This is a genomic window from Rathayibacter sp. AY1E3, from assembly GCF_002932235.1.
In the GTDB taxonomy this organism is placed as follows: Bacteria; Actinomycetota; Actinomycetes; order Actinomycetales; family Microbacteriaceae; genus Rathayibacter.
In genome coordinates this window covers 1-115,343 of the sequence record NZ_PSVN01000004.1, presented here as the reverse complement: position 1 = coordinate 115,343, position 115,343 = coordinate 1, and the positions used below count along the sequence as shown (strand labels likewise).

Sequence of the window (115,343 nt, the reverse complement as noted above, 5' to 3'; positions counted from 1 at the left end):
GAGGCCGAGATCAGCTCCATGGCCCGAGTGATCTTCTTGGTCGTCTGGGCCGAGCGGATCTTCGACCGGTAGACCCGGAGTTGCGCTCCCATGTGTCTCCTGTTGTCCTAAAAGTGGCGAATCGACGGGGTGCCGCTGGTCAGCGACGGCCCTTGACGATCTTCTCCTGGCCGACCTCGTCGGCCGCGATGGCCTGGTGCTCCTCGCGCCCGACCGAGGCGAGCGGCTTGCCCTCACCGGTCTGGAACTCCAGCTTGAAGCCGTCGACGGCACGGTTGAGCTCGGCGACGGTGTCGTCGGAGAGCACGTTGGTGTCGCGGAGGGTGTTCAGCACCTGGGTGTTGCGGCCCAGGTAGTCCAGGAGCTCGCGCTCGAAGCGCAGCACGTCGGGGACCGGAACCTCGTCGAGCTTGCCGTTCGTTCCGGCCCAGATCGAGACGACCTGCTCCTCGACGGGGTACGGCGAGTACTGCGGCTGCTTGAGCAGCTCGGTGAGGCGGGCGCCGCGGGCGAGCTGACGGCGCGAGGCGGCGTCGAGGTCGGAGGCGAACATCGCGAAGGCCTCGAGCGAGCGGTACTGCGCCAGCTCGAGCTTCAGCGTGCCGGAGACCCTCTTGATCGACTTGACCTGCGCGTCGCCGCCGACCCGCGAGACCGAGATGCCCACGTCGACCGCGGGACGCTGGTTGGCGTTGAAGAGGTCGGACTGGAGGAAGATCTGGCCGTCGGTGATCGAGATCACATTGGTCGGGATGTAGGCCGAGACGTCGTTCGCCTTGGTCTCGATGATCGGGAGACCGGTCATCGAGCCGGCGCCGAGCTCGTCGGACAGCTTCGCGCAGCGCTCCAGCAGACGGGAGTGCAGGTAGAAGACGTCACCCGGGTACGCCTCGCGTCCCGGCGGGCGGCGCAGGAGGAGCGACACGGCGCGGTAGGCCTCGGCCTGCTTCGACAGGTCGTCGAAGATGATCAGGACGTGCTTGCCGCCGTACATCCAGTGCTGGCCGATGGCCGAGCCGGTGTAGGGGGCGAGGTACTTGAAGCCGGCGGGGTCGGAGGCGGGGGACGCGACGATGGTCGTGTACTCCATCGCTCCGGCGTCCTCGAGCGCGCCCTTCACCGAGGCGATGGTCGAGCCCTTCTGGCCGATGGCGACGTAGATGCAGCGGACCTGCTTGTTCGTGTCGCCCGACTCCCAGTTGGCCTTCTGGTTGATGATCGTGTCGATCGCGATGGCCGTCTTGCCGGTCTGGCGGTCGCCGATGATGAGCTGGCGCTGGCCGCGGCCGACCGGGATCATCGCGTCGATGGCCTTGATGCCGGTCTGCAGCGGCTCGTGGACCGACTTGCGCGACATGACGCCGGGAGCCTGGAGCTCGAGGGCGCGGCGGCCCTCGGAGGCGATCTCGCCGAGTCCGTCGATCGGGTTGCCGAGCGGGTCGACGACGCGGCCGAGGTAGCCGTCGCCGACGGGGACCGAGAGGACCTCGCCGGTGCGGGTGACCTCCATGCCCTCCTCGATGCCGGAGAACTCGCCGAGGACGACGACGCCGATCTCGTTCTCGTCGAGGTTCTGGGCCAGGCCCAGGACACCGTTGGAGAAGCGGATGAGCTCGTTGGCCATGACGCCGGGGAGGCCCTCGACGTGGGCGATGCCGTCGGCGGCGTCGATGACGTAGCCGACCTCGGTGGTGGAGGCCTTGCCCGGCTCGTACGACGAGACGAAGTCCTTCAGCGCGTCGCGGATCTCATCCGGGCTGATGGTGATATCTGCCATGGGAATTCCTATTCGTTGGGTCCGTGCGAGCCGAAGAGGTCGTCGGGGCCTGACCTGGATGGTGCGGGGGTCGAGGGCAGTGCCCTCTGAGGATACGTGCGCCCGTCAGGACGCGAGCTGGAGCTTCAGGTCGGACAGCCGTGCGGAGACGGTTCCGTCGATGACCTCGTCGCCGACGTGCAGGCGCATCCCGCCCAGGAGGGAGGGATCGACCACGACGTTGACGGAGACCGGTCGGCTGTACTGGCGCGTGAGCGCCGAGCGGAGCCGGTCGAGCTGCTCGGGGGCGATCGGTGCGGCGACCGAGACCGTGGCGAGGATGAACCCGCCCTGGTCGGCGACCACGCCTGCTGCGAAGCGGACGAGCTCCGGGATGCGGCGACCTCGCGGGTGCGCGATCAGCTGCCGGAGAATCGCCAGCGTCTCGGCCGCGGCCTTGCCCTCGAGGAGGCGCTGCACGAGCGCGACCTTCGAGTCGGCGGCGGCGAGCTTGCTGCCGAGCGCGAGCTCGAGCTGGGCGTCGGAGGCGACGACCTCGCCGAAGGAGTGGAGCTCCTTCTCGAGGTTGACGCCCTCCGGAGCGGACGACGCGATCGCGCGGACCCCGACCTCCTCGACCCCGGCGACCATGTCGCTCGGGCTCGACCAGCGGTGGCCGACGATCACGGTGAGCAGGCGCTTGGCCGGCTCGCCGAAGGGACCGAACACGCGGGCGACGAGAGCCTGCTTGCTGCTCGAGTCGGCGCTCGGGTCGGCGAGGGCCGCGCGCAGCTGCGCCTGGCCGTCGATGACCCGTGCGGCCTCGAAGAGCTGCTGGGCCGTGTCGAGGGACGCCTGACCGGCGAGGGCGGAGAGCTCCGCCTTCGCCGATGCGAGTGCCTGCCTGGACGCGCTGCCCATCAGTTGTTCGCCTTCTCCGAGGCCTCGAGGTCGGCGAGGAAGCGGTCCACGATCGCGGACGCCTTCGCGTCGTCGTTGAGGCTCTCGCCGATCACGCCGGAGGCGAGGTCGATGGCGAGGGTTCCGACTTCGGAGCGGAGCGAGACCACGGCGGCCTGACGGTCCGCCTCGATCTGGGCGTGCGCGTTGTGGAGGATGCGCTCGGCCTCGACCTGCGCCTGCTCCTTCTTCGCCGCCACGATCGCGTTGCCGTCGGCGTTCGCCTTCTCACGGATCACTCCGGCCTCGGCGCGGGCCTCGGCCAGCTGGGCGGTGTACTTCTCGAGGGCGGCCTCGGCCTGTCGCTGGGCCTCGTCGGCCTTCGCGATGTTCCCCTCGATCGCGGCGGAGCGCGCGTCGAGCATCTTCTGCAGGCGCGGCAGGACCAGCCTCCAGAAGAAGAACAGCAGGATGAGGAAGATCACCCCCGACCAGAAGAAGTCGTAGAACTCCGGGATCAGAATGACCGCGGGGACGTCACCTTCTTCCGCAGCGATGTTCACAGCGGTGCTGAACACGACTACGCCGCGAAGATGAAGTAGGTGGCGAGGCCGATGAGCGCGAGCACCTCGGTGAACGCGATGCCGAGGAACATCGTGGTCTGGAGGCGGCCGGCCATCTCGGGCTGGCGCGCCATGGCCTCGACGGTCTTGCCCGCGACGATGCCGACACCGATGCCGGGGCCGATCGCTGCGAGGCCGTAACCGACCGTCGCGATGTTGCCGGTGAGTTCGGCGAGAACGGTGACTGAGTCCACGAGTGGGTCCTTTCAGTGGGGTGATCGTGAGAACGGGCGGGAGCCCGTGAGTAGTGGGGTCAGTGCTCCTCGGCGACGGCCAACTGGATGTAGACCGCAGCGAGGAGGGTGAAGATGTAGGCCTGCAGCACGGCGACGAGGAGCTCGAAGAGCGTGAACGCACCGCCGAAGGCGAAGGTCACGACGCCGAAGAGCTTGAAGCCCGGGTCGATCTGGGAGCTGAAGAGGAAGAACTGCGTGGCCGAGAAGCACAGCACCAGCAGGAGGTGGCCGACGATCATGTTCATCACGAGCCGCAGTGCGAGCGAGAGCGGACGGATGATGAACGTCTGCAGCAGCTCGATCGGCGTGAGGATGAAGTAGATCAGGAACGGCGCTCCGGGCGGGAACAGGGCGTTCTTGAAGAAGCCCATCCCCCGGTCCTTGATGCCCGCGTAGATGAACGTCACGTAGGCGACCAGGCCGAGGAAGAGCGGCATGCCCACCACGGAGGTCCCCGCGATGTTCAGGAACGGGACGATGCCGGTCAGGTTCATCGAGATGATCGCGAAGAAGATCGTCACGAGGATCGGGAGGAACCGGCGCGCGTCCTTCTCGCCGAGGATGTCCTTGGCGATGGTGACGCGGACGAAGTCGAACGCGAGCTCGACGACGTTCTGGAAGCGGCCGGGGACGAGGCGCAGCTTGCGCGTCCCGAGCCAGAAGAACAGCATCAGTGCGATGACCGCGATGAAGCGGACCAGCATGACGCGGTTGATCTCGAATGGGGTTCCCTCGAAGAGGAAACCGGGCGGGAAGAACTCGGAGATCGACGGGGTGTGGAAGTCACTCTCACCGGTCGAGGACGAGACCAACAGGGTCACAGCGTTAGCAAACAGCGCTAGCTCCTGGAATTCGGGGCGTGGCACGTTGCAGCCGACCGAATCGAATCATTCGGACGCAACGCTCTCGCGACGACGAAAGGTGGGGTTTTCCGCTCGGACGGCGATCGTGCTCGACGACCGCCATCAACGATGAGACGATCTGAGGACACGTTCGCCTGCGGGATTCGTCCCTACTGTAGCAACAGAACGGCCTGAGAGCCGAATCGTGGTCCTCTCAGGAACCGTTCGGCTCGTCCTCATCGAGCGATGTCGCTGACGTTCGGCATGCGCGAGCGCGAGACGACCAGGACGTCGATCACCAGGGACCCCAGGACGGCGACGATGATCGTGACGAACATCGCGGTGCTGTTCAGCCACGGCTGATCGCGCAGGACCAGGGCGGCGATCACGAACAGCACGAACTTGGCGAGCCACGTGCCGAGGACGACGGCGAAGAACCCGCCGATGTCGAGGCGGTTGGCGACGAGGATGCTCGCGGCGGTGAGGAGCACCATCACGCCGCCGACGATCGCGCCGAGGAGGGCTCCGATCGCGCCCTCTCCCCCGGCGGCGATCCCGCCGACGACGGTGCCGAGAACGGCCAGGGCGAGCACGAAGAGGCCGCCCACGACCAGCGCGCGACGCAGGACGGGTACGGACGCGGGCTGCGGACGGGGGGTGGCCGGGGAGGCTCCGGTCATGATGCTTCCTTCCGCGCCGTGGTCGGCGCTGTCGTGTCCCGGTCGATCGGGAGTCCGGCCGGCGGACGGAGCAGCTCCGTCGAGGACGCGCGGTCGAGGGGGTCGAGGACGGGTGAGGCCTCCGCGGACTGCGCCGCCGCCTCGAGCCGCTTGCGGCGGCTGAGCGGGGCGAGCGTGACGACGGTGCAGACCAGCAGACCGGCTCCGAGGAAGACGAGCGGGACCCACAGCACGTCGACCACGAACATCAGCAGGCAGCTGACGGCGACGACGGCGGTCCACGCGTAGAAGATCAGCACGGCGTGCAGGTGGGAGTGCCCCATGTCGAGCAGGCGGTGGTGCAGGTGCTTCCGGTCGGCGCTGAACGGCGACTTTCCCGCGCGCAGGCGCCTGATCACGGCGAGGCCGAAGTCCATCAGCGGCACCACGAGGATCGCGAACGGCAGGATGATCGGGATGAACGCGGGCAGGAGCTCCTTCGCCGCGAGCTGGGCCGGGTCGATCTGGCCGGTGACCGCGATCGCGGAGGTGGCCATCAGCATCCCGATCAGCAGTGCGCCGCTGTCGCCCATGAACATCCGCGCCGGACGCCAGTTGATGGGGAGGAATCCGGCGCAGGCGCCGACGAGCAGGACCGCGATGAGCGAGGCCAGGTTGAAGTAGTCGGTGGGCGAGGTCTGCTGCACCAGCAGGTAGCTGTAGAGGAAGAAGACGCCGTTGGCGATCAGGGCGACGCCCGCCACGAGGCCGTCGAGGCCGTCGATGAAGTTGAGAGCGTTGGTGACCAGGACGATCGCGAGCACGGTGATGATCAGCGACATCCACGGCGAGCCGACGGTCAGGCCGCCGATCGGCAGGGAGACGATCTGCACGCCCTTCCAGGCGATCAGGCCCGCGGCGATCAGCTGACCGGCCAGCTTCGTGGTCCAGTCCAGGTCCCAGATGTCGTCGGCGACGCCGATGAGGACGATGAGCAGGCTCGCGCCGAGGATCGCGAGGATCGGCTCGGGATTGGCGAACACCAGCCGGAAGTAGGGCAGCTGGGAGGCGATGCCGAAGCCGACGAGGATCCCGAGGAACATCGCGATGCCGCCCAGGCGGGGGGTCGGCCGCGTGTGCATGTCCCTGACGCGGATCTTCGGGTAGAGCCGGTACTTCAGGCTCAGCTTCCAGATGACCCACGACAGCGCTCCGGTCACGAGCGCGACCGCGAGCGAGACGAGGGCGAAGGTGATCACCGGTTACTCACCCGGAGCGGAGTCGGTGCGGGCGGCGCCGGTGCCGGTGTTGGGCGTCGGCAGGTTCGTGCTCGACGAGCCCGTGTCCGGCGCATCGGCGGAATCGACGGGAGCGGCGTCGTCCTGTAGGCGGGCGCCGGAGGCCCAGTCGGGGCGCGCGGTCGGGGTCCGCTCGAAGGCGTACGGGTCGCTGCCGGTCGCGGTCTCGGCGGGCTCCTGCTGGTACCCGGCCTGCGCCGCGCCGGCCGTGGAGGCGTCGGGCTCCGACGTCTCGGCACGAGGCGCGTCCGGATCCGGCAGCAGGTCTCCGACGACCTCGCGGATCCGCTCGGCCGACACGACGCCCTGGCGCAGGATGCGCAGGGTGCCGCCCTCGAAGCTCAGCGCTGTCGCGTCGACGATCGTCGAGGACTCGCTGGCGCCCGCGGGGCGGTCGCTGTAGCGCGATCCGGCGGCGCCGGCGTCGAGATAGACGTCGACGGAGTCGCCGAGCTGGTCGAACGCCTCCTGTGCGGTCGTGGCCGAGGGCTGCCCCGTGCGATTGGCGGAGGAGACCGCCAGCGGGCCGGTCTCGGCGAGGAGCTCGATCGTCACCGGGTTGTCCGGCATGCGCAGCGCCACGGTCCCGCGCGTCTCGCCCAGGTCCCAGACGAGTGAGGGCTGGGCGTGCAGGACGACGGTGAGCCCGCCGGGCCAGAACTCGCGCGCGAGGTCGCGCACCGCCTCCGGCACGTTCTCGGCGAGGGCGTCGAGGGCGGCCACGTCCCCGATCAGGACGGGCGGCGGCGACTGCCTCGTCCGTCCCTTCGCGTCGAGCAGGCGCTGGACCGCGGCGGCGTCGAACGCGTTGGCCGCGACGCCGTAGACGGTGTCGGTGGGGATCACCACGAGCTCGCCGCGGCCGATGGCCGTCCGCGCGAGACGGGTGCCGGTCAGGAGGTCCGTGTCGACGGAGCAGTCGTAGATGCGTGCCATAACGGGTCGATGATACCGGCGCGGTCCGTGTCCGGACCGGCTGCGGCGCGGCGGTCGCGTCAGCGCCGCCCGAGGCCGGGGCTCGGCGGCCGTCGCAGCGGCGCCCGACCCGCGCCGGCCGAGGCCGCCGGAGCGCTTCCGTGAGGCACTCGGCCCGGCGTGGCGGGCGCCTCCGCCGACAGGACGCCCACGAGCGCCACGGAGACGGCGAGCGTCGCGAGCGAGTGCTGATCGCCGAACCAGGTGGTGTTGTCGGCCATCCCGTGCAGGAACGTCCAGAGGACGGCGACGGCGAGCGCCCCGACGGCGACGGCCTCGTTCCGGGCGACCCGGAGGAGCAGGCGCACGACGGCGACGGTGGCGAGGAGGAGGAACGCGAGGACGGGGAGCGCGATCAGGAGCCCGCCGTTGGTCCACGCGGTGACGAGGAGGTTGTGAGGCGGGCGCGGCTCGCTGTGCTGGGTGAACTGCGACCCGCGCGCCAGCCACAGCTCCTGCCATCCGCCGTACCCCAGCCCCAGCAGCCAGTTGTCGGGGAACGCACTCGCAGCCAGGCGCAGGAAGTCGCCGCGGGCCCCGAGCGTGAGCAGGCCCGCCTCCGCCAGCTGAGGGAAGGACACGGCGACGGCGTACACGGCCGTGATCCCGGAGGGGATGGTGATCATCCAGGCGACCGGACCGAGGCTGCGTCCCTTGAGTCCGCGGATCGCGGCGACCAGCAGGGGCAGGACGATCGCGAGGACGATCGCGGTCTTGGACAGCGTGAAGAGGGCGCCGACCAGCCCGGCGACGGCGACGAGCAGGAGGAGCCTCCCCCGCTGCCGTCTCCAGACGGCGAAGGCGAGCGCGCCGGTCGTGGCCATGTACATCGAGGCGATGTTGCCGTTGAGGAAGAACCCTCCCGACTTCTCCTGCAGGACGTTGTTGAAGGACGTCGTGAAGATGTCCCGCACGTAGATGTCGGAGAACAGCACCGCGTCCGGCCACCGGAGGTAGGCGGTCTCCTGCACGGGATCGAGCTGGAAGAGGATCGTGAGCGTCACCTGGAGGAGGAACACGGGCGCCGCCCAGTTGAGGGCGCGGCCGACGACACGCCAGGCGCCGTCGCCGAGCCCGCGGACGGCCAGGTACGGAGTGAGGAAGGAGACGACGGAGACCACGTCGCGCAGCGCGGCCGCGCGTGCTCCGGAGTAGGTGAGCGCGAAGAGGGTGCCGGCGATCACGAGGAGGACCACGACCACGAATCGGTCGATCCGCCCGCCGCGCAGCCGAGCCACGGAGTACGGGAGGAAGAGCAGGCTCCAGGCGACCGGAGCGGTGACGGGGCCCAGGGTGTAGAGCTGCACGACGCTCAGCGCCAGGAGCACCGCGAGGAAGACGAGGACGATCCGCTCGTGCCGCCGCTGAGCGGGACCCGCCGGCGCGCGCGACGGCCGCCCGCGGGTCTCCGGAGCGTCGGTGACGCGGGTCGCGGCGATGACGGAGGGACGAGAGGCGGTCGGGCGGCGGAGGAGGGCGTCGTCGGCGTGGCGGCCCATGTCAGAGCCGTTCCGCGGAGGTGCCGGTGGCGGCCTCCGTCTGGCGGAGCGGAGGAGCGGCGCGCCGATTCCGGGACGACGGGCCGACCTCTCGCGGCGGGAGGGTCGTCCGCGGGCGCCGGTCCGGGGCGGGAGGCGGATCGAGCAGCACGGGAGAGGCGGTGGCGTCGGCGGACGCGGGCGGGAGAGGGGATGCAGGTGGCATGTCGCGCCGACACTAATCGCGCGGCACGAGCCTCGACGGGCTTGGCGCGGAACGTCGATCCGTGTGCGCGCGGCGGTCCCGCCTCAGTCGCGGGGGTGTGCCAGCAGCTCGTCCGCGCGGCGGGCGATGCCCGGCCAGCCGAAGTCCGCCGCTCGGCGCCGCGACGCCGCAGCGACCTCCGCGCGTCGCCGGGGATCGCGCAGCGAGGCGATGAGGGCGGGGAGCTCCGCGAGGACGGCGTCCGCGACCTCCTCCTCCGTGCCCGGCGGGACGAGGACGGATCCGTCGACCACTCCGTCGGAGGTGCGCAGGATCTCGGGGAGGCCTCCGCGCTCGACCGTCACGACGGGGATCCCCCGCGAGAGCGCCTCCACCACCACCATCCCGAACGGCTCGTTCCAGCGGCAGGGGTAGAGCAGGAGCGCCGAGGAGCCGAACAGCTCCAGCAGGTCCTCGTGCCGGAGGAACGGGAGCCGGCGCACGGCGCCGGGCAGGGTGGCGACCGCCTCGTCGAGCGCTCGGACGTACGGGCTGGGCGTCGCATCGTCCCCGAGGCCCGATGCGCCGGCGATGACCAGTCGCAGATCGGCGCCGTGCTCGGTCCGCATCCGCCTCACGATCTCGACGGCCTCGCGGGCTCCCTTCTCGGCCACCAGTCGCCCGGCGAAGACCGCCTCCGCAGTCCCGCCGAGCGGCGCCGGCGGGACCTCGGGCGGAGGGACGACCCCGTTGTACAGGACGGCTGTGGTGATCAGGCCGTACCGGTCGACCGCTCGGGCGCGCAGGAACTCGCTGCAGAAGATCCACTCGTCGACCGCGTCGAGGTAGCGCCGGGCCGCGGCGGGATCGGGCGGCAGGTGATCGAGCAGGTCGTTGTGCAGGTGTGCGACGATCCGGCCCCGGTAGCCCAGGCGGCGCAGGCGCACGGCGTAGCGGGGGCGGTTGTGGATCCAGACCGTCGGGACACGGCGCAGCGACGGAGCGAGCACCAGCAGCCAGAAGCGGCCACCGAAGGACAGCCGACGCAGCTCGGCGCCCGGGTCGCTGTCGCGCCGACGCGCCAGGAGGAGTGCCGCGCGCCGCTGGACCGCGTAGATCCGCCGGTACAGACGATGGGGCCTGACGTCCACGCCCGGTGACGCCGACGACCACGGCGCGTGCACGGCGATCCGGAGCGAGGAGCGGGACACCGTCTCGCGGACCCAGGTCGCCACGGCTCCCCCGCTGCCGTCGAAGCGCTCCTCGGCGGCCAGCACCACGGCGACCTCGACCGGGGCGGCGGAGCCGAGCCGGAGCCGGGCGGGCAGTCGCGACAGGACGAGCGATCGCGCCTCGGCGATGTCGCGCCCCGGCGCCAGGAGGGCGGTCGCTCCCAGCACAAGGCCCGCGAGCGCCAGCTCCACCGGGAGCAGCCGCAGGGGCGCGCCCTCGGGGAGCAGGCGGAGCAGGAGCAGCACGATCGCCATCGGTGCGGCGAGCAGCGGCCCCGCGGCGCACGCGCGCAGGAACGCGCCGAGGCGCACTCCGAGCACCACCCGCAGCACGGCGCAGGTGACGGCGAAGCCGAGAGCGCTCGAGAGCAGCAGCCCGCCGATCAAGCCGTCGAGTCCGAACAGCACTCCCCCGCCGACGATCATCGGGACCGTGATCGCGGTCTTCACGATGTTCACGACCAGCCCGAACCGCACCCGGTCCATCGCCATCAGGATGAAGCCGACCGGATTGCCGATCGCCCGCACCGCGCCCACCACCGTCAGTGCGCTCGTCATGCCCGCGATCCAGCCCCAGCCGGGTCCGTAGAACAGCCGCACGATCTCCTCGGAGCGCAGCGCCACCAGCATCAGCGGCGGGATGCTCGCCATGCTGAGCACCGCGGTGACGCGGAGGTGGTTCCGCGCGACGCGCTCACGGTCGTGCTGGATCGAGGAGAACACCGGGAACATCACCCGCGTCACGATCGGGTTGACCCTCGCGGGGAGGTTCACGGCGAGGTTGTATCCCAGGGTGTACCCGCCCAGCTGGGCCGGTCCGAGCAGGCGGCCGATCGCGAGCGAGCCGGCGTTCGAGCCCAGGTAGTTGACGATGCCGTCGAGGGTCTGGAAGACGCCGAAGGAGAGGAAGCGGGCGGTCTCGCGGATCCGGAACCGGAACCGCAGCCGGAACCAGCGGCGGGCCTGCACGAGGGCGAGCACGGAGCGCAGAGCCGCGGTCGCGACGAGCCCCCACGCATAGGAGAGCGCCCCCGCGCCCGAGACCGCGAGGCAGACCGTCACGGCGAAGCCGCCGACGAGAGCGATCGTCTCGGACACGGCGACCGCTCGGAACCGGATCCCCTTCTCGAGCACCGCTCTCGGCACCTGCCCGGCTGCGCTGCCCACGAACACGAGCGAGGCGACGGTGAGGACCGGCGCCGCGGCGGCGGACCCGAGCAGGGAGGCGATCGGTGCGGCGCCCAGGAGGACGGCGACGGTGACCAGGAGCCCGACGGAGAGGTTGAGCCAGAAGACCGACGAGAGCTCGAAGCTGGTCGCCCTCCGGCGCTGGATGATCGCCTGGGCGACCCCCATTCCGAGGAAGATGTCGACGAACGCGTTGAGCAGGGCGACGATCGCGATGATCCCCATCTCGGAGGGGTCCAGCAGTCTCGCCAGGAGCGCGAACTGCCCGAGCTGCACGACGAGCGCGACGGCGAACGAGACCGCCGTCCAGGCGGTCGCGTCGACGGTGCTCCGGCGCAGGCTCACCTCTCCCGCCCGGCGGAGGCCGGACGGAGGCCCGGTCGCGGATCATCGGCGCGGTGCTCGGCGCGGCTCATCCGCGATCTCCGTCCGTCGTCGTCGGCATCGATCGGCCGGCCGCCCGGTCGTAGAGGTCCTCGAGGTCGCGGATCCGCTCGGCGTGGTCGAACGAGGCGAGCACGCGCTCCCGCCCCTCCGCGCCCATCCGCTCCGCGCGGTCCGGGTCCCGGAGCAGGGCGGCGAGCGCCCCGGTCAGGCCGGGCACGTCCCCCTCCGGGACGAGCAGCCCGGTGACGCCGTCCTGGACCGCCTCCGGGACGCCGCCGTGGCGGTACGAGACGACAGGGACGCCTGCGAGCGCGGCCTCGAGGAAGACCATGCCGAAGCCCTCGGAGTCGCCTGTCGCCGCGGTCCGCGACGGTGCGCAGAAGACCGCGGCGCCGGCGAGGATGCGGGCGACCTCGGCGGGGGGCAGGGAGCCGGTGAAGGTCACCTGCAGGCCCAGCCGCGCCGCCTGCTCGACGAGCGCCCCCCGCAGGTGGCCGTCGCCGACGACGGTCAGGGGGACGTCGCGGATTGGTCCGGGGAGGGCGGCGACCGCCTCGAGCAGATCCGGGACGCCCTTCTTGTCGGTGAGGCGTCCGACGAAGACGATTCCCGCGCGCTCCGCAGCCGGTGCGGCCTCGGGGCGGGAGGTCGGGACGCCGATGTAGCCCACTCCGGTGCGCCGCGGGTCCGCCCCCAGGCGCAGGAGCCCGTCGGTGATGAAGCGGGACACGCCGATCACCGCGTGCGCGGTACGGAAGACGGTGCGGGCCTCGAGGGCGCGGTGAGCTCGGGCGAGGGGTCGGAGCAGGCGCGGAGCTCCGGTCGCGAGCGGCCAGCTGGTCACGTCGTAGCCGTGCCCCGTCACGACGAGCGGGAGGCGCCTCCTCCGTGCGTACCGGGCGATGGAGACGGCGTCGATGAGGAAGTGCGCATGGATGAGGGCGGGCCGGTGCTCATCGACGATCGCGTCGAGCCGTCGTGACACTCCGAGCCACCGCAGGAGGAGGGACCGCCGCCCGCGAGGGGTGATCGGATCGTGCAGGACGATGTCCGTGCGGTCGTGGAGGACGCCCGAGCCGGTGCGCTCGAGGCCCACTCCGAGGGCGCGCCAGCGCTCGAGTCCGTGCATCTGATTGCGGACGAACGTCTCGGAGTCCTGCAGCCACGCGCGCTTCCAGACCAGGACCAGCGGCCTCTCGCCGGCGACGCCGCCCGCGTGCTCAGCGGACGGCACGGCGCACCCGGTAGCGGAGGGCCGCGACCACGCTCGGCAGCACCCGCACGGCGTCGCCCAGATAGCGCCGCCAGAGCCTGCCGGGCTCCCGGCTGAGCCGGTGCGCCCACTCGAGGCCGAGGCGCTGCACCACGAGCGGCGCCCGCGGGATCTCGCCGGCGAGGAAGTCCACGGCGGCGCCGACGCCGAGGCACACCGCTCCCGTGCCGCCGACGGCGAGCAGGCGCTCGCGGACCTCCTCCTGCTTGGGGGAGCCGAGGCAGAGCGCGACGATGCGGACGTCGGCCGTGCGCAGGGTCGAGGAGAGGCGGGCGAGGTAGGCGTCGTCCGCGAGCTCGGCCGGCTCCGGCGAGACGACGACCGGAATCTGGAGCCCGGCGAAGCGCTGCTGCAGCTCGGCGGCTGCGCGATCGCCGACTCCGGGGCGTCCGCCGATGAGAGCGACCGGCGCACCCTCGAGCGCCGCGCGGCGGCAGACCTCGGTGAAGAGGTCGATGCCCGTCACGCGGCTCGCCGTGCGGTGGCCGTACGAGCGGGCCAGCCAGACCAGAGGCGCCCCGTCGAGCACCACGAGGGACGCCCGGCCGTAGTACCGCCGGAACTCGCCGGAGTGCTTCCAGCGCACGAAGTGGTCGGTGTTCGGCGTGACGACCAGCTCGTCGCGGCCGCTCCGGGACAGCTCGAGCACGGCCTCCGCCGCCTCGTCGAGCGTGGTGATGCTGGCCGGCATCCGCTCGATGCGGCCGGTGATGTAGGAGGTCATGCCGGTGCTCCTCGGGGGTCGGTGCGGGAGGGAGGGAACGGAGCTGGTGTGCGGAAGGGGCCGGTCGCGGCCGCCTGCACGGGGACGGTCACGTCGTCCACCGGGTGCTCCTCCGATCGGAGAGCCGGCGGCGGGTGTCGTGCACGGCGTAGAGGATCCGGCTGAGCGCCGTGAAGGCGGCGGGGACGTGCTTGAGCACCAGCCCCAGGACGAGCAGCCGCGGCGACCGCGCGGAGCGGAGCACGCGGACGTCGCGCAGCGCCTCGGACCCGAGCCGGACGCCGGTCTCGACGAGCGCCGCGTCGGAGTTCTGGCGGATCGGGGTGAGCGCGACGGGGACGGCGTAGAACCAGGTCGTGAACCAGTCCGACAGCGGGCGCGGCACCTCCTCGAACGTACGGGCGAGCGCCGCGCGCATCTCCTCGGCGCAGACCAGGAGGTTCCGGAGGTCCGGGTCGCGCCGACGGGTGATCGAGGACGCCGTGTGGACGTAGGAGTAGAGGACCTCCGGCACGAAGAGCACCCGTTCCGACGCCTGGACCGCCCGCAGCACGCCGACGAAGTCGGACTGGGAGCTCAAGCGCGGGAAGAGCTCCTCCTGCAGGACGGCGCGGCGGAAGAGCTTGTTCCAGAGGAAGCCGTGCAGGCGCCCGGACGCCATCCGCTCGAGAGCGAGTTCGGACGAGACCAGTTCGCGCCGGTCGAGGCCGTCGATCACACGTCCGGAGGTCGACTGCCGGGTGCGGTAGAGCGCCCGGCAGACGACGACGTCGGCCGCCGTCCGCTCGGCCTCGGCGGTGAGGGTCCGGAGGATCTCCGTGTCCCACTCGTCGTCGACGTCCACGAACCAGACGAACTCGGAGTCGATGCCGTCGAGGGCGCGGTTCCGGGCGGCAGCGACGCCGCCGTTCTGCTCGAGGAGCAGGACCCGGGCGTCCTCGCGTCCCTCGGCCCACTTCTCGAGCACCTCCGCCGTGCCGTCCGAGGACGCGTCGTCGACGAGGACGACCCGCGTCCCCGGTCCGAGAGTGAGTGCGAGCCGCGCGAGGAAGCCGTCGAGCCGGGCGATCGCGTTATAGCAGGGAGCCACGACGGTCACCGAGTGCACGCCCCCGCTCACCGTCGGCCCCCGAGCTCGCGGTAGGCGGCGACGACGGGTCCGAAGACGGCGTCGGGCGAGGCGGCCTCGTCCACCCACGCCTTCGCGCGGTCGGCCTGCATCAGGAGCCCCTCGGGTCGCTCCAGAGCGGCGGCGAGGAGCTCGGCGATCCGCTCCCCGTCGGCGTCGGCGGGGAGCAGGAGGCCCCGACCGTCGGCGAGCAGCTCACCCACACCGCCGACGTCGGTCGCCACGACCGGGCGACGGCGGGCCATCGCCTCCAGCATCACGAGCGGAGTCCCCTCCCACCGCGAGGTCGACAGGAGGAGATACGCCGCGTCCAGCGCTCCGGTCACGTCCGCCGACGGACCGGCGAAGTCGACCACTCCGGCTCCCCGGGCGCGCTCGCGCAGCACCGGCAGCATCGGACCGTCGCCGAGCCAGGTGCCGGTGACGGGCCGGACCCGGGCGAGGGCCTCGACGGCCGCGAGGAAGCGGACCGGGTCCTTCTGCTCCGCGAGCCGCCCGATGCCGAGGACGCGGACGACCGGCTCGGCGAGTTCCGGCGCGCTCGCGGGCTCCGCGGTGACGTTCGCCGGGGCGTTGCCGGTGACCACGACGCGATCCTGCGGGCGGCCGTAGCCCTCGACGACCATCCGCCCCACGGAGGCGGAGACGGCGAACACCCGCCGGGAGCGGAAGGAGAGCGCTCGCCTGTCGATCCCGGGCAGCTCGGTGTGCGCGTGCTCGACCACGGGGACACCGAGCGCGGCGCCGATGAGGAGGGCCAGCAGAGCCTCGCGGCGCTGGTGGGCGTGCAGGATGTGCGGGCGGAACCGGCGGACGGCGAGAGCGAGGCCGCGGAGATCGGCCGCGAAGCCCTGTCTCGGTCTCGGCACCACGAAGACGGGCGACTCCTGCGCGGCGCGGTCGCTGAGCGGCCCGGGACGCCCCCAGTAGGCGGTCTCGCAGCCGTGCTCGCGGCTCCACGCGCCCAGGGAGAGGGCCACACGCTGCGCTCCGCCGTCCTCGAAGGAGTCGAGGACGTGCAGGATCCGCAGGGATCGGGAACGGGCGGCCCTCATGAGAGCGCCCCGTCGGGAACCGCGCCCGGGAAGCGGACGTCGAGTTCGGCCAGGACGGCGTCGACGTCGCGGCCCATCGTCCCGCGGTCGACATCGTAGTGATCGGCGAGGAGGTCGACGACCTCGTCCCGGGGTCGGCGCTGCCGGATCACGGCCTCGAAGACCGAGGCGGCGCTCAGCGAGAGCACGATCGGGGGCACCGACGGGCGGGACAGGTCGAGCACGTAGACCTGACCGTCCGTGCGCTCGACGGCGAAGCGCTGGGCCGGCGGCGCGCTGCCCCCCTGCGCCTCCGCGGAGGCCTCCACCGGATGCACGGCGCTCGCCGCGGGGTCGGACGAGGCCGGGAGGTCGCTCGCCGGCGCCGTGGCCTCCGCGATCGCCTCGAACGAGGACGCCGGGCCCTGCTCCTCGCTGCGGCCGCTCAGCGCCACCCGGGCGAAACCGGTGAGGGCGGAGGGGAGGCCTCGGAGCGCCCGCAGGGTCCGCTCCCCCCGGAGCCGGAGCCGACGCCGGACCGTCGTCGCCTCAGGATGGCTCGCCTCGAGATCCGCGCGGGTGGGGAAGGCGGCTCTCACCAGCAGGCCTCCCTTCAGGTGCCAGGGAGCGGACGCCACGGCGTGCAGCCAGTTGAAGGTGTGCCGGTCGGAGCTGCGGCGCACGTCCCAGAGAATTTGGGCCTGCCGGTAGCGCTCCTCGGGCGCGGCGGGGACTCCCCAAGAGGTGAGGAGCTCCGTCATCGGCGTCTGCGCGCCGAGCTCGACGGCCGCGTCGCGGATCGCCTCACGCTCCTCGCTCGGAAGGCCGGCGGCGTGCGCCTTCAGAACCGCCAGCGCCGTGGTCGCCGAGGCGGAGCGCGCGCTGCGCAGCTGGTGCAGGGCGTGCAGCACGAGGTGGTGCGCGCGCCCGGGGATCCGCAGGGTCTCGTCGCTCAGCGGCAGATCCTCGGCGGCCGCCCAGAGGCGGTCGAAGACGATCCGCTCCTCCTCGAAGGCACCCGGGAAGGAGCGGTGGACGTCGACGTCACACGGCCACGAGGGGTGGACGAGCGTGATCGAGTGGTCGACGAAGAGCGTCCAGCTGAGAGCCTCGGCGCGGCGGCGCCAGCCCATCGAGGCGAGCAGCCCGAGAGCCTCGTCGAAGCGCTCGGGGTCGACCCAGAGGTCGACGTCGGCCGACGTCATCGGCGCGCGGATCCCCTGGCGGTGCAGACCCTCGCCCTTCACCACGAGGCTGCGGACGCCGTGCGTCCGCAGGCTGTACTGCACCAGCACGGCGGCCAGGCGCAGGGCGACGGCGTTCGGCAGCATCGCGTCGGCGGAGGCGCCGACAGCCGGGACCGGTTCAGGCGACACGGACGCGTCCCTCCGCGAGGGCGAGGATCTCCTCGGCCGCGACGGACCACGGGCGCTCCCGCGCGAGCTCGGCGGCCCCCCGGGAGAGAGCCGTCCACTCGCGTCGGAGCCGGTGGAGGGCGTCCTCGTACTCCTCGCGCGTCGCGTCGTCGGAGAGGACCACGCCCGCCCCCGCCGCGCAGAGATCGGCCAGGACGCTCGACTCGATAGAGAGGACCGGCAGCCCGCTCGCCAGCGCGTCGAGTCCGGCGGCCGCGCCGGTCGTCGACGGCGTCAGGTGGGCGTACACGTGGGAGTGGCGGAGCACCTCGACGACGCCGTCGCGGTCCTGCTCGCCGACGGAGCGCAGCCCCGACGCGAGGTCGTCGGCGATGCCGCCGCCGTCGTCGATCACGGTGACGTACTCGGTGCCGTCCAGGCGGGCGAGGAGATCGAGCCGCTCGGCGCCCCGGTCGAGACAGGAGGCTCCCACGGCGGCGAAGCGGAGGGGCCCGTCGGGGGCGGACGGCGTCGGGAACGACGCGTCCGGCAGGCCCAGGGGCACGACCGTTCCCGCGAGGGCTGACGCGAGCCGCTCCGTCGGGGTGACGACGACAGCACCGCGGCGCTCCTCTTCGAACCGGAGGCGCGGGAGTGCCGGGAGGTCGTCGGCCAGGAGGACGGTCATCGGAGCGAGCCCGGCGAGCTCCACGGCCGTCCCCGGGAGAGCCACCACGAGGTCGGGCCGCTCCGGAGCGAGCAGTCGGCGGGCCCGGCGCGTGACGACGGCGAGCCCGACGGACCCGGCGCCCCTCCGGCGGGCGGGCTCGAGGAAGCGGGCGAGCACGCTGGGGCGGAGCTCCGCCCCGCTGAACCCCTCCGGGTCACCGGTCACCACGACCACGCGGTGCCCCTGGCGGCGCCAGGCGCGCTCGAGCGGAGCCGCGTGCCAGGCGTCGAGGGCGGCGATCCCGATGGTCAGCACGGGCGGACTCCCCCCGTCAGGGGGGATCGGCGGCAGGGACCGGGAGACGGGAGGAGCGCGGAATCCCGCTGGTCGATGACCTCGTGCACAGGGCGGTACCTCTCTCCGTCGCGGCAGGCGGAGCCGCGGACGTCGGAGAAGTTATCCCCGTGCCCGGCGGCCTCCGAGTGGGAGGCGCGATACGGAGGCGGGGGCGGCGTGCGCGCCGCTCACGGAGTCGGATCGCGTCGGTAGCGGTCGCTCGACCGTCAGTCCCCGCCACGGGTTCCGCGCCCGCCGCACCGGCATGCGGAGGCACCGAGGCGCCGCCGATAGAGTCGGCTCCGTGACCCTCTCCCCGCAGATCTTCACGCTCCCCTCGGCTGTGCAGCGGACCCCCGCCGCCGCTCCTCACCCGGGGCTGCTCCGATGAGGGGCATCGTCCTCGCGGGTGGTTCGGGGTCGCGGTTGTGGCCGATCACCAAGGGCATCTCAAAGCAGCTGATGCCGATCTACGACAAGCCGATGATCTACTACCCGTTGTCGACGCTGATGATGGCCGGGATCGACGAGGTCCTCGTGATCACGACCCCCGAGTACAACGACCAGTTCCGCGCCCTGCTGGGCGACGGGTCGAGCCTGGGCATGCGGATCGAGTACGCCGTGCAGCCCTCCCCCGACGGGCTCGCGCAGGCGTTCCTGATCGGCGAGGAGTTCATCGGCGACGAGTCGGTCGCCCTGGTCCTGGGCGACAACATCTTCCACGGCACCGCCCTGGGCACCGCCCTCGCGGCGAACACCACGATCGAGGGCGCCGTCATCTTCGCCTACCAGGTCGCCGACCCGCGCGCCTACGGGGTCGTCGAGTTCGACGAGCACTTCCGAGCCGTCTCCATCGAGGAGAAGCCCGAGCAGCCGCGCAGCAACTACGCCGTGCCCGGCCTCTACTTCTACGACAACGACGTCGTGGCGATCGCGAAGACGATCACGCCCTCGGCCCGCGGCGAGCTCGAGATCTCGACGATCAACGAGCGCTACCTCGAGGCGGGGCGGCTGAACGTCCAGGTCCTCGACCGGGGAACGGCCTGGCTCGACACCGGGACCTTCGATTCCATGATCGAGGCGACGGAGTTCGTGCGCGTGATCGAGCAGAGGCAGGGGTTCAAGATCGGCTGCATCGAGGAGATCGCCTGGCGCAACTCCTGGATCGACGACGCCCGCCTCGCCGAGCTCGCCGCACCGCTGGTCAAGAGCGGCTACGGCGCCTACCTCCACCGCCTGCTCAGCCTCGAAGGCGTGAACGCGGGCCGCTGAGCCCGGCCTCCCCCGACCTTCCCGACCTCCAGGAGAACCCGTGCGGATCCTCGTCACCGGCGGTGCCGGCTTCATCGGCAGCAACTTCGTCCACCTCACCCTGCGCGAGCGTCCCGACGCGCGGATCACCGTGCTCGACAAGCTCACCTACGCGGGCAGCCGCGACTCCCTCGCCCCCGTCGCCGACCGAGTGCGGCTGGTCGAGGGCGACGTCGCCGACGCCGAGCTGGTGGACCGGCTGGTCGCCGACGCGGATCTGGTGGTCCATTTCGCCGCGGAGTCGCACAACGACAACTCCCTGCACGACCCGACGCCCTTCCTCGCGACGAACGTCATCGGCACCTTCGCGCTCCTGCAGGCGGTGCGCGCGCACGACGTGCGGTACCACCACATCTCGACGGACGAGGTGTACGGCGACCTCGAGCTCGAGGACCCCGCGCGCTTCACCGAGCACACCCCCTACAACCCCTCCAGCCCCTACTCCTCGACCAAGGCAGCCAGCGACCTCCTCGTGCGCGCCTGGGTGCGCTCCTTCGGCGTGCGCGCCACGATCTCCAACTGCTCCAACAACTACGGCCCCTACCAGCACGTCGAGAAGTTCATCCCCCGCCAGATCACCAACGCCATCGACGGCATCCGCCCCAAGCTCTACGGCACCGGCGCCAACGTCCGCGACTGGATCCACGTCGACGACCACAACACCGGCGTCTGGGCCATCATCGACCGCGGCGAGATCGGCGAGACCTACCTCATCGGCGCCGACGGCGAGAAGAGCAACCTCGACGTCGTCACCCGCATCCTCACCGCCTTCGGACAACCCGAGGACGCCTTCGACCACGTCACCGACCGCGCCGGACACGACCTCCGCTACGCCATCGACTCCACCCGCCTGCGCACCGAACTCGACTGGCGCCCCCGCTACACCGACTTCGACGCCGGACTCGCCGCCACCATCGACTGGTACCGCGCCAACGAGGACTGGTGGCGCCCCGCGAAGGCCGCCACCGAGGAGAAGTACTCCGCTCAGGCCTGAGGCGGCCCGCCGGCGGGGATCAGTGCGGACCGACTCCGCTCGACACCCGGCCGGAGGGCCGCGGAGAGTCGCACGGGCCGTGCGTCCGCTTCGCGCAGGACCGGCCGGACAGGACGATGCGGAGCAGCTGCAGCGGCTCGAGGAGGTAGCGGGCCGCGAGCCGGCGCGGGTCGCGCGCCAGGCGGAACAGCCACTCCACGCCCAGGGCGCCCATCCACCGCGGGGCGAGCGCCTGCGTGCCGGCGATGTAGTCGAGGCAGCCCCCCCACGTTCGCGAACGCCGCCCGCGGGGCGAGGTCCCGGTTCTCCAGGATCCAGCGCTCCTGGCGGGGCATGCCCATCCCGACCAGGACGAGATCGGCACGGGCGAGCGACTCGGCGAGCGGCCGCTCCTCGCCGATGCCGTGCCACTGCTGGTCGAATCCGTCGTACGCGAGCCAGGTCATCCGGGACGTGCGGGCGGCGACCGCCTCCGCCGCTTTGGCCGAGGACTCCGGCGTGCCGCCCACGGCGACCACCACCAGAGGCTCGTCGTTCTCGATCAGCGGGAACAGCCAGTCGGTGCCGTGTAGAAGGCTTCGCCGACGTCCGTCCAGGAGCCCGCGCCGCCCGCGGTGAGAGAGAGGCTCTGATCGCTGGGCCAGCCGACCTCCCCGACCGAGCAGTGCACCCCGTAACGCCGGCACCACTGCCCGAAGGTCGTCACCGCCGCCACGAAGACCTGCTCGTCGGTGCCGCCCTGCTTGTCCGAGCGCAGGGTCGTGCCCGTGCCGCCGGGGTAGAAGTGCTGCGAGTACACGATCCGGTCCAGCGGGTCCTGGATCCACGGCCCCTCGGGTGCGATCGCGGCGACCGTGCCCGTCGTCGCCTCCCGCATCCCCTCGACCCAGATCGTGTGCCGATCGCCGGTTCCCCGGACGGCCGACACCACGGCCTGCGTGTAGGCCTTGTATGTCTCGACGGGGACCAGCGCCCGCTTCACCTCGTTGAAGAGGTCGTAGGCGGCGATGCGTCCGTCGTCCTGGAACTCCGCCGCGAGCAGGGTCCAGACCCTCTGCGCCTGGGATACCGAGAGCCCGGATCCGAACCAGACGGTCCCCTCGGGCAGATCGCCCTGGCTCGCCGGATAGGTGCCGTTGTTGTGCAGGTCGAGCACCACCCGCATGCCGGCGGCGCCGATGGCGGCGATCTCGGTCCGGAGCAGCGCGACCGCCGCCGGATCGAGCCCCTTCGCCGGAGCGTCGTCGGTGCTCTCCCCGTCGGCCTGCGGCTGCAGGAGCGACCAGGGCACCGCGAGCCGGACCAGGGTGAGCCCGCGGTCCGCCAGGAACTCGTAGCTCTCGGCCGGATTCCCGGCGGTGCAGTCGACTCCGACGTCGACGCGCGACTGCAGATCGAACACGTTGACGCCGCGGAAGTAGGACCGGCCGCCCAGGTAGTCGTCGACCGAGCCGATGGCAGGCGCGGGCGACGCGGAAACGGACGACGGCGCGCAGGCCACGGGAGCAGTTCCGTCGCTCCGCTCGAGGAGCCGCACGGCGACCACGACGAGGGCCGCGACCACCACGACGGCCAGGACGATCAGCAGCGGGCGGCGGAGCCCATGGCGCGGCCGATCGCGTGCGGCGGCGATGCGAGCCTCCCGAGCCTGCCTGCCCGGTGCGGCCACCGGATCGCCGCTGAGGCCAGCAGAGCTCCGCGACGCCTCAGCGCACCGCCACCGTCGCGCGGTCGCGGCCGGTGAGGTCGCGCTGCGTGGTCGCTCCGCGCCAGCCGTCGGCGGTGAGCAGGGCGCGGATCTCGGCGCCTTGCAGCTCGCCGTGCTCCATCACCAGCACTCCCCCGGAGCGGAGCAGCCGGAGGGCGGTCGCCGAGAGCGAGCGGACGACGTCCAGGCCGTCCTCGCCTCCGTAGAGCGCCGAGGGCGGGTCGAACAGGCGCACCTCCGGGTCCCGCGGGACGGCGGCGGCCGGGATGTAGGGCGGGTTGGAGACGACGACGGAGACGGTGCCGTCCAGCTCGGGAAGTGCCCGGGCGAGGTCGTCGAAGACGATGCGGGCGTTCTCGAGCCCGAGCCGCTCGCGGTTGCCGCGGGCCCAGATGAACGCCTCGGGAGCGTTCTCCACGCCGATCACGCGCGCGTGCGGCACCTCGTGCGCAAGCGCGAGCGCCAGGGCTCCGCTGCCCGTGCCGAGGTCGACGGCGATCGGCTCCGGATCGACGACCGCTCGGAGCGCGTCGATCGCGATCTGCGCGACGCCCTCGGTCTCGGGTCGCGGCACGAACACGCCGGGTCCGACCGCGAGCTCGAGCGAGCGGAACGGTGCGATCCCGGTGATGTGCTGCAGGGGCTCGCGAGCCGACCGGCGCTCGATCGCGCTCGCGAACGCCGCGGCGTGCTCCTCGTCGACGGTCAGCCCCGTGATGAGGCGCGCCTGCAGCCGGCCGCGGCCGAGCCCGAGCAGATGCCCGAGAAGCAGCTCCGCATCGACGTCCGGCGTGGGGACGCGGGCGGCGGCGAGGCGGGCGACCGCGTCCGCGAGGAGGGTGCGCGCGTCGACGCCGGTGGTCACGAGGGTCACGCCTCCTCGGAGCCGATGTCGGCCAGGCGGGCCTCCTCGTCGGCCTGGATGGCGCTCTCCACCACCGGGTCGAGCGCGCCGTTCATCACGCCGTCGAGGTTGTACGCCTTGTAGCCGGTGCGGTGGTCGGCGATGCGGTTCTCGGGGAAGTTGTAGGTCCGGATGCGCTCGGAGCGGTCCATCGTGCGGATCTGCGTCTTGCGCGCGTCCGAGGCCGCCGCGGCGATCTCCTCCTGCTGGCGGGCCAGGATGCGGGCGCGCAGCACGCGCATGCCCGCTTCGCGGTTCTGCAGCTGGCTCTTCTCGTTCTGCATCGACACGACGATGCCGGTCGGGAGGTGGGTGATCCGCACGGCGGAGTCGGTCGTGTTGACGGACTGCCCGCCGGGACCGGAGGAGCGGTAGACGTCGATCTTCAGGTCGTTCTGGTTGATCGCGACCTCCTCGGGCGCGTCCACCTCGGGGAACACGAGCACGCCCGTGGTCGAGGTGTGGATCCGCCCCTGCGACTCGGTCACGGGGACGCGCTGCACCCGGTGCACGCCGCCCTCGTACTTGAGGTGCGCCCACACGCCCTGCGAGGGATCGGTGGCGTTGCTCTTGATCGCGACCTGCACGTTCTTGTAGCCGCCGAGGTCGGACTCGTCGCGGTCGAGGATCTCCGTCTTCCAGCCCTTCGCCTCGGCGTAGTGCAGGTACATCCGGAGGAGGTCGGCCGCGAACAGCGCGCTCTCGGCTCCGCCCTCGCCGCCCTTGATCTCCATGATGACGTCGCGGCCGTCGTCGGGGTCGCGCGGGATGAGCAGGCGCCGCAGCTTCTCCTGCGCCACCCGCAGCGACTCCTCCAGCTCGGGGACCTCCTCCGCGAAGGCCTCGTCCTCGCGGGCGAGCTCGCGCGCGGCCTCGAGGTCCTCGCCGGCCTGGATCCAGGCGGAGTGGGCCGCCTTGATCTGGCTCAGCTCCGCGTAGCGCCGGTTGACCTTCTTGGCGCGGGCGGCATCGGCGTGGAGTGCCGGGTCGGAGAGCTGCGTCTGCAGGTCCTCGTGCTCGGCGAGGAGGACGCTGACGGATTCGAACATGGGGTCCTGGCTTCCGGAGGTGGTCGGGGTCGGGCTCATCGCCCGGGGACGCGAAAACGTCCGCGGCCGCCCCCGGTGACAGGGGCGACCGCGGACGTCGGGGCGCTAGTGGTGGCCGTTGCCGTGGCCGGCGGTGGCCGGGCCGACGGCCGACTTCGAGACCTGCATGAGGAACTCGACGTTGGACGAGGTCTCCTTCAGGCGCGACAGGATGATCTCGAGTGCCTGCTGCTGGTCGAGCCCGGCGAGGGCGCGGCGCAGCTTCCAGGTGATCTTGACCTCGTCGGCGCTGAGCAGCATCTCCTCGCGGCGCGTGCCGGAGGCGTTCACGTCGACAGCGGGGAAGATCCGCTTGTCGGCGAGGTGACGGGAGAGGCGGAGCTCCATGTTGCCGGTGCCCTTGAACTCCTCGAAGATCACCTCGTCCATCTTCGAGCCGGTCTCGATGAGCGCCGTCGCGAGGATGGTGAGCGAGCCGCCGTTCTCGATGTTGCGCGCCGCTCCGAAGAACTTCTTCGGCGGGTACAGCGCCGAGGCGTCCACGCCGCCCGAGAGCACGCGGCCCGAGGGAGGAGCGGTCACGTTGTAGGCGCGGCCGAGACGGGTGATGGAGTCGAGCAGCACGACCACGTCGTGGCCCAGCTCGACCAGGCGCTTCGCGCGCTCGATCGCGAGCTCGGCGACGGTCGTGTGGTCCTCGGCCGGGCGGTCGAAGGTGGAGGCGACGACCTCGCCGCGCACGGTGCGCTGCATGTCGGTGACCTCCTCCGGACGCTCGTCGACCAGGACGACCATCAGGTGGACCTCCGGGTTGTTCTGCACGATCGCATTGGCGATCTGCTGCAGGACGATGGTCTTGCCTGCCTTGGGCGGCGCGACGATCAGGCCGCGCTGTCCCTTGCCGATCGGGGCGACCAGGTCGATGATCCGCTGGGTCAGCTTGCCGGGCTCGGTCTCGAGGCGCAGGCGCTCGGTCGGGTAGAGCGGCGTGAGCTTCTGGAACTCGACGCGCGCAGCGGCCTCCTCGACGGTCTGGCCGTTGATCGAGTCGACGCGGACGATCGCGTTGTACTTCTGGCGGCCGCCGCCCTCGCCCTCGCGGGGCTGGCGGATGGCGCCGACGACCGCGTCGCCCTTGCGCAGGTTGTACTTCTTGACCTGGCCGAGGGAGACGTAGACGTCGCTGACGCCGGGCAGGTACCCGGTGGTGCGCACGAAGGCGTAGTTGTCGAGGACGTCGAGGATGCCGGCGACCGGGATGAGGACGTCGTCCTCGCCGATCTCGGGCTCGAAGTCGTCGCCGATCGCTCCGCCGCGGCGCTTGCGGTCGCGGTAGCGGCTGCGGCGGCCGTCCTCGCCCTCGGCCTGCTGGCCGTTCTGGGGCTGTCCGGAGCCGTTCTGCTGAGGAGCCTGCTGGCCCTCGGACTGCGCGGCGCGCGCGCCCTGACCGTTCTGCGGCTGGGACTGCGCGGCGGGGCTCTGCTGAGCGTCGTTCTGGCGGTCGTCCCCGCGGTTGCGGTTCCGGTTGCGGCGGTTGCGACCGCGGCCGGTGCCCTGCTGGTCGCCGTTCTGCTGCTGGTCGCCGCCCTGCTGCTCCTGCTGGTCGCCGGAGTCGGAGGAGTCGGCGTCGTTCTCGGCGGGCGCCTGCTCGGCCTGCTCGGAGGCGCCCCCGCGGCTGCGGCGGCGTCCGCGGCGCTCGCGCTGGCCGCCCTCGCGGGAGGAGTCGTCCGACTCCGGCCCGTTGGGCAGCTCGATGTCGATGACGGGCTTCGCGGCCTGGTCGGCGTCGCGGTCCTGCTCGATGACGGGGAGGTCGGGAATCAGCGACTCGACGCCGGTCCCGCCGGGGATGTTGAGGTGCTCGCCGGCGGCGACGGTGCCGCTGGAGGCGCGGCGCGAGCTGCGTCGGCGGGGCGCGCGCTCGGCGGGCTCGGCGACCGGCTCGGCCGCCGCGGGGAGCTCGAGCTCGACGGGGGCCGACTCGGCGGCCGTCGCGGAGGGCTCGTCGACGGTGGGCGCGGCCTGCTCGAGGACGTCGGCCGTGTCGGCCTCGGTGCTCTCGACGGGCGTCGGCAGCTCCGCCGGCGCATCGGGCTGAGGAGCGGACTGCTCGGCCACATCGGCCGGCTCGGCCTCGACGCCGGTGGCGTCGACGTCCGGGGCGACCGCTGCGTCGTCCGGAGCGACCGCGTCGGCGATCGCGGCGGGCGCATCCTCGGCGGAGGCGGCGCGCAGGTCCGAGATGGCCTGGACCAGCTCGCCCTTGCGGAGCTTGGAGGCGCCGCCGAGGCCGAGCCGCGTCGCGAGAGCCTGGAGCTCGGCGACGCGCAGACCGGAGAGGTCGGCGGTGAGGTCCACGGCCGAGCCGTGGGTGTTGACGTCTGTCACTGGAGAGGGTTCCTTCCCCCCGGGAACGAGTGCTCACCGGGAGAGCTCATCGACCGTGCGGTGCCATCGCGTGTTCTGATCCACGCGATGCTCTCGGCCGCCGGGACCGACTGCCGCAGAGAGCGAGGAGAGGGCCCGGAGACCAGGCGCCGGTCTGCAAGAGGAGCAGGGGCGCCCTTCACACGATGTGATGGCCGTGGTTGTCGGGACGATCCGTCGGACAGATTCCGCTCGTTACGCGGTTCCTCGGGATGCGGTCCCCACTGTAGCACCCTTGAAGTCGACGGCCAGCATGTGCGCGCGCCACGGCGTGGGGGCCTCCCGCTCCACCAGATCCGCGGCGGCGAGGCGCTGCGCGGGGTCGCTGCAGAGCACCAGGACGCTCGGTCCGGCACCCGAGACGACCGCCGCGTAGCCGTGCGAGCGCAGCAGCGCGATCAGCGCTGAGGTCTCGGGCATGGCGGCCGCGCGGTAGTTCTGGTGCAGCTTGTCCTCGGTCGCCGCGAACAGCAGCTCCGGGCTCTGGATGAGGGCGGCGATCAGGAGCGAGGAGCGCGAGACGTTGAACACCGCGTCCTCGTGCGGCACGCTCTGCGGCTGCAGCGAGCGTGCCAGCCGCGTCGACATGGTGTGCTCGGGCACGAAGACGACCGGGGACACGCCGCGGTGGACCATGAGCTTCTTGGAGCGCGGTCGCAGCGGCGAGTCGTCGGCGCCGGAGGCGTGCGGCTCGACCCAGGCGATGGTGAGGCCGCCGAACAGTGCGGGCGCCACGTTGTCGGGGTGCCCCTCCATCTCGGTGGCGATGCGGAGGAGGTCGTCCGAGTCGAGCTCGACGACGCCCTCGAGCAGGCCCTTCGCGGCCATGATGCCGGAGACGATCGCGGCGCCGGACGAGCCCATCCCGCGGCCGTGCGGGATGATGTTGCGCGCGATCACCTCGATGCCGGGCATCTCCTGCCGCTGGTCGGCGAACGTGTACGCGATGGCCTGCACGACGAGGTTCGTCTCGTCGGTCGCCACCTCGCCCTCGCCGACTCCGTGCACGGTGACCCGCGCACCCGTGGCCGCGACGGCCGTCACGTCGAGCTCGTCGTAGAACGAGAGCGCCAGGCCGAGCGTGTCGAAGCCGGGGCCCAGGTTCGCCGAGGTGGCGGGGACCTTGACGTGGACGGTGCGGCCGACGGGAACCGCCGAGGTCATGCGCCGGCCAGCCCCAGCACGTCGGCGATCGCGGCGGTGTCGACCGGGACGACGGTCGGCGTGATGTCCGCGCCGTCGGCCGTGCGGAGCGCCCACTGCGGGTCCTTGAGCCCGTGGCCGGTGACCGTCAGGACGACGGTCGCGTCCTTCGGGATCGCTCCGGCCTCGGCGCGCTCGAGGAGCCCCGCGACGCTGATCGCCGACGCCGGCTCGACGAAGACGCCGACCTCGCCCGCGAGGATGCGGTACGCCTCGAGGATCTTCTCGTCGCTGATCGCGCCGAAGTAGCCGTCGCTGACGGTGCGCGCGTTCAGGGCGAGCTCCCACGAGGCCGGGTTGCCGATCCGGATCGCGCTGGCGATCGTCTCGGGGTGGCGGACCGGGGCGCCGTGCACGATCGGAGCCGAGCCCTCGGCCTGGAAGCCGAACATGCGCGGGAGGCGGGTCGACTCGCCGCGCTCCAGCTCCTCCGAGTAGCCGCGGAAGTAGGCGGTGTAGTTGCCCGCGTTGCCGACCGGGACGATGTGGAAGTCCGGAGCATCGCCCAGCACCTCGACGACCTCGAAGGCCGCGGTCTTCTGGCCGGCGATGCGGTCCGGGTTCACCGAGTTGACCAGGTGGACCGGGTAATTCTTCGCGAGGTCGCGGGCGATGTCGAGGCAGTCGTCGAAGTTGCCCTGCACCTGCAGCAGCTGCGCGTTGTGCGCGATCGCCTGGCTGAGCTTGCCCAGGGCGATCTTGCCCTCCGGCACCAGGACGGCCGCGGTGATGCCGGCGTGCGTCGCGTAGGCGGCGGCCGACGCGGAGGTGTTGCCGGTCGAAGCGCAGATGACGGCCTTCGCGCCGTGCTCGACGGCCTTCGAGATCGCCATGGTCATGCCGCGGTCCTTGAAGGAGCCGGTCGGGTTCATGCCCTCGTACTTGACCCACACCTTCGCGCCCGTGCGCGCCGAGAGGGCCGCCGCGGGGATGAGCGGCGTGCCGCCCTCGCCGAGAGTGATGACCGGGGTCGCCTCGGTGACATCGAGGCGGTCCGCGTACTCGTGCAGGACTCCGCGCCACTGCTTGGCCATCTCAGGCTCCTTCAACTCGTAGAACGGACGTCACGGCGCCGACGAAACCATGGGAATGGAGGGCGGTGACGGTGGCCGCCAGATCGGATTCCGCCGCGGCGTGCGTGCCGATGACCAGGGTAGCGGTCGGCTCGCGCCGCTCCGCACCGCCCTGCTCCTCCAGCGGGTCGGCGCCGGGCGGGGTCTGCACCAGGGTCTCGACCGAGACGCCGTGGTCGGCGAAGACGCCCGCGATCTGCGCGAGCACGCCGGGGCGGTCGAGCACCTCGAGGGTGACCTGGTACCGGGTGGTGACGTGGCCGATCGGGAGGACCGCGAGCCCGGAGCTCGCGCTGGTCACCAGGCCGGGGCCGCCGACGACGTGGCGGCGGGCGGCCGACACGACGTCGCCGAGGACGGCGGAGGCCGTCTCGATCCCGCCGGCGCCGGCGCCGTAGAACATCAGGTCGCCGGCCGCCTCCGCCTCGACGAAGACCGCGTTGTTGGCCCCGTGCACGGCCGCGAGCGGGTGGGAGCGGTGCACGAGCGCGGGGTAGACCCGCGCGGACACGCCCTCCACGCCGGTCTTGGCGTCGGTCAGCCGCTCGCAGATCGCGAGCAGCTTGATCACGTAGCCGGAGTCGCGGGCCTGGTCGACCTGCGCCTTCGTGATGCCGGTGATGCCCTCGCGGTGCACCAGGGTGACCGGGACGTCGGTGTGGAACGCGAGGCGGGCGAGGATCGCCGCCTTCTGCGCCGCGTCGTAGCCCTCGATGTCGGCGGTCGGGTCGGACTCGGCGTAGCCGAGCTCGGTCGCGCGGGCGAGCGCGTCCTCGAGGCTCGCGTGCTCGGTGTCCATCCGGTCGAGGATGTAGTTGGTCGTGCCGTTGACGATGCCGAGGATGCGGTGGACCCGGTCGCCGGCGAGGCTGTCGCGCAGCGGCCGGATGATCGGGATCGCGCCGGCGACGGCCGCCTCGTAGTTGAGCTGGGCGCCCACCTGGTCGGCGGCCTCGAAGAGCTCGTTGCCGTGGGCGGCGAGCAGCGCCTTGTTGGCCGTGATCACGTCCGCGCCCGACGAGATCGCCGTGAGGATGTGGCTGCGGGCGGGCTCGAGCCCGCCGATCAGCTCGACCACGATGTCGGCGCCCAGGATCAGCGACTCGGCGTCGGTGGTCAGCAGGTGCTTCGGGATGTCGGCGGTGCGGGGCGCGTCCACGTCCCTGACGGCCACGCCCACGAGCTCCAGCGGCGCCCCCACGCGCTGGGCGAGCTCGTCGCCGTGGTCGAGCAGGAGGCGCGCCACCTGTGCACCGACGGACCCGGCGCCCAGCAGGGCGACGCGGAGGCTGCGGTACTCGATCATCGGGAGGTGGCCTTTCGTTCGATGCCGGCGTCGCGGCGGAGGAGGTCCTCCTCGGTCTCGCCGCGCACGAGGACGCGCGAGCGCCCGTCGCGGACGGCGACCACCGGGGGGCGCCCGAGGTAGTTGTAGTTGCTGGCGAGCGACCAGCAGTAGGCGCCGGTCGCGGCGACGGCGAGCAGGTCGCCCGGCCGCACGTCCGCGGGCAGGAAGTCGTCGTGGACGACGATGTCGCCCGACTCGCAGTGCTTCCCGGCCACCCGCACGAGGGCGGGCTCGGCCGAGGAGGAGCGGTCGGCGATCCGCGCCGTGTAGTCGGCGCCGTAGAGCGCCGGACGGGCGTTGTCGCTCATGCCGCCGTCGACGCTGACGTAGCGGCGGACCGCGGTCGAGCCCTCGGAGCCGACCGTCACGTCCTTCACGGTGCCCACCTCGTAGAGGGTGACGCCGGCGGGCCCGATCAGCGAGCGGCCGGGCTCGATCGCGATGTGCGGCACCGGGACGCCGCGGGCGGAGCACTGCTCGGCGACCGCGTCGGCGACGGCGGCCGCGATCTCGGCGATCGGGGTCGGGTCGTCGGCACTGGTGTACGCGATGCCGAAGCCGCCGCCGAGGTTGAGCTCCGGCACGGGGCCGTCCGCGAGCAGAGCCGCGTGGACGTCGAGCAGGCGCGACGCCGACTCCGCGAACCCGGCGGAGCCGAAGATCTGGGATCCGATGTGGCAGTGCAGCCCGAGGAACCGCAGGGAGGAGAAGGAGCGGATGCGGGCGACCGCGGCCGGGCAGTCGGCGAGTGCGAGGCCGAACTTCTGGTCCTCGTGCGCCGTGGCGAGGAACTCGTGGGTGTGCGCGTGCACTCCGCTGTTGACCCGGAGGCGCACCGCCTGCACGCGGCCGTGCCGCTCGGCCGCGGCTGCGACGCGCTCGATCTCGACGAGGCTGTCGAGCACGATCGTGCCCGCGCCAACCTCGACGGCCCGGTCGATCTCGCGGAGCGACTTGTTGTTGCCGTGGAGGCCGAAGCGCTCGGGCTCGATCCCGGCGGCGAGGGCCACCGCCATCTCGCCGCCGCTGGAGAGGTCGAGGTTCAGGCCCTCGTCGCGCATCCAGCGGGCGACCTCGGTCGAGAGGAACGCCTTGCCCGCGTAGTAGACGGTGACGCCGGTGCCGATGCGGCCGAGCTCGCGGGCGAAGACCTCGCGCATCTCGACGGCCCGGCGGCGGGCGTCGGCCTCGTCCACCACGTAGAGAGGAGTGCCGTGCTCGCGCACCAGCTCGGCGACGGGCACTCCGGCGATCCGGATCCCGCCGTCCTCGCCGCGCTCGGCGCTGTCCGGCCACACGCCGTCGGCCAGGGCGTTCGGGTCGGCGGGCGTGTGCAGCCACTCAGGCGCGAGCGGATGCCGGGGGGCGCGGGCGCGGGCGTCGACGGTGTCCACGGGTGAGACCTCACAGGAGAGAGTGGGAGCGTCACTGCGGGGCGAGCGGGTCCGGATTGACCCCTGAAGCCAGCGATGTCAGTGTTCGGCCCGCGGAAGACGCCGGCACAGGGCTCCGATCCTACCGGTCCGAGGCGGCGGCGCCGCGCGGGCTCAGGCGCAGGTGCCCGGTTCCTGCTCCGCGGGGTCGCTGAGGAACGTCGGAGAGAGCGCGAAGCTCGCGTTCAGCGACTCGTCGGCGACCTCGACCCCGGTCAGCGTCAGTCCGCGCGGCACCGAGTCCGCGATGCACACGGAGGACGGAGCGAGCAGGTCGCCGGAGACGGCGCCGAAGCGGTCGCGGAAGTCGGTCGCCGAGAAGGTCGCACCGGCGGCGGAGACCTCGGCCGGGGTCAGCCGGATGGCGCCGTCCACGGCGGCGAGCTCCATCCCCACGCCCGCGCCGAGCCGGAGGCCCAGCACCTCGACGGAGGCGGTCACGCGCACGAGCGGAGCGTCCAGGGTCACCTCGTCGACAGGAACGGTGCTGCGCTCGGTGACGAGCCGCGACACCGAGGCCGCGTCGATCGCGACCGTCGTGCTGCCGGACTCGACCGCTCCGACGCCGCTCACCGGCACCCCGATCAGGGTCGCGGCGACGTCGCCGTCGAGCTCGCCGAACGTCACGCCCGAGCTGCGCAGGTCGAGCCGGTCCAGCCGCCCCGAGACGAGCTGCGGGAGCACGGCCCAGCCCGCGACGTCGACGTCCACCGCCCGGTCCGCGGGCAGTGCGAGCGCCTCGCGGAGGCTCGCGGCGGCGCGGTCCGCGACGGCGCGGCGGGCGAGCGAGTCACCCACCACCGCCGCGACCACGAGCAGCACCAGCACCACGACGACCACCACGGCCGCGCGTCCCCCGCGCCGGCGCCGCGGCGCCGCCCCCGACGCGCTCACATCCGGTCCGGGGCCGTGACGCCCAGCAGGGAGAGCCCGTTGCGGAGCACCTGCCCGGTCGCCTCGTTCAGGCGCAGCCGGGTCGAGTGCACGGCCTCGACCGGGTCCTCGCCCTGCGGCACGACCCGGCAGTTGTCGTACCAGCGGTGGTAGAGGCCGGCGACCTCCTCGAGGTACCTCGCGACGCGGTGCGGCTCGCGCAGCTCCGCGGCGTGCGCCACGATGCGCGGGAACTCCTGCAGGCCGCCGAGCAGCGCCGACTCGGTCGGATGCACCAGCGTCTCGGGCGCGAACGGCTCGACGGGGACGCCCGACGCCGCGGCCTTCGCCGCGACCTGGCGGGTGCGCGCGTGGGCGTACTGCACGTAGTAGACGGGGTTGTCGTTGCTCCGCTTGGTCAGCAGGTCGAGGTCGATGTCGAGGGTCGAGTCGGCCGAGGAGCGCACCAGCGAGTAGCGCGCGGCGTCCACGCCGACGGCCTCCGTGAGGTCCTCCATCGTGACGACGGTCCCCGCCCGCTTGGACATCCGGACCGCCTCGCCGTCGCGGAGCAGGTTGACCAGCTGGCCGATCAGGATCTCGAGGTTCACGCCCGGGGTGTCGCCGAACGCCGCGCACATCGCCATCATCCGGCCGATGTAGCCGTGGTGGTCGGCGCCGAGCATGATGATCGCCCGATCGAAGCCGCGCTCGCGCTTGTCGAGGTAGTAGGCGAGGTCGCCCGCGATGTAGGCCGCCTCACCGTCGCTCTTGATGATGACGCGGTCGCGATCATCGCCGAACGACGTGGTCCGCAGCCAGGTGGCGCCGTCCGCCTCGAAGATGTGCCCGAGCTCGCGGAGGCGCTCGATCGCGCGGTCGACGGCGCGCGACTCGTGCAGGGAGTTCTCGTGGAAGTACACGTCGAAGTCGACGCCGAACTCGTGCAGGCTCTGCTTGATCTCGCCGAACATCAGCTCGACGCCGATCGAGCGGAAGGTCTCGGCGAGCTCCTCCTCGGGCAGGACGGCGAGGTCGCCCGGGTAGGCGGCCGCGACGCGCTCGGCGATGTCGCCGATGTAGGCGCCGCCGTAGCCGTCCTCCGGGGTCGGCTCGCCGCGGTGGGCGGCGAGGAGGCTCCGCGTGAAGCGGTCGATCTGCGCGCCGTGGTCGTTGAAGTAGTACTCGCGGGTCACCTCGGCGCCCTGCGAGAGGAGCATCCGGGCCAGGCTGTCGCCGACCGCCGCCCAGCGCGTCCCGCCGATGTGGATGGGGCCGGTGGGGTTGGCGGAGACGAACTCGAGGTTCATCCGGACGCCGGCGTAGGCGGACCCGGTGCCGTAGGCCTCGCCCGCCTCGACGATCGCGCCGGCAAGGGCACCCGCGGCCGCGGCCTCGAGCCGGACGTTGAGGAAGCCGGGACCGGCGACCTCGACCGTGGCGACGCCCTCGACCGCGCCCAGCCCCTCGGCCAGCTCGGCGGCGAGCTCGCGCGGGTTCGCGCCGACCCGCTTCGCGAGCTTCATCGCGATGTTCGAGGCCCAGTCGCCGTGGTCGCGGTTCTTCGGGCGCTCCAGCACGACGTCCGAGAGCTCGACGCCCGCATCGCTCCCCCGTCGCTGCACGGCGTCGAGGACGAGGGCGTGCAGGGAGGCGGCGAGCTGTTCGGGAGTCACGGGGAGCGATTCTACCGGCCGCCGCGCCCGCGCCCCCCGTCCCTCCTGCACCGTGAGGCCGCTCGGCAGGGCGGCGTTGCTAGGGTGCGACGCATGCGCCGTCCCGCCGCCCTCCTCCTCGTCGCCCTCGCCGCGGCGGCCCTCTCCGGCTGCTCCGCCGCGGCCGACCCGGAGCCGAGCGCGAGCGGCGCCGTCAGCGGCACGCCGATCCCCCTCGCCTGCGAGCAGCTGGTCCCGGCCTCGGCGCTCGCGGGCCTGTGGGGCGGATTCTCCCCGGACGACGGCATCGGGACCACCGCCGTCTCCGAGGAGATCGCCCAGTACGACGGCCTGGTCTGCGGATGGTCCGACGATTCGGGCGCCGAGCTGCAGCTGGCCGTGGCCCACCTCGACCCCGCGGTGATCGAGGCGCTCAAGAACGAGTTCTTCACCACCAGCAAGGCCGTCCCCACCTACGGCAAGCCGCCGGAGATCGAGGGCTACTACCAGGTGGCCGAGGGGCGGGGCGTCGCGGACGCCTTCGTCGGCGAGTACTGGATCGAGGCGTCCAGCGCCTCCTTCGTCGAGCCGGGCGACCCCGAGCCGCTCGTGCGGTCGGCGATCGGCGTCCTCGCCGACTGAGCCCCGGCGTCAGCCCAGGCGCACCGGCGAGACGTGGTCGTCGACGAGCGCCGCGTCGCAGTCGGCCTCCACGCTCATCCCGGTCAGGCGCAGGTCCGTCAGGTAGCTGCTGAGGAACGCGGTGTCGGCCGTATCCCGGCCGGACGAGATGCGCAGCATCGACCCGCGCGGAGCCAGCCGGGTCGCATCCACGACGTGCCAGGCGCCGCCCACCCAGGCCTCCGTGACCGCGTGGAAGTCCCGCGGCTCGAGGCCCGGCGCGTAGACCGCCGTCACCCGGGCGGGGATGTCGAGGGCGCGGAGCAGCCCGGCGACCGTGTGCGCGAAGTCCCGGCACACGCCCTGGCCGCTCTCGATGACCTGCGCCGCTCCCCCGGTGCCGACCGTCGACCCGTAGACGTACGACAGGTGGCCGTGCACCCATTCCTCGACGGCCGTCAGCGCCTCGAGGCCCCGGGCCCGCCCGAATCCGCGCCGGGCTATCCCGCCGAGCACGTCCGCCTCGGCGTACCGGCTCGGCCGCAGGTACTCGACGAGCTCGAGCTCGCTCGGCTCGTCCGGAGCGCCGTGCCCGGCGACCCGCGCCCGGTACTCGACCCGCAGGTCGCCCTCGTTCCCCGCGACGCGGTGCACGCGGGCGCCGTGCCGCGCCGGGAACTCCCGCACCGGCACGTCCTGCCCGTCGAGCCGGACGGTGAAGGAGTCCTCGAACGAGTCGCCCGTGGGCGTCGCCGCCACCAGGAAGATCAGGTCGGTCGGGCCGTTGAGACGCAGATCCAGCGAGGCGGAGACGGTGCGCAGCATGGCTCCATCGTGGCATGCGGGAGGACCGCTCCCGGCGTCGGGCCCGCCCCGCCCGGGTGCTAATGTGGTCAGGCACTCCTGGCCCCCATAGCTCAGGGGATAGAGCACTGCCCTCCGGAGGCAGGGGCGTAGGTTCGAATCCTACTGGGGGCACATCCGCGGTCCTCCGCTCTCCTTCCTCGCACATGGGCGCTCGGCTCCGGTGTTCGACGCCCCTTGAGGCGCACCCCTCCATCACGGACCGAGCGGCGTCACCCGGTGGGCGACCGAGTCCGACCGTGGCGCTCCTCACCCGGCGCTCCGACACTCCCGAGACAGCACGAAGGCCCGCGATCGTCGATCACGGGCCTTCGGAACGTTCACCACCGGCACTCGGCCGGTCGGGCTCACTCGTAGAGGTGGAAGGTGCCGGCGCAGTCGGCCGAGCAGAAGCCGTCGCGGCGATGGGCCGAGGCCGCTCCGCAGGCTTCGCAGCGGCGGCGTCCGAGCATCCGCGAGATCAGGCTCTGAGGCGCCGACGCGACCACCGAGACCGGGGTGTCGGGGCGCACGGGGGATCCCGTGGTCGAATCGAGCTGGATCCCAGCGGTGTCGCGCGTGGCGCGAAGCATCCGTGTTCCTTCCGATCGGTGAACCATGTGCGAGCGCTGTATTGCCAGTCCCTGAGATTCTGCGAAGGGCTTGACGCGGCTCGCGATCGAGAGGAGCCGATATCGACATCTGTCGGTCAGTCGGGATCGACCCGGGGAACGACGAACAGCCGCGCCCCCTCCTGGCGGAGAGAGGCACGGCTGTTCGGGCGTCGGGGATCGGTGGGCGGACGACGCCGGAGCTCATGGGAGCGGGGCGTCGAGCCCGGAACGACCGGGAAGTGGGCCTAGTACGCGCCGCTGGTGCTCCGGGTGTCGATCGGAACCGTCGGTGCGGGAACCGGCACCGGTCGCAGGGCGGGGAGCGAGGCGCTCCTGCCCGTGCGGAACGGCAGCAGGACGAGCATGACGGGAAGAACGACGATCCACAGGAGGACCGACAGCGCGAGACGCGCCCAGATGGAAAGAATATTGAGCATTTCTGTGCCGCCTTCGGGTGACGGTAGAGGTGAACTTCGCGAACAGGATCATCGGGCCGACGGGGAGAGAAGAGTAGAAATGCGCCACTGATCGCGCCTCTCCCGCCACGCCCCCGAGCGGTCTGTTGCTCCTCATTCGTCGCCCAGCGCCGATCGGATGGGTCGATCCCGCATCCGATCGACACACGGCCCGCCCAGTGCGTCCTCCTGGGAGCCGGGCCGTAGGGTGAGCGCGTGAAGATCCTTGTCGTCGAAGACGATCCAGCCATGGGTGAGGCCCTCGTCGGCGGCCTCGAAGACGCCGGCTACGAGGCCGTGCTGACCACGAACGGCATCGACGCGCTCGTCGCGTTCAGCAACGCCGAGTTCTCGGCCGCCATCGTGGACGTCATGCTGCCGGCGATGTCGGGCTTCGAGATCTGCCGCCGGATCCGCGAGCTCGGCCGGCCCACGCCGATCATGCTGCTGACCGCGCGGGACGCGATCGAGGACCGCGTCTTCGGCCTCGACGCCGGAGCGGACGACTACCTGACCAAGCCGTTCGCGTTCACCGAGCTCAACGCGCGCCTCCGGGCCCTCCTGCGCCGCAGCCCGTCGCTGATGTCCACCTCGATCGACGTCGGACGCATCACCGTGGACGGATCGAGCATCCGGCGCACCGCCGACGGCTCGCGCATCCACGTCAGCCCGAAGGAGCTCGAGCTCCTCAAGCTCCTCATCACTCCCGTCGGCTCCGTCGTGACCCGCCAGCGGATCCTCTCCGAGATCTGGGGCGGCGGCGAGATCGTCGACAACAACATCGTCGACCAGTACGTCAGCTACCTGCGCAAGAAGCTCCCGACCGAGGACACGGGCGTCAGCATCGTGACCGTCCGCGGCAAGGGCTACTTCCTCCGCCCGGTCGAGTAGCCCGTGTCGCGGATGAGCACGGCACGCCGCCGGGTCGGCGCGCTCTCGATCCGCGCGAGGATCACCGTGGGAACGGTCGCTGTGGCGACCGCCCTCTTCGCGCTCGCGGCGCTGCTCTTCTACCAGGTGGTCACCGGCATCGTCGACCGCAGCGAGCGGACGATCCTGATGTCGATCGAGGACGAGGTGCGCCGCGACATCTCGGCGGGCAACGTCCCGCGCACGCAGGGCTCGTCGACGGGCCAGCTGTTCCTCGCTCTCGCGCCCGACGGGAGCGTCAGCACCTCGACCATGCCCTCGCGCCTGAGCGGCGAGGTGCTCAGCGCTCTGGCGGAGGAGCCGGCCGACACCTCGCCCCGGTACGCCGACGTGACGACGGCGAACGGCGGCTACCTGGTCCGCTTCACGGCCATCGAGAGCGATCGCGGCGTCTGGCAGGTCGCCTCCGCCCGCGATCAGGCCGCGTCGCAGCTCGTCCTCGACGACTTCGCCCACGTGCTCGTCTACGCCGCGATCTTCCTCGTCGTCACGTTCGGGCTCGCCTCGTGGATCCTGACGGGCGCGGCCCTCGCCCCGGTGCGCCGGATGCGGGCGCGCGCGGATCAGATCGCCGCCGAGCCCGGGCAGGGCGACCAGCTCCCGGTCGTCGGCACGCGCGACGAGATCGACGAGCTCGCGGTGACGCTGAACGCGTTCCTGACCAAGCAGACCGCGTCGCTGGCCCGGGAGAAGCAGATGGTGTCGGATGCGAGCCACGAGCTCCGCACTCCCCTCGCCGCGCTCTCCGCCCAGCTCGAGATCGCCCACCACCGCGTCGACGACCCGGTCGCGGTCGACCGGGTCATCCTCGACGCGCAGAAGAGCGTCGACCGGCTCGTGCGCCTCGCATCCGCCCTCCTCGACATCTCGCGCATCGAGAGCCGCACCGTCCGCCCGACCGCTCCCTTCGCCGAGCTCGTCGACGAGCTGGTGGGCGCCGTCGACCGCACCCGCCTGCTCGCCTCGGAGTCGGGGGTGGAGATCGACTACGAGATCGACGAGCGCGAGCCGGCGCGGCTCTACGCGGTCGCGTCCCAGGACTTCGGCCGGGTGATCGACAACCTCGTGAGGAACGCGATCCAGGCGATGAACGGCGGCGGCATGATCGTCGCCTCCCTCTCGCAGTCGGACGGGCGCCTGATGCTCAGCGTCTCGGACGACGGACCGGGGATGCCCGACGCCTTCATCCCGGTCGCCTTCGACCGCTTCTCCCGCCCGGACGACTCCCGCACCCTCGCCTCCGGCGGCAGCGGTCTGGGGCTGGCCCTGGTGCACACCACCGTGCTCTCGGCCGGCGGGACGGTCGCCCTGGTCAACCGCTCCCCCCGGGGTCTCGCGGTCGACATCGTCCTCCCGCCCGTCGGCTCCGCCTGAGCCGCCCCGCCCCCGGAACGACGAAGGCCCCCGGCGGACCGGGGGCCTTCGTGGAGGATCGTCAGCGCGGGTCGTCCTCGGGGCGGACGGGCCGCGGCTGCGGGTCGCCGACCGCGGCGGGCGGCGGAGCCCAGGCCGTCTGCGGCGCCTCCGCCGGGGAGGTGCCGCCGTTGAGCAGGTTGCGCGCGCGGTTGACCACCTCGGGGTCCACGAGCACGGAGTAGCTGGTCGCGATCACCTGCATGGTCGAGGTGAAGTCGCGACGGCGGCGGTTCACGGCGTAGGAGGCGAGCCCGAAGAGCATCCCGAAGCCGGCGCCGAGGAGGACCGCCGCGATGAGGAAGGAGAGCTCCGTCGTCGGCGAGAAGATGATGAGCAGGAGGCCCAGGAAGACGCCGAGCCAGGCGCCGGAGGCCGCTCCGGCGAGAGCGACGCGGCCCCAGGTGAGCTTGCCGGTCACCCGCTCGACGCTCTTGAGCTCGTTGCCGATGATGGCGAGCTGGCGCACCGGGAAGTCGGCGCGGGCGAGCACGTCGACGGCGGCCTGCGCCTCCTGGTACGTGTCGAACGTGGCGAGGATCTCCCCGCGCGGGATCGTGGGGAAGGCCGGCCCTCGGCCGCTGAACGGCGTCTGCTGAGTCACCCGGACAGAATCGCACAGGCCACTTGAAGGTCTCTGAACGGATTCGGAGAACCGGCCGAGGGCGAGCCGGGAACGCTCGGCGTCCGCCCGGCTGCACGGGACTAGGTTTGTAGCCGTGAGTTCCGCCAGAGTCTTCGTCGCGCGCTTGGCCGGATGCAGTGTCTTCGACCCGGCCGGCGATCGCGTCGGCAAGGTCCGCGACGTGCTCCTGGTCTACCGGCAGAACGACGCCCCGCGGGTGGTCGGCCTGGTGGTCGAGATCCCCGGGCGCCGTCGCGTCTTCGTGTCGATCGGCCGGGTCACCAGCATCGGCAGCGGCCAGATCATCACCACCGGGCTGATCAACGTGCGCCGCTTCGAGCAGCGGGGCGGCGAGGTCCGCGTCATCGCCGAGCTCCTCGGCCGCCGGGTGAGCTTCGTGGACGGCTCCGGTGACGCGGTCGTCGAGGACGTCGCGATCGAGGAGGCCGCTCCCGGCGAGTGGGAGCTCGCGCAGCTCTTCGTCCGCCGGCCCAAGACCAGCCCCTCCCCCTTCGCCAAGGGCGCGACCGCCTTCGCCGGCTGGCGCGAGGTCCGCGAGAGCGTCTCGACCGAGGCGCAGTCCGCCGAGCAGTACGTCGCCAGCCTCTCCGAGCTCAAGCCCGCCGACCTCGCCAGCACGCTCCTCGACCTGCCGCAGCAGCGGATGCTCGAGGTCGCCGGCGAGCTCTCGGACGACCGCCTCGCGGACGTGCTCGAGGAGATGCCCGAGAGCGAGCAGGTCGAGATCCTCGGCCGGCTCGACGACGACCGCGCCGCCGACGTCCTCGACCAGATGCAGCCGGACGACGCGGCCGACCTGATCGCCCAGCTCTCGGAGGAGCGCGGCGAGGCGCTCCTGGAGCTGATGGAGCCCGAGGAGGCGGACGACGTCCGCATGCTCCTCACCTACGCCCCGGAGTCCGCCGGCGGTCTGATGACCACGGAGCCGATCATCGTCTCCTCCGAGGCGACCGTCGCCGAGGGTCTCGCCCTCATCCGCCGCCACGAGCTCGCCCCGGCCCTCGGCGCCGCCGTCTGCGTCACACTGCCGCCCTACGAGCCGCCGACCGGCCGCTTCCTCGGCATGGTGCACTTCCAGCGGATGCTCCGCTACCCGCCGCACGAGCGCCTCGGCACCCTGCTCGACCAGAGCATGGACCCGATCACGCCCGAGACCTCGGCGGCCGAGGTCGCCCGGATCCTGGCCAGCTACAACCTCGTCTCGGTGCCCGTCGTCGACGCGTCCCACCGCCTCGTCGGCGTCGTGACCATCGACGACGTCCTCGACTACCTCCTCCCCGACGACTGGCGCAGCCACGGCGACGACGACGAACCGAGGAAGCCGGTGACGACGGCGACGCAGGGCGTCCCGCTCGTGCCGCCGGCACCCGCGGCGACAGGCAGGACACGACGGGGACGGAGGGGCGCGCGTGGCTAGGGACACCAAGCAGGACCGGCGCCTCGACGCTCCCAAGGGCTTGCGCACCCGCGTCCTCTCGCGGCGGAACCGCCCGAGCAGCGACCGCTTCGGCCGCCTGACCGAGTCGTTCGCCCGCGGCATGGGCACGCCGTGGTTCCTGGTCGGGATGACGATCTTCTGCGTCTTCTGGCTGATGTTCAACACCTACGGGCCCGCGGACGCGCGCTTCGACTCGCAGGCCCTCGGCTTCACGGTGCTGACGCTGATCCTCTCCCTGCAGGCCTCCTACGCCGCGCCGCTGCTGCTGCTCGCGCAGAACCGCCAGGACGACCGCGACCGCGTGCAGATCGAGCAGGACCGTCAGCGGGCCGAGCGCAACCTCGCGGACACCGAGTACCTCGCGCGCGAGGTCGTGGCCCTGCGCCTGGCGATCCGCGACATGGCGAGCAAGGACTTCATCCGCTCGGAGCTGCGCGGCCTGCTCGAGGAGCTCGAGAAGGATCGGGCGCAGGAGCCCGAGCGGCGCGATGCCTGACGTCGCCGCCATCGAGACCGCCGTCAGGACGGCGCTGGCCCGCGTCGTCGATCCGGAGATCCGGAAGCCCATCACCGAGCTCGACATGCTCGAGTCGGTCGAGGCGGGGGCCGACGGAGCCGTCCGCGTCGCGATCCGGCTGACCATCGTCGGCTGCCCGGCCGCCTCCGCGATCGAGCGCGACGTGCGCGAGGCCGCGGCCTCGGCTCCCGGAGTCACGGCGGTCGACGTCGTGGTCGGAGTCATGACGCCGGCGCAGCGCACCGCCCTCACCGAGCGCCTCCAAGGCGGGCGCCGGAGCATGCCCTTCGGCCCGGACTCGCTCACCCGCGTGTACGCGGTCACCAGCGGCAAGGGCGGTGTCGGCAAGTCGACCGTCACCGCCAACCTCGCGGTCGCCCTCGCTCAGCGGGGGCTCGCGGTCGGCCTCGTGGACGCCGACGTGCACGGCTTCTCCATCCCCGGCCTGCTCGGCCTGATGCACGACGGGCGCGTCGCGGGGCCCACCCGCGTCGGCGAGCTGATGCTGCCGCCGGTGGCGCACGGCGTGAAGGTCATCTCGATCGGGATGTTCCTCGAGGGCGACACCCGGGGGGCGGCCGTCTCCTGGCGCGGACCCATGCTGCACCGCACCATCTCCCAGTTCCTCACCGACGTGTACTTCGGCGACCTCGACGTGCTCCTGCTCGACCTGCCTCCCGGCACGGGGGATGTGGCGATCTCCATCGGGCAGCTGCTCCCGCATGCGGAGGTCCTCATCGTCACCACCCCGCAGCCGGCGGCCGCCGACGTGGCCGAGCGCAGCGGCGCGCTCGCCCGCCAATCGGGTCAGCGCATCGTCGGAGTGGTCGAGAACATGTCGGGGCTTCCGCAGCCCGACGGCTCGGTGCTGGAGCTCTTCGGCAGCGGAGGCGGGGCCGAGGTCGCGCGTCGGCTCACTGCGACGGGCGACGAGGTGCCGCTGCTCGCGTCGCTGCCGATCTCCGTGGCGCTGCGGGCAGGGGGCGACGAGGGCGTGCCCGTCGTCGTCGGCGATCCGGAGGATCCTGCCGCCCGGGCGATCGACGCCCTGGCGGCGACGCTCGCCGCGCGGCCGCGGGGACTGACCGGCCGTCGTCTTCCGCTCGCCGTCGGCTGACGCCTCCGCGCGGCTTCGTGCGGGCGGCGTCGGTCGAGACGCCCGCCCGACGCTCCTCGCGGAGCAGGGCTCAGGTGGCCTCGGAGTCGATCGGCGGCGGCGCGACGCTCGAGAGCGTGCCGGACGAGACGGAGCGCTGCATCGTCGTGTAGTAGCTGTCCTGCGCGGAGCCGGTGCCGCCCGGCACGACCGGAGCGGCGACAGCGGTGGGCGGCTTCACGGTGGGGGCCGGATCGTCCTCGAGCAGGGCGTCGCGGATGATGCGGCGGGGATCGTACTGGCGCGGGTCGAGCTTCTTCCAGTCGACGTCGTTGAACTCGTCGCCCATCTCGTCCTTGACGCGCTCCCGGGCCTGCGTGGCGAATCCGCGCACCTTGCGCACGAGCTGCCCGAGCTGGGCGGCGTAGTGCGGGAGGCGGTCGGGACCCAGCACGAAGACAGCGATGACCCCGATGATGAGGAGCTTGTCGAACGTCAGACCGAACACGAGGACAACACTAACCCGCCGCGCCTCCCTCGCGGAGCCCGCGCGCCACCGTACCCTGACGATGCCCGGGTGCGATCCGCTCGGTGCACCGATCAGAGGAGCGCCCCCGTGTCCGACAAGGATGCCAACTGGAAGTACGCCGAGGACGCGGTCGTCGAGTCGGAGGCCATCGCCTCGGCCCGCCGGCTCTCGGTCGAGCTGGGCATCGACGCCGTCTCCCCCTCGATCGGAGCGCAGGCCGCGCTGGTCGCCGCCGCGGCGCGCGCGACCTCCATCATCGAGATCGGCACCGGCACCGGAGTGAGCGGCCTGTGGCTGCTCGACGGCGCCCCCGAGGCGATGCTCACCTCGATCGACTCCGAGGCCGTGCACCAGCAGCACGCGCGCGCCCAGTTCCACGAGGCGGGCATCTCGCCCAACCGGCTGCGGCTCATCCCGGGCCGCGCCCTCGAGGTGCTGCCCCGGATGAACGAGAACTCCTACGACATCGTCTTCGTCGACGGCGATCCGCTGCAGGTCATCGAGAACGTCGAGCACGCGCTGCGGCTCGTCCGTCCGGGCGGGACGGTCCTCGTCCCCCACGCGCTCTGGCGCGGACGCGTGGCCAACCCCGCGCAGCGCGACGAGATCGCGACGGCGTTCCGCACGCTGGTGGCCGAGGTCTGCGCCTCCCCCGCCGTGGTCAGCGTGCTCTCGCCGATCGGCGACGGCCTGCTGCAGGCCAACAAGCGCCGCGCCTGACGAGCGCGGCCGACCGAGGAAAGACGGAACGCCCGCCGCACGGTGTGCGACGGGCGTTCACGACGGTGCGGATCAGGCGGGAGACACCACCGACGCGAGCGCGTCGTGCAGCTCTTTCGCCTCTGCATCGTTGACCGAGACGACGAGGCGTCCGCCTCCTTCGAGCGGAACGCGCACGACGATGAGTCGGCCCTCCTTAACAGCCTCCATCGGTCCGTCTCCGGTCCTCGGCTTCATGGCCGCCATAGAGTTCCCCTTTCGTGACGTATCCCCCTATTATCGTGCATCCGCGGGGGTGTTCCGAACCGCGCCCGGAAGTCGGGCGTCAGCCGATCACGGCGGGGACCAGTCGCCCGGGGTGAACACCCAGCACAGCAGCACCCAGACGATCTGCCCGACGATCGATGCGGCCACCACGAACACCCTCAGGAGAGTCGACCGCGGCACCGCGAGCGCCCCGGCCAGCGGGAACATCGGCATCAGGATGCGGAACGTGCTCGACTGCGGGTAGAAGAACGCGAAGAGGTAGATCGCGTAGCCGCCGACCCAGAGCCGCGAGAAGACGTCGAGGCTGCGCGTGGCCCGCGAGAACAGGATCGCCAGGAATCCGAGCACCACCACGACGGTGATGCCCATGCCCGTGATCGGCGAGCCGAACCAGAGGCCTCCCCACCAGCCTCCACCGGCGAACCAGGAGGTGAAGGGGATGAGCTCGCCCTCGCCGATGAAGACGCTGCGCCAGGCGAGCTCGGTGTCGGTGTAGGCGGTGAAGGAGCCGGTCACGGCCCAGGCGATGAGCAGCCAGGCGAAGCCCACCGCGAGGGACCAGACCGTGAGGGCGACCGTGAAGGCGAACTCCCGGCGGGCGAACGGCTCGGTGCCGCGCACGTGGCGCCAGACGCGGTAGAGGAAGTAGAGGCCCGTCATCGCCGCGATCGCGAGGCCGCTCGGGCGCAGGAGCCCCACGACCAGCACAACGGGGAACGTCCAGATCCACTTGCGGCGCACCAGCAGGAGGAGCAGCACGGCTGTCAGGAGGATGCCGCCGGACTCGGCGTAGCCGATCTGCAGGATCGGGGACGTCGGAGCGACGCAGAAGAAGACGATCCCCATCAGCGCCTGGCCCTCGCTGAGCGAGACGCGGAACAGCCGGTAGATCACCAGGCACGCCGCTGCACTGCAGACCAGGGCGACGAGCACCGCCGCGTTCGCCCAGTCGAGCCCGGTGATGTTCATCAGGCCGCGGACGGTGAACGGGTAGACGGGCATGAACGCCCAGGGGTTCTGCTCCACGGCTCCGGACGGCGAGAGCGGCAGGACCGACGGGTACCCCGTCATCCCGATCCGCTCGTACCAGCCGCCGTCCCACGTCGTCGCGAACCGGACGTAGGTGTCGCGGAGTCCCGTCCACTCGACGCCCTGACGCACGGCGCCGACCCGGAGCATGATCACGGTCGTGACGACCCGCGACACGGCGAAGACCAGGAGCACCTGGATCCACCACGGGATCCTCCGGAGCAGACCCCAGCGGGAGCGGGACGGAGAGGCGTCCTCCGTCTCCGGCGCGGTCGCGGTGGCGCTCACGCGAGCGGCCCGCGGTCCGTCGAGGAGGCGGTCGTCAGCGGGGAGCGGGCGGGTGTCGCCGCGGCTCGCCGGCGGGTCGGCCGGAGGAGGGGCGACGCGTGTCGCGGCTCACCGGCTGGCGTGAGGGGAGACATTCCGACGAGCATACCCGTGCGGGAGTCGGGAGTCCCCGGAGGAGCACCGCGCCGGGCGGGCGCGCACCACGATCACGGCGGGGTCCAGTCCGATCCGGCGACGGCCCAGCAGATCGAGATCCAGACGATCTGGCCGCCGATCCCGAGCAGGACCAGCGCGACGCGGAAGACCGGCGAGCGCGGCACCGCCAGCGCTCCGACGAGCGGGAACATCGGGCCCAGCAGCCGGAAGGTGCTCGACTGCGGGAAGAAGAACGCCAGCAGGTAGACGCCGTACCCGGCGACCCAGGCCCGGCTGAAGAGATCGAGCCGCCGTGTCCACGGTGCGGCGAGGATCCCGACGAACGCCGCCAGCAGGAGCACCACCAGCACGACGCCGACGGCCGGAGCACCGAACCACCACGAGCCCCACCAGGCGCCGCCCTGGAACCACGGGGTCAGCGGGAGCAGCTCCTGGTAGCCGATGTAGACCGCACGCCACGCCAGCTCGGTGTCGGTGTAGGCGGTCATCGACCCGGTGACGGCCCACGCCACGGCGGGCCAGAGGAAGCCGACCACGAGCCCCCACGCCGTCAGGCCCACAGCCGGCAGCCACTCCGACCGAGGGAACGGCTCCGTGCGGCGCCGGACGAACCGGTAGACGACGTACAGGCCGAGCGCGGCGGCGAAGGCGAGCCCGCTCGGCCGGGTCAGGCCCAGCAGCAGCACGACGGGCACGACCGCGAGCCAGCGCCGCCGCACCAGGAGGAGGAGCGTGACCGCGGTCAGCAGCATCGCCATCGACTCCGCGTAGGCGAGCTGCATCAGCGGCGAGGTCGGCGCCACGCAGAACAGCAGCACCGCCGTCAGCGACTGCGATTCGCCGAGGGAGTGCCGGAAGAGGCGGTACAGGACGAGGCAGGCTCCGGCTCCGCACAGGACGGAGACGGTCACGGCGGCCGGAGCCCAGGTGAGGCCGGTGACCGCCATCAGCGCCTTCACGACGCCCGGGTAGAGCGGCATGAAGGCCCAGGCGTTCTCCCCCACGTGCCCGTCCTGCGTGATCGGCAGGAAGCCGGGGTACCCGGTGGCCGCGATGATCTCGTACCAGCGGCCGTCCCACATCGACGCGAAGGCCGAGTAGGACGGGGAGGGTCCGGTCCACGGGTTCGCGAGCTGGTGCGCGGCGAACTGCAGCAGGATCACCGTCGTGACCACGCGGGTCGCGATGTACACCAGGAGGACCCGCGCCCACCACGGGACCAGGCGCAGGCGGAGGCGGACGGGGACGGCCGTGGCGGTCGCGCTCATGAGGACGCGGTCAGCCAGCGGCGGAGGCCCTCGGTGCACTCGGTGATCTCGTGCACCGCCACGCGCTCGTCGTCGGCGTGGGCCCGGAGCGGGTCGCCCGGTCCGTAGTTGACAGCCGGGATGCCCATGGCGGAGAACCGCGCGACGTCGGTCCAGCCGTACTTGGGCTTCGCCTCGGCTCCGACGGCGGAGAGGAAGGCCTGGGCCAGAGGTGCGTCCAGCCCCGGGCGGGCGCCCTCGGCCAGATCGTCCACCGTCACCTCGAACCCCTCGAAGAGCTCCTCGAGGTGGGCGAGCGCCTCCTCCCCGGACCGGTCGGGGGCGAAGCGGTAGTTGACCTGCACCGTGCAGAGGTCCGGGATCACGTTGCCCGCGACCCCGCCGGTGACGCGCACGGCGTTGACGCCCTCGCGGTACACGAGGCCCTCGACCTCGACCTCGCGCGGCACGTAGGCGGCGAGGCGGTCGAGGATCGGCGCGGCCGCGTGGATCGCGTTCTCGCCGACCCAGCTGCGGGCGGAGTGGGCGCGGACGCCGCGGGTGACCACGTCGACCCGGAGCGTCCCGTTGCAGCCGCCCTCCACTGCTCCGCTCGTCGGCTCGCCGAGCACCGCGAAGTCGGCGGAGAAGAGGTCGGGGCGGTGCCGGGAGAGGCGGCCGAGGCCGTTGAGGTCCGCTGCGACCTCCTCGTTGTCGTACCACATCCAGGTGATGTCGACGGCCGGATCGGAGAGCTCGGCGGCGAGGACGAGCTGCACCGCCACTCCGGCCTTCATGTCGACGGTCCCGCGGCCGACCAGGTGCTCGACGCCGTCGATCGTCTCGGCGACGACGGGCAGGTTGCCGTTGACCGGCACCGTGTCGAGGTGCCCGGCGATCACGACGCGCTGGGCGAGGCCGAGGTTCGTCCGCGCCACGACGGTGTGGCCGTCGCGGATGACCTCGAGGTGGTCGTACTGCTCGAGCGCCCACTGCACCGCGTCCGCGATCTCGAGCTCGTCGCCCGAGACGGAGGGGATGTCGCAGAGGATCCGCGTCAGGGCGACCGGATCGGTGCGCAGATCGAGCGGAGGGGCGGTGGTCGGATCGGCCATGCGCCCCAGGGTAGCGGCCGGACGCTCCGCGCTACCCTGATCGGCATGACCCTCGAGCACTCCGCAGACTCCTCCGCGCCCGCCTCCGCCTGGGGATACGGGCTCGCCACCGTGGCCGCCGACGGCACCGTCCTCGACACCTGGTTCCCGGAGCCGCGCCTCGGCACCATCCCGGCCGGCCGCGACCCCTGGATCGTGCCGGCGGAGTTCGAGGAGCAGGCCGGCGAGGATCCGCGCCGCGAGGTCCGCATCGACGTGGTCACGCTGCAGATCGACGTGCAGGCGCCGCCCGCCTCCACGTCCGACGCCTACCTGCGGCTGCACCTGCTCTCGCACCTCCTGGTCCGCCCGAACGAGGTGAACCTCGACGGCGTCTTCGCCCACCTGCCGAACGTGGTGTGGACGAACGCCGGTCCGGTCTCGCCGGAGTCGTTCACCCGCCTGCGCCCCTCGCTCCGGCGCCACGGCATCCAGGCCACCGGGATCGACAAGTTCCCGCGGCTGACCGACTACGTCACCCCCGCGAAGGTGCGCATCGCGGACACCTCGCGCGTCCGCCTCGGGGCGCACCTGGCACCCGGCACGACGGTGATGCACGAGGGCTTCGTCAACTTCAACGCCGGGACCCTCGGCAGCTCGATGGTCGAGGGGCGCATCTCGCAGGGCGTCGTGGTCGGCGACGGCTCGGACATCGGCGGCGGCGCGTCCATCATGGGCACCCTCTCGGGCGGAGGAGTGCAGCGCGTCTCGATCGGCGCGCGGGCGCTGCTGGGTGCGAACTCGGGCATCGGCATCTCCCTCGGCGACGACACCGTCGTCGAGGCCGGCCTCTACGTGACCGCCGGCACCAAGGTCGTCGTGGTCGGCGGAGCGCCGCGCGCCGACGGCGCCCCGCAGACCGTGAAGGCCGTGCAGCTCTCGGGCGTGCCGAACCTGCTCTTCCGCCGCAACTCACTCACCGGAGCTGTCGAGGTCCTCCCCCGCACCGGCGCCGGCATCGAGCTGAACGCCGCCCTGCACGCCTGAGGACGGGCGTCCGGCGCCGCCGGGCCCAGCAGGCGGCACCCCGGGACGAACCGTGCTGATCGAGTCCGCGGCGACCACGCCGCTCTGCGTCCCGCCTCGAAGAAGAGGTTCGAGTCTCGGACGGCTGACGAGAGGCGGGTGCGCCGCACGGCGAGAGCCCGCCCCCCGGCGGGGACGGGCTCTCGGGGACCGGTCAGCGGTCGTTCGGCCAGTGGCGCTCGGGCGAGCCCATGTAGAGCTGCTGCGGGCGGCCGATCTTGGTCTGCTTGTCGGTGTTCATCTCACGCCAGTGGGCGATCCAGCCGGGCAGGCGGCCGATCGCGAAGAGCACGGTGAACATCCGGGTAGGGAAGCCCATCGCCTTGTAGATGACGCCCGTGTAGAAGTCGACGTTCGGGTAGAGGCGCCGCTCCTTGAAGTAGTCGTCCTCGAGAGCGAGGGCCTCGAGCTCCATCGCGATGTCGAGCAGCGGGTCCTTCACGCCGAGGGCCTGCAGGACCTCGGAGGCGCTCTCCTTGACCAGCTTCGCGCGCGGGTCGTAGTTCTTGTACACCCGGTGGCCGAAGCCCATCAGGCGCACGCCCTCCTCCTTGTTCTTCACCCGCTCGACGAACGTCGACACGCTCTCGCCCGACTCACGGATCCGGCCGAGCATGGTGAGCACCGCCTCGTTCGCTCCGCCGTGCAGAGGGCCGAACAGGGCGTTGATGCCGGCCGAGACGGAGGCGTAGAGGTTCGCCTCGGTGGAGCCGACGAGGCGGACGGTCGACGTCGACGCGTTCTGCTCGTGGTCCTCGTGGAGGATCAGGAGGCGGTCGAGCGCCTTCGAGAGCACCGGGTCGACCTGGTACTGCTCGGCCATCGTTCCGAAGTTGAGGCGGAGGAAGTTGTCGACGAAGCTCAGCGAGTTGTCCGGGTAGAGGAACGCCTGGCCGATCGCCTTCTTGTGGGCGTACGCCGCCATCACGGGCAGCTTCGCCAGGAGGCGGATCGTGGTGAGCTCCACCGCCTCCGGATCCTTCGGGTTGGAGCTGTCCTCGTAGTACGTCGACAGGGCCGAGACTCCGGCCGAGAGCACCGACATGGGGTGCGCGCTGTGCGGGAGCGCGTCGAAGAAGCGCTTGAGGTCCTCGTGGAGGAGCGTGTGGCGGCGGATGCGCTCGTCGAAGCCCGCGAGCTCGTCGGCCGTCGGCAGCTCGCCGTAGATGAGGAGCCAGGCCACCTCGAGGTAGGTCGCGTTGGTGGCCACCTCCTCGATCGGGTAGCCGCGGTAGCGGAGGATCCCCTGGTCGCCGTCGATGTAGGTGATCTGCGACTTGGTCGCCGCCGTGTTCACGAAGCCGTAGTCGAGCGACATGAAGCCGGTCTGCTTCGACAGGGTCGAGAAGTCGATGCTCGAGGAGCCGTCGACGCTGCGCAGGACCGGGAAGTCCGCGGTGCGGTCGCCGAAGGTGAGCGTGACCTTCTCGGGGAGCTCCTGCTCCGCCGGCGCGGGAGGCGGCGTCGTGGCGCTCCCGGTCGCGGGCTCCGTGGAGCCCACCGTCGCGGTTCCGTCGCTCTGCGTGCCGGATTCGGTCACAACGCCTCCCAGGTCGTCGCGGTCGCACCCCGGAAGCGCTCGCGCGGAGCGGGCGGCGCCGGGTCTGGATCGTGGTGCAGCCGGGGCCTCGCGAGGCGCCGTCGACCGAACCACATACAGCCTATGGGCAAAGCGGGGGCACTGTGACATCGCCCAGCGCTGGGGCCGGGGCCTTATCGGAACCCGCCAGGATCGGCCGGGTCGAGCCCCTCAGAGGCCGCCGGACAGGCGCTCGACGGCCGCGTCGATCCGCTCGTCGGAGGCCGTCAGCGAGAGGCGCACGTGCTCGGGGAAGCCCTCCCCGTAGAAGACGCCGGGGCCCGCGAGGACGCCGAGGCGGGCGAGGCGGTCGATGGACTCCCAGGCCGGGCGGCCCTCGGTCGCCCACAGGTAGAGGCCGGCCTCGCTGCGGTCGATCCGGAAGCCCGCGGACTCGAGGGCGGGCCGGAGGCGGTCGCGGCGGGAGCGGTAGCGCTCCTTCTGCGCGGCGACGTGCTCGTCGCCGGCGAGGGCGACGATCATCGCCTCCTGCAGCGGACCGGGCACGATCATGCCCGCGTGCTTGCGGACGGTCACCAGGCGCGCAATCAGGGCCGCGTCCCCGGCGACGAAGGCGGCGCGGTAGCCGGCGAGGTTCGACTGCTTGCTCAGCGAGTAGACGCCGAGGACCCCGGTGCGGTCCTCCCCCACCACGCGCGGGTCGAGGACGCTCGGGATCGGCTCGTCGGCCCAGCGGCCGTCCCAGCCGAGCTCGGCGTAGCACTCGTCCCCCGCGATCACAGCGCCCAGCTCACGGGCACGCGCGACGGCGCGCTGCAGGGCGGGCACGTCGAGCACGGCGCCATCGGGGTTGCCGGGAGAGTTGAGCCAGACCAGGCGGGTCGTCGCGGGCCACTCGGCCGGGTCGTCGGAGGCGAGCGCCTCGGCGCCGGCGATCGCCGCGCCCATCGCGTACGTCGGGTAGGCGGCGCGCGGATGCACGACCACGTCCCCCTCCCCGAGTCCGAGGAGGAAGGGCAGCCAGGCGACGAGCTCCTTGGAGCCGATCGTCGGCAGGACCTCGTCGATCCCGAGGCCCTCGACTCCGCGCCGCCGCGCGTACCAGGCGGCGATCGCCTCGCGCAGAGCGGGGGTGCCCACGGTCGTGGGGTACGCGTGCGAGTCCGTCGCGCGGGCGAGCGCGTCGCGGATCGGGGCGGGCGTCGGGTCCACCGGCGAGCCGATCGACAGGTCGACGATCCCGCCGGGGTGCTCCGCCGCCGTGCGGGCGAAGGGCGCCATCAGGTCCCAGGGGTAGTCGGGCAGCGCGCCGAGGGCCATGGGAGCGGCCTCAGTGGCTCTGCGGAGGCAACGCCGCGATGACCGGGTGGTCCTTCGCGATCACGCCGACCTTGGCGGCTCCGCCCGGGGAGCCGATCTCGTCGAAGAACTCGACGTTGGCCTTGTAGTAGTCGGACCACTCCTCGGGGAGGTCGTCCTCGTAGTAGATCGCCTCGACGGGGCAGACCGGCTCGCAGGCACCGCAGTCGACGCACTCGTCCGGGTGGATGTAGAGCGAGCGCTCGCCTTCGTAGATGCAGTCGACCGGGCACTCGTCGATGCAGGCGCGGTCTTTGACATCGACGCACGGAAGTGCGATCACGTAGGTCACGGTGCTCCAGGTCCCTTCGAACAGTGTCTCTATCGTACGGGGGCCGACGGGGCGTCGGCGTCCGCGGGCCGCGGGCCGGCGGCGGGAGCGGCTGCCCGCAGCCGCGGCCAGGCGATCACGACGAGGGCGATGAGGGCGGGGAGGAAGGTCCAGGCCACGCCGAGGCCGTTCGCCGGGACGAGGACGGATCCGCCGGTGCTGCGCAGGGCGAGCAGCCCGATCATCCCGAGCAGGCCCATCGCGGTGCAGAACGCGACGAACCGGTCGATGAGCACGAGGCGCAGCCCGAGCAGGAGCAGCAGCACGCCGGCGAGGGAGGCGGCGAGGCCGACCGGGAGGACGACACCGCCGACCGACACGGTGCTCTGATGGGCGACGGTCGTGATCGCTCCGACCACCGCGCCGACCAGGACTCCGGCGACGCCCGACAGCACCCGAGATCCCAGCGTCGGACGCTCCTCCGGCAGCGGCGCCGGACGCCCCGCCTGCGCGACCGGGCGGAAGCGCTCGATGCGGCCGATGGGGAACGGCGGACCGCTCGAGAGCCGGGCCTCGTCGCCCTCGACCACCAGCTGCGTCGCGTGCGCCTCGAGGGCCGCGCGCTTGCGGGCGTGGTCCTCGGCGGACAGCTCGATCACGACGTCCCCGGGGAGGGGCGGGGCCGCGTCGGGGAGGACGGCGAGGAAGCGCAGGCCCAGCAGCTCGGCGGCGCGCTCGGCGACCCGGGCGGTGCGGACGTGGTCCGGGTGGCCGTAGCCGCCGCCCGCGTCGTAGGACAGCACGACGCCGGCGTCGACCTGCCGGAGGACGGCGACGAGATCCGCCACCTCCTCGTCCTCGGGCGCGGCGGTGAAGGACGCGGGATGCACCGGCTCGAGCGGCACCGGGACGCGGCCGGGCCCCCACTGCATGCCGGAGTCCCGGTAGACGCGCGGAGCGAGGCCGGGTGCGCGGGCGCCGGCCTCGCCGAGGAAGCGGTGGTCGGCGACGCCGAGGGCCGTCAGGGCGACGACGAGCTCGGTCGTCCGGTGCGCGGCCAGCTCGGCCGAGCCCTCGAGCGGAGCGAGGTCCTCGGGGATGACCTCGCCGCACTCGCCCCGCGTGGCGGTGACGACGGTGACGGAGGCGCCCTGCGCCACCAGCCGCGCCAGGGTCCCGCCCATGGTGATCGTCTCGTCGTCGGGGTGGGCGTGCACCGCCACCACCCGCTCCGCTGCTGCGTCCCGGCCCGCGTCCACTCTCCGCCTCTCGTCCTGCGCGGCCTCCGCTGCGGGCGCTTCTGGACAGCGACCGGGCAGCGGACTACAGTCGACCCGGGTTAGGCAAGGCTTACCGAACAACGGAGGCCCGCCGACCGGATCGACTCGGGGCGGGAGTCGCCCCCTCCTCGTCCACCATCGACCAAGAGAACACGCGTGCTCGCAAACTACCTCATCGGCCTCCGCGAAGGCCTCGAAGCCGGCCTCGTCGTCGGCATCCTCGTTGCCTACCTGACCAAGCTCGGCCGGCGCGACGTGCTGCCGCGGCTCTGGACCGGTATCGCCGCCGCGATCGCGATCTCGCTCGTCACCGGTGCGATCCTCACCTGGGGCCCCTCGACCCTGTCGTTCCAGGCCCAGGAGCTCATCGGCGGCGGCCTCTCGATCCTCGCGGTCGGGCTGGTCACCTGGATGATCTTCTGGATGGGCGCGAACGCCCGCAGCCTCAAGGGCGACCTCGAGTCCCGGCTCGACGGCGCCGTCGCGGGGTCGGCCCTCGGCATCGTGGTCCTCGGCTTCATCAGCGTCGGGCGCGAGGGCATCGAGACGGCCCTCTTCGTCTGGGCGAGCGTGTCCTCGAGCAGTGCGGGGTCCGGATCCAGCGCGTGGGTCGGCACGGTCGGCGCGCTGCTGGGCATCCTCAGCTCGGTCGTCATCGCGTACCTGATCTTCCGGGGCTTCGTCCGGATCGACCTCGGGCGCTTCTTCACCTGGACGGGCGGCTTCCTCATCCTGGTCGCGGCCGGCGTCCTCTCCTACGGCGTCGGCGACCTGCAGGAGGCGTCGCTCCTGCCCGGCTGGGGCACCCCGCTGTTCTCGCTCGGCCCGATCCTCCCGCCGCCCGTGACCGCGGTGGTCGGCGGCCTCTTCAACTACACGCCCGAGCCGACCGCTCTGCAGTTCGCCGCCTGGCTGCTCTACCTCGTCGTCGTCGGTGCCCTGTTCGTCCGCCAGGTCCGCCTGCGCGGTCCGCGACGGGGCAGCGCGGCCCCGGTCGCCGCTCCCGCTCCCACCTCCGTCTGACCCGCTCCGGCACCGCCGGCGCACTCGCCCCGATCCAGGAGAAGCATGTCCTCGCGCGCTCGTCCCACCCTCCCCCGCGTCACCCTCGGCCTCGCCGGAGCCGGCGCCCTGGCGCTGATCCTCACGGGCTGCGTGCCGAACACCCCCGCGTCCTCCTCCTCCGCCGCGCTCGACGTCGCGATCAGGGACGACGCCTGCGAGGTGTCGACGGCGACCGCCGAGGCGGGAGCGGTGACGTTCTCACTGACCAACGGCGGCTCGGACGTCAACGAGTTCGAGATCCTGGCCGAGGACAAGCTGCGGATCGTGGGCGAGAAGGAGAACGTGACCCCGGGCCAGAGCGTCTCCTACGTCGCTCAGCTCGAGCCTGGCACCTACTACACCGCCTGCAAGTTCCAGCAGGTCGGCGCCCCGGTCGGGCTGAGCGAGTTCACCGTGACCGGTGAGGCCACCGCGCAGTCGGCGGACGAGAAGGCGGCGACGGAGGCGGCGGTCACCAACTACGTGGCGTACGTGAAGTCGCAGGTGGGCGAGCTGCTCCCCGCGGTCGCCGAGTTCGCGCAGGCCTACGAGGCAGGCGACGACGAGAAGGCGCGCGGCCTCTTCGCGTCGACCCGCGTCTTCTACGAGCGGATCGAGCCGACCGCGGAGGCGTTCGGCGACCTCGACCCGCGCATCGACTACCGCGAGGTCGACGCCGTCGCCGAGGGCCTGGACTGGACCGGCTTCCACCGCATCGAGAAGGACCTGTGGGCCCCCGCGGAGGGTGCCCTCAACTCCGACGGCACGAGCGCGCTCCTCGACTGGGCGCCCTCCACCCCCGAGCAGCGCGCCCAGTTCGGCCAGGGCCTCGTCGACGACGTGCAGAGCCTGGCCGGCCTCGTGAACGCACCCGGCTTCACCGTGTCGGTGGGCGACATCTCGAACGGCGCCATCGGCCTGCTCGACGAGGTCGCGGCCGGCAAGATCACGGGCGAGGAGGACTGGTGGTCGAGCACCGACCTCACCGACTTCGCCGCGAACGTCCAGGGCGCGGAGGTGGCGTTCGGCAACGTCGAGCCGATCGCGACCGCCAGCGGCGACGAGGGCGCCGACCTCACCGGACGGATCACGCAGCGGTTCTCCGAGCTCGACGCCCTGCTCGCGCAGTACGGCTCGATCGACTCCGGCTTCGCCGCGTACTCCACTCTCACCGCGGAGCAGAAGAAGGAGCTCTCGGACGCGGTCAACGCTCTCTCCGAGCCGCTCTCGCAGCTGACCCACACGGTGCTGGGCGTCGAGGAGCCGACCGCGTAGTGGACGCCGAGCAGCACGAGGGAGCCCGGCCGACGGAGTCCGAGCAGCCCGCCGACGAACCCCGCCGCCTCTCGCGGCGCGGGCTGCTCGGCCTCGTCTCGGCGGGGACGGCCGGGCTGGCCGCCGGAGTGGGCGGCACGGTGGCCGTCACGTCGTCCGCGAGCGCGACGGCCTCCTCCGCCCCGCGCACCGTGCCGTTCTTCGGCGCGAACCAGGCGGGCATCACCACCGCCGCGCAGGACCGGCTGCACTTCGCCGCGTTCGACCTCGCCGCGGGCACCACGCGCGAGGACCTCGTCGAGCTCCTGAAGGACTGGACGCTCGCCGCCTCGCGGATGACCCAGGGCCTCGAGGTCGGCGAGACCGGCGCGGTGGACGGGCCGGACACGGCTCCCCCGGAGGACACCGGGGAGGCGCTCGGGCTCGACGCCGCGTCGCTCACCGTCACGGTCGGCTTCGGACCCACCCTCTTCACGGACGAGTCCGGCGCCGACCGCTTCGGCCTCGCCGACCGCCGGCCTCCGGAGCTGCAGGCCCTGCCCCGCTTCCGCGGCGACGCGCTCGTCCCCTCGGCCGGCGGCGGCGACCTGTGCATCCAGGCCTGCGCCGACGATCCGCAGGTCGCCGTGCACGCCATCCGCAACCTGAGCCGGATCGCGTTCGGCCGGGCCTCGCTCCGCTGGTCGCAGCTCGGCTTCGGCCGCACCTCCTCGACGTCCACCGCCCAGGCGACTCCGCGCAACCTCTTCGGCTTCAAGGACGGCACGGCGAACGTGAAGTCCGAGGAGGCCGACGCCGTAGAGGAGCACGTCTGGGTCCCGTCCTCCGACGGCCCCGCGTGGATGGTCGGCGGCAGCTACCTGGTCGCGCGGAAGATCCGGATGATCATCGAGACGTGGGACCGCAGCCAGCTGGGCGAGCAGGAGCGGGTCATCGGCCGCAGCAAGGGGTCCGGAGCCCCGCTCTCGGGCGGCACGGAGTCCACCGAGCCCGACTTCGCAGCGGCCGGCGCCACAGGTGCCCCGCTGATCGATCAGGAGTCGCACGTGCGCCTCGCGCATCCGAGCGTGAACAACGGGGTGCGGCTCCTGCGCCGCGGCTACAACTTCGTCGACGGCAACGACGAGCTCGGACGCCTGAACGCGGGGCTGTTCTTCCTCTCGTTCCAGCGCTCCCCGGAGCAGTTCGTCGCCGTGCAGCGGAACCTCGCGACGGACGCGCTGAACGAGTACGTGAAGCACGTCGGCTCGGCCGTGTTCGCGGTGCCGCCCGGTGCCCGCGACGAGACCGACTTCCTCGGCTCCGGCCTCTTCGCCTGATCCCTGAGAGGACCCGCACTCCGTCCCAGGATCCGGCGGGCGCACTCCACGGCGCGCCGAAGCCTCCGCCCGTAGCGTCGTCGGCGATGTCCGGGAACAGTGCGAGAAGCGGCCTGACCAAGCGCGAGCGCCAGGAGCTCGCCCGAGCGCAGGCGCGGGAGCGCCGCGAAGCCGAGAGGCGCCGGCGGCGCCGGAACCGGCTGCTCGGGCAGGGCGGAGCGGTCGTCGGGCTCCTCGCGGTCGTGGCCCTGGTCTGCTGGAACGTCTGGTCGCAGCAGGAGGTCGCGAGCGCCGGCCCGGCGAACATGCTCAGCGACGGCATCGTCCTCGCGGGCGACGGCTCGGCCGTGACGGCGACGACGAGCGCGGCGATCGCTCCGGGAGCATCCCCCGTCCCGACCGACGAGAGCGCCACACGGGCAGGCGGAGTCGTCGCCGTCGACCTCTACGTCGACTACCTCTGCCCGTACTGCGGGCAGTTCGAGAAGGCGAACGCCGAGCAGCTGCAGTCGTGGCTGACGAAGGGGGCGATCACGCTCGAGATCCATCCGGTGGCGATCCTCGACTCCTCCTCGGCCGGCTCCGAGTACTCCAGCCGGGCCGCGAACGCCGCGGCGTGCGTCGCCGACGAGGATCCGGACCGCTTCCTCGCCGTGAACGCGGCGCTCTTCGCGCAGCAGCCGGCGGAGGGGACGACGGGCCTCGACGACGACGCTCTGCGGGCGCTGGTGACCGGAGCGGGCGTCACCGACGACGACGTCCTCGCCTGCATGACCGCGGGCGAGTTCCGGCCCTGGGTGAAGGCCGCGACCGAGCGGGCCACCTCGCTCCCCCTCGCGAACTCCTCGCTGCCGACGCTCGAGTCGACGCCCACCGTGCTGGTGAACGGCGAGCAGTACACGGGGAAGCCGGACGACGCGGCGGCGTTCGTCTCCTTCGTCACCTCGACGCTCGAGGCGGAGTCCGCGACCCCCTCTCCCTCTCCGAGTCCGGCGGGCTGATCCGGACCGCGAGGGACGGGATCGGCGCTGCACGCTGCAGCACCGGGCGGAGACGACGAGACCGGCCGGAGCATCGCTCCGGCCGGTCTCGTCGTAGGCGGGCGCCGAGGCGCCCGGGGCTCAGCCCTGCTTCTTGAGGCGGCTCGTCATGCGCGCGCGGGCGTTAGCATCGAGCTCCACCTTGCGGATGCGGACGACCTCGGGGGTGACCTCGACGCACTCGTCCTCGCGGGCGAACTCGAGGCACTCCTCGAGCGTCAGCTGACGCGACGGCGTCATCGACTCGAAGGTGTCGGAGGTGGACTGACGCATGTTGGTCAGCTTCTTCTCCTTGGTGATATTGACGTCCATGTCGTCGTTGCGCGAGTTCTCGCCGATCACCATGCCCTCGTAGACCTCCTCGGTGGGGTTCACGAAGAAGGTCATCCGCTCCTGGAGCGCGATGATGGCGAACGGGGTGACGACGCCGTTGCGGTCCGCGACGATCGACCCGTTGTTGCGGGTGACGATCGCGCCGGCCCACGGCTCGTAGCCGTGCAGGATCGCGTTCGCGATGCCGGTGCCGCGCGTGGTGGTGAGGAACTCGGTGCGGAAGCCGATCAGGCCGCGCGACGGAACGATGAACTCCATGCGGACCCAGCCGGTGCCGTGGTTCGACATGCCGTCCATGCGGCCCTTGCGGGCGGCGAGGAGCTGCGTGATCGCACCGAGGTACTCCTCCGGGGCGTCGATCGTGAGGTGCTCGAAGGGCTCATGCGTCTTGCCGTCGACCTGGCGGGTGACCACCTGGGGCTTGCCGACGGTCAGCTCGTAGCCCTCGCGGCGCATCTGCTCGACGAGGATGGCCAGCGCGAGCTCGCCGCGGCCCTGGACCTCCCACGAGTCGGGGCGTCCGATGTCGACGATCTTGAGCGACACGTTTCCGATGAGCTCGCGGTCGAGGCGGTCCTTGACCATGCGCGCCGTGAGCTTGTGGCCCTTCACCTTGCCGACCAGCGGCGAGGTGTTGGTGCCGATCGTCATCGAGATCGCCGGGTCGTCGACCGTGATGGCCGGCAGCGGGCGGATGTCCTCGGGGTCGGCGATGGTCTCGCCGATGGTGATCTCGGGGAAGCCCGCGATCGCGACGATGTCGCCGGGGCCCGCGGACTCGGCCGGGTAGCGGTCGAGCGCCTTCGTGATCAGCAGCTCGGTGATGCGCGCGTTGGTGTGGGTGCCGTCGTGGTGGACCCAGGCGACCGTCTGCCCCTTCTTGATCGTGCCGTTGAAGACGCGGAGGAGGGCGAGGCGGCCGAGGAACGGCGACGCGTCGAGGTTGGTGACGTGGGCCTGGAGGGGCGCGTCGTCGTCGTAGGTCGGCGCGGGGATGTGCTTGAGGATCGCCTCGAACAGCGGCTCCAGGTCCTCGGCGTCCGGCAGCGTGCCGTCCTCGGGCTTGTTCGCCGAGGCGCGGCCGGCCTTGCCGGAGGCGTAGACCACGGGGACGTCGAGGATCGCGTCGAGGTCGAGGTCCGGCACGTCGTCGGCCATGTCCGAGGCGAGGCCGAGGAGCAGGTCCTGGCTCTCGGCGACGACCTCGTCGATGCGCGCGTCGGGGCGGTCGGTCTTGTTGACCAGGAGGATGACGGGGAGCTTCGCCTCGAGCGCCTTGCGCAGCACGAAGCGGGTCTGGGGCAGCGGGCCCTCGGACGCGTCGACGAGGAGGCAGACGCCGTCGACCATCGACAGGCCGCGCTCGACCTCGCCGCCGAAGTCGGCGTGGCCCGGGGTGTCGATGACGTTGATGGTGATGGGACCGTCGCTCGCGTGCTTGCCGCTGTACGAGACAGCGGTGTTCTTCGCGAGGATCGTGATGCCCTTCTCGCGCTCGAGCTCGTTGGAGTCCATCGCGCGCTCGTCCACGTGGGCGTGCGCGTCGAAGGAGTTCGTCTGCTTGAGCATGGCGTCGACCAGCGTGGTCTTGCCATGGTCGACGTGGGCGACGATCGCGACGTTGCGCAGGTCGGAGCGGGTGGCACTTGCCATGGATACGGACTCGTCTCGTGTTCTCGTGCAAAAGGGGGACCATCCATCGTACCGCAGCGAGGCGTCCGCACGGCGAAGGGCCCCGGATCCCCGCTCCGGAGGGCTCCGAGGAGCGCTCCAGGCGGGGCCGGGGCCCAGGTGACGGTCGGTCAGACCGCGAACTCGATGCCGGCGCCGGGGATGGCGTCGAGCAGCTCGCGGGTGTACTCCTGCTGCGGCGAGTCGAACACGGTGTCCGTCGGGGCGTGCTCGACGATCCTGCCCTTCTGCATCACGCAGACGTCGTCGGCGATCACGCGGACCACCGCCAGGTCGTGCGTGATGAACAGGTAGGTCAGCCCGAGCTCGGCCTGCAGGTCGGCGAGGAGGCGGAGGATCTGCGCCTGGACGAGGACGTCCAGAGCCGACACGGCCTCGTCGAGCACCACGATCTCCGGCTTCAGCGCGAGCGCGCGGGCGATCGCCACGCGCTGGCGCTGGCCGCCGGAGAGCTCGTTCGGGTACCGGCTCGCGATCACGCGCGGGAGGGACACCTGGTCGAGCAGCTCGAGGACGCGCTCGCGCTGCGACGTCCGGTCGCCGACCTTGTGCACCCGCAGCGGCTCCGAGATGGTGTTGCCGATGTTGTGCAGCGGGTCGAGCGAGCCGTACGGGTCCTGGAACACCGGCTGCATGGAGCGCCGGAGCGCCAGCATGTCGCGGCCCTTGAGCTTCTCGGTCCGTCGGCCGGCGATCGAGATCGCGCCGGACGTCGCCGTCTCGAGGCCCAGCACCAGGCGGGCGATCGTCGACTTGCCCGATCCGGACTCGCCCACGAGCGCCGTGGTGGTGCCCTTCGGGATCGAGAACGACACGTTGTCGACGGCGGTGAAGTCCTCGGCCTTCAGGCCGCCGCGGCGGATCTTGAAGACCTTGGTGAGGCCGTCGACCTCGATCATCGGGGCGCCCGAGGCGACCGCGCCGGCGTGGTGCGCGGCGCCCGCGCCGACCATGTCGACCTCGCGGACGGCCTCCGACTCGCCGGGGACCGACTCCACGGCCCGGCCGGCCGTCGACTGGATGCGGCGCGACGCGAGGCTGGGCGCCGCCGCGATCAGGCGCTGCGTGTAGGGGTGCTGCGGGTTCTGCAGCACCTCCACCGAGGCGCCGGACTCGACGATGCGGCCCTTGTACATGACGATGAGCTTCTCGGCGCGCTCGGCGGCGAGGCCCAGGTCGTGCGTGATGAAGAGCAGCGCGGTGCCGTCGGTCTTCGTCAGAGTCTCGAGGTGGTCGAGGATCCGGCGCTGGACCGTGACGTCGAGCGCCGAGGTGGGCTCGTCGGCGATCAGCAGCTGGGGAGCCGCGGCCAGGCCGATGCCGATCAGCACGCGCTGGCGCATGCCGCCCGAGAACTGGTGCGGGAACTGCTTGAGGCGCTTCTCCGCGTCGGCGAGGCCCGCGTTCTGCAGGACCTCGATCGCCTTGGCGCGCACCTCCTTGCGACCGGTCGCGAGGCCGTTGGCCTTGATGGTCTCCTCGACCTGGAAGCCGACCGACCACACGGGGTTCAGGTTCGACATCGGGTCCTGCGGGACGTAGCCGATCCGGCGGCCGCGGATGTCCTCGAGCTCGGTCCTCGTCGCCTTCGCGAGGTCCTTGCCGTCGAACAGCACGGAGCCGGCGGTGACCTGGCCGGTGCCGGGGAGCAGGCCGATGATCGCGGCGGCGGTCGTCGACTTGCCGGAGCCCGACTCCCCCACGATCGCGACGGTCTGGCCGTGCTCGATCGTGAGGCTCACGCCGCGGAGGGCGGGGACCAGTCCGCTGCCGGTCTGGAAGCCGACCTCGAGGTCGGTGACCTCGAGCAGCGGCCCGTGCGGTGCGTTCGGTGTCGTGGCGGTCATCGGAGGGCCCTCGCCTTCGGGTCGAGCGCGTCGCGGAGCGATTCGCCGAGGAGGATGAAGCTCAGCACCGTGACCGTCAGGGCGATCGACGGGTAGATCAGCGTCTGCGGGTTGGTGCGCAGATCGCGCTGGGCCTGGCTGATGTCGTTGCCCCACGACATGACCGAGCCGGGCAGGCCGACGCCGAGGAACGACAGCGTCGCCTCCGCGGTGATGGCCGCGCCGAGCGAGATCGTCGTGACGACGATGACGGGAGCGATCGAGTTCGGCAGCACGTGCCGGAACAGGATCGCCATGCGGGAGAGGCCGGTCGCGGTGGCGGCGCCGACGAAGTCGGCCTGCTTCACGCGGAGGACCTCGGAGCGCAGGACGCGCGCCGTCGTCGGCCAGGCGAACGCGCCGATCGCCAGGGCGATGACGAACACGTTCCGGTAGGCCGAGAAGACGGACATGATGACGACCGCGGCGAGGATGTAGGGGATCGAGAAGAAGATGTCGCCGAGGCGCATGATCACGGTGTCGACCCAGCCGCCGAAGAAGCCGGCCAGAGCGCCGCCGATGACGCCGGAGACCGTCGTGATCACGATCACGATGAGGCCGACGGTCAGCGACGTGGACGTGCCGTGGATGATCCGCGAGAAGACGTCGCAGCCCTGCTTGGTGTAGCCGAGCAGGCTGCCGTCGCCGGGGCCCTGGTTGCTGAACGAGAGCGCGCACTGGCGGGGGTCCACCGAGGTGAACAGGCCCGGGAACAGCGCGACGGCGATGATGACGAGGATCAGGACGCCCGAGATCCAGAACATGGGCCGCTTGCGCAGGTCGCGCCACGCGTCGGTCCAGAGGTTGCTGGGCTTCTCGTCGAGGCTGACGGCGTCGACCGACGCGATCGGCGTCTCCTCGAGCGGGGCCACGAAGTGGTCGATGCGGCGGGCCTTCTGCGCGCCGCCGGTGGACTCATTTGGCATAGCGGATCCTCGGGTCGAGTACGGCGTAGAGCAGGTCGACGAGGATGTTCACCACGAGGTAGAACAGCACCATGACCGTGACGAAGGAGACGACGGTCGGCCGCTCACCTCGGATGATCGCCTGATAGAGCGTGTTCCCGACTCCGGGAACGTTGAAGATGCCCTCGGTCACGGTCGCGCCGACGATCAGGAGGCCGAAGTCGGCTCCGAACTGCGTCGTGACCGGGATGAGCGAGTTGCGCAGGACGTGCACGGGGATGACGCGGCGTCGCGAGAGCCCCTTGCTGTACGCGGTGCGGACGAAGTCCGAGCCGGCCGTCTCGATGACCGAGCCGCGCGTGAGGCGGATGGCCGACGCGACCACGAACAGGGCGAGCACGATCGCGGGCAGCAGCAGCCTCTGGAACGACGCGTCGGCTCCGACGGTCGGAGGGAACCATCCCAGCTGGATCGCGAAGAAGGACTGCGCGATGAAGCAGAGCACGAAGATCGGCACCGACACGAGCAGGAGGCTGACGACCAGGGCGCTCGCGTCGAAGAAGCTGCCCTTGCGCAGACCGCTGATGAGGCCGATGGTCAGCGCGACGACGATCTCGATGACGATCGCCATCATGGCGAGCGTCAGGGTGACCGGGAAGGTGCGGGCGAGGATCTCGTTGACGGACTGGCCGGAGAACGAGATGCCGAAGTCGCCGCGGACGACGCCTCCCAGGTAGTACAGGTACTGGACGAAGAAGGGCTCGTTCAGGTGGTACTGCTCCTCGAGGCGGGCGAGGAGTGCGGGGCTCGGCGTCTTGTCGCCGAAGAGCGACAGGAGCGGGTTCCCCGGCATGGAGAAGACCATGAAGTAGATGAGGAACGTGGTGCCGATGAGCACGGGGACGGCTTGCAGGATGCGTCGGACGATGTAGGCGAGCATGTCAGCCCAGCCGGTTCCGGAGTCGCATGGATGGGGACCTCATTCGATTGTGACCGAAACAGGGCGCTCCGCCCGTGCCGTGACCTGGTGGCCGACGGCACGGGCGAAGCGCCCCAGTGGTTCGAGCTTAGTTCTTGGTGATCTCGTAGTAGAGCGGCACCGAGTTCCAGCCGAACTCGACGTTCGACACGCCCTCGCCGTAGCCGCCGGTCACGTTCGCGTACCAGAGGGGCAGCGACGGGAGGTCCTTCAGGAGGATCTCCTGGGCCTGCTGGAACGTCTTGTTCGCAGCGTCGGCGTCGGCGTCCGACAGGCCCTGCTGGAGCAGGGTGTCGAACTCGGGGTTCGAGTAGTCGCCGTCGTTGGACGAGGCGCCGGTCACGTAGAGCGGTCCGAGGAAGTTGTAGAGGCTCGGGTAGTCGGCCTGCCATCCGGTCCGGAACGCGGTCTCGATCGAGCGGTCGACGATCTTGGTGCGCGCCTCGGCGAAGGTCGGGTACGCGTCGCCCTCGGCGTCGATGCCCAGCGTGTTCTTGATCGAGTTGGTCACCGCGTCGACCCAGCCCTGGTGGCCGCCGTCGGCGTTGTAGGCGATCTTGAAGGTGCCGTCCCAGGGGCTGATCGCGTCGGCCTGAGCCCACAGCGCCTTGGCCTCGTCGGGGTTGTACTCGAGCACGTCGGCGCCGGAGAGGGCGTCGCTGTAGCCGTCGATCACCGGGGAGGTGAAGTCGGAGGCCGGGGTGCGGGTGCCCTCGAAGATCACGTCGGTGATCTCCTTGCGGTCGAAGGACATCGAGATCGCCTGGCGGCGGAGCTGGCCCTCCTCGCCGTCGAAGTGCGGGAGACGGCCCGGGATGGTGAAGGACTGGAACACGGCCGAGGGCTGGTTCACGGCGCGGTCGCCGAGGTCGCTCTCGAAGGTGCCGAAGGCGGAGTCCGGGATCTGGTCGATCACGTCGACGTTGCCGCCGAGGAGGTCGGCGTAGGAGGCGTCCTGGGTGGCGTAGAAGACGATCTTCAGGCCGCCGTTCTGGGCCTCGCGGGGGCCGGTGTACTCGTCGTTCTTGACGAGCTCGATCTGGACGTCGTGCTGCCACGCGTCGTCGCCGTCGAGCTTGTACGGGCCGTTGCCGATCGGGTTCTCACCGAAGGCGGCCATGTCGTCGAACGCGGCGGCGGGCAGCGGGTAGTACGCCGAGTAGCCGAGGCTGATCGGGAAGTCCGACTGCGGGGACTTGAGAGCGACGGTGAAGGTGGTGTCGTCCACGGCCTTGAGGCCGGTGAGCTCGCTGTCCTCGGTGTCGCTGAAGCCCTCGAAGTTCGAGAAGAACGACGCGCTGAGCTGGTTGTTCGACAGCTTGGCGCCGTAGTTCCAGGCGTCGATGAACGAGGTGGAGGTGACCGGGTCGCCGTTCGTGAAGGTCAGGCCCGACTTGATTGTGATCGTGTAGTTCTGCGCGTCGTCCGACTCGATGGACTCGGCGACGTCGTTCTCGGGGGCGCCCTTGGCGTCGTAGTAGACCAGGCCCGCGAAGATCTCGTCGAGGATCTTGCCGCCGCCCACCTCGTTGGTGTTCGTCGGGATCAGCGGGTTCTGCGGCTCGGAGCCGTTCGTGGAGATGATCGCGGCGGCGTCGCCTCCCGATGCACCTCCGCCCGAGTCGTTCGAGCTGCTGCAGCCGGCCAGGACCAGCGTGCTCGCGGCGACGAGCGCCAGAGCCCCGAATCCGTAACGTCTGATGTTCACTATTCCTCCAGTGATGTGGGGGCGCGCGAGAAGTGGTTTCCCTGACGCGTGGAGTGCCGTGCGCGTGGCGACGGCGGCGGCGCACGAGACTGGTGGCCGTCGCGCGGATGCCTTCAACGAGACTATGTATTCGCCCGCTATCTGCACAAAAGCATGTGGCAACCGTTACACAGCGGTAACCGGGAGGTGGAATCCTTGCGGGGTTCTGCACGAAACGTGCGTACCGGGCGGCCGTCGCGCAACACATCGACTTCAGAGGAGACGCACGGAGTGTCCACCGACCTGTCAGGATCCGCGCCCGGACGGCGCCGGATCCGCATCGAGATCCTGCTGGTCCTCGGGCTCTCGCTGGGCGCCTCCGCGGTCTACTCGGTGGTCTCCATCGCCAACCGGCTCACCCGCTCGACCGCACTGGCCGACCAGACCGCGACGATCAACGGCGCCCTCAGCGACCGCCCGGGCTTCGACCTCGTCTACCAGCTGCTCGCGCTCTTCTTCGACCTGGTGCCGGTGGCCCTCTGCGCGTTCCTGCTCTGGCAGAGCTCGGGCCGTCCGCTCGGGCGCCTGGGGCTCGACCTGCGCCGGCCGTTCGCGGACCTGGGGACCGGGACCGTCCTCGCGGTGGCGATCGGCGCGCCGGGCATCGCGCTGTACGCCGTCGGACGCGCGCTGGGCATCACCGTGGCGGTGGTGGCCTCGCCGCTGGACGCGTACTGGTGGACGGTGCCGGTGCTCGTGCTCTCCGCGATCCGGGCGGGAGTGCAGGAGGAGGTCGTCGTGATCGGGTACCTCTTCGCCCGCCTGGGCGATCTGGGCTGGGGGCGGTGGCGGATCCTGGTGACCAGTGCGCTGCTCCGGGGCAGCTACCACCTGTACCAGGGCATCGGGCCCTTCATCGGGAACGTGGTCATGGGCCTGGTGTTCGGACTGTTCTACCAGCGCTTCGGACGCACCCTGCCCCTGGTGATCGCCCACTCGATCATCGACATCGTCTCGTTCGTCGGCTACCCGCTGGCCGTCGCCCTCTGGCCCGAGCTGTTCGCGCCGCCGGCTCCGCGGACGTGACGACGGACCGATCGCATCCGAGGAGCCGCAGGACCGCGCCGCGCTCGACGGCGGCTCTCAGGAGCCGGGGCGTGACACCCGCACGGTGGAGCTGCTCGCTCGTCGCTACTCCGTCGAGCCCTGCCGGCACCTCCACCACGCGTTCCCCTCGGTCGGGCTCCCTCGTGCATCGGGGTCGCCGTGCGCCGTTCCCCCCGGATCGGGAGGACTGCGACCCACTCCGCGCCTGTGAGGGACCGACCGTGTCTGCAACCGAGGGTGGGAGAGCCGGGAACGGGCTCGAGGCTCCGTTGCTGCTCTCTCACCCTCGGTTGCGGACGAGCGCGTGCGGGCGGATCAGGCGAAGGCCTCGATGGGCGGGCAGGCGCAGACGAGGTTGCGGTCGCCGTAGGCCTGGTCGATCCGGCGGACCGGCGGCCAGTACTTGCCGCGCACCAGCGAGCGGACCGGGTAGACGGCCTCCTCGCGGCTGTACGGGTGCGTCCACTCCTCGGCCGTCAGGCACTCGGCGGTGTGCGGGGCGCCGCGCAGCGGGTTGTCGTCCACCGGCCACTCCCCCGCGCCGACGCGGTCGGCCTCGGCCCGGATCCCGATCATCGCGTCGATGAAGCGGTCGATCTCGGCGAGGTCCTCGCTCTCCGTCGGCTCGACCATCAGGGTCCCGGCGACGGGGAAGCTCATGGTCGGCGCGTGGAAGCCGTAGTCGACGAGGCGCTTGGCGACGTCGTCCACGGTCACTCCGGTCGCCGCCGTCAGCGGGCGGATGTCGAGGATGCACTCGTGGGCGACGAGCCCGTTGTCCCCCGTGTAGAGCACCGGGTAGTGCTCGCGGAGGCGCGCAGCGACGTAGTTGGCCGAGAGGACGGCCGCCCCGGTCGCGGCCCGCAGGCCCTCCTCGCCCATCATCCGGGCGTACGCCCACGAGATCGGCAGGATGCCGGGGCTGCCGTAGGGCGCTGCCGACACCGGTGCGCCGCCGTGGACGATCCGCTCGCCCTGCGTGCCCACGCCGTGCTCGAGCCGCTGCGCGAGCGGGTGACCGGGCAGGAACGGCGCGAGGTGCGCCTTCGCGGCGACGGGACCGACGCCGGGACCGCCTCCGCCGTGCGGGACGCAGAACGTCTTGTGCAGGTTGAGGTGCGAGACGTCGCCGCCGAAGTCTCCGAAGCGGGCGAAGCCCAGAAGCGCGTTGAGGTTCGCGCCGTCCACGTACACCTGTCCGCCGGCCTCGTGGACGAGGCGGCAGATCTCGGCGACCTCGTGCTCGTAGACGCCGTGGGTCGACGGGTAGGTGATCATCAGCGCGGCGAGGGAGCCCGCGTGCTCGGCGATCTTCGCCCGGAGGTCGTCCAGGTCGACGTTGCCGAGCTCGTCGCAGGCCACGACGACGACGCGCATGCCGGCGAGGACCGCGCTCGCGGCGTTGGTGCCGTGGGCGCTCGAGGGGATCAGGCAGACCGTGCGGTCCTCGTCGCCGTTCGACCGGTGCCAGCCGCGGATCGCCAGCAGGCCCGCGAGCTCGCCCTGCGAGCCGGCGTTGGGCTGGAGCGACACGGAGTCGTAGCCGGTGAGGTGGGCGAGCCACCCCTCCAGCTGGTCGATCAGCGCCAGCGAGCCCTGCACGTCCGCCTCGGGGGCGAACGGGTGCAGGTCCGCGAACTCGGGCCAGCTGACCGCCTCCATCTCGGTGGCGGCGTTGAGCTTCATGGTGCAGGAGCCGAGCGGGATCATGCCGCGGTCCAGCGCGTAGTCCGAGTCGGCGAGGCGCTTGAGGTAGCGCATCATCGAGGTCTCGCTGTGGTGGCTGCTGAAGACCGGGTGCACGAGGAAAGGCGTGCGGCGGTCGAGCTCGGCGGGGATGCTCCGCGCGGAGCCGCCGAGGAAGCCGAACGACGAGTCCAGCTGCCCGACGGCGGTCGCGACGGCGATCACCTCGAGGTCGGTGACCGTCTCGTCGATCGACACCGAGACCGTGTCGGCGTCGACCAGGCGCACGTCGAAGCCGGCCTCGCGGGCGCGGGCGACCGCCGCCTCCGCACCGCCGGGCACGACGACCGAGACGGTGTCGAAGAAGTCGGCGTGCCGGAGGGAGTGGCCCCGGTCGAGGAGGAGGCGCGCGAGGAGCGCGGCCCGGCCGTGCACGCGCTCGGCGATCGCGGCGAGCCCGTCCGGTCCGTGGTAGACCGCGTACATCGCCGCCATGACCGCCAGGAGGACCTGCGCGGTGCAGATGTTCGAGGTCGCCTTCTCGCGGCGGATGTGCTGCTCGCGGGCCTGGAGGGACAGGCGATAGGCGGGGTGGCCGTCCGCGTCCTGGCTGACGCCGACGAGACGGCCGGGCAGCTGGCGCTCGAGTCCCTTGCGGACGGCGAGGTAGCCGGCGTGCGGTCCTCCGAAGCCCAGCGGGACGCCGAAGCGCTGCGTGGTGCCGACCGCGACGTCCGCGCCGAGCTCGCCCGGCGAGCGCACCAGGGTCAGCGCGAGCAGGTCGGCGGCGACGACGGCCAGGCCTCCGTGGGCCTTCACCGCGGCGAGCACCGCCGACGGATCCCAGAGGTGCCCGGACGCGCCGGGGTACTGCACGAGGGCGCCGAAGCACTCCGGCACCTCCTCCGCGGCGGTGCGCGAGAGCGGGAGCTCGACGATGCGGATGCCGACGGCCTCCGCGCGGCCGCGCAGCAGCGCGAGGGTCTGCGGGAGAGCGTCGGAGTCGACGACGAAGACGTCGGTGCGCGCCTTCGAGGCGCGGCGCGCGAGCAGCATGGCCTCGACGACGGCCGTGCCCTCGTCGAGCATCGACGCGCCGGCCGTGTCGAGGCCGGTGAGGTCGGAGACCATCGTCTGGAAGTTGATCAGCGCCTCCAGGCGCCCCTGCGAGATCTCGGGCTGGTACGGCGTGTAGGCCGTGTACCAGCTGGGGTTCTCGAGCACGTTGCGCTTGATCACCGCGGGGGTGTGCGTGCCGTAGTAGCCGAGGCCGATCATCGGCCGACGCACCGTGTTCCTCGCGGCGAGGGCGCGCAGCTCGGCGAGCGCCTCCGTCTCGGTGGCCGGAGCGGGCAGCACCCGCGGGAGGTCGCGGACGTGGATCGACTCGGGGACGGCGGCGGTGACGAGCTCCTCCACGGAGTCGTAGCCGAGAGCCGCGAGCATGGTGCGCTGCGCGTCGGCGTCGGTCCCGATGTGGCGGGACTCGAAGGCGCCGGGGGTCCTGGTGGCCGCCATCTACTCGCCGACCAGCTCGGTGTAGGCGGCCGAGTCGAGGAGGCCGTCGGGCAGGGCGTCGAAGCGGACCCGGATCAGCCACCCCTCGCCGAACGGGTCGGAGTTGACGAGCTCGGGGCTGTCGACGACGGCCGTGTTGGCCTCGAGGACCTCGCCGTCGACGGGGGCGAACAGCTCGCCCACCGACTTGGTCGACTCGATCTCGCCGACGACGCTGCCGCCCTCGACGCGGGCTCCCGCCTCGGGGAGCTCGACGAAGACGACGTCGCCCAGCTTGTCCGCGGCGTAGGCGGTGATGCCGACGGTCGCGACCTCTCCGTCGACCCGGATCCACTCGTGGTCGGAGGTGTACTGCAGCTCGGTGGGCACGGCCATGTCAGTTCTTCTTTCTCGAGTAGAAGGGGAGCTCGGTGACGGTCATCGGGAGGCGCGTGCCGCGGATGTCGACGGCGAGCGCCGTCCCGGGCTGCGCGGAGGCGGGGGCGACGTAGGCCATCGCGATCGGGACGCCCAGGGTCGGCGAGAGGACGCCGCTGGTGACCACTCCGACCTCGTCGTCGCCGGAGAGGACGGTGTAGTCGGCACGGGCGGCGCGGCGGCCCTCGCCGACGAGCCCGACGAGCACGGGAGCGTCTCCGGAGGGACCCTCCTCGCTGGCCGCGCGGCCGACGAAGTCGATCGGCTTCCCGAAGGCGACGACGCGGCCGAGGCCGGCCTGTGCGGGGAAGACGTCGCGGGAGAGTTCGTGGCCGTAGAGCGGCATGCCCGCCTCGAGGCGGAGGGTGTCGCGGGCGGCGAGGCCGGCGGGGACGAGGCCCGCTCCGGCGCCGGTCTCGGCGAGAGCCTGCCAGAGCGCGGGAGCGGAGTCGGGCGAGACGTAGATCTCGAAGCCGTCCTCGCCCGTGTACCCGGTGCGCGCGATCAGGATCGGGTGCGCCTCGAAGGTCGCGGGCACGGCGCGGTAGTAGCGCAGCTCCGCGAGCAGGCGGGCGGCGTCGTCCGTGTCGAGCACCGACTCCGCTCCCCGCTCGGTCTCGACGGCGAGGCCCTGGACGTTCTGCAGGATCTCGAGCGAGCGCGGGCCCTGCAGCGCGATGAGGGCGACGTCGTCGCTCTCGTCGAACAGCTCGCACTCGAACATCGCGGTGCGGTCGCGGAGCGTCTCGACGACGATGTGCCGGTTGGCCGCGTTCGCGACGACCATGAAGCGGTCCTCGCCCGTGCGGTAGACGACGAGGTCGTCGATCACGCCGCCCGTGCGCTCCAGGAGAAGGGCGTACTTCGCGCGGCCGGCGGCGACGGCCGAGATGTCGCTCGCCAGCGCGTAGTCGAGGGCGTCGACCGCCTCGGGGCCGACGACGAGGATCTCGGCCATGTGCGAGAGGTCGAAGAGGCCGGCGGCGGTGCGCACGGCGTGGTGCTCGGCGAGATCGCCGGAGTAGCGGACCGGCATCTGCCACCCGGCGAAGTCGGTGAAGGACGCGCCGGCGGCGACGTGCACCTCGTGCAGGGGCGAGTAGCGGGCTTCGGGGCTGGTCGTCGGGGTCTCGGACATGAGTTCTCCATTTCGTCGCAGTGCTGGACTCGCGCCGCGTTCGCGGCAGAGCACAGCAGTGCCGTGGGAACTCCCCCTCTGTCGTGGAGCCTGAGAGATTCGCGCCGCCCCGAGGGGTCGAGCGCTTTCACCATGGGCGGATCCGAGCGGATCGCTTTCCAGAGTGGCCAGTTCGACGCGGTACAAGACCTGAGAGATTGGCGGGGAGGCTTGCTCCTTCGGTGCCGACCGGAGTCGGCTCTCCCGCGTCGCGTATTGCGGCCCGGTATTCGGTTGTGCGGTCAGCCTAGCGGTGAGGGCGGACCCTGCGCGGCGTGTCGCCTCTTCCGCTAGGTGTTCAGGTGTTCGTGACACTAAGGTTATCTCAGCACTTACAGTCGGTGCGACTCTTAGTAGGGGGCACCGGATGTCGGACGTGCAGCTCGCCGTGTCGACGGTGATCTTCGCCCTGCGGCCGCACCCGGAGACCGGAGCGAGCACCGTCTGGATCCCCGTCGTCCGGCGCATCCGCGAGCCGTTCGAGGGACTCTGGGCACTGCCCGGCGGACCGCTGCATCCGGACGAGGACCTCGCCGAGTCGGCCCGCCGCACTCTCCGCGAGACCACGGGCCTGGCTCCGCGCTACCTCGAGCAGCTCTACGCCGTCGGCGGCACCGACCGCTCCCCCGGCGAGGACCGCGTCGTGTCGATCGTCTACTGGGCGCTCGTGCGCTCCGCCGAGGCCGACGAGGCCATCGTGGGAGAGAACGTCGCCTGGCTCTGCACCGATCTGCCGCTCGAGCTCGCCTTCGACCACGGACTGATCGTCGACTACGCCCTCTGGCGCCTGCGCAACAAGATGGAGTACTCCCGCATCGCGCAGGCCTTCCTCGGCGGCGCCTTCACCCTGTCCCAACTGCGGGAGGTCCACGAGGCCGTCCTGCAGAAGCCCCTCGACCCGGCCAACTTCCGCCGGACGATCGAGAGCTCCGGCACCGTGGTGCCCACCGGGGAGCGCCTGACGGGCACCCGCCACCGTCCCCCGCGCCTCTACCGCTACGACGAGTCGGCGGCGCTCGTCGACAACGGCCCGCTGCCCGTCTGAGCGCGCCGCCCGACTCCCCCACCCGCCTCACGAGGAGAACACCGTGACATCCGTCGACAGCACCATCCGGCTCATCGAGGGCGGCTCCGCGCCCGGCGCCACCTGCGCGCCCGAGCTCGCGGAGGCCCCCTGGTCGTTCGACCTCGGCCTGCCCGCCTACGGGCCCGGCGCCTCCCAGGCCGACCCGATCCCGGCCGACGCCCCGGTCCAGGGACGTCTGCCGGAGGAGTACACGACGGCGAGCGCCGACGAGCTGCACCACCGCATCCTCGCGGCGAAGGAGACGCTCGGCGAGCGGGTCGTCGTGCTCGGGCACTTCTACCAGCGGGACGAGGTGGTGCAGTACGCCGACTACGTGGGCGACTCGTTCCAGCTGGCGAAGGCGGCGACGAGCCGGCCCGACGCCGAGGCGATCGTCTTCTGCGGCGTGCACTTCATGGCGGAGACGGCCGACATCCTCTCCGGACCGGAGCAGGCCGTGATCCTCCCGAACCTGGCGGCCGGCTGCTCGATGGCGGACATGGCCGACATCGACTCCGTCGAGGACGCCTGGGCCGAGCTCACCGAGCTCTACGGCACCGAGCCGGACGCCGACGGCCGCGTGCCGCTCGTCCCGGTCACGTACATGAACTCCTCCGCCGCGCTGAAGGCGTTCTGCGGCCGCAACGGAGGCGTGGTCTGCACCTCCTCGAACGCGGCGACCGTGCTCGAGGACGCGTTCGCGCGCGGACAGCGGGTGCTGTTCTTCCCCGACCAGCACCTCGGCCGCAACACCGCCAAGGCGATGGGCGTGCCGCTGGAGCGGATGCCGATGTGGAACCCGCGGAAGCCGCAGGGCGGCTCCGACACCGCGACGCTCCTGGACGCGCAGGTGATCCTCTGGCACGGCTTCTGCTCGGTGCACAAGCGCTTCACGACGGCCCAGATCGCGAAGGCGCGCGCCGAGCACCCGGGCGTGCGCGTGATCGTGCACCCGGAGTGCCCGATGGCGGTCGTCGACGCGGCCGACGAGTACGGCTCGACCGACTACATCGTGAAGGCGATCCAGGCGGCACCCGCGGGATCGACCTTCGCGATCGGCACCGAGATCAACCTGGTGCAGCGCCTCGCCGTCCAGTACCCGCAGCACACGATCTTCTGCCTCGACGACGTGGTCTGCCCCTGCTCGACCATGTACCGCATCCACCCCGGCTACCTCGCCTGGGTGCTCGAGGGACTGGTCGCGGGGACGGTGCTCAACCGGATCGAGGTCGCGGAGTCGGTGCAGGCCGAGGCGCGCATCGCCCTCGAGCGGATGCTCGCGGCCGTTCCGCCCGCCGGGCCGGCGGCGGTCTGACATGGCGCGGGTCGTCGTCGTCGGCAGCGGCATCGCCGGGCTGGTCGCCGCGCTGACGGCGCAGCACCGCCACGAGGTGCTGCTCGTCACCAAGGGCGCGCTGGCGGAGTCGTCGACGCGCGCCGCGCAGGGCGGGATCGCCGCGGTCACGGCGCCGGGCGACTCCGTGGCGCTGCACGTGGAGGACACGCTCACCGCCGGTGCGGGCCTCGCCGTGCGCTCGGCGGTCGAGGTGCTCTGCGCCGAGGGGCCGGAGGCGGTCGCGGTGCTGCAGGAGTGGGGCGTCGGCTTCGACCGCGAGGGCGGCGAGCTGGCGCGGGGACTCGAGGGCGCCCACTCGCGTCCGCGGATCCTGCACGTCGGCGGCGACGCGACGGGCGCCGCGATCGAGGCCGCGCTCGTGGCGGCGGTGCGGGCCTCGTCCGTCGAGGTGCGCGAGCACGCCGCCCTGGTCGACCTGGTGCGGGAGGGCGGCTCGGTCACGGGCGCCGACGTCCTGCACGACGGCGTGCTCGAGCGCCTGGCGGCCGACGCGGTCGTGCTGGCCACCGGAGGCGCCGGGCAGCTCTACCGGCACACCACCAATCCGTCCGTCGCGACCGGGGACGGGCTCGCCGCCGCCCTGCGGGCGGGAGCGGAGACGGCGGACCTGGAGTTCTACCAGTTCCACCCGACCACGCTCGCGCTGCCGGGCGGCTTCCTCGTCTCGGAGGCGGTGCGCGGCGAGGGCGCGGTGCTGCGCGACGCCGCGGGCGAGCGGTTCCTGGCCGGGGTGCACCCCGAGGCCGAGCTGGCGCCGCGCGACGTCGTGGCGCGCGCGATCGCGGAGCGGATGCGGCTGCAGGGCGGACTGCCCGTGCACCTGGACGCCCGGGCGATCGACCCCGAGGTGCTGGCGAAGAGGTTCCCGACGATCTCGGCGGCCTGCCGCGAGAACGGGCTCTCGCTCGCCGACGACCTGCTGCCCGTGACTCCGGCCGCGCACTACTGGATGGGCGGGATCGCGACCGACCTGGACGGGCGCACCAGCCTCCCCGGGCTGCTCGCAGTGGGCGAGGTCGCCCGCACCGGCGTCCACGGCGCGAACCGCCTCGCCTCCAACAGCCTGCTCGAGGGCGTCGTGTTCGCGCGCCGCGCGGCGCTCGCCCTCGACTCCCTCTCCTGGAGCGGCGGCCCGGTCGCCCCTCCCCGCGCCGTCGTCCCGATGACGCTCGACCGCACCGCTCTCCAGGACGCGATGTGGGCGGGAGCCGGCCTCTCCCGGGACGCGGCGGGGCTCACAGCGGCGCGCGACGCGCTCGTCGCCTCCGCCTCGCCCGCTCCGCTCGGACTGAGGACGCTCGAGGACGCGAACCTGCTGACCTGCGCCCTCGCTCTGATCGACGCCGCGCTCGCGCGCACGCACTCCGTCGGCGCCCACCACCGCACCGACTCCCCCGACCCCGCGACGGCGAGCGCCGCCGCCCCCACCAGAGAGGCGGCCCTTCCGTGCTGACCCGCCAGAGCATCGACCGCGTCGTCACCCTCGCCCTCGAGGAGGACGCGCCCTGGGGCGACCTGACCTCCGACACCCTCCTCCCCGCGGACGCCACCGCGAGCGCCGCCCTCGTGGCCCGCGAGCCCGGCGTCTTCAGCGGCGGCGCCGTCCTCGTCGGCACGATGCGGCAGGTCGACTCCCGGATCCGCTGCTCGGTGCTCGTGGAGGACGGCGCGGTCTTCGAGGCCGGGCAGACCCTCGCCCGCATCGAGGGCCCCGCGGGCGGCGTGCTCCGCGGCGAGCGCGTCGCGCTCAACCTCGTGCAGCGGATGAGCGGCATCGCCACCCTGACGGCGCAGTACGTCGCTGCGGTGGAGGGGACGCGCGCCCGCATCGTCGACACCCGCAAGACCACGCCGGGTCTGCGCGCGCTCGAGAGGCACGCCGTCCGCAGCGGCGGCGGCCGCAACCACCGCTTCTCGCTCTCGGACGCGGTGCTGGCGAAGGACAACCACCTCGCGGTGCTCGCCGCGCGCGGGATCGACCTGACCGCGGCCCTGCGGGCGGCGCGCGCCTCGATCCCGCACACGGCGCACCTCGAGGTCGAGGTCGACCGGCTCGACCAGATCGAGCCCGCGCTGGCGGGAGGCGCGGACACGATCATGCTCGACAACTTCACCCCCGAACTGCTCCGCCAGGGCGTCGCCCTCATCGGAGGGCGGGCCGTGGTCGAGGCGAGCGGCGGCGTCGACCTCTCGACCGTGCGCGCGATCGCGGAGGCGGGGGTCGACGTGATCTCCGTCGGCGCGCTCACCCACAGCGTCCGCTCGCTCGACCTCGGCCTGGACATCGCGGTCGAGTGATCTACCTCGACCACGCCGCGACCTCGCCCGTGCGCCGCGAGGTGCTGGAGGCCATGTGGCCGTTCCTCACCGCCGAGTACGGCAACCCGTCGAGCAGCCACTCGCTCGGCGACGCCGCGGCGCGCGCGCTGGAGACGGCGCGCGCTCACGTGGCCCGCTTCCTCGGCGGCCGCGCCTCCGAGACGCTCTTCACCTCCGGCGGCACGGAGTCGATCAACACGGCGGTCAAGGGCCTCGCGCTGGGGTCGCCGCGCGGACGGCACCTGGTGATCTCGGCGCTCGAGCACGAGGCTACTGTCGAGTCGGCCGACCACCTCCGGCGCCTGCACGGCTTCGAGGTGTCGACGGCCCCCGTCGACGCGACCGGCCTGCTCGACCTCGACGCGCTCGCCGCGCTGGTCCGGCCGGACACCGCGCTGGTCTCGGTGCTCGCGGCGAGCAACGAGATCGGGACGGTGCAGGACGTGCCGGCGATCGCGGCACTCTGCCGATCGCGGGGCGTGCCGCTGCACGTGGACGCCGTCCAGGCCGCCGGCTGGCTGGACGTCGCGGGCTGGGGCGCCGACGCGGTCTCGGTCTCGGGGCACAAGCTCGGGGCGCCGAAGGGCGTGGGGGCGCTGCTGCTGCGCAGCCGGCTCCCGTTCGAGCCCCTGCTGCACGGCGGCGGCCAGGAGCGGGAGCGGCGCTCGGGCACCGAGAACGTGGCCTTCGCGGTCGCGCTCGGCACCGCGGTGCGCCTGCTCGATCCGGACCGCGCGGCGCGGGTCGGAGCGGTCCGCGACGCGTTCGCCGAGCGGGTCGCGGCCCTGGCTCCCCGGGCCGTGCCGCTGGGCTCCGCGGCGCACCGGCTCCCCTCGATAGCCGCGTACGCCGTCCCCGGGCGCAGCGGCGAGTCGACGCTCCTCGAGCTGGAGGAGCGCGGCGTCGTCGTCTCGAGCGGCTCGGCGTGCGCCGCCGGGCGCGACGAGCCCTCGCCCGCGCTGCTGGCCCTCGGCCTCGATTCCGACGTCGCCCGGACCGCCGTGCGGTTCAGCTTCGGCGAGGGCGCCACGCTCGAGGAGGCCGAGGCCGCGTCCTCCGCGCTCGCCGCGGTCCTCGCCTGAGACCTCTCGCAGCGGATCCCCGTCGATCGGGAATGTCCAGGGAGTGCGCCGCTGTTCTCCCTCCGTACCCCGCATCCGCGCCCGCGAGTCGAGCCGTCGATGCGCCCCTCACACCGATCCCCCTCACGACCGGAGAACACCTGTGACCGAGCGCAGCACCCTGCCCGCCGCGCGGCCCGCCGCACCCGCCGCCGCCACTACCCTCGAGCCGCGCAGCCGCCTGGTCATCAGCCTCCTGCTGGTGTCGGCGTTCGTCGTGATCCTCAACGAGACGATCATGAGCGTGGCACTGCCCGACCTCATGCGCGACTTCGACGTCGAGGCGCACGTGGGCCAGTGGCTCTCGACCGCCTTCATGCTCACGATGGCCGTCGTCATCCCGATCACGGGCTACCTGATCCAGCGGCTGCACACCCGCACGCTCTTCGCCGCCGCGATGATCCTCTTCAGCCTCGGCACCCTCACCGCCGCGCTCGCCCCGACCTTCGCGGTCCTCCTGGCGGCCCGCGTGGTGCAGGCCGGCGGCACGGCCATCATGATGCCGCTGCTGATGACGACCGTGATGACGCTGGTGCCCCCGGCGATCCGCGGCCGGATGATGGGCAACATCTCGATCGTCATCTCGGTGGCTCCGGCCGTCGGACCGACGATCTCGGGCGTCATCCTCAACTTCCTCGGCTGGCGCTGGATGTTCTGGATCGTGCTGCCGATCGCGATCGGCGCGCTGCTCCTGGGCCTGCGCAAGGTCGAGAACGTCACCGAGCCCCGCTCCATCCCGATCGACTCGCTCTCGGTCGTCCTCTCGGTCTTCGGCTTCGGCGGCCTCGTCTACGGCCTGTCGAGCCTCGGCGAGGGCGGAGCCGCGGTCGTCGCGCCGTGGATCCCGTTCGTCGTCGCGGGTCTCGGCCTCGCGGGCTTCATCGCGCGCCAGCTGCTGCTGCAGCGCACCGACCGGGCCCTGCTGGACCTCCGGACCTTCTCCTCCGCGAACTTCACCATCGTCATCGCGATGATGGCGGTCAGCATGTCGGCGCTCTTCGGCACCCTGATCCTGCTGCCCCTCTACACGCAGAACGTGCTGGGCCTCACTCCGCTGGAGACCGGGCTGCTCCTGCTCCCCGGCGGCCTGCTGATGGGCCTGCTCGCGCCGTTCGTCGGCCGCGGCTACGACCGCTTCGGCCCGCGCGTGCTGCTCGTGCCCGGCTCGATCGTCGTCGCCGGCGCGCTGTGGGGGTACACCCTGCTCGCGGCGGACTCGTCGCCCTGGTTCGTCCTCTCGCTGCACGTCACCCTCAGCCTGGGCCTCGCCTTCGTCTTCACGCCGCTGTTCACCGCCGGCCTCGGCTCGGTGCGCCCCTCGCTCTACTCGCACGGCAGCGCGATCATCGGCACCGTGCAGCAGCTGGGCGGCGCGGCGGGCACGGCGCTGTTCGTCACCGTCCTCTCGATCCGGTCGGCGGAGCTCGCGCAGGGCGGAGCCGACGAGGTCGCCTCCTACGCCGGGGGCATCCACTCCGCGTTCCTGTGGGGCGCGTCGATCGCGACGGTCGCGATCGTGGCCGCGTTCTTCGTCCGCCGCCCGGCGGAGTCGGACGCGCCGCTCCCGATGGCGCACTGAGCCGGGCGGGCCGACCCCGCCTGTTCACCTCCGCGTCACCCCGCCTCCCTACGGTGTCGCCCCGGCCGCCGCGCTCCCGATCGCGCGGCCGGGACGGAGACGAGACGTGACCGAGACGGCCGGCCCCCAGGACGTGCTCGACGCCGGAGCGGCCACCCCTCCTCCCCGCACGCTGGTCGACGTCCTCCGCGACACCGCGGAGCGCCACCCGGACGCCTCCGCGCTGGAGGACCCGGCCGGAGCGCTCAGCTACCGGGAGCTGCTGGCCCGCACGGTGCAGCTCGCGGGCGAGCTCACCACCGCAGGGGTCCGACGCGGCGACCGCGTCGGGATCCGCATGCCCAGCGGCTCCCGCGAGCTCTACCTCGCGATCCTGGCCGTCCTCGCCGCGGGAGCCGCGTACGTCCCGGTGGACGCGGACGACCCCGAGGAGCGGGCGCGCCTCGTCTTCGGCGAGGCCGCCGTCCGCGGCGTGATCACCGGCTCCGGCCGCTTCGAGCGCACCGGCGCCGACGAGCCGGCCGCCCGCCTGTTCACCGCGAGCGCGCCGCACCCGAGCACGGCGTCGATCCCGCTGCTGCAGCCGCCCTCGCTCGAGGACGACGCCTGGATCATCTTCACCTCCGGCTCCACCGGAACCCCCAAGGGAGTGGCGGTCAGCCACCGCTCCGCCGCCGCCTTCGTCGACGCCGAGGCGCGCCTGTTCCTCCAGGCGGAGCCGCTCGGCCCCGGGGACCGGGTGCTGGCCGGTCTCTCGGTCGCGTTCGACGCGTCCTGCGAGGAGATGTGGCTCGCCTGGCGGCACGGCGCCTGCCTCGTCCCCGCTCCCCGCTCGCTGGTCCGCAGCGGCATGGACCTCGGCCCCTGGCTGACCACGCACGGCATCACCGTGGTCTCGACCGTGCCGACCCTCGCGGCGCTCTGGCCCGCGGAGTCGCTCGAGAACGTCCGCCTGCTGATCTTCGGCGGCGAGGCGTGCCCGCCGGAGCTCGGCGAGCGCCTGGCCGTCGAGGGCCGCGAGGTCTGGAACACCTACGGGCCGACCGAGGCCACCGTCGTCGCCTGCGCCGCGCCCCTCGGCGGGCCTCCCCCGGTGCGCATCGGGCTGCCGCTGGACGGCTGGCGGCTCGCCGTCGTGGACGCGGACGGGCAGCGGATCGGCGAGGGCGAGGTCGGCGAGCTGGTCATCGGCGGGGTCGGGCTCGCGCGCTACCTCGACCCGGTCAAGGACGCCGAGAAGTACGCGCCGGCACCGCTCCTGGGCTGGGAGCGGGCCTACCGCTCCGGCGACCTGGTGCGCTTCGAGAGCGCCGGCCTGATCTTCCAGGGGCGCGCGGACGACCAGGTGAAGCTCGGCGGTCGGCGGATCGAGCTCGGCGAGGTCGAGGCGGCGCTGCAGGCGCTCCCCGGAGTCTCGGGGGCGGCGGCCGCGGTCCGCACCACGGCGGCCGGCAACCAGGTCCTCGTCGGCTACCTGGCCCTCGCCGGCGGCCGGGAGCTCGACCGCGACGCGGCGCTCGCCCGCCTGCGTGAGGCGCTGCCCGCATCCCTCGTGCCGCTGCTGGCCGTGGTCGAGGAGCTGCCGACCCGCGTCTCCGGCAAGGTCGACCGCGCCGCACTCCCCTGGCCGCTCGCCGTGGGCACGACCGAGGACGCCTCCCTCGACCCCGAGGAGGCGTGGCTCGCCGCCCTCTGGCGCGACGTGCTCGGCGTGCCGGTCGACGAGCGGGCGAACTTCTTCGACCTCGGCGGCGGCTCCCTCGCCGCCGCCCAGCTGGTCGCGCGGATCCGCGAGCGCGACCCCGAGTTCACGGTCGCCGACGTCTACGCCCACCCGCGTCTCGCGGCGATGGCCGCCGAGATCCAGAGCCGCTCGACCGGCACTGCGGAGGTGTCCGCTCACCGCATCGCGCCGGTCCCCCTCAGGATGCGCGTGCTGCAGACCCTCCTCGGCGCACCGCTGCTCGTGCTCGGCAGCGCCCGCTGGGTCACTGCGATCCTCACCGCCACCGCGGTGCTCGACCTGGTGCCGGGGTTCGGCTGGCTGCCCACCGCTCCGCTCGCCGCGCTGATCCCCGCGTTCGCGCTCTTCCTCACGCCGTTCGGGCGGATGGGGCTCACCGTCCTCGCCGCGCGCACCCTGCTGCGCGGGATCCGAGCCGGAGACCACCCGCGCGGCGGGAGCGTGCACCTCCGGCTCTGGCTGGCGGAGCAGATCGCGTTCCAGCTCAAGGCCGTGAGCCTCGCGGGCGCGCCCTGGGTCGCCTATTACGCCCGCGCGCTCGGCGCCCGCATCGCCGACGACGTCGACCTGCACTCCCTCCCTCCGCTGACCGGGATGCTCACGCTCGGGCGCGGCGCCGCGATCGAGCCCGAGGTCGACCTCTCCGGCTACTGGATCGACGGCGACGTCCTGCGCGTCGGTGCCGTCCGGGTCGGCGCCGGCAGCACGGTGGGCGCGCGCAGCACGCTCCTCCCCGGCGCCCGGATCGGCAAGCACGCGCAGATCGAGCCGGGATCGGCCGTCTTCGGGCGGGTGCCGGCCGGGCAGCGCTGGGGAGGATCCCCCGCCCAGCGGCTCGGCAGGGCGAACGCCGGGTTCCCCTCGGAGCGCCCGGCGCGCCGCCCGGGCTGGGTCTGGGCGTACGGAGCGTCCGCGGTCGGCCTCGCGGCGGTCCCGGTCCTCGCCCTCGCGGCCGGGCTCGCCGTCGTGGCCGCCGCCGTGCGCGGCTCGGCCGGCCTCGGCGCCGCGCTCGGGCCCGCTCTCGCCGCCCTCGTGCCCGCCGTCGCCGTCTCCGGAGTCGTCCTCGCCGCCCTCGTCGTCGTCCTGGTGCGCCTGCTCGGCCGGGGCGTCGAGCCGGGCACCCACCCTGTGCGCGGTCGGATCGGCTGGCAGGTCTGGTCGACGGAGCGGCTGCTCGACTCCGCGCGGGTCCTGCTCTTCCCGCTCTACTCGGGCCTGTTCACCCCGGTCTGGCTGCGGCTCCTCGGCGCGAAGGTCGGACGCGACGTCGAGGCCTCGACGGTGCTGCTCCTGCCCGCGATGACGACCATCCGCGACGGCGCGTTCCTCGCCGACGACACGCTCGTCGCCTCCTACGCGCTCGGCGGCGGCTGGATGCGGCTCGCCCGCGCCGAGATCGGCGAGCGCGCGTTCCTCGGCAACTCCGGCATGGCCGCGCCCGGCCACACCGTGCCCGCCGGCGGACTCGTCGCCGTCCTCTCCTCCGCGCCCCGCAAGTCGAAGGCGGGCTCGTCGTGGCTGGGCTCACCGCCCGTGCGGCTGCGGCGCACCGTCGTCGAGGCGGAGTCGGCGCGCACCTTCCGCCCGGCCCGCCGACTCCGCGCGGCCCGCATCGCGTGGGAACTCGGCCGCTTCGTCCCGGTGGTCGTCTCGGTCGCGATCGGCCTCGGCGTGGTAGCCGGACTGCTCGCGCTGATCCAGACGCTCGGGGCGGTGCTCGCCGCGCTCGTGGGAGGCGTCGTGCTGCTGGCCGCCGGGGCGGTCGCCGCAGCCGTCTCCACCGCCGCGAAGTGGATCCTGATCCAGCGGGTCGAGCCGAGCGAGCAGCCGCTGTGGTCCTCGTTCGTCTGGCGGAGCGAGCTGGCCGACGCCTTCACCGAGATGGTCGCCGCGCCCTGGTTCGCCCACGCCGCCGCGGGCACTCCGGCGCTGGTCTGGTGGCTGCGGAGCCTCGGCGCCCGGATCGGACGCGGCGTCTGGTGCGAGAGCTACTGGCTCCCCGAGGCCGATCTGATCTCGCTCGGCGACGGAGCGACCGTGAACCGGGGCTGCGTCGTGCAGACGCACCTGTTCCATGATCGAATCATGAGCATGGATCTCGTGAGCCTCGACGCCGGCGCCACCCTGGGCCCGCACAGCGTGATCCTCCCCGCCGCGCGGATCGCCGAGCACGGCACGGTCGGCCCGGCCTCGCTCGTCATGCGGGGGGAGCTCGTGCCCGCGGGCAGCCGCTGGAGCGGCAACCCGATCGGCCCGTGGCGCGAGGTGCGCGTCGCCGACTACCACGCGCCCGTCGCGTGAGCCCCGCGCTGACCGGGCTCGAGACCGCCGGCGACCCCTACGTCCCCGGTATCGGGAACACCGGCTACCGCGTCGAGGCCTACGACCTCGACCTCGACTACCGCGTCGCCTCCAACCGCCTGGCCGGCCGGGCCGTGCTGCGGATCGTCGCGCTGCAGCCGCTCCGGCGGTTCTCCCTCGACCTCTCCCGGCTCCGCGTGTCCCGCGTCCGGATCGACGGACGCCGCGCCCGCCACGAGCAGGCGCCGCACAAGCTGCGGGTGTCCCCCGCCGAGCCGCTGGCCGCCGGCGAGAGCGTCGACGTCGAGATCGAGTACAGCGGCCACCCCGCCCCCCGCGCCAGCCACTGGGGCGAGCTCGGCTGGGAGGAGCTGGAGGACGGGGTGCTCGTCGCCTCGCAGCCCTCCGGCTCCTCCACCTGGTTCCCCTGCAACGACGACGTCGCCGAGAAGGCTCCGTACCGCCTGCGCGTCACCGCCGAGGAGGGCTACGCCGTGCTCGCGAACGGGGTGCTCGTCGACTCGAGCGCCCGCTCCGGCCGCCGCACCTGGCTCTACGAGCAGCGCGAGCCCAGCGCCGCTTACCTCGCCTCGGTGCAGATCGGCCGCTACGCGATCGAGGAGCGCGTGCTCGCCGGCGTCGCGGTGACCCTCGCCAGCCCCGCCGCCCTGGCCGCTCGGGTCGCGCACGACTTCGCTCCGCTCGAGCGCATGCTCGCCCTGTTCACGCGGCTGTTCGGGCCCTACCCCTTCGCCCGCTACTGCGTCGTCGTCACGGCGGACGAGCTGGAGATCCCGCTCGAGGCGCAGGCGATGGCGGTGTTCGGCGCCAACCACGCCGACGGCCGCGGCGGCTCGGAGCGCCTCATCGCGCACGAGCTCGCGCACCAGTGGTTCGGCAACAGCGTGGGCATCGCCCGGTGGCGCCACATCTGGCTCAACGAGGGGTTCGCCTGCTACGCGGAGTGGCTGTGGTCGGAGGAGTCGGGCCGCGCCACCGCCGACGCCTGCGCCCGCCGCCACCACGCGGTGCTGCGGGCTGCGGCGCAGGATCTCGTGCTCGCCGATCCGGGGCCGGTCGCGCTCTTCGACGACCGCGTCTACAAGCGCGGCGCGCTCACCCTGCACGCGCTGCGGCTCACCGTCGGCGACGGGCCCTTCCTCCGGCTGCTGCGGGAGTGGACGTCCCGCTACGCCTCCGCCGCCGTCACCGACGAGGAGTTCCGCGAGCTCTGCACCGAGGTCCTCGGCGAGGGCGTGGACGACCTGCTCGACGCCTGGCTCCTCGACGAGGAGCTGCCGCCGCTACCGTCCCGGCGCTGACACCAGCGAGTCCGCGAGCGCGTCGCCGTGCTCGCGCCGCCAGCCGATGATGGGCCCGGCGCCCGCGTCCCCCATCGGCCCGAGGGCGACGCTGACCCGCAGCGCGGGGTCCAGCTGCGGCTCGGCCAGCCGGAAGCGGACGCCGTCGATCCGCGCCTCCGCCGCGTGGTGCGACTCGTGCACGTGCACCCGGCGCGGGTCGAGCTCGAGCCCGCGACCGTCCGCCTTCAGTGCGGCCTCGATCCGGGTCCAGTGCAGGACGGGGTCGGCGGGGCGCATCCCGCCCGTGGCGAAGGGCGCCCCGGCGATGCGCGTGATCCGCTCCCCGCGCTCGGGCGTGCCCAGCGTCGGCTCCACATCGACGCCGACCGCACCGGCGCTGCTCGCCGCGACCACGACGGCGCCCGCGCAGTGCGCGATGCTCACCGACAGCAGCTCGAGCGCGCTCCCGCGTCCCTCCAGCCGCGGCCGGCCGTGCGCGCCCCCGCAGCGCGGGCAGCACGCGACGACCCGGACCTCCGACGCGCGCGTCCCCGTGAGCTCGGCCGCGAGCATCCGCAGGAGCACCCGCCCGAAGACGAAGCGCTCGGCCGCCGACGCGGCGACCGTGCCGGCGTAGCGCTCGCGCTCCTCGTCGCTCAGCAGCGGCAGCAGCCGCTCGGCGTCCAGCGTCTGCTCGTCGAGCGCCAGCCAGCGCAGGTGCACCCCCGGCAGCTCCGCGCCGATCCCCGACTCCCCCATGTCCGTCCCCCCGATCAGCTCGTCGCGGCGTGCTCGCCGCGCTCGTACACGTCCGCGGCCGATCCGACGATCAGCGGGTCCGGACCCAGCGGGCCCACGACCTCCTCGTCGCGTCCGTCGTAGTCGTAGAGGCTCAGGACGTAGCGCATGGCCTCGAGCCGGGCGCGCTTCTTGTCGTTGCTCTTCACGATGGTCCAGGGAGCGTCGGCGGTGTCGGTCGCCGCCATCATCGCCTCCTTGGCCGCGGTGTAGTCGCCCCACTTGTCGAGCGAGGCGAGGTCCATCGGCGAGAGCTTCCACTGGCGCACGGGGTCGATCATGCGGATCGTGAACCGGGTGCGCTGCTCCTCCGCCGAGACCGAGAACCACAGCTTCACCAGGTCGATGCCGTCGCCGACGAGCATCCGCTCGAACAGCGGCGTCTGGCGGATGAACTCGTCGTACTGCGCCGGCGTGCAGAAGCCCATCACGCGCTCCACGCCGGCCCGGTTGTACCAGGAGCGGTCGAAGAGGACGATCTCGCCGGCGGCCGGCAGGTGCGAGACGTAGCGCTGGAAGTACCACTGACCGGCCTCGCGCTCGGTCGGCTTCTCGAGTGCGACCACGCGGGCTCCGCGCGGGTTGAGGTGCTCGGTGAAGCGCTTGATGGTGCCGCCCTTGCCCGCGGCGTCGCGCCCCTCGAAGACGACCACGAGCCGGCGCCCGTGCTTCTTGATCCAGTTCTGCAGCTTCAGCAGCTCGATCTGGAGGAGGCGCTTGCCCGCCTCGTACTCCTCGCGCGACATCCGCTCGTCGTAGGGGTAGCCCTCGCGCCAGGTGTCGATCTGCGTGCCGTCGCGGCGCAGGAGCACGGGATCGTCGTCGTCCTCGTCCAGCACGACGAGGTCCCGCGCGTCGGCGGGCGTGAGCGTGCGGAGCAGCTCGGGAGTGGGACGGAGGGCGTCATCGGCGGTGTCGGGCACGGAGGGACGCTAGTGCGGCCGTGCAACGCTCCGGTGAACGGCGGGTATCCCCGCGTCTGCGGGGAGGACGGTCGGACGGGCTGCCGCGCCGATCGCGGTCCCGGCCGCCGGATGCGCAGGCTGATCACGGCGGCTGTACGCAGCCGAGGCTGCAGTGCTCGATCCGGGGCGTTCCCGCGAGGATCGACCGGCTCCGCCTCGTCTCGGGACGGCGTCAGCCGGTGAACGCCGCAGGAGGCAGGTCGGTCTCGCCGTCCTCGACCGCGTCGAGCAGCCGGTCGACCACGTCCTGCGGCGCCAGACCCGCGCCGAAGCGGGGCGCGTCTCCCGCGAGCGGGTGCCGGGACAGCTCGGTCTCGGTGTGGCCGGGACGCGCGTCGAGCAGGAGGACGCCCGCCCGCTTGTACTCGCGGGCCGAGGCCTTCACGAAGGAGTGCAGTGCCGCCTTCGAGGCGGAGTACGCGGCGAGTCCCGCGGTCGGAGCCTCCGCCACCACGCCGCTGATGGTCAGCGCGAACGGCTCGCGCCCCTCGCCCGCCGACGCGACGAGCGACGGCAGCGCGGCGGTCAGCACCCGGATCGGCGCCAGCGCGTTCACCTCGACGAGCTCCTCCAGAACGGCCGGATCGAGCTCGGCGGAGGGCCCGAAGGCCACGACGCCCGCGGCCACGACGACGCCGTCGAGGCGCCCGTGCCGCTCGAGCACCTCGGCGACCACGCGCCGGGGCTCGTCCTCCCCGCGCAGGTCGGCGACCAGGGGTGCCTCGCCGAGCGCCGCGGAGTCGCGCCCCGAGCGCACCGCTACGGCACCGCGCGCCTCCAGCGAATCGGCCAGGAGGCGGCCGAGGCCGCCCGAGGCTCCGAGGACGAGGACGACGGCACCGTCGAGACGAGTCATGTGGCGAGCCTAGACGGGTGCGCTGTCGCGGATCGGCACTACCGTCCGAGCGACCGGCCCCCTACCGTGAGGCCCATGACACGACTGCAGAGCCGTGCCGTGCTGCACCGCCTGCTCGAGGTCCTCGAGGATCCCGCCCCCGTCACCATCGGCCACGCGCGTCACGTCCGGATGCTCGTCCGCGAGGCTCTGGAGTGGATCGCCGGCCCTCGGGCGCACGAGTCCGGTGCGTGGAGCGGCCCCGCTTCGGGAGAGCTCGCGGCCGCGCTCGCCCCCGAGGATCCCGCCGCCACGGACCCGGGTCTCTGACGCTCCCGCCCTCCTCGTAGACTCGTTCGCCGGAGGAACGGGGTGTCGATGGACGAGGGTGCGCCGGCGGGCTGGTACCGCGACGAGGCCGATGCGGCCGAGATGCGCTGGTGGGACGGCAGGCGGTTCACCGGAGCGCGCCGCTCCGCGCAGGACAGTGACGCGGTGGTGCGGGACGCACCCGTCACCTCCGCCACGGAGCGCGTCGTCTACCGCCTCCCGAACGCCGACGGCGCCCCGAGCGTCGACGCCCTCGCCGAGGCCGAGCGGATCGAGGAGATCGCCGATCTGATCGGCCGCACGCTCGAGCAGGGCGAGATCGACGAGCGGACCCTCGAGGTCGACCTGATCCCCGAGCCCGACCACCCCACCGGCCTCGACGCCGTCTCGGTCCGGGCCGGCGGCCGCGTCCTCGGCTACCTGCCGAACGCCTCCGCCCACCGGGCCGCTCTCGACCGGGTCGTGGCGAGCGGAGCCGTCCCGGTCACGACCGCGCGCCTCCGGGTCGAGCGCGGCGAGGAGGGCCTGCGGGCCGTCCTCCGCGTCGCCCTCGTCGCCCCCGAGCTGCTCGTGCCGCTCAACGGTCCGCCCGTCGAGCGCCACTCGATCCTCCCCTGGTCGCGGGGCCTGCCGGTCCTGCGCGAGGACGAGCACTTCGCCCGCCTCTCGACGGTCGTCCCGGCGAGCGGCCGCGGCCTGCTGCTGGTGACCCTGCACCCGGCCGGCGACCTCGTCGAGCTCCGTCTCGACGGCGAGCGGGTGGGCGAGCTCTCCCCGACCCTCTCGGCGGATTTCGCCCCGACCCTCCGCCACCTCGCGAGCCTCGGCCTCACCGCCGCCGCCTACGCCTCCCTCCGCGGATCCCCGCTGAAGGTCGAGCTCACACTGCAGGCCGCGAAGGCCGCGGAGCTGCCCGCCGAGTGGGTCGACGGCCGTCCGGTCACTCTCCCCCGACTCCTCCCGCCGGCCCGGACCTACTCCGTCCCGCCCGCGTACACGGCGCCGCTGCGTCCCACTCCCCGCAGCTCGGAGGCGGTCTCCCGCTCGCTCCGCCGGACCGTCGCCTGGGTGGTCGTCGGCGTCTGCACCCTCGTCGGGCTGTCGAGCTGGCTGATCGGGGACGTGCTGAACTGACGGGGCGGGGCGGACGTCCGGGGATGTGACCGGTTTCGTGTCGGACTCCCGGGGTCGGCGATCCCGCACCTCCGCGCAGAAGCGCCCGGCTCGCGGATCCGGGGATCCGAGCGAACCGGGCGCCTCGAGCCGAGCGCGGCCGTCCTACACGTTGAAGCGGAACTCCACGACGTCGCCGTCCTGCATCACGTAGTCCTTGCCCTCGATGCGGGCCTTGCCCTTCGCGCGGGCCTCGGCGATCGAGCCGGTCTCGACGAGGTCGTCGAACGAGATGATCTCGGCCTTGATGAAGCCCTTCTGGAAGTCGGTGTGGATGACACCGGCGGCCTGGGGCGCGGTCCAGCCCTTCCCGATGGTCCAGGCGCGCGTCTCCTTCGGGCCGGCCGTGAGATACGTCTGGAGGCCCAGGGTGTCGAAGCCGATGGTCGCGAGCTGGTTGAGGCCCGACTCCGTCTGGCCGGTCGACTCGAGCATCTCGGCGGCGTCGGCCTCGTCGAGGTCGATCAGCTCGGACTCGATCTTCGCGTCGAGGAAGATCGCCTTCGCCGGCGCGACCAGGGCCGCGAGCTCGGCCTTCCGGGCGTCGTCGGTCAGCACGGCCTCGTCGACGTTGAAGACGTAGATGAACGGCTTGGCGGTCAGCAGGCCCAGCTCGCGGATCGGCTCCAGATCGATCGAGGAGGCCGACAGCGGCTTGCCCTGGTCGAGGAACTCGCGCGCCTTCTTCGCGGTCTCGACCACGATCGGCTCGATCTTCCTGCCCTTGAGCTCCTTCTCGTAGCGGGCCTCGGCCTTCTCGAGGGTCTGGAGATCGGCGAGGACCAGCTCGGTGTTGATCGTCTCCATGTCGCTGGCGGCGTCGACCTTGCCGTCGACGTGGACGACGTCTGAGTCCTCGAAGCCGCGGATGACCTGCGCGATCGCGTCGGCCTCGCGGATGTTCGCGAGGAACTTGTTGCCCAGGCCCTCGCCCTCGGACGCGCCGCGCACGATGCCGGCGATGTCGACGAAGGAGACGGGCGCCGGGAGGATGCGCTCGGAGCCGAAGATCCCGGCGAGCACCTCGAGGCGGGAGTCGGGCAGGTTCACCACACCCACGTTCGGCTCGATCGTCGCGAACGGGTAGTTCGCCGCGAGCACCGTGTTCTTGGTCAGTGCGTTGAAGAGCGTCGACTTGCCGACGTTGGGGAGACCGACGATTGCGATAGTGAGAGCCACGGGCATCCATCCTACGGCGTGGCGGCGGAAGGGCCGGGCGGGCGGGCGCGGAGGAACGGGAGGCGCCCGGCCCGCGGCCGGCGGGTGCTCCCGGCCGCTCGGGGCGACGCGCGCGCGACGCTCCCGGCGGCGTCGTAGGTGCGTGAGAGGCTGGAGCGTGCCCATCGACTTCACCGCCATTGACTTCGAGACCGCCAACTCGCACGGAGCCTCCGCCTGCTCCGTCGGGCTCGTGAAGGTCCGCGACGGCCGCGTCGTCGACCGCGCCGGCTGGCTCATCCGCCCGCCGTTGGGGTACGACGACTTCCTCGAGTGGAACACGCGGATCCACGGCATCCGCAAGCACGACGTGCACGCCGCCGCCTCCTGGGTCGACCAGTTCGCCGACCTGGCGGCCTTCGCCGGCGAGGACGTGTTCGTCGCGCACAACGCCGGCTTCGACATGGGCGTCATCCGCGCAGCCTGCGCGGCGACCTCCCTCGAGCACCCCGAGTACGACTACCTCTGCTCGCTGCAGCTCGCCCGCAAGACGTACGAGCTCGACTCCTACCGCCTCCCCGTCGTCGCCATGGCCGCGGGCTTCGAGGACTTCCGCCACCACGACGCGTCGGCCGACGCCGAGGCGTGCGCCGCGATCGTCGTGCACGCGGCCCGGCGGCACGGCGCCGCGAGCATGGCCGAGCTCGGCGAGCTGGCCGGCGTCTCCGTGAAGCGCCTGCGCCCGAAGACCCCCGTCGCCGCCTGACGTCCGTCATGCCGAGCCGGCTCGAGACGATCGGCTCAGCCGCGGGGGTCGCCGAACCAGGTGCTGAAGATGCGCCAGAAGTTCCGGTTCCCGTAGGCCGAGCAGTCGTCGCCCTCGCCGTAGAGGTTCGCGAGCGCCGCCGCGTTCGGCTGGTACGGCGTGTAGTAGTAGAGACCCGCCGTGGCCGCGTTGGCGATCGTCACCGGGGCGGTACCGCAGGACTCGTCCGGGGAGTAGCGGACGTCGCCGGCCGCGCCGACCGGGTACCAGTCGAAGCTCGAGTCCGGATTCCGGTAGCGCTGGAACTGCCACGCCGCTCCGTACACCTGCGCCGCGAAGCCGTAGGAGTCCGTGTCGCAGTCGGCGGTGTCCGGGCAGCCGTAGCCCGTGGCACTGCGGAACTGCCGCTCGCTCGGCTCCGGATCGGTCACGAGCGACTGCTCCTTCTGCAGCAGCACCAGGAGGACGGCCGGATTCACGCCGCACGCGCCGGCGACCGAGGTGATGATCTCCGCGGCCGGGACGTCGCGTCCGGCGGGCAGCGCATCGCACTGCTCGTCGGCCGTGATCGCCGCGATGTCCTCGGCGTAGTCGCGCAGGCACGGCACCGGCCCGCCAGCGCAGTCGGGGACGCGGGCGTCGAGGAACGCCTGCACCGTGAGCGGTCCGAGCGCGTCGCCGGCGAAGAAGACCTCGTCGGAGATCAGGTCGCCCGGGTCGAAGTCGGCTGCGACGGGGCCCGGCTGGAGGAAGGTCCACAGCCGGACGGTCTGCGGCTCGGACGGCACCGCGGCGAGGCGCGTGCCGTCGACGGAGCCTCCCAGCAGGAGTGCCACCAGCGCCGCGACGACGACGACCGCACCGCCCCGCCGGCGTCGGAGGCCGGTCGGGGACGGTGCGGTCGGGGTCATCCCTCCACGCTAGTGGCGGGGTCGCGGGCGATCAGCCGCAGGGGGTGAGCCGCGCGACGTCCTCCGAGAGGGTGGTGGGACCGCCGAGGAGGACGACCCGCTGAGCTCCCGACTTCGCGATGTCGGTCAAAACGGCGCGGGGCACGCAGTTCGTCGGCACGGCGAACAGCGGGCTGTTCGAGTAGCCCGCCGCCGTGGCTCCGGCGAGGGCGTCGGGGAAGTTCTCGCCCGTCGCCAGGAACACGGTCTCGGCCCTCGAGAAGGCGGCCCGGTTCAGCTGCTCCGAGGTGTCGTAGCGGTCGACTCCGCCGATGCGGGTGATCGTCGGCACCGGAAGCGAGTTCTTGATCCCCTCGCTCACCGACAGGGGGCTGCCCGCGATGGTGAGGTTCTGCACCTTGAGCTTCGAGAGGATGCCCTTCGTCACGGCGTCGGCCGTGCTGCCGGTGCCGTTCACGAGGACGACGGGTGCGTCGACGGAGCCGGCCGCGGCGCTCGCGCCGAGCGCGTCGGGGAACTTCTCGCCCGTGGCGAGCCAGGCGCGCGACGAGCCGCTCGGGAACGCGCTCTGGATGATGAGCCTGGACGTGTCGTAGCGGTCCTTCCCTCCGATGCGGTCCACCGTCGGCGAGTAGGACCTCAGCTGGTTCAGCAGGCCGTCGCCGACGCTCAGTGGGGAGCCGACCACGACGATCCTCGCCGGCTTGAGCCGGCTGAGCTCGTCGCGAACGGGCTGCGACATCGAGTCGCGGTCGACCAGGAGCAGCGGACCCTTCTGCTTGGCCGCGACCGGGGCGGCGCTCAGCGCGTCGGGGAAGTTCGCGCCGGTCGCGATGTAGACGACGGGGACGTTCGGGCCGAAGACGGCCTTCGAGATCGCGACGGCGGTGCCCTGGCGGTCGGTGCCGGCCAGACGCAAGACGTCGATCCCGGCCGACGTGCTCACGGACGAGCAGCCGAGATCCTTCCGGCCGGGGCCCCGGGAGTCGCCCGTGCCGACCCAGCGGTTCCAGTCGACGGAGTCGGCGGAGACGCAGACCTGGTAGGTGCCGGGTGCCGAGACGGGCGTGGTGGCGCCGAAGCCGTGGGCGCGGCCGGCGACGGAGTACTCGCCCGGGATGTCGCCGCGGTCGCCGTTCGCGGTCTGCGTGCGGACCGTGCGGGTGCCGTCGGGGCCGGTCACCGTGACCGTCGTGGTCAGCGCGGCCTGCTGCGTCGTCGGGTCGACGGCCCAGCCGGACACGCTCAGCGTGCTGCCCGAGATGCGCGGGGTGTCGACGCGTCCCGCGGGGGCGATCCCGGCGTTGGCCAGGGTGCCGTTCGGGTTCCAGTCGCTGAAGAGGTACCAGAAGTTGATGTTGCCGTAGGTCGCGCAGGCCGCGTTGCCGGAGTTCGTGAGGGCGAAGTCGTTGGGCTGGTACGGCGTGTAGTAGTACAGATCGGCCGTGGCCTGGTTGCGGATGGTGACCGGCGAGGAGCCGCACGCGGTGCTCGGGTAGTAGGCGACGTTCGGCGTCGTGCCCGGAGCGTAGGTGGTGAAGTTCGAGCCGGAGCCGGGCGGGTTGGCGTAGCGCTTGAACTGGCGGGCCGCGCTGTAGACCTGCGTGAAGAAGCCCGCCGAGCCGGGGTCGCACGCCGCGGTGTCCGGGCAGTTGTAGCCGGTCGCCTTGGCGTAGTCCTCGGGGCTCGGCGTCGTGTCGGTGACGAGGCTCCGCTCCTTCTGCACGAGCACGACCAGGGCGAGCGGGTTGATGCCGCACGCCAGGCCGACGCGCGTGAAGATCGAGGCCGACGACTCGCTGCCGGAGCCCTGGTAGGCGCCGCACATCGCGTCCGCCGCCTTGGACGGCGTCGCCTGCGAGAAGTTCTTGAGGCAGGGGGCGGTGCCGGCGGTGGAGCACCGGCTGCCCTTCTCGTTCAGGAGCGACTGCACCTGACCGGTGCTCAGCGCGTCGCCGTCGAAGAACTGGGCGTCGCTGACGATGAAGCCGGCGCGGAAGCTCTTCGTCTCCTCGGCGCTGTACTGCGTCGACTGGTCCGGGACGCCGAGGTCGGCGCGGTCGAGGGACGCGTCGAGAGCGCCGGTCTCGACCGAGACGGTCGACGGCGCGTCCTCGGCGGCGGAGGCGGAGGTGATCGGGACGAGGGCGGTGCCGAGCCCGACGGCGAGAGCGAGCGCGGCCGTGAGCAGGCGCGATGAGCGGTGGTGATTCCCCATGATCGCGAAGTCTACGAGGCGGTCGCAGGGCGTCCTGGCCCTCGTTCGGTGGTCGTGGCGCGTCGATCGCTCGATGTCGGAGGTGCGTGGTGTCATCGGCGGCATGGATCTCTCCTTCGTCCTCGGCCTGGTGGTCGGCGCGCTCCTCGCGGGAGTCGTGGCCGTCCTCCTCGCCCGCTCCCGCACGCCCGACGCCGCCCTCGCCCTCGACCTCGCGACGGCCCGCGCCCGCGCGGAGGGCCTGGAGGAGCGGCACGAGGCCGTCGTCGAGCAGCACCGCGAGCACCTCGGCTCCGCCCGCGACCAGATCCGCGAGCTCCAGGAGCAGCTGCGCGTCGTCGCCGAGCGCGAGCGGCACGACGCGCGCATCCTGCAGACCCTCTCCCCCGTCGCCGAGAGCCTGCGCGGCATGCAGGAGGCGGTCGGCCGGCTCGAGCGCGAGCGTGCCGCCCAGTTCGGGGCGATCACCGAGCAGCTCGAGGGGCAGCGGGCGGCGGGCGAGCAGCTGCGCTCGACGACCGAGACCCTCGCGTCCGCGCTCCGCTCCACCACGAGCCGCGGCGCCTGGGGCGAGACGCAGCTGCGGAACGTCGTCGAGGCCGCCGGGCTCACCCAGCGGGTCGACTTCGACGTGCAGTTCGGCCTCGAGGGCGAGGCGGGCCGCGGCCGCGCCGACATGGTGGTCCGCCTGCCCGGCGGCAAGGCGATCGCGGTGGACGCCAAGGTGCCGTTCGACGCGTACCTGGAGGCGAGCGCGATCCCCGCGGGCGCCGGCGGCGAGGAGGAGGCGCGGCGCGCGGGGCTCCTGCGGGCGCACGTCTGCGCCCTCCGCGGCCACGTGGACGCGCTGGCCGCCCGCTCCTACTGGACCGGTCTCCCGGCGAGCCCCGAGTTCGTCATCGCGTTCGTGCCGAGCGAGCCGCTGCTCGCGAGCGCGCTCGACGCCGACCCGAGCCTGCTCGAGTACGCGTTCCGCAAGCGCGTCGCCCTCGCCTCCCCCGTGACCCTGTGGTCGGTGCTGAAGACCGTCGCCTACACCTGGCAGCAGGACGTGCTCACCGACGACGCCAAGCGCCTGCTCGACCTCGGCAAGACGCTCTACGCCCGTCTCGGCACCCTCGCCGACCACGCCGAGGGCCTGCGCCGCTCGCTCGAGAAGACGGTCGACTCCTACAACGCCTTCGCCGGCTCGCTCGAGAGCCGCGTGCTGGTCACCGCGCGCCAGTTCGACTCCCTCGACGAGTCGCGCGTCATCGCCCCGGTCGGAGGAGTCGCCTCCTCACCGCGCCGCCTCACCGCCGTCGAGCTGCTCGCCGCGGAGGACGGGTCCGAGCGGAGCGCGTAGGATCCCGGGTCCCCGCTGAGCGAGCACCGGGCGCGCAGGCCGCGCGCGAGCGGCGCCGTCCATCCGGCTCGACACCCGGACGACCGCAGCTCGCGACGGCGCTCCGCCTCCGCGGCTCGGCGGAGGAGCGCCCGCGAGGCGTCTCGAGAGCCGCCGCGGCCCCGCCCGCTCGCCTCGGTGACCGAGGCCGGTGTCCTTCCGCGTCCTGCACGCCAAGACGCCGCCGCACTCGACGAGTGCGCCGTCAGCGGTGCGGCGCCTCGGCAGCAGTGCGGCGTCTCTGAGAGAGCGTGACGGCCTAGACCCACTTCTCCGCGAGGTGCTGGGCGGTCACGCGGCGGATGGTGCCCGAGCGGGAGCGCAGCACGATGGACTCCGTCGTGATGACGTGGCCCTCCTTGCGCACGCCCTTCACGAGTCCGCCGTTCGTCACTCCGGTCGCGACGAAGTAGGTGTTGTCGCTGCGGACGAGGTCGTTGGCGTGGAGCACGCGGTCGAGGTCGTGCCCGGCGTCGATGGCACGCTGGCGCTCGTCGTCGTCCTTCGGGCGGAGGATGCCCTGGATCACCCCGCCGAGCGCGCGGATGGCGCAGGCCGTGATGATGCCCTCGGGCGTGCCTCCGGTGCCGACGCACATGTCGAGTCGGGAGTCGTGGCGAGCGGCGTTGATGCCGCCCGCGACGTCGCCGTCGAGCAGGAGGCGCGTGCCGGCTCCGGCCGCGCGGATGTCCTCGATCAGCTGAGCGTGGCGCGGGCGGTCCAGCACCGCAATGCGCATCTCCTCGACGGGCTTGCGCTTGGCGCGGGCCAGGGCGCGGATGTTCTCGCCGATCGGGCGCTGGATGTCGATGATCCCGACGCCCTCGGGCCCGGTGACGATCTTCTCCATGTAGAACACGGCGGAGGGGTCGAACATCGCGCCGCGGTCGGCGACGGCGATCATCGAGAGCGCGTTCTGGCGCCCGGCCGCGGTCAGCGAGGTGCCGTCGATCGGGTCGACGGCGATGTCGGCGGCGGGCCCCGAGCCGTTGCCGACGTGCTCGCCGTTGAAGAGCATGGGCGCGTTGTCCTTCTCGCCCTCGCCGATCACGACGACTCCGTCGAAGTTCACGGTCCCGAGGAAGGTGCGCATGGCGTCGACCGCTGCGCCGTCGGCGGCGTTCTTGTCGCCCTTGCCGATGAAGGGCACGGCGCGGATCGCGGCGGCCTCGGTGGCGCGGACGAGCTCCATGCCGAGGTTGCGGTCGGGGTGGAGGTAGAGCGAGTCGTTGTCGATCACAGAGCGGAGTCCTTCGTCGTCGAGTTCGTGCACGTCGTCGCAGGACCCGCGGAGCGGATCCCCATCCCTGCCCGAAGCCTAGTCCAGGGCCCTCCACGGGCGGAGGGACCGCGGAGGGGCGCCTCGCTAGACTCGTCCGCGACGCGGGCCTCGCCCGACCCCCCTTCGTTCATCCGTCAAAGGAGATGCCATGCCCGTCGCTACCCCGGACCAGTACGCAGAGATGCTCGACAAGGCGAAGGCGGGCGGCTTCGCCTACCCGGCGTTCAACGTCTCGTCGTCGCAGACGATCAACGCGGTCCTCCAGGGCCTCACCGAGGCGGGCTCGGACGGCATCATCCAGGTCACCACCGGAGGCGCGGACTACTTCGCCGGCCACACCGTGAAGAATCGCGCGGCCGGCGCGATCGCCTTCGCGAGGTTCGCGACCGAGGTCGCCAAGAACTACCCGGTCACGGTCGCGCTCCACACCGACCACTGCCCGCAGAATGCGCTCGAGGGCTTCGTCTACCCGCTGATCGCCGCCTCCGAGGAGGAGGTCAAGGCCGGTCGCGAGCCGCTCTTCCAGTCGCACATGTGGGACGGCTCCGCGATCCCGCTCGACGAGAACCTCGCCATCGCGAAGGAGATCCTCCCGCGCGTCAAGAACATCAACGCCATCCTCGAGGTCGAGATCGGCGTCGTCGGCGGCGAGGAGGACGGCGTCTCGCACGACATCAACGAGCACCTCTACACCACGCTCGACGACGCGATCGCGACCGTCGAGGCCCTCGGCTTCGGCGAGCAGGGCCGCTACATGGCCGCCCTCACCTTCGGCAACGTCCACGGCGTCTACAAGCCGGGCAACGTCCGCCTGCGCCCGGAGCTGCTCCGCGAGATCCAGGACGGCCTGCAGGCGAAGTACGGCACCGGCGCGCTCCCCCTCGACCTCGTCTTCCACGGCGGCTCGGGCTCGACCGACGAGGAGATCGCCGAGGCGGTCCGCAACGGCGTCGTCAAGATGAACATCGACACCGACACGCAGTACGCGTTCAGCCGCTCCGTCGCGGACACCGTGCTGAAGAACTACGACGGCTTCCTCAAGGTCGACGGCGAGGTCGGCAACAAGAAGGTCTACGACCCGCGCTCGTGGGGCAAGATCGCCGAGACCGCGATGGCCGCGCGCGTCGCCGAGGCGACCCGTCAGCTCGGCTCGGCCGGGAACTCCGGGAAGTAGGGCACCGCTCCGTGACGAACGCACACGATCAGCCGGGCGACAGGCGTCCGGAGCCGCAGTACGGCGAGTACGCGCCGCCCGGCTGGTCGTGGCAGCCGCCGGAGGACGCCGTGGTCGTCCCCGACCCGAGGGGGTCGGAGACCGATCCGAGGCCCGCGACCGCTCCGGCCGCGAAGCCCGTCGCGCATCCCGTCGACCGCCTGCTCACGATCGTGCTGCTCGCGCTCGGCGTGTTCTTCGCCGTGCCGACGCTGCTCGATCCCTCGAGCTTCGCGACGACCCTCCAGGAGCTCTACCGCTCCCAGGGCATCGGCACCTACGCGTCGCCGGAGCTCGCACGGATCCTCGGTGTCGTGGTGGCGCTCGCGCAGTCGCTGATCGTCGCCTTCGCGGTGTGGATCTCGATCCGGCGGCTCCGCGCCGGCAAGCGCGCCGTGCTCGTCCCGATCCTCGGGATCGCGGCGACCGTGCTGCTCTCCCTGATCGTCGCGGCGATCGCCATCCTGGGCGACCCGACGTTCGCGGAGTACGTCACGCGCATGTCGGGCTCGCAGGGCGGCGCGGGCACCGACGTCTAGCGTCGATCCCCGTTCCACCGCACACGGAAGAGGCCGCCGCTCCCGAGGGAGGGCGGCCTCTTCCGTGTCAGGGCCGGAACGCTCTAGGCGCCCGCTCCCGCGCTGATGCGTCCACCGACGCCGCGGGCGTCGCGCTTGCCGGCGACGTCCTTGCGCAGCTCCTTGGGGAGCGAGAACATCAGGTCCTCCTCCGCGGTCTTGACCTCCTCGACATCGCCGTACCCGGCGGCGGCGAGGTCGTCGAGGACCTCCTGGACGAGCACCTCGGGCACTGAGGCGCCGCTGGTGACGCCGACGGTGCGGATGCCCTCGAGCCACTCCTGCTTGATCTCGCTGGCGTAGTCGACCCGGTAGGCGGCCTTCGCGCCGTACTCGAGGGCGACCTCGACGAGGCGCACGGAGTTGGAGGAGTTCGCGGAGCCGACGACGATGACCAGCTCGGCGCCCGCGGCGACCTTCTTGATCGCGACCTGGCGGTTCTGCGTGGCGTAGCAGATGTCGTCGCTCGGCGGGTCCTGCAGGTTGGGGAAGCGCTCGCGGAGACGGCGCACCGTCTCCATCGTCTCGTCGACCGAGAGCGTCGTCTGCGAGAGCCAGACGACCTTGTCCGGGTCCTTCACGACGATGTTCGGCACGTCGTCGGGGCTGCCGACGAGGGTGACGTGATCGGGAGCCTCGCCCGCGGTGCCCTCGACCTCTTCGTGGCCCTCGTGGCCGATGAGGAGGATCTCGAAGTCGTCGCGCGCGAAGCGGACGGCCTCGCGGTGCACCTTCGTCACCAGGGGGCAGGTCGCGTCGATCGCCTGGAGACCGCGGTCGGCCGCGCCCTGGACGACGGCCGGTGAGACGCCGTGCGCGCTGAAGACGATGTGCGATCCCTCGGGCACCTCGTCGACCTCGTCGACGAAGATGGCGCCCTGGCTCTCGAGCGTAGAGACGACGTGCACGTTGTGCACGATCTGCTTGCGCACGTAGACCGGGGCGCCGTAGTGCTCGATGGCCTTCTCGACGGCGACGACCGCGCGGTCGACTCCGGCGCAGTAGCCGCGGGGCGCGGCGAGGAGGACGCGCTTGCGGCCCTCGACGGGGACGTCGCGCAGACGCCCTGTGGCGCGGGGCATGCGCGGCATGGGCAGGCTGATCGGGACTTGGCTCACCCCCTGATTCTACGTGGTGCATCCTGTGCCCGGGCCGTCCCGGTGTCGGACCCGTCCCGTACCGTTGTCGTCGCGGGAGGGCACTCCCGTTCCCCCCGTCCCTCCGAGCAGAGGCAGCGATGACCGACGCCCCACCCACCGCCGACGCACCCTGGCCGGTCGGCCTGCTCGCCAGCAAGATCAAGGGCTGGATCGAGCGCCTCGGCACCGCGTGGGTCGAGGGCGAGATCACCCAGTGGGGCGCGTCCGGCGGCAACGTCTACGGGAAGCTGAAGGACCTGTCCGGAGACGCGACGGTCGGCTTCACCGTCTGGTCGTCGGTGCGGAGCCGCCTCCCGGCCGACCTCAAGCAGGGCGATCGGGTCATCGCGCTGGTGAAGCCCAACTACTGGGTCAAGGGCGGCACGCTCTCGATGCAGGTCTTCGAGATGCGCCACGTCGGCCTGGGCGATCTGCTCGAGAAGCTCGAGCGGCTCCGCCGGCAGCTCGCGTCGGAGGGGCTGTTCGACGCCTCCCGCAAGAAGCCGCTGCCGTTCCTCCCGCACGGCGTGGGCCTCATCACCGGCAAGGACTCGGACGCCGAGAAGGACGTGCTGCGGAACGCGCAGCTGCGCTGGCCGGCGGTGCGCTTCCGGGTGGTCCACTCGGCCGTGCAGGGCGACCGGACGGTCCCGGAGGTGCTCTCGGCCCTGCGGACCCTTGAGGCCGACGACAGTATCGACGTGATCGTGATCGCCCGCGGAGGCGGCGACTTCCAGAACCTGCTCGGCTTCAGCGACGAGGCGCTCGTGCGCGCCGTCGCCGCCTGCTCCACTCCGGTCGTCAGCGCGATCGGCCACGAGGCCGACCGCCCGCTGCTCGACGACGTCGCCGACCTGCGCGCCTCCACTCCCACCGACGCCGCGAAGAGGGTCGTGCCCGACGTCTCCGACGAGCTGCTGCGCGTGCAGCAGGCCCGGCTGCGGATGACCGGCCGCGTGAGCGGGCTCGTCTCGCATGAGATCGACCGGCTCTCGCAGCTGCGCTCGCGGCCGGTGCTCGCCCAGCCGCACGTGCTGGTCGACCGGCACTCCGAGGAGCTGACCCGCTGGGTCGCGCGCGGCGCCGAGCTGGTGGACCGCCGCCTCGAGCGCGCGCACCTCGAGGTCGAGCGCCTGCACGGCCACCTGCGCGCCCTCTCCCCCCAGCACACCCTCGACCGCGGCTACGCGATCGTCCAGAACGCGGCCGGGCACGTCGTCCGGGCGCCCGGTGACGCGCCGGCCGGCGGCGCACTCGTCCTCACGCTCGCGGAGGGGGCCGTCGGCGCCCGCTCCGAGGGGCCCACCGGCGATCCCGCCGGCCGGTCCTGAGCCCGCCGCGCCACCCGTCCCCCTCAGCCCCGATCGATAGGATCAGACCCATGCCCGACTCCCCCGACGCCCCGGCGACCGACTCCGACGTCTCGGGATTCTCCTACGAGCAGGCGCGCGACGAGCTCGTCCGCGTCGTCTCCGAGCTCGAGCAGGGCAGCTCCACCCTCGAGCGCTCGCTCGCCCTGTGGGAGCGCGGCGAGGCCCTCGCCGCCCGCTGCGAGGAGTGGCTGATCGGAGCACGCGCCCGGCTGGACGCGGCCCGCTCCGGAGGGGCGGCCGCCGGATGAGCCGCGCGAAGCCCGCGCGGGTCGTCGCCGAGCTCGGGCGCCCGGAGACGGCGGCCGAGACGGCCGCACGCAAGGCCGAGAACTCCCGGCTCTACCGTCAGCGCAAGACGGTCAACAACCTCGTCTTCTCGCTGCTCGCGACCGTCGGCGCCGTAGCGCTCATCGTCCTGCTCGTCCCCCGCGGCGACACCGTGGAGCTCTCCTCGGTCGACGTCCCCCGCGTCGCCGCGCAGGTCCAGCTGGGCGAGGAGCAGACGCTCGCCGTGCCCTCCCTGCCCGAGGGCTGGAAGGCCAATGCGGCCGAGCTCCGCCGCGAGAACGGCACCGACTACTGGTACGTCGGCCTGATCACCCCGAAGGCGGGCTACGTCGGCCTGAGCCAGGGGCTCGACGCGGACGCGGCCTGGGTCGCGACGCAGCTCGACCGCCGGGCGGCGACCGGCGTCGAGACGATCGACGGCCGCGACTGGACCGTCTACGACCACCGCGACTCCGGCGACGACACCGGCAACACGCCCTACGCACTCGAGACGACGGAGGGCTCCAGCACCTACCTCGTCTACGGCACGGCCCCGACGGACGAGATCCGCCTGGTCGTCGACGCCATCACCCCGCAGATCGGCCAGGAGGAGTCCCGATGAGCCTCGGAACCAGCAGCACCGTCCCCCGCGAGTCCCGCCCGCCGGCGTGGGTCTGGAAGGAGATGCTCCGCGGCAACCAGCGCTTCGTCGCCGGCGAGCCCCGCCACCCCCGCCAGGACGTCGAGCGCCGCGCCGAGCTCGCCGCCGCTCAGGCCCCGCTCGCCGCGCTCTTCGGCTGCAGCGACTCCCGCCTCGCGGCCGAGATCATCTTCGACCTGGGGCTCGGCGACCTCTTCGTCGTCCGCAACGCCGGCCAGGTGATCGCCGACTCCATCATCGGCTCGCTGGAGTACGGCGTCGCCGTTCTCGGCGTGAAGGTGCTGCTCGTGCTCGGCCACGACGAGTGCGGAGCGGTCCGGGCAGCGATCCAGTCGCAGGCGCCCGGCGCCGAGCGGCTCCCCCCGCACATCGAGCACCTGATCGAGCCGATCATCCCCGCGGTGCGCCGCCTCGTGGGTGCTCAGCCGGACGGCCGCGTGCTCGTCGACCCGTCGGCGACCGACGCGCTGGCCGTCGGCCGCGAGCACCTGCGCGACACGGTCGCCGAGCTGCTCCAGCGCTCCCCGCTGATCGCCGACGCTGTCGCGACCGGGCGGCTCGCCCTCGTCGGCGCCAACTACCGGCTCTCGGACGGCACCGTGATGTCCGATGTCGTGCTCGGCATCGATCCGCCCGAGCTCAGCCCCTACGTCTCCGAGCTGGAGCGCGACTCCGGCTCGGCCTCCTCCGCCGCCGCTCCGAGCGCGGTGGGATCGGATCCCGCGTGAGCGGCTCCGGACAGCACAGCACCAACCGATCAGACAAGGACGAACACAGCGTGGTGGATCACTCCCCGACCGACGACTCCGGCGACTTCCGCATCGAGCACGACACGATGGGCGAGGTGCGGGTCCCCCGCGACGCCCTCTACGCCGCGCAGACCCAGCGGGCGGTCGAGAACTTCCCGATCTCCGGTGCGGGCCTCGAGCCTGCCCAGATCGCGGCCCTCGCCCGCATCAAGAAGGCGGCGGCGCTGGCCAACGCCGAGCTGGGCGTGCTCGACGCCGACATCGCCACGGCGATCGCCGACGCGGCCGACCTCGTCGTCGAGGGCGGCTACGACGCGCACTTCCCGATCGACGTCTACCAGACCGGCTCGGGCACGTCCTCGAACATGAACATGAACGAGGTGCTGGGCTCGCTGGCGACCACGGCCCTCGGCCGCACCGTGCACCCGAACGACCACGTCAACGCCTCGCAGTCCTCCAACGACGTGTTCCCCACCTCGGTCCACGTCGCCGTCACCGGCGCGCTCATCGAGTCGCTGATCCCCTCGCTCGAGCAGCTCGCCGAGTCGCTCGAGGTCAAGGCGGAGCAGTGGGCCGAGGTCGTCAAGGCCGGCCGCACCCACCTGATGGACGCCACCCCGGTCACGCTCGGCCAGGAGTTCGGCGGCTACGCCGCGCAGATCCGCCTCGGCATCGAGCGCGTGCAGTCGGCGCTCCCCCGCGTCGCCGAGGTCCCGCTCGGCGGCACCGCGGTCGGCACCGGGATCAACACCCCCGCCGGATTCCCGCAGAAGGTCATCGCGCGCCTCGCGGAGGAGACGGGCCTGCCCGTCACCGAGGCCCGCAACCACTTCGAGGCCCAGGGCGCGCGGGACTCGCTGGTCGAGGCCTCCGGAGCGCTGCGCGTGCTCGCGGTGAGCCTGACCAAGATCAACAACGACCTCCGCTGGATGGGCTCCGGCCCCAACACCGGCCTCGGAGAGCTGCGGATCCCCGACCTCCAGCCCGGATCCTCGATCATGCCCGGCAAGGTGAACCCGGTGATCCCGGAGGCCGTCCTCATGGTCTGCGCGCGCGTGATCGGCAACGACGCCACCATCGCCTGGGCCGGCGCCTCGGGTGCCTTCGAGCTCAACGTCGCGATCCCCGTCATGGGGACGGCGCTGCTGGAGTCGATCCGCCTGCTCGCGAACTCCGCCGTGCTGCTCGCCGACAAGACCGTCGACGGCCTCGAGGCCGACGTCGAGCACGCCCGCGCCCTCGCCGAGTCCTCCCCCTCGATCGTCACGCCGCTCAACAAGGTGATCGGCTACGAGGCCGCCGCCAAGGTCGCGAAGAACTCGGTCGCCAAGGGGATCACCGTCCGCGAGTCGGTCGTGGACCTCGGCTTCGTCGAGCGCGGCGAGGTGACGGAGGAGCAGCTCGACAGCGCCCTCGACGTCATGTCGATGACCCACCCCGGCTGAGCCCGGGCCTCCGACGGCCCGTCCCTGCGCTCGGCGCGGAGGCGGGCCGTCAGAGCACCAGCCAGAACCCCGTGAGCAGGAACGGTCCGAACGCGACCCGTCCGCGGACGCGCAGCACGAGCACCCACAGCCCTGCCACCGCGAAGCCGACAGCGGGCGCGGCGACGACCTGCTCGGGTCCGAGAGCCGCGAGCGGCGGTGCGAGGGCCGCCTGGAGCTTCACGTCGCCGAAGCCCAGCCCGCCCGCCGCACGCAGCACGCCCAGGCACAGCACCGTCGCGAGGACGGCGAGAAGCGTCCCCGCCGTGGGCGCGAGGACGGCTCCGACCACCAGCAGCGGGAGCGTGACCGCGTTCGGGAGCCGGTGCCCGCGCACGTCCGCCAGCACCAACGGCACGCTCGCGAGCGCCACCGGGACGAGGCCGGGCGCCCGACCGAGGTGCGGGGCCCCGATCAGGAGGAGCACCAGGGCGCCGAGGAGCAGGGCGGCCCGGTCGAGCAGAGATCCGCGGAGCATCCGCCGAGACTAGGGGACGACGCCCTCGGGGCGTCGGAGTTCTCCACAGGGCGGCCCGCCGGCGTGCTCGGGCGGCGGCGGGTCCCATCCCGGCCTCAGTCGTGCGGCGGCAGCGGTCCCAGCAGGAGCGACGCCCAGGCGCCGTGCGCCGACGCGTCGTCGGAGGGGTGGAACTGCCCGGCGAGCACGTCTCGGTAGAGGCGGCCGAGCTCCGACCTGCGCTGGTACGCCGACCCGCCCGCGATCCGGACGGCGCTCTCGACCACGCGGAGCGCTCCCTCCGTGGTGCGGATCTTCACCCCCACCAGCGACGGGAACCAGCGCGCGCCCCGGTCGACGAGCGCGTCCACGTCGGCCGCCGCCGAGCGCAGGGGCGCCTCGAGCCCGTCGAGCAGCATCCCGGTCTCAGCCACCCGGTGCCGCACCTCGGGGTCCTCCGCCAGTGGCCACCCTCCCGCCCGGAGGGAGGTCCGTCGGCGCACGGAGGCGACGGCGAGGTCGAGCGCGCGCTGCGCGACACCGAGGTAGACCGAGGAGATCAGCAGCTCGAAGGCCGCGAAGACGGCGAAGACGAAGGGGTCGGCGGTCGGTCCGACGGGCAGCGAGCGGATCATCCGCTCGGCCGGGACGTCGACGCCGTCGAGCACCGTCGTGCGGCTCTGGGTCGCCCGCATGCCGAGTGTGTCCCAGTCGTCGCGGACCTCGAGCCCGGCGACCGGAGACTCCGGGCTCTCACGGTGCACGAAGCCGTGCACGAGCCGTGGCTCCGACCCGCTGTCGTCGCGGCCGAACACGCCGAGCCGCGTCCAGGCGGGCGCGAGGGAGGTGAAGACCTTCGTTCCGGTGAAGCGGTAGCCGCCGTCCCCGAGCGGCTCCGCCCGCGTCAGTGAGTCCGAGAGCACCAGGTCGTTGCCCGCCTCGCTGTTGCCGAAGGCGAAGACGTGACCCGCCGCGGCGTCGACGAGGACCGAGCGGAGGGAGTCGTCGCCCCGCTCGAGCAGGAGTCGCGCGATCCCGGTCCAGACCAGGTGCATGTTGACGGCGAGCGCGGTCGCGGGCGCGGCCGTCGCGAGGCGCGTCTGCTCGGCTGCCGCCTGCTCCAGGCCGAGGCCGGCACCGCCGAGCTCCTCGGGGACGAGCAGCGCCAGGTACCCGATCGAGCGCAGCTCCTCCAGGTCGTCCGCGCAGAACGCGTTGCGCTCGTCGTAGTCGGCCGCGCGGGTGCGGAAGCGCTCGAGGAGCGCATCGTCGAGGATGCTCACCCGTCCACGCTACGCCCCGGTGCCCTGCAGGGACGCGCCCGGCCAGGGGATCCTCGGATCCCACGGGCCGGACGCACGGCGAGCCCGTCAGGCGAGCTCGTTCGACTCCAGCATCTCGGTGACCAGAGCGGCGATCGCCGAGCGCTCGGAGCGGGTCAGCGTGACGTGCGCGAACAGCGGGTGGCCCTTCAGCGTCTCGATCACGGAGGCGACCCCGTCGTGCCGGCCGACCCGGAGGTTGTCGCGCTGCGCCACGTCGTGGGTCAGCACCACCCGGGAGTTCTGCCCGACCCGCGAGAGCACCGTGAGCAGGACGTTCCGCTCCAGCGACTGCGCCTCGTCGACGATCACGAACGCGTCGTGCAGCGAGCGCCCGCGGATGTGCGTGAGCGGCAGTACCTCGAGCATCCCGCGCTCGATCACCTCGTCGAGCACGTTCTGCGACACCAGCGCCCCGAGCGTGTCGAAGACCGCCTGCGCCCAGGGGTTCATCTTCTCGGCCGCGTCGCCGGGCAGGAAGCCGAGGTCCTGGCCGCCCACCGCGTAGAGCGGCCGGAAGACCATGATCTTCTTGTGCTGGCGCTTCTCCAGCACCGCCTCCAGGCCCGCGCAGAGCGCCAGCGCCGACTTGCCGGTGCCGGCCCGGCCGCCGAGCGAGACGATGCCGACCTCCGGGTCGAGCAGCAGGTCGATCGCGAGCCGCTGCTCCGCCGACCGCCCGTGCAGGCCGAACACGTCCTTGTCGCCGCGGACCAGCGTGATCTGCCGCTTGCCGGTGACCCTCGCGAGAGCGGAGCCGCGGTCGGAGTGGACGACGAGCCCGGTGTTGACCGGGATGTCGGCCACGACGTCCGTGAAGAGCCGCTCGCGGTCGTAGAGCTCGCTCATCGCGTCGCCGCCGAGCGTCACGTCGTCCATGCCGGTCCAACCGGACTCGGGGGCCTGCTCGGCCAGGTACTCCTCCGCAGCGAGGCCGATGGAGGCGGCCTTCACGCGCATCGGCATGTCCTTGGACACGACGGTGACCACGGCGCCCTCGCTCTGCAGGTTGAGCGCGACGGCGAGGATCCTCGCGTCGTTGTCGCCCATCTGGAGCCCGCTCGGCAGCACCGACATGTTCGAGTGGTTGAGCTCGACGCGGAGCGTGCCGCCGCGGCCGACGGCGATGGGGAAGTCGAGGCGCTCGTGCTGCACGCGCAGCTCGTCGAGGCGGCGCAGGGCCTGCCGGGCGAAGTAGCCGATCTCGGGATCGTTGCGCTTGCCCTCGAGCTCGCTGATGACGACGATCGGCAGCACGACGGCGTGCTCCGCGAACCGGAACATCGAGGACGGATCCGACAGCAGCACCGAGGTGTCCAGGACGTAGGTGCGGAGGAGCTGATCGGCCGGATCCGAGGAGCCGTGCTGGACACGGCGGTGGACGCCGCCCTGCGTCCCGGTCTGCGGATCCATGCCCTGGGGAACTGTCACGACGACTCTCCACACTCCGGGGGCCGGAGCCCCCGGCTCATGTCCTCGAGCCGGTCTCATCGGTGCGTGTCGTGCACCGCGCAGTGTCCCTTCGGCGTCTGCGCGATGTCGAGCCGTACTTCTGTGGCCGTCTCGACCAGGCGCTGTACCTGATGACTCGAACCTAACCCGGCGAATGACATCCGTGTGCTTCTCACCGCTACGAATGTGTAACCAGTGTGTGAACGCGCGGAATCCGGCCTAGTAGTCGATGCTCGTGGCCGACGAGATCAGGGCGGCGCGGAGCAGCGCGAGGGTCGCGTCGGTGGTGCCGGCGTGCGCGCTGAAGCGGACGGTGCTCGGACGCAGGCGCGCGGTGACGCCGTGCGCGGCGAGGGAGGCCGCCAGCGGGGCCAGTTCCTCCGGCTCCGGCTCGACGACCACGATGCCGGCGCGCTCGTGCTCGCCGCGGGAGCCCACGACCGCCAGTCCGAACTCGTCCGCGAGGTCGACGATCGCGCTGACCCGCTCCGCCACGAGCGCGGCGATCGTCGACTGCCCGACCGCGGCGACCTCCTCCAGCGCCGACGCGAGCCGGGCCTGGGCGATCGGGTCCGGGTTGCTGATGCTGAAGGCGCGGGCGTCGCCGCGCGGCGGAGCCACCTCGTCCCACGGCTCCGCCTGCTCCGATCCCGTCCAGCCGGAGAGCACCGGGGTCAGCCGCGACAGCGCCCGCTCGCTGAGCGCGAGGAAGCCCGTCCCCCAGCCGGCGCGGAGCCACTTCTGGCCGCCGGTGACGACCACGTCCGCCAGCTCGTAGGGCGCGTCGACGACGCCGAAGCCCTGGATCGCGTCGAGGACGAGCATCCGGTCGCCGATCACGTCCCGGATCGCCGCGACGTCCGCGAGGTAGCCCGTCCGGGAGTCGACCAGGCTCACCGCGACGGTCGTCACGTCGTCCGTGAGCTGCTCGCGGACCGCCTCCGGCGTCACCCGTCCCTGCTCGGTCCGCAGCCAGCGGGGCTCCACCGAGCCGAGAGCCTGCGCCGAACGCACCGCCGCGAACGGCAGGCTCGGGAACTCCGCGGCCGACAGCAGCACCGCGCCCGAGGCGCCGAACAGCGCGTGCAGGAGGCCGGTCGAGGTGTTGGGCTGGAAGACGACGCGGTCGCTGGGGACGCGCACGAGCGCCGCCGCCGCCTCCCGGACGCGCTCGTCCTGCCGGAACAGCTCGTCGAGGGTGCCGGTGCGCGCGCGCACCAGCAGCTCGACGGCCGCCTCCTGCTCGGCGGCGACGGTCGCCGAGAGCGGGCCCACCCGGCCGAAGTCGAGGTACCCGGTCTCCTCGCCGAAGCCGGCGAGGTAGTCCTCGGTCGTGGTGGAGGTGGCCTCGTTCGAGCTCATGCCGGCCCTTCCGGTCGGTGGTGCGGCAGGAGCCGCGAGGTCAGCTGCCGAAGCGGCGGTGCCGTCCGGCGTAGTCGCGGAGCGCGCGGAGGAAGTCGACCTCGCGGATGTCGGGGCCGAGCGCCTCCATGAAGTAGAACTCGCTGTGCGCGCTCTGCCAGAGCATGAAGTCGGAGAGGCGCTGCTCCCCCGAGGTGCGGATGACCAGATCGGGGTCGGGCTGCCCGCTGGTGTACAGGTGCTCGCCGATGAGCTCCGGGGTCAGCAGGCCCGCGACGTCCTCGATGGAGGAGCCGCGCTTGCCGTGCTCCTCCAGGATGCTCCGCACGGCCTGGGCGATCTCGTGCCGCCCGCCGTAGCCGACCGCGAGGTTGACGTGCAGGCCCGTGTGGGAGGCGGTGCGCGCCTCCGCCGTGTCGAGCGCGGCCACGAGCGAGGGCGGGAGGCCCTCGTCGGAGCCGACGTGCTGCACGCGCCAGTCGGGCTGCTGGGAGACCTCCTCGGCGAGGTCGGCGATGATCGCGATCAGCTCGGTCAGCTCGCTGCTGTCGCGGCCGACGAGGTTGTCCTGCGAGAGCAGGTAGAGGGTGACGTGGCGCACGCCGAGCTCGTCGCACCACTGCAGGAACTCGTGCACCTTGGCGGCGCCGGCCCGGTGGCCGTGCGCGGCGGTCTCGAGGGCCCGCTGCCGCGCCCAGCGCCGGTTGCCGTCGATGATCATCGCGACGTGGTTCGGCAGGGAGTCGGGGGGAAGGCTCGAGCGGAGGCGCTTCTTGTAGACGCCGTAGAGGAGGTCCCTTCCCACAGGCAGTCTCGGCTTCGGCACAGTGACACGGTAGTCGACCCGGGGCGCTCCTCGAAGCCCGGCGGCGCTCGGCGTCGGCCCGGGACGGCGTCGTAGTCTGTCCGGCATGAGCCAGCGGCCGACGCCTCCCCCGTCCGATCCCCGCGCCCGCACCGACCGCGGCGGAGACACCGTCGGAGCGGACGGCCCGGACCTGCCCGCCCTCCCCCTCGTCGAGGACGCGATCGAGCACGACTCCTCGGCGGAGGTCCGGCCCACCTGGCGCGGCTGGATCCACGCCGGCCTCTTCCCGCTCGCGATCGTCGCCGGAGTGGTGCTGATCGTGGTCGCGGAGGGGACCGCGGCGAAGTGGGCGGCCGCGGTGTTCGCGACCACGTCGCTCCTGCTCTTCGGCAACTCCGCTCTGTACCACCGCTTCGACTGGAAGCCGCGGACGAAGATGATCCTCAAGCGGATCGACCACGCCAACATCTTCCTGCTGATCGCCGGCACCTACACGCCGCTGGCCGTGCTCGCCCTGCCGCCCGCGCAGGGCACGCTCCTGCTGGTCCTGGTCTGGGCGGGGGCGCTGCTCGGGATCGGCTTCCGCGTCTTCTGGATCGGCGCGCCGCGCTGGCTCTACGTGCCGCTCTACCTGCTGCTGGGCTGGGCGGCCGTCATGTACCTCGGTCCGCTCTTCGAGGCCAGCGCTACGATGATGGTGCTCGTCCTCGCCGGCGGGCTCTGCTACTCCGCCGGAGCCGTGATCTACGGGATCAAGAAGCCCAACCCGGTCCCGGGCGTCTTCGGCTTCCACGAGATCTTCCACGCGCTCACGGCCGTGGCGTTCCTCTGCCACTGGACGGCGGCGCTGATCGTCTCGCTCCACCCCGCCTACAACGCCTAGCGGGGCCCGGGCCCACCGCTGCGGGCCGGGCTCAGCCCTCGCTGCGCTCCGCCTCCTCGGCGTCGAGCCGCTCCTTCACCTGGGCGGTGTAGGTGGTCCGCCGCACGCGCCGGACCATGTCGAGCGCGAGAAGGACGGCGGCCAGAGCGATCACGAGCATCGTGATGAAGCCGAAGAGGCCCGGCGTGACCGTGTCCTCGTTGAACTCGGGACCCGGGGTCGGCACCGTCGTGGAGGCGAGGACGACGGCGCGCTGGGCGCCCTCGAGCAGCCCGGCGATCACGCGCGCACCTCGTCGGCGACGACGACGCCGGAGCCGTCGGGCTCCGGGGACACCGGGGCGTCCCCCGAGGGCTCGGGGTCGGGAGCGATCGGCGGGACGACCGCGGTCGGGCCCGGGGCGAGCTCGGCCAGGTCGAGACCGGCGAAGAGATCCGTCTCGGGCGTCGGCGCGTCGACCCGGCTCTCGACGAGCTGGAAGTCGTCGGTCGGCCAGGCGGCGTCGATCGCCTCGTGCGGGAGGAAGAAGAAGGCGTTGTCCGGAGCGACCTGGCTGGCGTGGGCCAGCAGGGCCGCATCGCGACGATCGTGGAAGCCGGAGATCACGACCCGCGTGGTCGCGAGGTACGGGGTGTCCTCGTTCCAGCGCTTCATCTCCTCGAAGACCGACAGGCGCGGGTCCTCCGGGTCGATCGAGCGCAGGTGCTCGGCGATCGCCCGCAGCTTCTGGCCGCTGAAGACGCGGTCGTAATACAGCTTCGAGATCGACCACGGAGCGCCCGTGCCCCGGTACTCCTCGGCGAGGCCCGCCGCGCGGTACGCCTCGACGGCGACCTGGTGGGCGCGGATGTGGTCGGGGTGCGGGTAGCCGCCGTTCTCGTCGTAGCTGATGATCACGTGCGGCCGGAACCGGCGGACCAGGCGCACGAGCGGAGCGGCGGCCGTGGCGAGCGGCAGACCCGCGAACGAGGCGGCGTCGACCTTCCCGTCCTCGGGCATGCCGGAGTCGACGAAGCCGAGCCAGGCGTGCTCGACGCCGAGCGCCTCGCGAGCGGCCGCCATCTCGTACCGGCGGAGGCCGCCGATGTCGCGCTCGGCGTGCGCGCGGGCCTCGAGGTCCTCGTTCAGCACGGAGCCGGCCTCGCCTCCGGTGCAGGAGACCACCATGACCTCGGCGCCCCGCGAGGCGTAGGCGGCCAGCGTCGCCGCGCCCTTGCTCGACTCGTCGTCAGGATGGGCGTGCACGGCGAGGAGGCGCGGAGTCTCCCGCACCTCCGAATCGACGGAGACCTCGACGGCCTGGGACACGATCGCTCGATTCCTCGGGGTTTAATGGGATCGGCGCTCCCGTCCGCGGAGGACGCGCGCCACCCGTCCAGAGTAGACGCATCACCCAGGGAGTTCCGTGGCCGCCCGCACGTCCGAGAGCGTCGAGGGAGCCGCCGCGCCCGCACTCGATCCGGACGCGGTCCGCGCCGCTGGACCCCTCGCCACCCGCTACGGCCGCACGACGCGCACCCGCCGCGGCAACCGCTGGCTCTTCGGCGGCGTCGCGCTCGCCTTCGTCGCCGTCTTCGCCGCCTGGGTCGTCTGGGCCGGACTCGACGGAGCACGCGGAGGAGTGGACGTCCAGGACACCGCGCACCAGGTCGTCGACGACCGCACCGTCACCGTCTCCTTCGACCTCACCGCGCCCGTCGGCCGCGAGGTCGCCTGCGCGGTCCAGGCCCTCAACGAGCAGTCCGCCGTGGTCGGCTGGCTGGTCGTGGAGTACCCCGCCACGACGGAGCGCTTCCGCTCCTACACGGAGACCGTCCGCACCACCGAGCTCGCGAACACAGGTTTGATCTCCTCCTGCTGGCTCCCGTAGGCTTGCCCGAAGCCCTGACGGACTCGTCGGGGCCTCGCCATTCCCACCGCCGCCTGACGCCGGCCGTCCCCACCGCCGGACGCGGACACCTCCGCACGGTGCTGCCGGGCGCCGCGAGCGCGGCCCGCAGAGCAGGAGCCCACCATGGCCGACCAGTCACAGGTGACCTGGATGACCCAGGAGTCGTACGACCGCCTCGAGGCGGAGCTCGCCGAGCTGTCCACCAACGGACGCGAGGAGATCGCCAAGCGCATCGAGGTCGCCCGCGAGGAGGGCGACCTGAAGGAGAACGGCGGCTACCACGCCGCGAAGGACGAGCAGGGCAAGATCGAGGCCCGCATCCGCCAGCTGACCTCCCTCCTCCGCGAAGCCGAGATCGGCACGCCCCCCGAGAGCCACGGAGTCGTCGAGGCCGGCACCATCATCACCGCCGAGATCGCCGGCGACGAGTCCCGCTTCCTCCTCGGCAACCGCGAGATGGCGGGCGAGAGCGACCTCGACGTCTACAGCCCCCAGAGCCCCCTCGGATCGGCGATCATGGGCCTGAACGTCGGCGACACCGCCCGCTTCACGGCACCCAACGGGCGGGAGATCGAGGTCCGCGTCGCCAACGTCGAGACCTGGTCCGGCCACTGATCGCACGTCGCGGCGCTCTCCGCGGCGTTGTCGTCGGGCGCGATACCGCCGGTATCGCTTCCTCCTCCGCCTTGCGGAGAACGCCGCGACGCACGATCAGCCCTCTCTGAACGGGAGCGGGGCGCCGGCTTCGCGGCGACAGCGTCGGGCGCGATGCCGCCAGTACCGCTTCCTCCTCCGCCTTGCGGAGAACGCCGCGACGCACGATCAGCCCTCTCCAGACGGGGGGCGCCGGCTTCGCGGCGACAGCGGAGGACGCGAGATCGCCGTGATCGCCGTGATCGGATTCTTCCCCGCTGTGCGGGGAACGCCGAGACGGACGAACGGCCTTCCCCGGACTCGGGGCGCCGGCCTCGCGACGGGATCGCGGACGCGGCGCCCTCGAGCGGTCAGTTGCGGGAGATGCGGGGGGCGTAGCCGGCGTCGGTGAGGACCTGGATGACGCGGTCGGCGTGCTCGGGGCCGCGGGTCTCGACGCTGATCTCGATCTCGACCTCGCTGATCTGCAGGCCCCGGCCGTGCCGAGTGTGCAGCACCTCGACCACGTTCGCGTTCGCCTCCGAGATGAGCTCCGCGATGCGCGACAGCTGCCCCGGACGATCCGGCAGACCGATGCTCATCTTGAGGTAGCGCTCCGACGCGGCCAGGCCCCGGCTGATCACCCGCTCCATCATCAGCGGATCGATATTGCCGCCCGACAGGATGACCGCGGTCGCTCCGGCGTCGCGGATCTTCCCCGTCAGGATCGCCGCGATGCCCACCGCGCCCGCGGGCTCCACCACGAGCTTCGCCCGCTCCAGCAGCACCAGCAGAGCCCGGGCGATGTCGTCGTCCTCGACGGTGACGACCTCGTCCACCATCTCGCGGACGATCGCGAAGTTCAGCTGCCCCGGCTTCGCCACGGCGATGCCGTCGGCGATCGTCGGAGAGATCGTGATCGCGGTCGGCTCGCCGCTCGCGAGCGAGAGCGGGTACGGCGCCGCGTTGGCCGCCTGCACGCCGATGACGCGGAGCGTGCGCCCCTCCTCGGCCGCCTTCTGCTTGGCCGCCGACGCGACCCCGGCGATGAGGCCGCCTCCGCCGATGGGCACCACGATGGTCTCGACGGCGGGGGCCTGCTCGAGGATCTCGAGGCCGACCGTCCCCTGGCCGGTGATCACGTCGGGGTGGTCGTAGGGAGGAACGAAGACCGCGCCGGTGCGCTCGGCGAACTCCGCCGCCGCCGCGAGCGCCTCGTTGAAGATGTGCCCGCTCAGCACCACGTCAGCGCCGTAGTCACGGGTGGCCGCGAGCTTGGGCAGCGCGACGCCGATCGGCATGAAGATCGTGGCCTTGATCCCCAGCTCCCGCGCCGCGTAGGCGACGCCCTGCGCGTGGTTGCCGGCCGAGGCGGCCACGACTCCGCGGGCCCGCTCCTCCGGGGTGAGCCGCGACATCCGGAACACCGCTCCACGGATCTTGTAGGAGCCGGTGCGCTGGAGGTTCTCGCACTTGAGGAACACGGGCGAGCCGAGGACCTGCGCGAGGAAGGTGCTCGTCTCCATGGGGGTGGCGGCGATGACGGGGGCGAGGACGGCGCGGGCCGCCTCGAACTCGTGGAGGGCGGGTCCGACGACGCGGCTAGTCTGCATGCTCTGCGGCAACTCTCTCGGGGGTTCGGGTCGGCGAGCGCCAGGCTCCGCTCGCGACGTACTTGACCATGACGTTGAGCGTGGCCACGACGGGCACCGCGAAGAAGGCGCCGGCGATGCCGCCGATGATCGAGCCTCCTGCCACCGCGAGCACGACGGCCAGCGGGTGGACCTTGACCGCCGACCCCATGATCAGCGGCTGGAGGATGTGGCCCTCGAGCTGCTGCACCGCGAGGACGACGATCAGCAGGAAGAGCGCGATCAGCGGTCCGTTGTAGACCAGCGCGATGAAGACGGCCAGCGCCCCGGTCACCACGGCGCCGATGACCGGCACGAAGGAGCCGAGGAAGACGAGCACGCCGATCGGGATGGCCAGCGGGACGCCGAGGAGGAAGGAGCCGAGGCCGATGCCGACCGCGTCGACGAAGGCGACCAGGATCTGCACCTTCACGAAGTTGGTCAGCGTCACCCACCCTGCGCGACCGGCGCCGTCGACGGCTCCGCGGGCGCGGCGCGGGAAGAGGCGGACGACCCAGCTCCAGATGTTCGGCCCGTCGATCAGGATGAACAGCGTCGAGAAGAGGGTGAGCAGCACGCCCGTCAGCAGGTGGCCGACGGTCGAGCCGACGCTGAGCGCGCCGCTGACCAGCATCCCCGAGTCCTGCTGCAGGGCCGTGAGGGCCTGCTGCGCGTACTGGTTGATGTCGGTCTCGGTGAGGTGGAGCGGCGACTCGAGGAGGAAGGCCTTGAAGTCGTCGTAGGACTGCACCGTCTGCCGGCTGAGGTCGTCGAAGCCGGAGTAGACCTGGGTGACGACGAGGAAGAGGAGCCCGCCGATCACCACGACGATCCCCAGCTCCGCCAGGACGACGGCGGCCCACTTGGGCCAGCGGTGGCGCTGGAGGAAGCTCGAGAACGGCACGAGCAGGGCGGCGATCACGATCGCGAGCAGGAGCGGGATGACGATCAGCCGCAGCTCGATGACGAGCAGCACCAGCACCGCGAGCGCCGCGACCACGACGAGGACGCGCCAGGCCCAGGCGCCGGCGATGCGCATCCCGTCGC

The 115,343-nt window shown here is 72.3% G+C and carries 103 protein-coding genes, 1 tRNA gene, 1 pseudogene and 1 riboswitch (1 of these 106 running past the window's edge); of the genes and pseudogenes, 38 read left to right on the top strand and 67 right to left on the bottom strand.

The window, feature by feature from the left end:
- From C5C53_RS04840 to C5C53_RS04760, 17 genes are all read right to left on the bottom strand, one after another.
- Positions 1-92 carry the start of a F0F1 ATP synthase subunit gamma gene (locus C5C53_RS04840; protein WP_104223024.1) on the bottom strand. 805 nt of this gene lie to the left of the window's left edge, so only the first 92 of its 897 coding nucleotides appear in the window; it begins with the start codon at positions 90-92; the stop codon falls past the left edge of the window.
- Positions 93-139: 47 nt separating this feature from the next.
- A complete protein-coding gene (gene atpA, locus C5C53_RS04835) occupies positions 140-1,777 on the bottom strand; it encodes a F0F1 ATP synthase subunit alpha (RefSeq protein WP_104266965.1) in 1,638 nt (545 codons plus the stop codon).
- 105 nt (positions 1,778-1,882) lie between these two features.
- Positions 1,883-2,677, bottom strand: coding sequence for a F0F1 ATP synthase subunit delta (locus C5C53_RS04830; protein WP_104232703.1), 795 nt, complete (start codon positions 2,675-2,677; stop codon positions 1,883-1,885).
- The gene (locus C5C53_RS04825; RefSeq protein ID WP_244229449.1) at positions 2,677-3,234 is read right to left on the bottom strand and encodes a F0F1 ATP synthase subunit B; all 558 of its coding nucleotides are present in this window, start codon (positions 3,232-3,234) and stop codon (positions 2,677-2,679) included. The genes C5C53_RS04830 and C5C53_RS04825 overlap by 1 nt, the downstream gene beginning before the upstream one ends.
- 2 nt (positions 3,235-3,236) lie before the next feature.
- The gene (locus C5C53_RS04820) at positions 3,237-3,473 is read right to left on the bottom strand and encodes an ATP synthase F0 subunit C (RefSeq protein WP_055794702.1); all 237 of its coding nucleotides are present in this window, start codon (positions 3,471-3,473) and stop codon (positions 3,237-3,239) included.
- A gap of 59 nt (positions 3,474-3,532) precedes the next feature.
- A complete protein-coding gene (gene atpB / locus C5C53_RS04815) occupies positions 3,533-4,336 on the bottom strand; it encodes a F0F1 ATP synthase subunit A (RefSeq protein ID WP_068254016.1) in 804 nt (267 codons plus the stop codon).
- A 257-nt stretch (positions 4,337-4,593) separates the two neighbouring features.
- Entirely contained in the window at positions 4,594-5,037 is a 444-nt protein-coding gene (locus C5C53_RS04810; RefSeq protein ID WP_104223021.1) for a hypothetical protein, read from the bottom strand.
- Positions 5,034-6,275, bottom strand: a complete 1,242-nt coding sequence (locus C5C53_RS04805; RefSeq protein WP_181127714.1) for an MraY family glycosyltransferase — start codon at positions 6,273-6,275, stop codon at positions 5,034-5,036. The genes C5C53_RS04810 and C5C53_RS04805 overlap by 4 nt, the downstream gene beginning before the upstream one ends.
- A gap of 3 nt (positions 6,276-6,278) precedes the next feature.
- Positions 6,279-7,250: an L-threonylcarbamoyladenylate synthase gene (locus C5C53_RS04800; RefSeq protein WP_104266964.1), complete on the bottom strand. Its 972-nt coding sequence runs from the start codon at positions 7,248-7,250 to the stop codon at positions 6,279-6,281.
- 59 nt (positions 7,251-7,309) lie between these two features.
- Positions 7,310-8,788: an O-antigen ligase gene (locus tag C5C53_RS04795; protein WP_104266963.1), complete on the bottom strand. Its 1,479-nt coding sequence runs from the start codon at positions 8,786-8,788 to the stop codon at positions 7,310-7,312.
- Positions 8,789-9,076: 288 nt separating this feature from the next.
- Complete coding sequence (locus tag C5C53_RS04790; RefSeq protein ID WP_104266962.1) at positions 9,077-11,737, bottom strand: MOP flippase family protein; 2,661 nt, start codon at positions 11,735-11,737, stop codon at positions 9,077-9,079.
- A 67-nt stretch (positions 11,738-11,804) separates the two neighbouring features.
- A complete protein-coding gene (locus C5C53_RS04785) occupies positions 11,805-13,013 on the bottom strand; it encodes a glycosyltransferase (protein WP_104266961.1) in 1,209 nt (402 codons plus the stop codon).
- The gene (locus C5C53_RS04780; protein ID WP_104266960.1) at positions 13,000-13,776 is read right to left on the bottom strand and encodes a WecB/TagA/CpsF family glycosyltransferase; all 777 of its coding nucleotides are present in this window, start codon (positions 13,774-13,776) and stop codon (positions 13,000-13,002) included. The genes C5C53_RS04785 and C5C53_RS04780 overlap by 14 nt, the downstream gene beginning before the upstream one ends.
- 88 nt (positions 13,777-13,864) lie before the next feature.
- A complete protein-coding gene (locus C5C53_RS04775) occupies positions 13,865-14,884 on the bottom strand; it encodes a glycosyltransferase family 2 protein (RefSeq protein ID WP_181127713.1) in 1,020 nt (339 codons plus the stop codon).
- Positions 14,885-14,892: 8 nt separating this feature from the next.
- Positions 14,893-15,960, bottom strand: coding sequence for a glycosyltransferase family 4 protein (locus C5C53_RS04770; RefSeq protein ID WP_104266958.1), 1,068 nt, complete (start codon positions 15,958-15,960; stop codon positions 14,893-14,895).
- Positions 15,957-17,315 carry a PqqD family peptide modification chaperone gene (locus C5C53_RS04765; RefSeq protein WP_104266957.1) on the bottom strand — a complete coding sequence of 453 codons (1,359 nt, stop codon included), beginning with the start codon at positions 17,313-17,315 and terminating at the stop codon, positions 15,957-15,959. The genes C5C53_RS04770 and C5C53_RS04765 overlap by 4 nt, the downstream gene beginning before the upstream one ends.
- A complete protein-coding gene (locus C5C53_RS04760; protein WP_104266956.1) occupies positions 17,305-18,279 on the bottom strand; it encodes a hypothetical protein in 975 nt (324 codons plus the stop codon). The genes C5C53_RS04765 and C5C53_RS04760 overlap by 11 nt, the downstream gene beginning before the upstream one ends.
- A gap of 408 nt (positions 18,280-18,687) precedes the next feature.
- On the opposite strand from C5C53_RS04760, the gene rfbA reads away from it, so the two are divergent.
- Positions 18,688-19,572 (top strand): glucose-1-phosphate thymidylyltransferase RfbA, encoded by an 885-nt coding sequence (gene rfbA / locus C5C53_RS04755; protein ID WP_104223010.1) that lies wholly within the window; start codon positions 18,688-18,690, stop codon positions 19,570-19,572.
- Between the two features lie 40 nt (positions 19,573-19,612).
- Positions 19,613-20,605 (top strand): dTDP-glucose 4,6-dehydratase, encoded by a 993-nt coding sequence (rfbB, locus tag C5C53_RS04750; RefSeq protein WP_104223009.1) that lies wholly within the window; start codon positions 19,613-19,615, stop codon positions 20,603-20,605.
- A gap of 19 nt (positions 20,606-20,624) precedes the next feature.
- On the opposite strand, the gene C5C53_RS17385 is transcribed toward rfbB, so the two are convergent.
- From C5C53_RS17385 to argS, 12 genes and pseudogenes are all read right to left on the bottom strand, one after another.
- Positions 20,625-20,969 carry a WecB/TagA/CpsF family glycosyltransferase gene (locus C5C53_RS17385; RefSeq protein WP_258075372.1) on the bottom strand — a complete coding sequence of 115 codons (345 nt, stop codon included), beginning with the start codon at positions 20,967-20,969 and terminating at the stop codon, positions 20,625-20,627.
- Positions 20,935-21,123, bottom strand: a pseudogene (locus tag C5C53_RS17590) (hypothetical protein); the annotation flags it as partial. The gene C5C53_RS17385 and the pseudogene C5C53_RS17590, both read right to left, overlap by 35 nt.
- Before the next feature lie 23 nt (positions 21,124-21,146).
- Entirely contained in the window at positions 21,147-22,172 is a 1,026-nt protein-coding gene (locus C5C53_RS04740; protein ID WP_181127712.1) for a glycoside hydrolase family 5 protein, read from the bottom strand.
- Positions 22,173-22,311: 139 nt separating this feature from the next.
- Positions 22,312-23,187 carry a peptide chain release factor N(5)-glutamine methyltransferase gene (prmC, locus tag C5C53_RS04735; protein ID WP_104266954.1) on the bottom strand — a complete coding sequence of 292 codons (876 nt, stop codon included), beginning with the start codon at positions 23,185-23,187 and terminating at the stop codon, positions 22,312-22,314.
- Positions 23,184-24,266: a peptide chain release factor 1 gene (gene prfA / locus C5C53_RS04730; RefSeq protein WP_104232724.1), complete on the bottom strand. Its 1,083-nt coding sequence runs from the start codon at positions 24,264-24,266 to the stop codon at positions 23,184-23,186. The genes prmC and prfA overlap by 4 nt, the downstream gene beginning before the upstream one ends.
- A 105-nt stretch (positions 24,267-24,371) precedes the next feature.
- Entirely contained in the window at positions 24,372-26,654 is a 2,283-nt protein-coding gene (gene rho, locus C5C53_RS04725; RefSeq protein WP_104266953.1) for a transcription termination factor Rho, read from the bottom strand.
- Positions 26,655-26,888: 234 nt separating this feature from the next.
- Positions 26,889-27,857: a homoserine kinase gene (gene thrB / locus C5C53_RS04720; RefSeq protein ID WP_104223004.1), complete on the bottom strand. Its 969-nt coding sequence runs from the start codon at positions 27,855-27,857 to the stop codon at positions 26,889-26,891.
- Entirely contained in the window at positions 27,854-28,930 is a 1,077-nt protein-coding gene (gene thrC, locus C5C53_RS04715) for a threonine synthase (RefSeq protein ID WP_104223003.1), read from the bottom strand. Before thrC ends, thrB begins: the two co-directional genes overlap by 4 nt.
- Before the next feature lies 1 nt (position 28,931).
- The gene (locus C5C53_RS04710) at positions 28,932-30,275 is read right to left on the bottom strand and encodes a homoserine dehydrogenase (RefSeq protein ID WP_104223002.1); all 1,344 of its coding nucleotides are present in this window, start codon (positions 30,273-30,275) and stop codon (positions 28,932-28,934) included.
- Entirely contained in the window at positions 30,272-31,711 is a 1,440-nt protein-coding gene (gene lysA, locus C5C53_RS04705; protein ID WP_104225560.1) for a diaminopimelate decarboxylase, read from the bottom strand. Before lysA ends, C5C53_RS04710 begins: the two co-directional genes overlap by 4 nt.
- A gap of 153 nt (positions 31,712-31,864) precedes the next feature.
- Entirely contained in the window at positions 31,865-32,593 is a 729-nt protein-coding gene (locus C5C53_RS04700) for an LmeA family phospholipid-binding protein (RefSeq protein ID WP_181127711.1), read from the bottom strand.
- A 47-nt stretch (positions 32,594-32,640) separates the two neighbouring features.
- The gene (argS, locus tag C5C53_RS04695; RefSeq protein WP_104222999.1) at positions 32,641-34,299 is read right to left on the bottom strand and encodes an arginine--tRNA ligase; all 1,659 of its coding nucleotides are present in this window, start codon (positions 34,297-34,299) and stop codon (positions 32,641-32,643) included.
- A 93-nt stretch (positions 34,300-34,392) separates the two neighbouring features.
- On the opposite strand from argS, the gene C5C53_RS04690 reads away from it, so the two are divergent.
- Positions 34,393-34,920: a hypothetical protein gene (locus C5C53_RS04690; RefSeq protein WP_104222998.1), complete on the top strand. Its 528-nt coding sequence runs from the start codon at positions 34,393-34,395 to the stop codon at positions 34,918-34,920.
- Between the two features lie 9 nt (positions 34,921-34,929).
- On the opposite strand, the gene C5C53_RS04685 is transcribed toward C5C53_RS04690, so the two are convergent.
- A complete protein-coding gene (locus tag C5C53_RS04685) occupies positions 34,930-35,724 on the bottom strand; it encodes a transglutaminase family protein (protein WP_104266951.1) in 795 nt (264 codons plus the stop codon).
- A gap of 81 nt (positions 35,725-35,805) precedes the next feature.
- On the opposite strand from C5C53_RS04685, the gene C5C53_RS04680 reads away from it, so the two are divergent.
- Positions 35,806-35,877 (top strand) — tRNA-Arg (locus C5C53_RS04680).
- Positions 35,878-36,110: 233 nt separating this feature from the next.
- Here the strand turns inward: C5C53_RS04680 and C5C53_RS04675 are convergent.
- Both C5C53_RS04675 and C5C53_RS04670 read right to left on the bottom strand, forming a co-directional pair.
- On the bottom strand, positions 36,111-36,335 hold the full coding sequence (locus tag C5C53_RS04675; protein ID WP_104266950.1) for a hypothetical protein: 225 nt from the start codon (positions 36,333-36,335) through the stop codon (positions 36,111-36,113).
- 266 nt (positions 36,336-36,601) lie between these two features.
- On the bottom strand, positions 36,602-36,793 hold the full coding sequence (locus C5C53_RS04670) for a hypothetical protein (RefSeq protein ID WP_104260121.1): 192 nt from the start codon (positions 36,791-36,793) through the stop codon (positions 36,602-36,604).
- 234 nt (positions 36,794-37,027) lie between these two features.
- Here C5C53_RS04670 and C5C53_RS04665 point away from each other — a divergent pair, with 234 nt between their 5' ends.
- Both C5C53_RS04665 and C5C53_RS04660 read left to right on the top strand, forming a co-directional pair.
- Positions 37,028-37,702 carry a response regulator transcription factor gene (locus C5C53_RS04665; protein ID WP_258059273.1) on the top strand — a complete coding sequence of 225 codons (675 nt, stop codon included), beginning with the start codon at positions 37,028-37,030 and terminating at the stop codon, positions 37,700-37,702.
- A gap of 12 nt (positions 37,703-37,714) precedes the next feature.
- Positions 37,715-39,115, top strand: a complete 1,401-nt coding sequence (locus C5C53_RS04660; RefSeq protein ID WP_146084641.1) for a cell wall metabolism sensor histidine kinase WalK — start codon at positions 37,715-37,717, stop codon at positions 39,113-39,115.
- A 61-nt stretch (positions 39,116-39,176) separates the two neighbouring features.
- Here the strand turns inward: C5C53_RS04660 and C5C53_RS04655 are convergent, their stop codons facing one another.
- Positions 39,177-39,758, bottom strand: a complete 582-nt coding sequence (locus tag C5C53_RS04655) for a general stress protein (RefSeq protein WP_258059727.1) — start codon at positions 39,756-39,758, stop codon at positions 39,177-39,179.
- A 115-nt stretch (positions 39,759-39,873) separates the two neighbouring features.
- Between C5C53_RS04655 and C5C53_RS04650 the strand changes: the two genes are divergently transcribed.
- Genes C5C53_RS04650 through C5C53_RS04640 form a run of 3 tightly spaced genes read left to right on the top strand, consistent with a single transcriptional unit; the run spans position 39,874 to position 42,872 of the window.
- A complete protein-coding gene (locus C5C53_RS04650; protein WP_104225554.1) occupies positions 39,874-41,217 on the top strand; it encodes a magnesium transporter MgtE N-terminal domain-containing protein in 1,344 nt (447 codons plus the stop codon).
- Positions 41,210-41,734: a DUF1003 domain-containing protein gene (locus C5C53_RS04645; RefSeq protein ID WP_104222991.1), complete on the top strand. Its 525-nt coding sequence runs from the start codon at positions 41,210-41,212 to the stop codon at positions 41,732-41,734. Before C5C53_RS04650 ends, C5C53_RS04645 begins: the two co-directional genes overlap by 8 nt.
- The gene (locus C5C53_RS04640; RefSeq protein WP_104222990.1) at positions 41,727-42,872 is read left to right on the top strand and encodes an Mrp/NBP35 family ATP-binding protein; all 1,146 of its coding nucleotides are present in this window, start codon (positions 41,727-41,729) and stop codon (positions 42,870-42,872) included. The genes C5C53_RS04645 and C5C53_RS04640 overlap by 8 nt, the downstream gene beginning before the upstream one ends.
- 70 nt (positions 42,873-42,942) lie before the next feature.
- Here the strand turns inward: C5C53_RS04640 and C5C53_RS04635 are convergent, their stop codons facing one another.
- The gene (locus C5C53_RS04635) at positions 42,943-43,359 is read right to left on the bottom strand and encodes a twin-arginine translocase TatA/TatE family subunit (RefSeq protein WP_146076468.1); all 417 of its coding nucleotides are present in this window, start codon (positions 43,357-43,359) and stop codon (positions 42,943-42,945) included.
- Positions 43,360-43,467: 108 nt separating this feature from the next.
- Here C5C53_RS04635 and C5C53_RS04630 point away from each other — a divergent pair, with 108 nt between their 5' ends.
- Entirely contained in the window at positions 43,468-44,100 is a 633-nt protein-coding gene (locus C5C53_RS04630; RefSeq protein ID WP_104222989.1) for an O-methyltransferase, read from the top strand.
- A gap of 72 nt (positions 44,101-44,172) precedes the next feature.
- Here the strand turns inward: C5C53_RS04630 and C5C53_RS04625 are convergent, their stop codons facing one another.
- The 4 genes from C5C53_RS04625 to dapE all read right to left on the bottom strand — a co-directional run bounded on the left by C5C53_RS04625 (position 44,173) and on the right by dapE (position 48,202).
- Entirely contained in the window at positions 44,173-44,346 is a 174-nt protein-coding gene (locus C5C53_RS04625) for a DUF3117 domain-containing protein (protein ID WP_068208299.1), read from the bottom strand.
- A gap of 87 nt (positions 44,347-44,433) precedes the next feature.
- The gene (locus C5C53_RS04620) at positions 44,434-45,684 is read right to left on the bottom strand and encodes a hypothetical protein (RefSeq protein WP_104266948.1); all 1,251 of its coding nucleotides are present in this window, start codon (positions 45,682-45,684) and stop codon (positions 44,434-44,436) included.
- Between the two features lie 206 nt (positions 45,685-45,890).
- Entirely contained in the window at positions 45,891-47,108 is a 1,218-nt protein-coding gene (locus tag C5C53_RS04615) for a hypothetical protein (RefSeq protein ID WP_258066599.1), read from the bottom strand.
- Positions 47,105-48,202: a succinyl-diaminopimelate desuccinylase gene (gene dapE, locus C5C53_RS04610; protein WP_104249555.1), complete on the bottom strand. Its 1,098-nt coding sequence runs from the start codon at positions 48,200-48,202 to the stop codon at positions 47,105-47,107. The genes C5C53_RS04615 and dapE overlap by 4 nt, the downstream gene beginning before the upstream one ends.
- Before the next feature lie 45 nt (positions 48,203-48,247).
- Here dapE and dapD point away from each other — a divergent pair, with 45 nt between their 5' ends.
- On the top strand, positions 48,248-49,228 hold the full coding sequence (gene dapD, locus C5C53_RS04605; RefSeq protein ID WP_104232738.1) for a 2,3,4,5-tetrahydropyridine-2,6-dicarboxylate N-succinyltransferase: 981 nt from the start codon (positions 48,248-48,250) through the stop codon (positions 49,226-49,228).
- Positions 49,229-49,421: 193 nt separating this feature from the next.
- Here the strand turns inward: dapD and C5C53_RS04600 are convergent, their stop codons facing one another.
- The 4 genes from C5C53_RS04600 to C5C53_RS04585 form a co-directional block, all read right to left on the bottom strand.
- Positions 49,422-50,807 (bottom strand): citrate synthase, encoded by a 1,386-nt coding sequence (locus C5C53_RS04600; protein WP_258062828.1) that lies wholly within the window; start codon positions 50,805-50,807, stop codon positions 49,422-49,424.
- 210 nt (positions 50,808-51,017) lie between these two features.
- Positions 51,018-52,127: a succinyldiaminopimelate transaminase gene (gene dapC, locus C5C53_RS04595; protein WP_104266947.1), complete on the bottom strand. Its 1,110-nt coding sequence runs from the start codon at positions 52,125-52,127 to the stop codon at positions 51,018-51,020.
- A 10-nt stretch (positions 52,128-52,137) separates the two neighbouring features.
- Positions 52,138-52,458 carry a ferredoxin gene (gene fdxA / locus C5C53_RS04590; RefSeq protein WP_104222984.1) on the bottom strand — a complete coding sequence of 107 codons (321 nt, stop codon included), beginning with the start codon at positions 52,456-52,458 and terminating at the stop codon, positions 52,138-52,140.
- A gap of 29 nt (positions 52,459-52,487) precedes the next feature.
- A complete protein-coding gene (locus C5C53_RS04585; RefSeq protein ID WP_146084640.1) occupies positions 52,488-53,696 on the bottom strand; it encodes a PIG-L family deacetylase in 1,209 nt (402 codons plus the stop codon).
- 177 nt (positions 53,697-53,873) lie between these two features.
- Between C5C53_RS04585 and efeU the strand changes: the two genes are divergently transcribed.
- The 4 genes from efeU to C5C53_RS04565 all read left to right on the top strand — a co-directional run bounded on the left by efeU (position 53,874) and on the right by C5C53_RS04565 (position 58,356).
- Positions 53,874-54,740, top strand: a complete 867-nt coding sequence (efeU, locus tag C5C53_RS04580; protein ID WP_104232741.1) for an iron uptake transporter permease EfeU — start codon at positions 53,874-53,876, stop codon at positions 54,738-54,740.
- 45 nt (positions 54,741-54,785) lie between these two features.
- Positions 54,786-56,036: an iron uptake system protein EfeO gene (gene efeO, locus C5C53_RS04575; protein ID WP_104266945.1), complete on the top strand. Its 1,251-nt coding sequence runs from the start codon at positions 54,786-54,788 to the stop codon at positions 56,034-56,036.
- Positions 56,036-57,355, top strand: a complete 1,320-nt coding sequence (gene efeB / locus C5C53_RS04570) for an iron uptake transporter deferrochelatase/peroxidase subunit (RefSeq protein WP_104266944.1) — start codon at positions 56,036-56,038, stop codon at positions 57,353-57,355. The genes efeO and efeB overlap by 1 nt, the downstream gene beginning before the upstream one ends.
- Before the next feature lie 86 nt (positions 57,356-57,441).
- On the top strand, positions 57,442-58,356 hold the full coding sequence (locus C5C53_RS04565; RefSeq protein ID WP_104266943.1) for a thioredoxin domain-containing protein: 915 nt from the start codon (positions 57,442-57,444) through the stop codon (positions 58,354-58,356).
- 120 nt (positions 58,357-58,476) lie between these two features.
- Here the strand turns inward: C5C53_RS04565 and typA are convergent, their stop codons facing one another.
- The 5 genes from typA to C5C53_RS04540 all read right to left on the bottom strand — a co-directional run bounded on the left by typA (position 58,477) and on the right by C5C53_RS04540 (position 65,898).
- Complete coding sequence (gene typA / locus C5C53_RS04560; protein WP_104222978.1) at positions 58,477-60,381, bottom strand: translational GTPase TypA; 1,905 nt, start codon at positions 60,379-60,381, stop codon at positions 58,477-58,479.
- A 149-nt stretch (positions 60,382-60,530) separates the two neighbouring features.
- Positions 60,531-62,267 carry an ABC transporter ATP-binding protein gene (locus C5C53_RS04555; RefSeq protein WP_104266942.1) on the bottom strand — a complete coding sequence of 579 codons (1,737 nt, stop codon included), beginning with the start codon at positions 62,265-62,267 and terminating at the stop codon, positions 60,531-60,533.
- Positions 62,264-63,232: an ABC transporter permease gene (locus C5C53_RS04550; RefSeq protein WP_104222976.1), complete on the bottom strand. Its 969-nt coding sequence runs from the start codon at positions 63,230-63,232 to the stop codon at positions 62,264-62,266. The genes C5C53_RS04555 and C5C53_RS04550 overlap by 4 nt, the downstream gene beginning before the upstream one ends.
- A complete protein-coding gene (locus tag C5C53_RS04545; RefSeq protein WP_104222975.1) occupies positions 63,222-64,151 on the bottom strand; it encodes an ABC transporter permease in 930 nt (309 codons plus the stop codon). The genes C5C53_RS04550 and C5C53_RS04545 overlap by 11 nt, the downstream gene beginning before the upstream one ends.
- 127 nt (positions 64,152-64,278) lie before the next feature.
- Positions 64,279-65,898: an ABC transporter substrate-binding protein gene (locus tag C5C53_RS04540; RefSeq protein ID WP_104266941.1), complete on the bottom strand. Its 1,620-nt coding sequence runs from the start codon at positions 65,896-65,898 to the stop codon at positions 64,279-64,281.
- A gap of 270 nt (positions 65,899-66,168) precedes the next feature.
- Here C5C53_RS04540 and C5C53_RS04535 point away from each other — a divergent pair, with 270 nt between their 5' ends.
- The gene (locus tag C5C53_RS04535; protein WP_258059269.1) at positions 66,169-66,963 is read left to right on the top strand and encodes a CPBP family intramembrane glutamic endopeptidase; all 795 of its coding nucleotides are present in this window, start codon (positions 66,169-66,171) and stop codon (positions 66,961-66,963) included.
- Between the two features lie 336 nt (positions 66,964-67,299).
- Here C5C53_RS04535 and gcvP read toward each other — a convergent pair whose 3' ends face one another.
- The 3 genes from gcvP to gcvT are packed head-to-tail and all read right to left on the bottom strand — an operon-like array spanning position 67,300 to position 71,743.
- Positions 67,300-70,188 (bottom strand): aminomethyl-transferring glycine dehydrogenase, encoded by a 2,889-nt coding sequence (gene gcvP / locus C5C53_RS04530; protein WP_104266939.1) that lies wholly within the window; start codon positions 70,186-70,188, stop codon positions 67,300-67,302.
- Entirely contained in the window at positions 70,189-70,563 is a 375-nt protein-coding gene (gene gcvH / locus C5C53_RS04525) for a glycine cleavage system protein GcvH (protein WP_104237541.1), read from the bottom strand.
- A gap of 1 nt (position 70,564) precedes the next feature.
- On the bottom strand, positions 70,565-71,743 hold the full coding sequence (gene gcvT / locus C5C53_RS04520; RefSeq protein WP_104266938.1) for a glycine cleavage system aminomethyltransferase GcvT: 1,179 nt from the start codon (positions 71,741-71,743) through the stop codon (positions 70,565-70,567).
- Positions 71,744-71,911: 168 nt separating this feature from the next.
- A riboswitch (glycine riboswitch) is annotated at positions 71,912-71,999 on the bottom strand.
- A gap of 150 nt (positions 72,000-72,149) precedes the next feature.
- On the opposite strand from gcvT, the gene C5C53_RS04515 reads away from it, so the two are divergent.
- From C5C53_RS04515 to C5C53_RS04480, 8 genes are all read left to right on the top strand, one after another.
- On the top strand, positions 72,150-72,827 hold the full coding sequence (locus C5C53_RS04515) for an NUDIX domain-containing protein (RefSeq protein ID WP_104266937.1): 678 nt from the start codon (positions 72,150-72,152) through the stop codon (positions 72,825-72,827).
- A 43-nt stretch (positions 72,828-72,870) separates the two neighbouring features.
- On the top strand, positions 72,871-74,163 hold the full coding sequence (nadA, locus tag C5C53_RS04510; RefSeq protein ID WP_104222968.1) for a quinolinate synthase NadA: 1,293 nt from the start codon (positions 72,871-72,873) through the stop codon (positions 74,161-74,163).
- 1 nt (position 74,164) lies between these two features.
- On the top strand, positions 74,165-75,658 hold the full coding sequence (gene nadB / locus C5C53_RS04505; RefSeq protein ID WP_104266936.1) for an L-aspartate oxidase: 1,494 nt from the start codon (positions 74,165-74,167) through the stop codon (positions 75,656-75,658).
- Positions 75,652-76,503, top strand: a complete 852-nt coding sequence (gene nadC, locus C5C53_RS04500) for a carboxylating nicotinate-nucleotide diphosphorylase (RefSeq protein ID WP_104266935.1) — start codon at positions 75,652-75,654, stop codon at positions 76,501-76,503. The genes nadB and nadC overlap by 7 nt, the downstream gene beginning before the upstream one ends.
- Positions 76,500-77,606, top strand: a complete 1,107-nt coding sequence (locus C5C53_RS04495) for a cysteine desulfurase family protein (protein WP_104266934.1) — start codon at positions 76,500-76,502, stop codon at positions 77,604-77,606. Before nadC ends, C5C53_RS04495 begins: the two co-directional genes overlap by 4 nt.
- 142 nt (positions 77,607-77,748) lie before the next feature.
- Complete coding sequence (locus C5C53_RS04490) at positions 77,749-79,224, top strand: DHA2 family efflux MFS transporter permease subunit (RefSeq protein WP_104222964.1); 1,476 nt, start codon at positions 77,749-77,751, stop codon at positions 79,222-79,224.
- Positions 79,225-79,330: 106 nt separating this feature from the next.
- Entirely contained in the window at positions 79,331-83,269 is a 3,939-nt protein-coding gene (locus tag C5C53_RS04485; protein WP_181127710.1) for a Pls/PosA family non-ribosomal peptide synthetase, read from the top strand.
- Positions 83,266-84,591, top strand: a complete 1,326-nt coding sequence (locus C5C53_RS04480; RefSeq protein WP_258068979.1) for a M1 family metallopeptidase — start codon at positions 83,266-83,268, stop codon at positions 84,589-84,591. The genes C5C53_RS04485 and C5C53_RS04480 overlap by 4 nt, the downstream gene beginning before the upstream one ends.
- Here C5C53_RS04480 and C5C53_RS04475 read toward each other — a convergent pair.
- From C5C53_RS04475 to C5C53_RS04465, 3 genes are all read right to left on the bottom strand, one after another.
- Positions 84,574-85,332 (bottom strand): 4'-phosphopantetheinyl transferase superfamily protein, encoded by a 759-nt coding sequence (locus C5C53_RS04475; protein ID WP_104262476.1) that lies wholly within the window; start codon positions 85,330-85,332, stop codon positions 84,574-84,576. The two genes, C5C53_RS04480 and C5C53_RS04475, sit on opposite strands and share 18 nt — an antisense overlap.
- Positions 85,333-85,346: 14 nt before the next feature.
- Entirely contained in the window at positions 85,347-86,207 is an 861-nt protein-coding gene (gene ppk2, locus C5C53_RS04470) for a polyphosphate kinase 2 (protein ID WP_244229668.1), read from the bottom strand.
- 301 nt (positions 86,208-86,508) lie between these two features.
- Positions 86,509-87,192 carry an SDR family oxidoreductase gene (locus tag C5C53_RS04465; RefSeq protein WP_104246619.1) on the bottom strand — a complete coding sequence of 228 codons (684 nt, stop codon included), beginning with the start codon at positions 87,190-87,192 and terminating at the stop codon, positions 86,509-86,511.
- 75 nt (positions 87,193-87,267) lie between these two features.
- Between C5C53_RS04465 and C5C53_RS04460 the strand changes: the two genes are divergently transcribed.
- On the top strand, positions 87,268-87,501 hold the full coding sequence (locus C5C53_RS04460) for a hypothetical protein (protein WP_104325343.1): 234 nt from the start codon (positions 87,268-87,270) through the stop codon (positions 87,499-87,501).
- Between the two features lie 48 nt (positions 87,502-87,549).
- Positions 87,550-88,635, top strand: a complete 1,086-nt coding sequence (locus C5C53_RS04455; protein ID WP_104266933.1) for a DUF2510 domain-containing protein — start codon at positions 87,550-87,552, stop codon at positions 88,633-88,635.
- 144 nt (positions 88,636-88,779) lie between these two features.
- Here C5C53_RS04455 and ychF read toward each other — a convergent pair whose 3' ends face one another.
- On the bottom strand, positions 88,780-89,853 hold the full coding sequence (gene ychF / locus C5C53_RS04450) for a redox-regulated ATPase YchF (protein WP_104222958.1): 1,074 nt from the start codon (positions 89,851-89,853) through the stop codon (positions 88,780-88,782).
- 157 nt (positions 89,854-90,010) lie between these two features.
- On the opposite strand from ychF, the gene C5C53_RS04445 reads away from it, so the two are divergent.
- Positions 90,011-90,598, top strand: a complete 588-nt coding sequence (locus tag C5C53_RS04445) for an exonuclease domain-containing protein (RefSeq protein ID WP_104266932.1) — start codon at positions 90,011-90,013, stop codon at positions 90,596-90,598.
- A 35-nt stretch (positions 90,599-90,633) separates the two neighbouring features.
- On the opposite strand, the gene C5C53_RS04440 is transcribed toward C5C53_RS04445, so the two are convergent.
- Together C5C53_RS04440 and C5C53_RS04435 are read right to left on the bottom strand one after the other, a co-directional pair.
- On the bottom strand, positions 90,634-91,509 hold the full coding sequence (locus C5C53_RS04440; RefSeq protein ID WP_104266931.1) for a hemagglutinin: 876 nt from the start codon (positions 91,507-91,509) through the stop codon (positions 90,634-90,636).
- A 31-nt stretch (positions 91,510-91,540) separates the two neighbouring features.
- On the bottom strand, positions 91,541-93,727 hold the full coding sequence (locus C5C53_RS04435; RefSeq protein WP_104266930.1) for a cell wall-binding repeat-containing protein: 2,187 nt from the start codon (positions 93,725-93,727) through the stop codon (positions 91,541-91,543).
- Positions 93,728-93,830: 103 nt separating this feature from the next.
- Here C5C53_RS04435 and C5C53_RS04430 point away from each other — a divergent pair, with 103 nt between their 5' ends.
- Positions 93,831-95,072: a DNA recombination protein RmuC gene (locus C5C53_RS04430; RefSeq protein ID WP_258075371.1), complete on the top strand. Its 1,242-nt coding sequence runs from the start codon at positions 93,831-93,833 to the stop codon at positions 95,070-95,072.
- A gap of 298 nt (positions 95,073-95,370) precedes the next feature.
- Here C5C53_RS04430 and glpX read toward each other — a convergent pair whose 3' ends face one another.
- Positions 95,371-96,303 carry a class II fructose-bisphosphatase gene (glpX, locus tag C5C53_RS04425; RefSeq protein ID WP_097165697.1) on the bottom strand — a complete coding sequence of 311 codons (933 nt, stop codon included), beginning with the start codon at positions 96,301-96,303 and terminating at the stop codon, positions 95,371-95,373.
- A gap of 238 nt (positions 96,304-96,541) precedes the next feature.
- Between glpX and fbaA the strand changes: the two genes are divergently transcribed.
- Positions 96,542-97,567 (top strand): class II fructose-bisphosphate aldolase, encoded by a 1,026-nt coding sequence (gene fbaA / locus C5C53_RS04420; RefSeq protein WP_104224414.1) that lies wholly within the window; start codon positions 96,542-96,544, stop codon positions 97,565-97,567.
- 11 nt (positions 97,568-97,578) lie between these two features.
- Positions 97,579-98,145 carry a DUF6264 family protein gene (locus tag C5C53_RS04415; RefSeq protein ID WP_104224415.1) on the top strand — a complete coding sequence of 189 codons (567 nt, stop codon included), beginning with the start codon at positions 97,579-97,581 and terminating at the stop codon, positions 98,143-98,145.
- Between the two features lie 83 nt (positions 98,146-98,228).
- Here the strand turns inward: C5C53_RS04415 and C5C53_RS04410 are convergent, their stop codons facing one another.
- Positions 98,229-99,275 carry a 4-hydroxy-3-methylbut-2-enyl diphosphate reductase gene (locus tag C5C53_RS04410; protein WP_104225527.1) on the bottom strand — a complete coding sequence of 349 codons (1,047 nt, stop codon included), beginning with the start codon at positions 99,273-99,275 and terminating at the stop codon, positions 98,229-98,231.
- Positions 99,276-99,421: 146 nt separating this feature from the next.
- Here C5C53_RS04410 and xseA point away from each other — a divergent pair, with 146 nt between their 5' ends.
- Genes xseA through C5C53_RS04385 form a run of 5 tightly spaced genes read left to right on the top strand, consistent with a single transcriptional unit; the run spans position 99,422 to position 103,818 of the window.
- Positions 99,422-100,654 (top strand): exodeoxyribonuclease VII large subunit, encoded by a 1,233-nt coding sequence (gene xseA / locus C5C53_RS04405; protein WP_104224417.1) that lies wholly within the window; start codon positions 99,422-99,424, stop codon positions 100,652-100,654.
- Positions 100,655-100,704: 50 nt separating this feature from the next.
- Positions 100,705-100,944, top strand: coding sequence for an exodeoxyribonuclease VII small subunit (locus C5C53_RS04400; protein WP_104224418.1), 240 nt, complete (start codon positions 100,705-100,707; stop codon positions 100,942-100,944).
- Complete coding sequence (locus tag C5C53_RS04395) at positions 100,941-101,585, top strand: DUF4245 domain-containing protein (RefSeq protein ID WP_104266928.1); 645 nt, start codon at positions 100,941-100,943, stop codon at positions 101,583-101,585. Before C5C53_RS04400 ends, C5C53_RS04395 begins: the two co-directional genes overlap by 4 nt.
- Complete coding sequence (locus C5C53_RS04390) at positions 101,582-102,352, top strand: carbonic anhydrase (protein WP_208543312.1); 771 nt, start codon at positions 101,582-101,584, stop codon at positions 102,350-102,352. Before C5C53_RS04395 ends, C5C53_RS04390 begins: the two co-directional genes overlap by 4 nt.
- A 50-nt stretch (positions 102,353-102,402) precedes the next feature.
- Positions 102,403-103,818: an aspartate ammonia-lyase gene (locus C5C53_RS04385; RefSeq protein WP_104266927.1), complete on the top strand. Its 1,416-nt coding sequence runs from the start codon at positions 102,403-102,405 to the stop codon at positions 103,816-103,818.
- A gap of 49 nt (positions 103,819-103,867) precedes the next feature.
- Here C5C53_RS04385 and C5C53_RS04380 read toward each other — a convergent pair whose 3' ends face one another.
- From C5C53_RS04380 to C5C53_RS04360, 5 genes are all read right to left on the bottom strand, one after another.
- On the bottom strand, positions 103,868-104,335 hold the full coding sequence (locus tag C5C53_RS04380; protein ID WP_104266926.1) for a prepilin peptidase: 468 nt from the start codon (positions 104,333-104,335) through the stop codon (positions 103,868-103,870).
- Between the two features lie 95 nt (positions 104,336-104,430).
- A complete protein-coding gene (locus C5C53_RS04375; protein WP_104266925.1) occupies positions 104,431-105,597 on the bottom strand; it encodes an acyl-CoA dehydrogenase family protein in 1,167 nt (388 codons plus the stop codon).
- 87 nt (positions 105,598-105,684) lie between these two features.
- A complete protein-coding gene (locus C5C53_RS04370; protein WP_104266924.1) occupies positions 105,685-107,049 on the bottom strand; it encodes a PhoH family protein in 1,365 nt (454 codons plus the stop codon).
- 258 nt (positions 107,050-107,307) lie between these two features.
- On the bottom strand, positions 107,308-108,450 hold the full coding sequence (locus C5C53_RS04365) for an aminotransferase class V-fold PLP-dependent enzyme (protein ID WP_104266923.1): 1,143 nt from the start codon (positions 108,448-108,450) through the stop codon (positions 107,308-107,310).
- A gap of 40 nt (positions 108,451-108,490) precedes the next feature.
- Positions 108,491-109,255 (bottom strand): isoprenyl transferase, encoded by a 765-nt coding sequence (locus C5C53_RS04360; protein WP_279630826.1) that lies wholly within the window; start codon positions 109,253-109,255, stop codon positions 108,491-108,493.
- Between the two features lie 106 nt (positions 109,256-109,361).
- Here C5C53_RS04360 and C5C53_RS04355 point away from each other — a divergent pair, with 106 nt between their 5' ends.
- Entirely contained in the window at positions 109,362-110,141 is a 780-nt protein-coding gene (locus tag C5C53_RS04355) for a hemolysin III family protein (protein ID WP_104266922.1), read from the top strand.
- Between the two features lie 31 nt (positions 110,142-110,172).
- Here the strand turns inward: C5C53_RS04355 and C5C53_RS04350 are convergent, their stop codons facing one another.
- Positions 110,173-110,424, bottom strand: coding sequence for a hypothetical protein (locus C5C53_RS04350; protein WP_244230611.1), 252 nt, complete (start codon positions 110,422-110,424; stop codon positions 110,173-110,175).
- Positions 110,421-111,449 (bottom strand): mycothiol conjugate amidase Mca, encoded by a 1,029-nt coding sequence (gene mca / locus C5C53_RS04345; protein WP_258059722.1) that lies wholly within the window; start codon positions 111,447-111,449, stop codon positions 110,421-110,423. Before mca ends, C5C53_RS04350 begins: the two co-directional genes overlap by 4 nt.
- A 97-nt stretch (positions 111,450-111,546) precedes the next feature.
- Between mca and C5C53_RS04340 the strand changes: the two genes are divergently transcribed.
- Positions 111,547-112,011 (top strand): DUF4307 domain-containing protein, encoded by a 465-nt coding sequence (locus C5C53_RS04340; protein WP_104232767.1) that lies wholly within the window; start codon positions 111,547-111,549, stop codon positions 112,009-112,011.
- Between the two features lie 144 nt (positions 112,012-112,155).
- Positions 112,156-112,647, top strand: a complete 492-nt coding sequence (gene greA, locus C5C53_RS04335) for a transcription elongation factor GreA (protein WP_104266921.1) — start codon at positions 112,156-112,158, stop codon at positions 112,645-112,647.
- Positions 112,648-113,036: 389 nt separating this feature from the next.
- Here the strand turns inward: greA and ilvA are convergent, their stop codons facing one another.
- Together ilvA and C5C53_RS04325 are read right to left on the bottom strand one after the other, a co-directional pair.
- Entirely contained in the window at positions 113,037-114,278 is a 1,242-nt protein-coding gene (gene ilvA, locus C5C53_RS04330) for a threonine ammonia-lyase (protein WP_104224429.1), read from the bottom strand.
- Complete coding sequence (locus C5C53_RS04325; RefSeq protein WP_258059301.1) at positions 114,268-115,335, bottom strand: AI-2E family transporter; 1,068 nt, start codon at positions 115,333-115,335, stop codon at positions 114,268-114,270. The genes ilvA and C5C53_RS04325 overlap by 11 nt, the downstream gene beginning before the upstream one ends.
- Positions 115,336-115,343 lie beyond the last annotated feature (8 nt).

Coding starts and splice junctions, on each gene's coding strand:
- atpA (WP_104266965.1), bottom strand. CDS start 1,777: ATGGCAGATATCACCATCAGCCCGGATGAGATCCGCGACGCGCTGAAG.
- C5C53_RS04830 (WP_104232703.1), bottom strand. CDS start 2,677: ATGGGCAGCGCGTCCAGGCAGGCACTCGCATCGGCGAAGGCGGAGCTC.
- C5C53_RS04810 (WP_104223021.1), bottom strand. CDS start 5,037: ATGACCGGAGCCTCCCCGGCCACCCCCCGTCCGCAGCCCGCGTCCGTA.
- C5C53_RS04800 (WP_104266964.1), bottom strand. CDS start 7,250: ATGGCACGCATCTACGACTGCTCCGTCGACACGGACCTCCTGACCGGC.
- C5C53_RS04795 (WP_104266963.1), bottom strand. CDS start 8,788: ATGGGCCGCCACGCCGACGACGCCCTCCTCCGCCGCCCGACCGCCTCT.
- C5C53_RS04780 (WP_104266960.1), bottom strand. CDS start 13,776: ATGACCTCCTACATCACCGGCCGCATCGAGCGGATGCCGGCCAGCATC.
- C5C53_RS04770 (WP_104266958.1), bottom strand. CDS start 15,960: ATGAGGGCCGCCCGTTCCCGATCCCTGCGGATCCTGCACGTCCTCGAC.
- rfbA (WP_104223010.1), top strand. CDS start 18,688: ATGAGGGGCATCGTCCTCGCGGGTGGTTCGGGGTCGCGGTTGTGGCCG.
- prfA (WP_104232724.1), bottom strand. CDS start 24,266: ATGTTCGAATCCGTCAGCGTCCTCCTCGCCGAGCACGAGGACCTGCAG.
- thrB (WP_104223004.1), bottom strand. CDS start 27,857: ATGACCTCGGCGGTTCCCGTCGGCCGCACCGTCCACGTCAAGGTCCCC.
- thrC (WP_104223003.1), bottom strand. CDS start 28,930: ATGGCCAAGCAGTGGCGCGGAGTCCTGCACGAGTACGCGGACCGCCTC.
- C5C53_RS04710 (WP_104223002.1), bottom strand. CDS start 30,275: ATGATCGAGTACCGCAGCCTCCGCGTCGCCCTGCTGGGCGCCGGGTCC.
- C5C53_RS04690 (WP_104222998.1), top strand. CDS start 34,393: ATGCGCCGTCCCGCCGCCCTCCTCCTCGTCGCCCTCGCCGCGGCGGCC.
- C5C53_RS04685 (WP_104266951.1), bottom strand. CDS start 35,724: ATGCTGCGCACCGTCTCCGCCTCGCTGGATCTGCGTCTCAACGGCCCG.
- C5C53_RS04675 (WP_104266950.1), bottom strand. CDS start 36,335: ATGCTTCGCGCCACGCGCGACACCGCTGGGATCCAGCTCGATTCGACC.
- C5C53_RS04670 (WP_104260121.1), bottom strand. CDS start 36,793: ATGCTCAATATTCTTTCCATCTGGGCGCGTCTCGCGCTGTCGGTCCTC.
- C5C53_RS04660 (WP_146084641.1), top strand. CDS start 37,715: ATGAGCACGGCACGCCGCCGGGTCGGCGCGCTCTCGATCCGCGCGAGG.
- C5C53_RS04640 (WP_104222990.1), top strand. CDS start 41,727: ATGCCTGACGTCGCCGCCATCGAGACCGCCGTCAGGACGGCGCTGGCC.
- C5C53_RS04625 (WP_068208299.1), bottom strand. CDS start 44,346: ATGGCGGCCATGAAGCCGAGGACCGGAGACGGACCGATGGAGGCTGTT.
- C5C53_RS04615 (WP_258066599.1), bottom strand. CDS start 47,108: ATGAGCGCGACCGCCACGGCCGTCCCCGTCCGCCTCCGCCTGCGCCTG.
- dapE (WP_104249555.1), bottom strand. CDS start 48,202: ATGGCCGATCCGACCACCGCCCCTCCGCTCGATCTGCGCACCGATCCG.
- dapD (WP_104232738.1), top strand. CDS start 48,248: ATGACCCTCGAGCACTCCGCAGACTCCTCCGCGCCCGCCTCCGCCTGG.
- dapC (WP_104266947.1), bottom strand. CDS start 52,127: ATGGCCCTCGGCGCGCTGCCCGACTACCCCTGGGACCTGATGGCGCCC.
- efeO (WP_104266945.1), top strand. CDS start 54,786: ATGTCCTCGCGCGCTCGTCCCACCCTCCCCCGCGTCACCCTCGGCCTC.
- C5C53_RS04565 (WP_104266943.1), top strand. CDS start 57,442: ATGTCCGGGAACAGTGCGAGAAGCGGCCTGACCAAGCGCGAGCGCCAG.
- typA (WP_104222978.1), bottom strand. CDS start 60,381: ATGGCAAGTGCCACCCGCTCCGACCTGCGCAACGTCGCGATCGTCGCC.
- C5C53_RS04555 (WP_104266942.1), bottom strand. CDS start 62,267: ATGACCGCCACGACACCGAACGCACCGCACGGGCCGCTGCTCGAGGTC.
- C5C53_RS04550 (WP_104222976.1), bottom strand. CDS start 63,232: ATGCCAAATGAGTCCACCGGCGGCGCGCAGAAGGCCCGCCGCATCGAC.
- C5C53_RS04545 (WP_104222975.1), bottom strand. CDS start 64,151: ATGCTCGCCTACATCGTCCGACGCATCCTGCAAGCCGTCCCCGTGCTC.
- gcvP (WP_104266939.1), bottom strand. CDS start 70,188: ATGGCGGCCACCAGGACCCCCGGCGCCTTCGAGTCCCGCCACATCGGG.
- gcvH (WP_104237541.1), bottom strand. CDS start 70,563: ATGGCCGTGCCCACCGAGCTGCAGTACACCTCCGACCACGAGTGGATC.
- gcvT (WP_104266938.1), bottom strand. CDS start 71,743: ATGTCCGAGACCCCGACGACCAGCCCCGAAGCCCGCTACTCGCCCCTG.
- C5C53_RS04515 (WP_104266937.1), top strand. CDS start 72,150: ATGTCGGACGTGCAGCTCGCCGTGTCGACGGTGATCTTCGCCCTGCGG.
- nadB (WP_104266936.1), top strand. CDS start 74,165: ATGGCGCGGGTCGTCGTCGTCGGCAGCGGCATCGCCGGGCTGGTCGCC.
- C5C53_RS04475 (WP_104262476.1), bottom strand. CDS start 85,332: ATGGGGGAGTCGGGGATCGGCGCGGAGCTGCCGGGGGTGCACCTGCGC.
- C5C53_RS04465 (WP_104246619.1), bottom strand. CDS start 87,192: ATGACTCGTCTCGACGGTGCCGTCGTCCTCGTCCTCGGAGCCTCGGGC.
- C5C53_RS04460 (WP_104325343.1), top strand. CDS start 87,268: ATGACACGACTGCAGAGCCGTGCCGTGCTGCACCGCCTGCTCGAGGTC.
- C5C53_RS04455 (WP_104266933.1), top strand. CDS start 87,550: ATGGACGAGGGTGCGCCGGCGGGCTGGTACCGCGACGAGGCCGATGCG.
- C5C53_RS04440 (WP_104266931.1), bottom strand. CDS start 91,509: ATGACCCCGACCGCACCGTCCCCGACCGGCCTCCGACGCCGGCGGGGC.
- C5C53_RS04435 (WP_104266930.1), bottom strand. CDS start 93,727: ATGGGGAATCACCACCGCTCATCGCGCCTGCTCACGGCCGCGCTCGCT.
- C5C53_RS04430 (WP_258075371.1), top strand. CDS start 93,831: ATGGATCTCTCCTTCGTCCTCGGCCTGGTGGTCGGCGCGCTCCTCGCG.
- glpX (WP_097165697.1), bottom strand. CDS start 96,303: ATGGAGCTCGTCCGCGCCACCGAGGCCGCCGCGATCCGCGCCGTGCCC.
- fbaA (WP_104224414.1), top strand. CDS start 96,542: ATGCCCGTCGCTACCCCGGACCAGTACGCAGAGATGCTCGACAAGGCG.
- C5C53_RS04410 (WP_104225527.1), bottom strand. CDS start 99,275: ATGCCGCGCATGCCCCGCGCCACAGGGCGTCTGCGCGACGTCCCCGTC.
- xseA (WP_104224417.1), top strand. CDS start 99,422: ATGACCGACGCCCCACCCACCGCCGACGCACCCTGGCCGGTCGGCCTG.
- C5C53_RS04400 (WP_104224418.1), top strand. CDS start 100,705: ATGCCCGACTCCCCCGACGCCCCGGCGACCGACTCCGACGTCTCGGGA.
- C5C53_RS04395 (WP_104266928.1), top strand. CDS start 100,941: ATGAGCCGCGCGAAGCCCGCGCGGGTCGTCGCCGAGCTCGGGCGCCCG.
- C5C53_RS04390 (WP_208543312.1), top strand. CDS start 101,582: ATGAGCCTCGGAACCAGCAGCACCGTCCCCCGCGAGTCCCGCCCGCCG.
- C5C53_RS04380 (WP_104266926.1), bottom strand. CDS start 104,335: ATGCTCCGCGGATCTCTGCTCGACCGGGCCGCCCTGCTCCTCGGCGCC.
- C5C53_RS04370 (WP_104266924.1), bottom strand. CDS start 107,049: ATGGATCCGCAGACCGGGACGCAGGGCGGCGTCCACCGCCGTGTCCAG.
- C5C53_RS04365 (WP_104266923.1), bottom strand. CDS start 108,450: ATGAGCTCGAACGAGGCCACCTCCACCACGACCGAGGACTACCTCGCC.
- C5C53_RS04355 (WP_104266922.1), top strand. CDS start 109,362: ATGAGCCAGCGGCCGACGCCTCCCCCGTCCGATCCCCGCGCCCGCACC.
- greA (WP_104266921.1), top strand. CDS start 112,156: ATGGCCGACCAGTCACAGGTGACCTGGATGACCCAGGAGTCGTACGAC.
- ilvA (WP_104224429.1), bottom strand. CDS start 114,278: ATGCAGACTAGCCGCGTCGTCGGACCCGCCCTCCACGAGTTCGAGGCG.
- C5C53_RS04325 (WP_258059301.1), bottom strand. CDS start 115,335: ATGCGCATCGCCGGCGCCTGGGCCTGGCGCGTCCTCGTCGTGGTCGCG.